Source organism: Mangrovibacter plantisponsor (genome assembly GCF_003182475.1).
In the GTDB taxonomy this organism is placed as follows: Bacteria; Pseudomonadota; Gammaproteobacteria; order Enterobacterales; family Enterobacteriaceae; genus Mangrovibacter; species Mangrovibacter plantisponsor.
This window is the reverse complement of sequence record NZ_QGTS01000012.1, coordinates 57,672-163,646: the sequence shown is the minus strand read 5'-3', so window position 1 is coordinate 163,646 and position 105,975 is coordinate 57,672. Positions and strand designations below refer to the sequence as shown.

Sequence of the window (105,975 nt, the reverse complement as noted above, 5' to 3'; positions counted from 1 at the left end):
GAAGATGTCCACCATGGGTAAAATGGTGTCCCTGCTGGTGATTGGTGCCGGGCTGATTGTCAGTAACTGGGATAAAGTCGGGCCGGTGGTGAAAGCGGTCTGGAATAACATCAATGATGTGGTTCAACTCCTTGGTGGGTGGGAGCCGGTACTGATGGGGATCTCCACCCTTGTTGCAGGTGCCTGGCTGACATCGATGTTGAAAGGGCTGTCCGGTGCCAATGGTGCTGCGGGTGGACTGGCTAAAAACCTGCGCGGCATAGCCAGCATGGGCACCATTACGGTGACCATCAGTGTTCTGTTTGAACTGATGAAAAAGCTGGATTCCATGCACCAGGACGCGGCGAAAAATAATATGGATATTGGCACATATATGGCTGAACAGGTGCAGAAATCCGAGAGTGACCGGGGGTATAAAGGCTTTATTCCCCGGCTGAAAGAATTGCTGAATGTTGACGGCAGCCAGAATTCATCAGTACCGCTGGCAAGCCCGAGGCCACAACAGAGTGAACTGAAAGTGTCTTTTGATAATGCGCCACCGGGCATGCGGGTAACGCCTGCCACTGGTACGGCTAACCCATGGAATGTCAGTTACGATGTGGGGTACAACCGGTATTCAGGAAGGTAACGTATTTACAGATAATTCCTGGTTTCTGTTTCGTTATCCCGCTATGTAATGGAGTGTATTCAAAAAATAATCAGTAGAAAGGGAAAACGGTAATGGATACAGCCTTACTTAGTGCTCTCGATCAGGATGGGCAGAAGACATTCGAACATGCAATTGCGGCCCTTCAAGGGGATCTGACTGCCACTATGGCAACCTTGAATATCGATCCCAAGACACGACTTGAATATGGTCGCCGCATTAAGTTGATGTCCGATGAACTCTACGCTAAAGCGAGTAGGGGAATAATCAGTTGGCAGGAAGCGGCTGCCGAAGCCAGTGAAACACGAAATCTCATTATGGAATTAATGCGCTTTCGAACGACTCCCGTAGGTAAATCAATTGCGCAAAAATTAAAAAAGGAAGGTAAGACTTTTTCCGATTTAATCAAAATGAAGACTGAGTCTGTCTTTGGCAAAAATGTATTATTTGAACAGTTATCTTCGACTCAGAAAGACCAGGTTTTTGCTGCAATTGTTAAGTCATCAGGAAAATCGAATCCAAAAATCAACGTGAAGTTAACTCGTTGGGGGATTGCGGGTAAGGGGCTTCTCTTCTTAACGCTTGCAGTAGCTATTTATCAGATTTATTCCTCTGATGACAAACTGGCGGAGGCAGGGCATCAGGCTGCAATTGCGGGGGCTGGTGTTATGGGGGGATGGCTCGGTGGTGCGGCTGCAGGTTTAGTTTGTGGCCCGGGAGCGCCAGTGTGCGTTGTGATAGGTGCCTTTGTTGGTGGTGCGCTGGCAGCATGGGAAATGGACAGCATCTGGAACTGATAATGAAGCAAGTTGATAATTTTTCTCTTGAGGTTGTCAGGGAGTCTCAGGACACCCAGATGGGGGAATATAATGTTCTTTTTGATGGCAATATCACGGGAATTAACGTTCCATATTGTGTGGTAGAAGCAGCGGTTAAAGTTGATGAAGATCTGTTTTTGCTGTTTCTCACCGATGATGTTCCCTTTGAAGAAATGCTGCACATTGCATTGATTCATATGAAGCAAGGGATACTTGAAATGATTGACCTTGGTGGTGCATATACCACAGGGTCCTTTAAACACCTTGAAATAGAGAACGACAGGGTTAATTTCCATTTCATTGGTGATACCACATGGACAGTACGTATTGCAGAGAAACCATTTTTTCGCATGCCATTTACCGGTGACCCACGGGGTATCTCTCGCCCGATGGCGATGAAACACTACATCCTGATTTCGGCTGATCCACCTCCTGCAAGAGCAGATGGAAGCCGTTAAGACATTTATGATGAAACAGGTTAAGAATGTGTCCCTTCGCACGGTCAGGGCTTCTGTACCTGAAAAAAATAAAGATGGAGAGTACGAAGTTCTTATTGATGAGCAACCAACGGGAATAACCGTTCCTTACTGCGATATAGAGGCTGCGGTTAAGGTTGATGCGGATAGATATTTATTGTTTCTGACTAACGATACGTTGTTTGAGGAAATGCTACGTATTGCATTAATCCGTCATGGAGAGGGTGTTCTCGATATGCTGGTGGTTGGCGCTCCCTATTCAACAGGTATTTTTGAAGAGCTTGATGTTCAGAAGACTGCCGTTAACTTTCGTTTTATTGGTGATACAACCTGGACCGTAAGCATCCCGGACAAACCGTTTTTCCGTATTCCGTTTATTGGTGACCCTCCTTGCGTATGGCATTCATTTACGCCGAAGCGTTACATCCGGATTTCTGCTAATCCGCCAAAATGGCAATGACCATTGCTGAGTCACCCCTTTTAATATGACCCGCTTCGGCGGGTTTTTTTATACCCGGAGAAACCATGAGCTGGACAGATAATCTCCAGGATGCCTCACTACGGGGTGTGCCGTTTAAAGTGGATGAGGATGAAGCCACCTTTGGGCGACGGACACAGACACATGAATACCCTGGCCGTGATAAGCCCTGGGTGGAGGATTTAGGCCGGGCTACACGCCGTTTCAGTGTCCAGGCTTATCTGGTTGGTGACGATTACTTTGAGCAGCGTAACCGCCTGATTGAAGCCATCGAGAAACCGGGCTCCTGCACACTGGTCCACCCGTATTATGGTGAAATGACAGTGACTGTCTCTGATGAGGCTCGTGTCAGCCATGCACGGGATGAAGGGCGTATGTGCCGCGTCAGTTTCAGCTTTATCGAAACGGGGGAATTGTCATTTCCTTCAGCAGGTATTGCGACCGGAACCAAACTGGCCGACTCCTGCTCCTTACTGGATGACTGTATTTCTTCGGCATTCTCATCATTTGGCCTGGACGGGCTGTCTGATTTTCTTCAGAGCGGCGTTCTGGACGATGCCTCTGCCATGATGGACACCGTCACCGATGCGTTTAAGTACGTGGATTCCGGTATCAGTGCGGCATCCCGTTTGTTGCAGGGGGACTTGTCGGTGTTGCTGATGCCGCCTTCCAGTGGCATGAACTTTGTTAACCAGCTGCAGACGCTGTGGCGGGCTGGTACCCGCCTTAGCGGAAACACGTCGGATCTTATCTCCATGGTCAAAGGCCTGTCAGGTGTCACGCTGGACAGTGGCCTTGCGCCACGGGGTGTCTGGAAAACGGACAGCACCACAACGCAGACCCGCACCACCCAGAGCAATACGGTGGCGCAGGCCATACGCACAACGGCACTGAGTGAAGCGGCTTATACCGTTGTCAGTCTGCCAAAAAGTACCACCACCGTGACAACCGGGCAGACTGCTCAGGTCAGCCACCCGGCGGTAACGGATATTTTGCCTGATACTGATGCCGGTAGCGTGGGCGTCACCACATCTGTCAGTACCGATGAAACCCCGTCATGGGATGATTTAACCGCCGTCCGGGAAGTGCTGAATACTGCGATTGACCAGGAGCTGACACGGGTAACGGATGACACACTGTTTCTTGCCCTGCGCCAGATCCGCACGGATGTGAATAACGACATCAGCGCCAGGCTGGAACAGTCGACCCGTCTGACTGAACGCACTCCGGTGCAGGTCCTTCCTGCACTGGTTCTGGCTGCCGACTGGTATGACGATGCCGGGCGGGACGGTGACATAACTGCCCGTAACGGCGTCATTCACCCCGGCTTTGTGCCGGTGAAAACCCTGAGGATCCCGGCAGTATGAACAATACAGTTATTCTGCGGGTAAACGGGCGGGAGTGGGGCGGCTGGGAGTCAGTCAGAATATCAGCCGGTATCGAACGTATTGCCCGTGATTTTAATGTTCAGATAACCCGGCAGTGGCCCGGTGATGAAGAGCAGGCAAAGAAACGGGCGAGGATCCGCAACGGTGACAGGGTTGAAGTGTTGATTGGTGACGACCTGGTGATTACCGGCTGGGTGGAGGCCACGCCTGTTCGTTATGACGCGCGCAGCATCACCATGGGTATTGTTGGCCGCAGTAAAACGGCTGACCTCATTGACTGTTCTGCCACCCCCTCGCAATACAGTGGCCGCTCAATGGTTCAGATAGCCAGCGCCCTGGCGAAGCCATTTGGTATCAGTGTGGTGGATGCCGGGGGAGTCACCGGCGCACTGCAGGGTATTCAGGCAGACCAGGGCGATACAGTGATGGATGTCCTGAACAAGATGCTGGGGTTGCAGCAGGCACTGGCCTATGACAATGCCAGTGGTAACCTGGTGATTGGCAGCCCGGGTGCGGTTAAAGCCACCACTGCCCTGGTCTTTGGTGAAAACATTCTGAGCTGTGACACCGAGCAGAGCATTAAGGATCGTTTTTCTGTCTACGAGGTGGCGGGTAAACGCGCCGGTAACGACAGCGATTTTGGCGAAGCGACCACGACGGCAATCCGCGGGCAAACCGTGGATAACGGCATAGCCCGTTACCGCCCGCTGATTATCCGCCAGACCGGCAATGCTACATCCGCCAGTTGTGGTTCACGCAGTGAGTTTGAAATGCGCCAGCGTGCTGCCAGAACGGACGAAGTGACTTATACGGTACAGGGCTGGCGCCAGGGGGATGGCACTCTGTGGCAGCCTAATATGCAGGTGATTGTCTTCGACCCGGTAGTGGGTTTTGACAACCGGGAAATGGTTATCGCAGAAGTCACCTGGCAGGTGGATGAGGGTGGCACGGTCAGTGAAATTCGTGTCGGCCCGGCTGATGCTTATCTGCCAGAACCCCCCAAGACCCGCAAGAAGAAGGCCAGCAGTACACAGGAGTACTTCTGATGGCAAATCTGTTTCATTCCCTGCACCAGGCAATCAGTAATTTGCTCGAGCGAGCCGTGATCCGCACCACGACCACCACGGCAAAGTGCCAGGTTCTGCAGATATCCATGCCGGGCGGTGAGGGGAAAAGTGATATTGAACACCTGGAGCCTTACGGCTTTACCTCGGCACCCAAAGCAGGGGCAGAGGCTGTGGCGACGTATTTTGACGGCGACCGCTCACATGGTGTGGTGCTGGTGGCCAGTGACCGCCGGTACCGCATAAAAGGCCTGGCTGCCGGTGAGGTAGCGATTTATGACGACCTTGGGCAGTCCGTCACACTGACCCGTGCGGGGATAGTGATTAACGGTGGAGGGAACCCGGTAACGGTCACCAATGCCCCGAAAGCCCGGTTTGAGATGGATATTGAAGCCACCGGGAATATTACGGATATGTGTGACAGCACGGGCAAAACAATGGCCGCCATGCGACAGGTATTTGACGATCACACGCATGATGAAAACGGCGATGGCGGCGGAACAACGGATGAACCGAACCAGAAAATGGAGGGCGCATGATCCTGGTTGTGAACGGGGCAGAGCAGAAAGTCTCTGATCCAATGGATGCGTTAACCCGGGCGGTGGTGATCTCCCTGTTCACCTGGCGGCATGCCGAAACCGATGACAGCCCGGAAGAGCCTAATGGCTGGTGGGGCGACACCTACCCAACACAGCAAAATGACCGTATCGGCTCCCGCCTGTATCTCCTTAAGCGCCAGAAACTCACCAATAAAACACCACTCAAGGCCCGGGAGTATGTAACCCAGGCGCTGGCGTGGCTGACATCCGATGGTGTTGTCGCCCGGGTGGATGTTACCGCCGAACGTACCGGGCTCAGTACGCTATACCTGGCTGTCATGATTTACCGGAATGACGGCACCACACAGGAAATCCGGTTTAATGACCTATGGAGTGAACTGAATGGCTGACAGCGGTTTTACCCGCCCGACACTCCCCCAGTTAATTACCGCCATCCGCAGCGATATTCTTACCCGGCTTTCCGCCGACACCACGCTTGCCGCACTTCGCCGCACTGACGCCGAGGTGTATGCGCGGGTGCAGGCCGCAGCGGTACATACGGTGTATGGCTATATCGATTATCTTGCCCGGAATTTATTACCGGACCAGGCGGATGAAGACTGGCTGTTACGTCACGGGAATATGAAACGGTGCCCCCGCAAAGATGCCACTGCGGCAGCCGGTTATGTGCGCTGGGATGGTGCTGCATCGGGTATCACGATTGACTCCGGGGTAACCATACAGCGCGATGATCTGGTGTCGTTCACAACCACAGCTGCGGCTACCACGTCAGAAGGCGTTTTACGGGTACCGGTGACCTGTGATGATACCGGAACAACAGGCAATACCGATGACGGCATCGCCATGCGGCTGACTTCTCCGGTTGAAGGGCTCACCTCTGCCGGTGTGGCTGACACGGTGGAAGGGGGGACCGACATGGAGGACCTGGAAACCTGGCGCGGGCGGATCATTGAGCGCTGGTATTACACACCACAAAGCGGTGCGGATCAGGATTACATCACCTGGGCTAAAGAGGTTTCCGGTATTACCCGGGCATGGACTTACCGCCACTGGAGTGGCGTGGGAACGGTCGGCGTGATGGTGGCGAACAGCGACCTGATTAACCCGATACCGGATGATGCTGTGGTGGAGGCCGCACAGGCTTACATTGAACCTCTGGCCCCGGTTGCCGGTTCTGATGTGTATGTGTTTGCCCCGGCAGCCCATACCGTTGATTTTCACATCCGCCTGAACCCGGACACCGAAGAAGTGCGCTATGCCGTGATGGCAGAGGTCAGGGCCATGATGCTGCGTGATGGTGTGCCGGAAGGCGTGCTGAAACCGTCACGTATCAGCGAGGCCATTTCCATCGCTACCGGGGAATACAGTCATGAACTGGTCAGCCCTGCAGCAGATACAGACATCGCCAAAGGTGAAATCGGGGTGGTGGGGGACTTCACATGGACCTGACAGCACAGTACCGCCAGATGCTGGGTGTCCTGCTCCCGCGTGGCCCGGCATGGGATCCGGATGATTTATTACTGACCGGCCTGGCACCGTCACTGTCCCGGGTACACACCCGGGGTAATGACCTGATGGATGAAATCGACCCGCGTACAGTGACGGAACTCATCGACCGCTACGAGACGATTTCTGGCCTGCCGGACAGCTGCACTCCGGATGGTACCCAGACACTTTCAGAACGGCGCCAGCGGCTGGATGCGAAACTGAACCTGGCCGGAGGCATTAACGAGGCCTTTTACCAGGCACAGCTTGAAGCGCTGGGTTATCCGGATGCCACGATAACCCGGTACCAGAAAAGCCAGTTCACCTGTAACTCACTCTGCACTGATTCTCTTTTTTCCAACGAGTGGCGCTACTACTGGCAGGTCAATATTCCGGAGTCGGCGCAAATCACGGCAATGACCTGTGTGGATACCTGCACATCTTCCTTACGCGCCTGGGGTGACACGGTTGCTGAATGTGTTATCAGCAAACTGGCACCGTCTCACACGTATGTCATTTTCCGCTACACGGAGTAACCATGCATCGTATTGATACATCAACAGCCCAGGCCGACAAGTTCGGCGAGGGCAAGAACGGCTTTACCGGCGGTAACCCGCAAACGGGTGAACTGCCCACAGCGCTGGACGCAGATTATTTTGATTCCATCCAGGAAGAAATTAGCGGCGTTATCGAGGCGGCGGGTATTGCCCTTGATAAAACACAACGTAATCAGTTACTGACAGCGCTGCCATTGCTGTTTTTAAGCCGGGCCAATCCGTTTGCTGACATTGCCGCTGATGGTGCTGCAGCGATTGCCACCTCTCTCGCAAACCTTGGTTTGGGAGATATCGCCCTGGCGGGGGTGTGCACCGGGGTTCTGGATGATGCAGGACACATCGACATACCCATGGTGATTAATGGCGAAAAGAAAAAACTCATCATCCAGTGGGGCAGCACATCAACAACAACATCCGGAGCAACAGTTACGCTCCCGACAACCTTTCCAACCAAATATTGCGCAGGCGTTGGGTGTGAGACCGGGGCTTATGCATCCATAAAAGTGGTCGCAATTATTCCATTATCACTGAGCACTATTGGTGTTTATGGGCGTGCAGCCGGGACATCAACACTGGCTAATACTAATGTGAAATGGATTGTGATTGGTTACTGACAGGAGGGGATTATGCAATTTTCAGTTCAAACGCAGGCTTTTTACGGAGCAGGGTTAAACTTTGGTGACGCCCTGCCATCTGATGCAGTGAGTATTACCGAAGACCAGACTAACAAATTCTATAAAGCCGTTAACAGCGGGTGCTATATCTACCTGATTGATGGCGTACTGACAGCCTCGGAAGCCCGACCCGACAATTACCATTCGTGGGATAGTGAGAATAACACTTGGATACTGACTGATGGTGCAGCAGAACAGCAAAAGCAGGACCAAATTGCATCGGCAGAGAATGAAAAAGAAAACCGGGTAAACGCCGCGCTACAGGATATCAGTGTGCTACAGCTTAAGCTGCAGGCCGGACGCACACTAACCAGTGATGAAACAACCAGGCTCAATACAGTGCTGGATTACATTGATGCGGTAACCGCTATTGATACCAGCACTGCACCAGATATTACATGGCCTGAGTTGTCGGTTTAGTCGGCCAGACAAAGGCGTTATAGCTGGCTTCATCTGTTATTGAGCTGAAGTCCAGCGCCTGGAGCTCGTTGATATAACTTATCCAGGTTGTCAGTGATGTCTTATCATCATCACTGATAGTGCCCAGCAACAATTCTGTCTGCCATATCGATATTTCGCTTTTTGCAGAAGTAATGAGGTTAGCCTGATTTTCTTTTGCTTCGGTGATGAGTTCATCTGTTGTTGGTGCTGGTGTATCAACCCACGCCGGTCCACCTGATGAGTCAGCGCCAAGTTGTTTTCCCTCTAAGGGGGTGGCAAGAAACGTCTGCCATGCAACATCAGTAATTTCTACTGCATCATCAGGCCATGAACCTGCCACATCGTAAGATTTCTTTAACGAATCATCAAAGAAACCAAGTTTTGAAGGTGAAAAATATTTAGTCATTTTAATAACCTGTTGCTTCCCAGTATACGGTAACTGTCCCGGCAGTAGGTGAACCTGCTGAATTTGAAGAAATGGACATTCCCCTCAGAGTAGCCCCAGTATTTGAAGTCGCTGATGGTCTACATGTTTCGCATGTTCCACCAGCTACATCAGTAAGAACTGACGCCTGTAGACTCAAGACTGCATTGGGAAATGTTGTTGGAAATGTTATTGGCGTATTGCCCTCAACAGCATTCTGTGAAACGGTGAGCGATATGGTTGTCGTGCCCCATTGCTTAATTAAATTACGCTTCACGCCATTAATTATCATTGGCGTTGAAATGTATCCGCCCGTTCCCAGAACTCCGGTGCACACCCCCGCCAGGACGATATCTCCTAAACCAAGGTTTAAGAGAATGACCGTTCGTCCGCTATTTGGCATGCTTTCGGCTTTTGCCGGGAGAAATACTTGTGCTGATAGGCTATGTGAGGGTGTCAACAAATGACCAGAACACTGCATTACAACGAAATGCGCTCGAGTGCGCAGGATGTGAGCTAATTTTTGAGGATAAAATCAGTGGAAAGACATCCGACCGCCCTGGGTTAAAAAAGCTTCTCAGGATGCTTTCAGACGGCGATACGCTGGTGGTGTGGAAACTCGACAGGTTAGGGCGCAGCATGCGTCACTTGGTTGTACTGATTGAGGATCTGCGGCAGCGTGGTGTTAACTTTCGCAGTCTGACCGACAGCATTGATACCAGTACCCCGATGGGGCGATTTTTCTTTCATGTCATGGGTGCCCTGGCGGAAATGGAGCGTGAGCTTATTGTAGAACGTACCCGGGCTGGTTTGGCTGCGGCGAGAGAAGAAGGGCGGATCGGTGGCCGCCGTCCAAAGCTGTCACAAGAGCAATGGGCTCAAGCTGGCAGGTTGATAGAGGCTGGTGAACCCAGGAAAAAAGTCGCCATAATTTTTGATGTGGGCATATCAACGTTGTACAAGAAGTTTCCTGCTTCATGACATTTTGCATTGGATTTATAGGCGCTGCAGGTAGGCTTGGTTGGTAATTTTAATGAGGAAATAAATGATTATATATGCTAACTCATTGAAATTATGCTGAGTAAAAATCAAGCATTCCCCCCATTTTTATAACTAACCTAATGAAAGTTAAAGAAATGAGACCGATATAGAAAGACGAGCCTAGGAGTTTCTCTACTGATTAACACACGATTGTGTTAGAAAAGTTATGTTCGCTTCCGACGATGAACGACAAGTCTGGTGACATTAAAAGGCCGCTATGTGTGAGGTAAGGACATTCGTAAACTTTACATTAATGACTATATTTAAGCACTTTAAAAATGGAACTGCATGATTTATAATAAAAAATGTATTTCCTCTCACCAATATTATCGATCGAATAGCTGAATGTCATTATGCGAAAGAAATTATACATTATACAACAAGAAAAATTAGAGATTGGCGATGTAATTTTCACTTCTGAGAAAAGTTTTATAAGTTGGTTCGTGAGGCTGGTTACTTTCAGTAGGTTTTCCCATGTGATGTTACATGTTAATGGTACTACTATTCATTCGGTAAGCGGCGGTGTTTATTCACAAAACCTCCAGCGTCTACTATTTAAGAAACGCTATGAAGTAAAGGTTTTTAGGCCAATAGATAAGTTGACTATTGCTGAAGAATCTAAGATTTGTGAGTATGCAAGAAATAAAGTTTTATCAGTATATGCTTTGCTTGAGACTATCTACGTTGTAATTCCTTTTACAAGCACAGCCAGTAAAAAACAATTTTGCTCTAGATTAGTTGCCCAATCATATAAGGCTGCAGGTAAGATAATTGTAAAAGACCCAAACTACTGCAGTCCAAAACAAATCATGAAGTCTGGTTTTTTTTATGAGGTAGATGATTGTATAAAAATTGCCAGTGAAAAAGAAATTGCGTTTTCCAAAAAATTTAATCCGATACAACTAATTGAAAATAGCACTATATCCATGATAAAAAAAATAAGGTTATCATATGGAGAAAAAATACAAACGATTCATGACATAATAAAACTTTTAATCATCCACCCTGAGGCGGACGATTTTGTTACTTTATTAGCACATGATTTTGGTTATTTTGAACATGCTCAATTCGACTTAAAAATTAATCCATGGAGATATAGTATAAAAGAATTTTTGAATTACGTTGACTTATTGGGATTAAATAATAATCAAATAGATTCATTAGCACATAGAATATATTACGTTGGAGATGAGACAGCAAATGTCCATGCGAATGAATTTTATTTATACAGTGTGCTTCATAAAAAATATAAACTTAATTTCTTCTATGAAAGCATGGAATTATATAAGAGACTTATTAGAACTGATGACATTCGAAAAGGCGTAGCAATTTCAATTCTGTCAAGATTAAGAACATAAAGATATTTTTGTATTTGCTCCCACCACTAAGCGCTGTCTATATGGCGCTTTACTTCAGTTTTCAATATTATATCGTCCTGATTATATTGATAAACGTTATTCCTTATAGCCATGTAAAGCAAATAGTAGCTTAGTGTCAAATTTTAACCTGTTATCCTGAGTGTTAGAACCAAACCCTATAAAGGACTTTTTCTTAGAAATATTTTTAATGCTGCAATTCATCTGTATTCCTTAGAATATTGAGTCTGTATGCTACCAATGTCTGCTTTTGGCACACAAAGCTGCTTGTGAGAAATGCGTCTATTTCTATTCTGCAAAACAGATTTTCTTCCTAGTCAAATCAATAATATATAAAGTCCTGTTTCGGCAGTTTTTTTGGTGCTTTTGTGCGCAGTTAGATCTTTTAAATCAATGAGCTATTATAACTGGTGCTTGATACTGCTGCGCCACATGCAGTGGTTCGAAGCCGCTGACTTAATCGTTAAAGGTATGGAAGGTGCAATCGCTGCCAAAACCGTAACCTACGATTTCGAACGTCTGATGGATGGCGCTAAACTGCTGAAATGTAGCGAGTTTGGCGACGCGATTATCGCGAATATGTAATCTGCGTGGCAGGTTAAAACATAACGGGAGCTAATTAGTTCCCGTTATTTATTATTGCGTTTGGAATGGTTATCAAAATATTATCAAAATAAGTTATCAAAACCCCCCCTCCTGCAGCCGGTTTTGAGTGCTGATTTCAGCACCCTCTGACCAGTGACTGGCGCCCATTTTATTAAGACTGAATTCTTACTTTTATCCAATCTTTGCCACGGTCATCATTATATTTTTCAGTTTGGGAGACAGATTTATGCCCCAATAATTTCTGGGTGTTGATCCCTTGCTCTTTATATAAACGCTCCGATAACAGACAAGGATTCTGGTGACTCCAGCTTACTGACAGTAATCTCAGCCTGTGGAGCACCAGACTGCCAACAGTCAGCTTCAATATTGCAGCTCTGTTTTTTTGTAGCCGTTGCTGGATAAGTAATCGGCAATGTTATTGTATCGTGGGTGCCATAAAATATCACTGAATAGATATGAGCATCAGGGCAGGTAATGTTCACAAAGTGAAAATCATACTGTTTAGCGATATGCGGTGTTTTTTTACTAACACTGGCGTATAAAAATTATATTTTCCTTATCTTCGTTAGTCATTATTCAATCTCGTTGTTTATTTCTATTGGTTTTTTTACAAACCGATTTATATTGTTTTTTCCTGCTGGATAATATTAGTATAAATGTTAAAGATGGTGATTTTTTACGTAAAGCATAAAAACAGCAGATTTTTATAATGCGATAATAAATAACGGGTGTATTTTCTTCATTAACTGATGGGGGGGATTATAATATCTCTATAAATCATGCATCATTAATAACTACACAGGTCGTAAGATATTGATCTTGATTAAATACTCTTCATTCATAGATGACGATGTTTGGTGCGGATGTCAACATAGAGGTGGGATGAATCTTAATTTTTTCAAAATTAAAATGAATTGTGTGTAATATAATCTATGTGGTTTATAAATTGTGCTATGCTTATTTTTCCTTGTGAATGACCAGAGAATAAATGGAGAAATGTTATGGGAATTATTTCATGGATTGTGTTCGGGCTCATAGCAGGTATCCTGGCTAAGTGGATTATGCCGGGTAGAGATGGCGGTGGTTTTATTGTCACTGTTATCCTGGGGGTTATTGGTGCCGTAGTCGGTGGCTGGATAAGTACGTTCTTTGGCTATGGTAAGGTTGATGGTTTTAACCTTGGGAGTTTTGCAGTTGCAGTAATCGGTGCACTGGTTGTGCTTTTTATCTACCGGAAAATAAAAGCATAATAATGTCTTTGCATTCAGAATCTCTTGAGGCCGCATCTGCGGCCTCTGTCATAATTACCCATGTACAGGGGAATGACCGGCAACGTGTTGGTTTCTATTGCTGATTTTAGCGCGCTGAGAACCAGCCTCATTGATATGTGCCAGCGGTGACTTTGCCAACGTTATCATTGCCCTGGTATGCCGACAATGCTGTGTGCCAGTTGGTCGGATCTCCGACAAAATTTCAGGTTGAGGTGAGATGTAGTTTCTGTGCAGAACATCAACTTTGATGCTGTGATCAATGCTGTCCGACAGATGATCGGCATCTTCCGGGCTGTTATCCCAATTAAATATAAGTGCTACCCAAAAGAAAAGCATTGCTGCTACCAGCGTACACACTATCCGAAATATCCACATCATTCGTTATAACGTTAACCAGATTTATCTGTACGACAGCAATGCGAAATGCAAAGTTCATTTTCTTATTTACTTGGTAATAAAGCACATTATGTGAAAACGAGTAATTAATGAGCGATTTAGTATGTTTTGAATGTTAATTGAGCATTTTTATATGGAGTCGCTCAGAAAATGCTCTTCTTTGGTCGATGGCATAGCCGAACAGCGGGAATAAACCCGAGTATATAATCCCTTGTAATTAGAAGGGGTTTTTTATTACATATTGGTGTTGCGGCATGGACATCAGAAGAGTAAATTCTTGCCTCGAATTAGTTTCCCTTATGGGCTGTTAGCTCAGTTGGTAGAGCAGTGGACTCTTAATCCATCGGTCGCGGGTTCGAATCCCTCACAGCCCACCATTGATTTTCAATGTGTTATAAAGATTTTCATTCTCTTGTTTTCCTGAAGAAGTACAAGTCCTGGTTACACCCTCTCAAAATCGCATCAATTTAGTTTGTATATCATGGTACCAGCAGACCTGTCTGCTACTCACAACTATTACCCTGGCAGTTACATTTACAGCTATTTCTCCTGAGAAACAGCAAAGTAACTATCTGCATTATCCTCATTACCAGGCTGAGCCACCCAGTACATCAGGCACTGGCAGCGGTATAAAACTATTCTGAGCAGGATACTGGCCAGAGAGATGTAGGGTGGCAACATGGAAGCACCGGTACGGTGCTGTCGCTCTTCCTGCCAACCTGGTCTGCCTGGAGTGGAAGTAAAATTACAATTTCAACATTTGTTTATTTATAAAAAATTGTTTAAATAAAAACTGCTGGTGCTAATATGCCCACATACGTTAACGATGGGCGGGCAACATGGCAGTAGAGCGTTTTTCCAGCAACAAGCCGTTTCCTTTTTCAGACATAGTGAAGGCCAATGGTTTCATCTTTCTTTCCGGGCAGGTATCAATGGCACAAGATGGTGAGCCACTGAAGGGCTCGGTGGCAGGGCAAACACAATGCATTCTGGATTCGATAGAGACGACGTTATCCCGCGCAGGTGCATCGTTGAATGATGTTGTTCGTGTGCAGGTATGGCTGAGTGACATGGCTCATTTTACAGAATTCAATGCCGCTTATAGCACCCGATTTGCACAAGGGTTTCCTGCACGCACCGTTGTCGCCAGCAAACTCGCTTTTGGGGTGGATGTTGAGAAGTACTGGCGGTAGAACCATGTCTGACTTGCTAATAGCTCTGAAGGGGGCAATGGATGCTCTGCGTACCACACTGGCGACAAATACAGAAGTTGTGTTGCACGATTTAACACAGCCCATAAATTCAGTCATAAGTATTGTTAACGGCCATGTGAGTGGGCGGAGACCGGGAGATGCACTGTTATCCGGGCCAGATGATGACGAAGGTTTTTTAGGATTACTGAGTCCTGCTGAACGTGTGCCATTCAAAGTCTTTGATAACTACAAAACAACGACGAAGTCAGGAAAAGAACTCAATAGTGCTTCAACAATATACTACAGTGACGATGGTATACCGGTGGCTGCCTTTTGCATCAATGTAGATATAGATGTCGTAAACAGGCTCAAACGTGAATTGGATATATTGTTACCGTCACCATCAACACATGAGCAAGACACGTTAAACGACATTATTCCTGCCCAGTCTTTTGATGAAATCATTTCAAAATTCCGCCAGACCGGCGCGGAAAATAATCTTCAATTCAGGAAGCGTGTCGTGGCTGAATTACAAAACATGGGATTCTTCAAAGTTAAAGGCAGTGTGAATCATATTGCCCAGGTACTTGGTGTTTCCCGGTACACTATTTACAATTATCTGGAAAAGAATGATGACAAATAATAATCCAAATACTATCCCTTATTATCAGGTGGATGCTTTTACCACTCGCCCATTTGGTGGCAATCCTGCGGGCGTTTGTCCATTAACAGAATGGCTGAGTGATAAAACATTGCAGGCAATTGCTGCCGAAAATAATCTGTCGGAAACTGCATTTTTTATCCCGGTTGAAGGTGGATACCATTTGCGCTGGTGTACGCCTGCTGTTGAGGTTGACCTGTGTGGTCATGCAACACTTGCGGCATCCTGGGTTTTGTTCAATAAACTGGGCTTTACTGGAAAAGTGATTCGTTTCTTTACTCGCAGTGGGGTGCTGGAAGTTTCCCGGCATGATAACGAATATTGTATGGATTTCCCGGCGAAACAGATGGTATCTATTGAAACACCAGCAGGCCTGTTGGCTGCGCTGGGTATTTCTGATGGTATCGTTGGGGTCTGGCAATCAGATGACCTGGTTGTACTGGTGGAGAATAAAGCCATCATTGATGGGTTATCGCCGGATTTTAATGCACTCAAGGTTTTCAAAACTCGTGGTGTTGTGGTTACAGCTGCCGATGAAGAGTTTGATTTCGTTTCGCGCTGGTTCGGACCACAAGTGGGTGTAAATGAAGACCCGGTAACAGGCTCCGCTCATACTTTCCTTGCCCCTTTCTGGGCTAAGCGGTTGGGTAAATTAACGTTATCAGCACGGCAAGGTGGTGTGCGCCAGGGGACGTTGCGTTGTGTAATACGAGATAACGAGCGGGTTGCGATATATGGTTCAGCGCGTATGGCTATCGAAGGGGTATTTAGTTTGTAACACGAACATTGCCCCGACCTGGTAGTTATGGTGCCAGGCTCTGCCTGAGCCAGAACTCATTCTGGTACAACGAGTTTTATGTTGCAAGTATGGCTCTGATGGAAGAGTTCGACTGTTATATTGACAACTGGAAGCTGGATTTTTCTGGCGAAAGCCTTGTTCATAACGACACCGGTGAAATCAGAAAACTGGGTGAATACCCGTTCCGGCTGCTGTCTGAACTGGCAGGAAACGCCGGAAAAGTACTATTAAAGGAAGAATTACTTGCTGCTGTCTGGCCTGGCAGAGTTGTCGGTATCAATAGTTTGCTGACTGCGGTTCATTCAGTACGCAAGGCGGTGGATGATGACGGGCATCAACAAAAAATTATCCACACTGTGCCAAAGGTTGGTTACTGCCTGTCTGAAGCGCACTTGCGCCAGGAGCCAAGAAAACACACCGGGCCGGCGGAACCTGAAGCGGTATCTGCTTTACACCCTGGCAGTGGCTGCCATCCACAGAATAGGCATTCTGCAGTGGGTGGATCAGCACCAGCAAATACCTCTTCGGGAACAACGGTACACCGGAGTGTGCCTGAGCGCTGTGTCATCGCTCTTATCATCATTACTGCGTATATCGCTATTTGTCTGGATTTATTCTGGTAACAATATGCTGGTGCTCATTGCCTGTCCGGCTTTACTCATTGCGCGGTAGTGGGCCTGAGTTGTATTAACACTGCACATTTCACGCAATATCGCTCACAAAATCTGCTGTCATTTCGCTGATGCTCATTCTCTATTGATTCATGGGGTTTTTAACTGTATTTGGTATTTATTCTGGAAAGTTGTTGCACAAGCACCACTGCGGGGGCTGGCTATACTTTTGCTTATTGGCGCTGCCTTCAGGCAAACCAGCAATGTACTTGACTGAATGAAACTTGATTCTGCCCGTGTGAAGATGTGGCGAATGACTTCATCTCTGATGAATAAAAACCAAACAAAGAGAGTGCTTATGCAAAATACGCCATCGCTTATTGAAAAAGTGTCCCGGGCCCCCAAGGCCGAGTTGCATGTACACATAGAAGGCACTCTGGAGCCAGAACTAATTTTTAAACTCGCGCAACGGAATAATGTTCCTTTGGCCTGGCCTACAGTGGACGATTTACGCCTGGCGTATCAGTTCACCTCTTTGCAGTCTTTCCTGGATATCTATTATGCCGGTACCAGTGTGCTGCAAACGGAAGACGACTTCTATGAAATGACTTCAGCCTATCTCGACAATGCCTGTCAAAATGGTGTCATTCATGCTGAGATCTTTTTCGACCCGCAGAGCCATACATCCCGCGGTATTGGTTTTGACGTGTTTATTCCTGGAATGATCAGAGCACTCGAAAACGCTCGTGAAAAAGGGATTTCAACTCAACTGATCATGTGCTTTTTACGCCATTTACCGGAATCAGATGCACTGAAAACCTTTGCAGATTCACGTGAATGGTTCAGCCGCCACCCAGAATGGCTGACCGGTGTTGGTCTTGATTCTTCCGAGAACGGAAATCCGCCGGAGAAATTTGCCCGCGTGTTTGCCAGAGCTAAAGCGGCAGGGCTCCGGCGAGTTGCCCATGCCGGCGAAGAGGGGCCAGTAGAGTACATTTGGCAGGCATTGCAGCTACTTGATAGTGAACGAATTGATCATGGAGTCCGAAGCCTTGACGATCCTGACCTTATCGCTCACCTTAGTGATACACAGATGCCATTGACAGTATGCCCTTTGTCTAACGTCAAATTGCGGGTATTCGATACCATGGCCGATCATAATTTGCGTGAACTGTTACAGGCCGGGGTTAATGTGACCATCAATTCAGACGACCCGGCATATTTTGGCGGGCATGTGAACGCGAACTACGAATCTGTCATTGATGCCCTGCAATTAACTGAAAGCGAATGCTATACCTTGCTGGAAAATAGCCTGATGTCTGCGTTTGTAGATACTCCTACTCGCGAACAGATGGTCGCAAGGCTAAATGATTTCTGGCAGAAAACACATTAACTGAGTCGAGACGGCAGTGAATGAAACCGGGAAAGCCTGCGGGCTTTCCATTCAGATGGCAAATTCGGTTTTGAGTTAATGTACCAACCCTTGCTGGTAGCGTAATCAATTCACATTCAGGTGAGCATCTGGCTCCTCTCAGGTGCAATACTGCTGGGGTATTTACTGTTAAGCAACAGCATGAAGTCACTTTTCTGAACCAGATGGTTTTGTTATGCTTTGGATTTCATAAGTCATGGAGAGAATATGCGCACACTGACCGACGAGAAAAAAAACGCTATCCTGGCTGCCGCATCAGCCGTTTTTCAGGAGCAGGGTTATGAGCGGGCATCCATGAATGAAGTTGCTCGCCGTGCTGGTGGCTCTAAAGCCACGCTGTACAATTACTTTCCCTCCAAAGAAGCGTTGTTTGAAGCAGTTGTGCGGTTATACAGCACGAGTTTCCTGACTCGCGCAGCTGAGGAACTGGCTGTTGACAACGCGGCAGGGAGCACTCTGGAAGAAACACTTCGGCATTTCGGTGAGGGTCTGTTGTCTGTTCTGACTACTGACCGCCAGGCATTGCAGCTTTACCGGGTGGTGGTGGGGGAAGCCGGGCATTCCAATATTGGCGAGTTATTTCTGATATCTGGTGTCCGGGATAGTATGGAAAGCCTTGCCTGCCTGATGCAGAAGTATATCGATGCTGGTGTGCTGCGGGCAGGGGATCCCATGGTCAGAGCTAAGCAATTTTCTGCCCTGGTAACTGCGGAAGTGGATGATTTGTTATTGCAAAAGGAGATGAGGCGCTATTCTGATGCCCAGATTGTTGCTATGGTTCAGGATGCTGTTGCGCTTTTCATGATGGGAGCAAAAGCATCCTGAAAAATTCATTATCCTCAGAGCATTTTTAGCAGTTCGTCTGCACCTTTATCTATTCCGGTTTTCGCCGCACTGAGTGAGCCAAATGTTGCCCCGATGTTCATGGCATTGGGGTATTGTTCGGCAACATAAGCCAGCAGGCGCTCATCTGTTTTTGAATCATATACTTCAACCGCATAGTTAACATAGCCACTCATCAAACCGCGTTTGCCTCGTACCGACTGAACGATGTTATATGGCCCTCCGGCAAGATCAAATTTAGTAAATGTACCAATAACCTGAGGCGTTGTATCTGCACCAGTAAGTGTCAGTTTCAGGTGCAGAGTATTGGCTGAAGGTGTATGTGTAAGGGTAAATCGCTTGCTGAGGGTGTTGGTAAATGTTTTTTGCATATAATCAGCAAGTTGCTTGCGATCATCTACAGACATGTCATTGAATTGCCCGTCACTTCCCTGGTAAAGATCCACCGGGTCGATGATTATCTGGTCATATTTTTTCCAGTCTACTGTTGGTGCATAGTGAAACGGAATGGTGTCACTGTTTTTATCCGTATTGGGCGTCATTTCATAAGAGGACTCAACCCCGCTATAGCGCGTTGGCGCTGTGCTGGTACAGCCTGCAGTGATAATTATCCCTGTAAGTACAGCAAGATGTACTGAGTTCTTGATTACAAATGATGTCATTTCGTGTTCCTCATGGGCTGTTGTGTCTGCTTCAGTAAATTATAATAACTGAACTGTACAGTATAGTTATCGTAATTGACAAGACATATGTCAGCGTAAAGAAATATGAATGAGAGGAAGGTGATTGAATGAGGTGAAGAACTTAAAGACTCAAAGACAAGGTAAGCACAGCTCCGGCCATGCTTACCTTAAAAAGGATTACCAGAAAATTACAGCAAGTCAAAACGATCCAGGTTCATGACTTTTGTCCAGGCAGAAACAAAGTCCTGAGCAAATTTCTGTTTGGCGTCGCTGCTTGCATAAACTTCAGCAAGTGCGCGCAATACTGAGTTAGAACCGAATACCAGGTCGGCACGCGTTGCTGTATAGCGCAATTCTCCACTGCGACGGTCAGTGCCTTCATACACTTCTTTGCTTTCATCTGCTGCTTTCCATGCTGTGCCCATATCCAACAGGTTTACAAAGAAATCATTGCTGAAGACACCCGGGTTTTCGGTGAAAACACCGTGATTGCTACCGTCAAAGTTAGCTCCCAATACACGCAGGCCACCAACCAGCACCGTCATCTCTGGAGCAGTCAATGTCAGTTGCTGTGCTTTATCGATAAGCAATGATTCCGTGCTGGCTTTCCCGGCAACACGGCGGTAATTACGAAAACCGTCAGCAACGGGCTCAAGCACAGCAAAACCTGCGATATCGGTTTGATCCTGACGGGCATCTACACGCCCAGGTGTAAAGGGAACAGGTACAGAAACCCCGGCAGCTTCCAGCGATTTCTCAATACCCACTACACCTGCCAGCACGATGACATCAGCCAGCGAGATTTTGCCGGATGCCTGTTGAATAGCTTCCAGTTTCGGCAATACCTGAGCAGGAATAGTGTTAACTTCCCAGCCCTTTTGCGGAGCAAGTGCCAGGCGTGCTCCGTTAGCGCCACCGCGCTTGTCTCCACCGCGGAAAGTGGATGCTGAAGCCCAGGCAACAGAAACTAGTTCACTGACAGACAAGCCCGATTCAGCAATCGCGTTTTTAACGCTACTAATATCTGCCGCAGTTGGTGCGTGCGTTGCTGCTGGTAGCGGATCCTGCCAGATCAAATCTTCTGCAGGAACTTCCGGGCCAATATAGCGTGATTTCGGCCCCATATCGCGGTGAGTCAGTTTGAACCATGCACGCGCAAAAGCTTCATTGAATGCTTGTGGATCATTCAGGAAACGGCGAGAGATTTTTTCAAAATCGGGGTCGAAACGCAGAGTTAAATCGGTCACCAACATTGTGGGTTTACGCTTCTTGCCAGGCTCAAATGGGTCTGGAATCAAGTCTGGTGCATCTTTTGCTTCAAACTGAATGGCTCCTGCCGGGCTGCGTGTCTGTGTCCATTCAAACTTGAAAAGGTTCTCAAAGAAGTAGTTGCTCCACTGAGTTGGCGTTTGGGTCCAGGCGACTTCAAGACCGGAAGTGATGGCATCTGCGCCTGCGCCACTGGCATAACTGCTTTGCCACCCAAGCCCCTGGGCTTCTATTGGTGCTGCTTCTGGTTCCGGGCCAACATGTGTTGCCGGGCCTGCGCCATGGGTTTTACCCAGGGTGTGCCCGCCAGCAATCAGTGCCACAGTTTCTTCGTCATCCATGCCCATATTGCCAAAAGTCGCACGAATCGCCGGGGCTGCTGAACGCGGGTCACCGCTGGCATCCGGGCCTTCAGGGTTTACATAGATAAGACCCATCTCGGTTGCTGCCAACGGGTTTTTTGCCAGAGCTTCAGGGTGGCGGTGTGCCAGCCAGGTTTTTTCTTCACCCCAGTTGACGTCGAGATCCGGCTCCCATACATCTTCACGGCCAGCACCAAAGCCAAAGGTACGGAACCCGGCATTTTCGAGTGCGACGTTACCGGCAAGAATAATCAGGTCAGCCCATGAGATTTTTTGCCCATACTTCTGTTTAACCGGCCACAACAGACGGCGGGCCTTATCCAGGCTGACGTTATCGGGCCAGGAGTTAAGAGGTGCAAAACGTTGCTGACCACGGCCTGAACCACCACGGCCATCTTCCATACGGTAAGTACCGGCACTGTGCCAGGCCATACGGATGAACAAACCGATATAGCTTCCCCAGTCGGCAGGCCACCAGGATTGAGAATCGGTCAGAACATTTTTGATATCACCTTTCAGGGCGGAAAAATCCAGCTTTTTGAATTCAGCTCTGTAATTAAAAGCTTCGCCTAACGGATTGGAACGACTGGAATGCTGATTTAACAGGTCTACACGCAGCTGGTCAGGCCACCAGTCCGCATTATGCGTTCCGTTACCTGCACTTTGTGTCGCTTCGTTAGAGTGGAAGGGACATTTTGAAACGCTATCACTTGAATTGCTCATTTCTGGCTCCGTATGCTTCCTGAGGATTGTCTGGTGTTATTCATTCATTCCTGTAGAGGATGTTCCTAAGCTATCTGTTCCTTTCAATAATAGATAATTGAATCAACCCACGGATTTGATAGTTTTTTCCTTTGTGCACAATCTAGCATTTACCGATAAAAACAACTGTAAGTATAAGGCTATTTTTGTCAGCAAAGTCCGAAAGCCAGATTTTTCTACCGACTATTCTACGGGCAGGCAAATAGAAACAGGCCATCTCACATGGCCTTAAAAGGAGGCTACAAAAGGGGAACTGTATTCAGCCCGATTTTGTTAATTATGAAGCGTGAAGGTCTGAATGTTCAGGTGATGGGAAAGCTCACGCAATATGGTGACATAGGCGATAAAACCAGGTTCGTCCGGAAACTCACCCTGGCGTTTTGGACGGCCCGCGATGATATCTGCAATATCGTTAAAGAGGCACTCAATTTTATCCTGGGTAAGTTCTTGTTGGCTGCCGGTGCTGAGAGCTACTGACTGAATCCAGCTATCGTTGCACTTTTGGTTTGAGTCCAGGTTACGCAGTAATTTTTCGGCATGGATACAATTTTCCACAACCATTATTGCGTTTTCCACATCCTGCTCACTGGGGTAGGGGGTCTGGGTAAATTGTGCCGCCAGGCTTGCATAGCCTATGCTGAGTGTCACGGGCGGGGTGCTGAATTCCACCTTGTCGGGGCCAATGATAAGTGTGTGAGTTGCCATAGGTAAACGGACCTTGATGTCAGAATGTTATTATCATCATAGTCCTTTGACTGCAAAGAAAAAAGTGCGGCTTATTGTGCCGCACTTGTAGCGGGGTTAGTGCTTAATGATGTACATATCCCTGGTCAAATAGAAACCAAGTGGAGAAACGGTAAAGCCTCCTATGAAGGGTTTTACCAGTTGGTTTTGAACATAGTAGTAAACAGGGATGGCAGGAATATCACGGGACAGAATATCGCTGGCAGTCTGGTAATCCTGCTTTATTTTGTCGGGTGAACTGTCTTCACTGGCCTGCTTCAGTGCTTTATCGAAGTCAGGGTTACTGTACTTGGTTGTATTTTGTGTATCGTTAGTGCGGAAAGTATTAAAGAATGTTGATGGCTCATTGTAATCAGCAAGCCATGTATAGCGCACAAGATCAAAATTACCCTGGCGCATTGTTTCCAGCATAGTTTTCCATTCCTGGTTACTCATGCTGACATTTGCACCCAGATTTTTCTTCCACATTGATGTTGCTGCAATAGCTATCCGCTGGTGATCCTGGGAAGTATTGTAGAGTAAATTGAGTGATAATGGGTGTTGGGCATTAAATCCGGCTTCAGCAAGCAATTTTTTGGCTTCGGTATTTCGTTTTTCTTGTGACCATGCTGCATAATCAGGTGGGGTAAACTTCATTCCACCAATATTTAACGGCATTAACGTGTCTGCGGGCTTTTGACCCTGGCCAACAACTTTTTCAGCAATGATTTTTTTGTTCAGTGCCAGGTTTAGCGCTTCACGCACCCGAATATCATTAAATGGTGCTTTGGCAGTATTAAATTTGTAGTAATAGACCCCGAGCAGGTCAGTACTGTGAACCTGGTCAGTATATGTTTTTTTTAGTGCCTGGTACTGAATAGTAGGAATAGTATCAGTGATATCTATTTCACCTGTTTTATAGCGATTGACCATTGCTGCCTGATCAGCTATGGGTAAATATGTAACCTGATTAATAACGGTTGCTTTATTATCCCAGTATTTATCATTACGCTCAGCAACCAGTTTTTCATTTACTACCCATTGCGTGGGTTTATAGGCACCACTGGTGACGATATTCTCTGGCTGTGTCCATTTATTCCCATATTTTTCAACATCTGCTTTGCTTACCGGGAACAGTGATGGGTGGCCGACAAATTGTAAAAAATAAGAGACAGGTTGTGAAAGTGTTACCTGCACAGTAGTGTCATTAATTGCTTTTACACCCAGTTCTGTTGCTGGCATTTTGCCATCAGCGATAGCTTCGGCATTAAGTATGTGCGCGTTGGCGGCGAATGATGCATAAGGTGATGCTGTTTTAGGGTCAACCAGGCGTTGCCAGCTAAATACCACATCCTCGGCAGTGACCGGCTTCCCATTTGACCAAACGATTCCCGGACGTAAGTGAAATGTCCAAACTGTATTATCTTTATTTTCCCATTTATCAGCCAGGTCAGGTACGATTTTACCCTGTGGAGTAATGTTCACCAGTCCGCTGAAACAGTCCAAAATAATATTAAATGCTTCGTTGCTCTCAGCCAGTTGTGGATCGATTGTGGCGGGCTCTGAGCCGTTGTTTCTAACCAGTACTTGCTTACTGGATAGCGTAACATTAGCAGGGACTGTTGCAGCAAAAGTCTGACTGACGGGTAAGGCAGCAGCAATTATTGTGTAAAGAGCAAGTTGTTTCTTATAGGTTTGAAACATGACTATCCTCATTATAGTGAGAGCTTAACGCTCTTGATGTGGTTGTTGTTATAACGGCTAATTAATGTAGTTGATTGAGCCAGCCTGTGTTGGCTCTGTGGCTGGTGTCATCAATGATGATAGTAGGCGTGTAACATGCAAAAAAATGCGACAAACAATAACAAAATATTGAATTTTTACATCTATAAGAAAAATGCATTATGTAATATGTCACGGAAGAATAGCAGTGGAAAAAACACCATTATTATCTATTTTTCTTATCTGTTTTGTGCATGCAATTATTGACAGTTTCAAAAGTTTCGGTTGCTAAAAAAATAGTTAAATACCGGCTGTTGCCAGGGAACCAGTTTCAGTTGTGAAAACTGCTCTTCAAGCATGAAACCAAACCCGGCACCTTCATAAAGTTGAATATCGGCAGGGGTTATTACAAGGTTGAGATGGTAAACATACATTAATTCACGACCGGTTTCTGACGCCAGTGTAACAGCAAGGGGTTGGAACATTTTCTGAGCAGGAGCCAGGCCTGTTTCCTCTTCGAGCTCTCGTCGGGCGGCATCCAGCGGGGTTTCGCCTGTTTCAATGGCACCACCAAATAATGACCAGTGGCCAGGAAAACGTATGGGTTTATTTTCATCCCTAAGTTGCAACACGATGCGCCCTGTTGGGTCAGTAAGCAGTAACATTGCTGCCTGTTTTTTCCCCGGGTTGCGGATATCAGTTAGTGCAAAGAATTCTTTGGTCACTGGCAGTCACCTGTACATTTACTTTGCATGTTAGCTTACAGCTCCCCTCAGGAGTGGCAATGCCTGGGCACTATTTTTTTACTCATCATTTGTTTGCAGTTGATTTGTAAAGCTATGCCTTTAAGAGAATCAGACTATTGCTCAGAGGATAAAAACTGATTACTGTGTTTATATACAGTAATTGGTGAGTTACAAGGAATGGATTATGAATGATTCTCCTATGATGAGTGTTATCCATGCAAAAATGGATCTGCTGGAGTTAGCTTCTTTGTGTGAATCACTGGTTGGTGAACTTCTGGAGGCTGCGCATCATCCCACGCGAATGGCGTTATGTGGCAAATTATTGTGTGCCCTGGAGTCACTAAAATATGTGCTGGATTCGCCCGTGCCAGCACATTGTGTGCAGGCACTTACAGGAACAGCCGAAGAAGTAAGGAGTATGCCTTTTCTTCTGGGGGCTGAATCCCAGACATTAAGGCAATACTGTGCCTCGCTCACTTTAGTGTTGCTGAGCGGAACGCTGCTTGAAGAAGACCGGCAAATTATCACCGGGTTGCTTTTTGACCTGGTTAATCACCTGCGGGATGATATCCATACACCCTGTTTCATTAAGACGCCGGAAGGGATTGTAAATATGTATGGCGACAGTGTTGAGACATTCTCCTGGGCATAAAAACATCCCGGTGGCGCAAATGCCACCGGGATAGTTACACACAGCGGTCATGAACTTAACGTACAACAAGTACCGGGCAGGTGGCGTGACGTACTACAACTGCCGCATTCGAACCCAGTAAATATGTCGTCACACTGGGTTTATGGGATGCAATAACAATCACACTGGCATCAATGTCTTTTGCAAGGTTTAAAATTTGATCCTTAGGTGCGCCCCAGGTGACATGTTTTTCGACCCGGTCTTCGGGTATTGAAAAACGGGCAATAACATCGTCGAGTTTCTTGCCAGCCTCTCCGAGAATGTCATCTTTCTCTGGTAATTCAGCAGAATAAGCCAGACCCAGTGTTGTGTAGTAAGGAAGCGGCGGTATAACCGTTAGAAAATGTACCTGGGCATCTTCCAACTTTGCCAATGTTTCGACGTGGGGAACAACCATTTCAGTTAGTTCAGGTTCCGTAACATCGACGGGCACCAGTATCGTTCGATACATAGACAACCTCCTTTTTGTGTTAATGCATGTTGATCGTAGCCTTTATCTCCCCAGCCTGGCGAGACGCAAGTACCAGAATTGAGAGAAACAACTCTATGGCGTGTTATGTCAGTGAGCCCCGGGAACCGGTAATTTGTTATAAACTCAGCAAGAATGGATCAATATGTTAATGGCGAGGAGTATCTATTTCACTCACCCGATAAGATTCGGGTATCTGCTGGCCTGATGGTGTTTTTCTGTCAGAAGCGTGTGTAGCAATTATCATATTATGCCCGGAAACGGGGAGCTTCACAGCCGCAGGTATCTGAACTAACCCGTTTATGTTGTGGTACACCGGCCCTGGCTTACCCGATGAGATACTCAAGCCAGGGGGCACTGTAATGCGTTATTAAACACAAGAAGACTTTTGATGCTGAAGAAAATAATCTCTGTTGTTGTATCTGGTTGCTTACTGGCAACGTTTGCAGCAAGTGCTGAAGATGCTGCCTCTGGTTTTACCGCAGCACAACAAGCTGAAATTGGGAAAATTGCTGCAGATTACCTGGTTGCCCACCCTGAAGTTCTGGTGCAGGCAAGCCAGAAACTTCAGGAGCAACAGCAAGCTGAACAGCAGCAAACGATGTTGAAACAAGTATTACAAAACCAGAAATCACTGCTGGATGATAAAAGCACACCAACAGTTGGCCCGGCTGATGCCAAAGTTGCTGTGATTGAGTTTTTTGATTACCAGTGTGTGTACTGTAGCCATTTGGCGCCTGAGCTGGAAGCCACAATGAAGAGTAACCCTGGTGTTCGTTATATCTTTAAGGACTGGCCGATTTTCGCCCAACGCTGGACCAATTCATTAACTGCGGCTGAACGCGGGTTGGCTGTTTGGCAACAAAAGGGGCCTGCTGCTTATATTGCGTATCATAACGCTGTGTACAATACCGGCCATTTTGAAGGCGCCCTTACCACCAAAGATATTGACTCAGCAACCCGGGCTGCTGGGGCTCCGGTTAGCATTAAGGCCAAAAATGCTGAAGAAATATTCACCACTAACAGTGAGCTTGCACAGGCAATAGGCCTCACGGGGACTCCAGGTCTTATCGTAATGCCAGTTTCAGGTGCAAACCCGCAAAATACGACTGTGTTGCCAGGCGCAGTGCCTGCTGAAGAGTTACAGTCTGCTATAACCAGAGCTATGCACCCTTAACATGGCGACCAGGTTCAGGGCCATGTTTACTGTAGCCTGGCCTGAACCTGGTGATGTGTTTTCCCTCAATACCTCACAGCCCGGAAAATTCACCTACACTTTATTCCAGAGCCTGAGCTCAGCATTAAATTAACGGCATAACGGGTAACGACTTGTGGAATAAATGGGCAGAAAGTGAGTGAATGATATCGCGTCATTCTTTTTAGCAACGGTTATCCTGGCTGTTTTAAATTTATTGGTAAGACTCCGTGCATGTTAAAATTATCCTTATAAATCAATGGTGTTTTTGGTAAATCATACTTTTTACGTAGAGACATTTATTTAGCCGAATGATATGCCATTAACCTGACTGCAGGGGCTATTTTGTTTCCTGCTGGTGCGCAAGGTAAGGATGAAGTCGGGGTGCCCATGAAAGAAGAGCAAAAGTACGAAACTTTCCCACTCGCTGGGTTAGATATTCGCATCGCAAAAGATTACGATGCGTTGATTGTTACCCCTCAGTTCCTGGCTACACCAACAGACCCCACAGTTCACAGCGACAAAAACTTTTTGCTGAGTAAAGAAACCGCACTTGAGTTGATTGAACTCTTACAAAATGCTGTGGGTATGCTGAACACCCCTCCTGATATGAAGCATTAACAGGCGAGCAGGTTGGTGGACGAAACATAAAGAGGGGCTGGCTACTTAATCGGTTTGCTGCAATGGTGTGAATCACCTCGCGTTATTCATTTTTCTGCGCAGGTTTTTCTGTTCCGGGCCGATAATGAAAGTATAACCACGCTTTGTGGTGAGGTTAAGTTACCTCCTGCCCGGACAATTGCAGGAATGGTGCCTTGTTTCAATAAATAACAAGAGGGCAAACCTGATGGATGCTGTTGTCGTATTGCATGAACACCGCATCGGTTTCATTGTGTTGCGTGATGAAGACGGCGGGTTTATTGTCGCCGAGTTACAATCCAGCGATGACATTCAACGGGGTGACATCATCAGTGGTGTGTTTGACGTATCACAGACACAAACCTTCAAAAACAAAGCGAATGAAGACGAGGTAGACTTACTCGTGCATGGTACGGGAATGACTGAAGCAGACGCGATTAAATTCATTCAAACCAAAACCGCAAGTTGAGCACTAACCATCCCGGGAAGGCGGTTAATAGCCTTCCTGCACTTCTTACCTGTCTGTTTGCTTGCTATTCCTTTGAATTTCGTATTCTATTCAGAAGCGAAATACAGAGTTGTATACCAATAACAATGATTCAGATGATAGTAAGACAGGTGAATAATGAAAAACGTATTTGTGGCAGGCATTTCTGCAGCTTTTCTGGCTTTCTCGCTGGCAGGCTGTACCGCACCAGTGACCAAAACAGCTGAAAAGACGGATGCAACCTGTAAAGTGGGTGCACCAATGGTGCAAACAACATTGTACTTTGGCCTGAGCCGCTCTGGTGGGCCTGATATCACCAGTGCTGAGTGGCAGCACTTTGTTGATCAAGATGTGACACCGCGTTTTCGTGATGGGTTGACTGTGTTTGATGCACGCGGGCAGTGGCTGGGCAATGACGGTAAACTGGCAAAAGAAAATAGTAAGGCGTTGATGTTAATTCATGGCAACGACCCGGCTGAAAACCAAAAAATAGAAACCTTGCGTTCTGTTTATAAAACCCGGTTTGCGCAAGATTCAGTAATGCGTGTAGATGACACGGTTTGTGTGGGTTTTTAACGCTAACTTGTGGCGGGAATTGCCCCGCCACACATCAATGGGGCGCCAGTTTTAAAGAACCAGCCCGGCAAAAGCGGCCGACAACAGGCTCACCAGCGTAGCCCCGTACACCAGGCGTAATCCATAGCGGGATACCGTATTCCCCTGGCGCTCATCCAGGCCTTTAATTGCTCCGGCCACAATGCCAATAGACGCAAAGTTGGCAAAGGAAACCAGAAAAACAGACAGAATACCCAAACCCCGCGGTGTCATGCCCTGGGCGATTTTTTGCAGATCGATCATCGCAACAAATTCATTGGCCACTAATTTAGTAGCCATGATGCTGCCCGCCTGCAGCGCATCCACTTGAGGGATCCCCACGAGCCAGGCCAGCGGGTAAAATACAAATCCCAGAAGTTGTTGGAAACTGTAGCCAAAGAGCGTTGAGAACAGTGCGTTAATCGCACTAATAATTGCAATAAAACCTATCAGCATGGCCAGAATTATCATTGCAACTTTAAAACCTGCCAGAATGTATTCCCCAAGCATTTCAAAGAAACTTTGCGATTCATGAAGCTTCTCCAACTGGACTTCTGGCTCCTTGCCGGGCTGTGTTGGGTTGATGACCGACAGGATAATGAAGGTGCTGAACATATTCAGTACCAGTGCGGCAACGACATAACGCGGTTCAAGCATTGTCATGTACGCTCCCACAATAGATAACGACACCGTGGACATCGCAGTAGCTGCCATGGTGAACATGCGCTGAGGTGATAATTGAGCCAGTACACCTTTGTAGGCAATAAAGTTTTCAGACTGACCGAGCGTCAGGGAACTGACAGCATTGAACGATTCCAGTTTCCCCATGCCATTAATTTTTGACAAAACAGTGCCGAAAATGCGAATCAGAACAGGAAGAATACGCCAGTGCTGTAAAATTCCGATCAACGCAGAAATAAAAATAATCGGGCACAACACGCCTAAGAAAACAAATGCCAGGCCTTGCTTACCCATGCCGCCAAAGACAAAGTCAGTACCCTGGCTTGCGAAATGAAGTAACGAGTCAAAAAGAGCGGCAACATGTTTAATTACAATTAGCCCTCCCTCTGCATGCAGGAAAAACCATGCCAAAGCAGCTTCAATAACAACTAATTGAAGAATATAACGAATGCGAATTTTCTTACGTTCGAAACTTGCCAGCCAGGCCAGAGCCAGGATAACAATCAGCGCAAAACAGAAATGAAGTATGGTTAGCATAAATATTTTCAGGCAGGTGAAAAAAAGCTATTAGGCCATAAATTATCACGCAGGTAAATCACCGTATGTATGTGAAATTAGTATGAAACTTGTACTGCCAGGGCACCAACTGATTGGAAGCAAGCCATCAGTGTTTTTCGCCACCCATCAACCAGTGGCAATAGATAGCACATTGTTATACTTCGGGTTGCAGTTGTGGGTACTGCAGGCATGAACAGGCGTTTTAATGCACAGCAGAACAGGTATCGAGTGAGTGATGGCATTTTTTTGATAAAAAAAACCCCATCCAGACTGGATGGGGAAAAATGATTTATCAATAGGGAATGATGCTCTCTGGTTTTCAATGAGAACACAGTAAATGTACTCGCTAATAGTGAACAGAACATGGAGAAATTATGGAGTTTATATCCATGCTTATGAATATATGTCAGAAAACAGCATTTGCAGAAAAATCAGGCGACATGAATAAGAAAAAAAAGGCCCCATTGCAAGGGGTGGGGCCAAAGTCAACTTATTGATTATGGAATGAGGTTCGGGGGTTTATCCCTGAACAAATAAAAATTTAGCAGCAAAAAAAGAATTAATAATGGAGACAATGTGGAATTTGTGTTAAGTAGAGTTTCTGTGCTGTTTTTTGCCTGTTAAATAAAATACCTGGCTGGAAACGATGGGGCTGGATCTGTTGTTTTCCAAAAACATCTACCGAAAAGAGAACGTTATTATTTGAGGCGGCCTGTTAGTTGTTATTAATGATTTTGAGACGCATTATCAATAAGCTGCGTTCTCAGCGGCGTGTATGTAATATAATCGTTTTTTGTACAAAAAATATTTACTTTTTGCACCAGGAATGCTCTGATCTACGCCGTCAAAAATCAGTGTAAGAGAAAAAGGAAATGAACGCGCTAAAACCTGGTAGCCTGGCCTTAATTATTGGTGCCAGAACTTTGTCTGGTCGAATAAATATTGGTAAGTCTGTCTGCCTGTTTGAACGTTACCGCCCCGGAGAACGTTTTATTAACCCGGTCAACGGAGTAGAAACAGTACTGCCAGCAGATACAGGGTGCAGCCTGTGGTTAGTAACAGGTGATGTCATCGCGTTCGACAAACAGCCTGGTTTTGCATTTGTGCGTGATGAGCACCTGATGCCACTTGACAGTGATTTTTCATCCAGCGATGTGCTGGAAAGAATGATGGATTAAAAGCATATCCGTATCTGGTTTGCCCTGGCAAAAAGTACAGGGCAAGTCTGAAGAAGTAATTCATTTCAGTGTGAAGCTTTCCAGAATTGTACAGTGTGTTTTTCAACCCCATTTTCCCGTACACAAACATACCTCAGCCTTGTACCACTCTTTTTTGCCAGACTTATCATAAATTTTTAAGCTTGCAGTCAGCCAGTTAGGTCGCTTTGGATAAAAAAAACGCCCGTTAATGTGATCGACTCAGCAATACAGTTGTAGAGTAAATAAACAGGTCGCTTATTGGCTATTTGGGTTCCTGAGTGTCATGTAAAATTACTAAGTAAGCCATTACTGTGTAATAAGGATTTCCCTATGACTACCTCACTGCCGAAGTCCACGCTACGTATCGCCCTGGTTGGTGATTACAACCATGAATCCGTAGTACATGATGCCATTCATTTAGCGTTAGATGACGCTGCTGCTGTGCTTGGTGTGACGGCGGATTATGACTGGCTTGCAACGGAAGAGATAAATTCTGGTGAAGACCTGGTGGGTTATGATGCCATCTGGGTTGTGCCCGGAAGCCCTTACAAAAAAGCTGAAGGGGTGTTACTGGCAATTCGTTATGCCCGTGAACAGGGTGTACCGTTTCTGGGCACATGTGCGGGGTTCCAGTATGTCCTGATTGAATATGCCCGCAATGTCATGGGAATGCCAAATGCTGCGCATGCAGAGACAGGTACTGGTGGCGATATTATTATCACTCCACTTTCTTGCCCTCTTGCAGGGACATCTGAAGTTGTCTTACTCCACCCGGATACACAGATTGCCAGAGCGTATGGGAAGTCCGAAATTACTGAGCACTATAACTGCCACTATAGTGTTTCAGCAGAATTCATCGCCCGGCTGTCAGGGCAGGATTTGGTGGTCACCGGTACTAACAGGGAGGGTGAAGCAAGGGTGGTTGAGTTGTCATCTCACCCTTATTTTGTAGCGACACTATTTCAGCATGAACGCTCATCACTTGATAAGCGCCCATCACCTCTGGTACAGGGTTTTTTAAAAGCGGTTCGTGTCATTTAGCACTCACTGCCACGTCTGGTTGCCCATGCCCCGAAACGAGTGAATACGTTTCGGGGCTTAGTTATTACCATTACCGGTGTGCTTTCCCTGCAACTGTGCCAAAAGCGGCCATAACAACACTCAACACCGAACAGCCAAGCACAGGCCATGCCCATGAGTGCGTGAATGCATGGGCATTACCGGCTAATGGTGGGCCAAATGCAGCCAACAAATAACCAACAGACTGGGCCATGCCAGACAGTGAGGCTGCTTCATGGGCCGTTGAGGTTTTCAGGCCAATAAATGACAGCCCGAGGATCATTGTTGCGCCAGACCCAAAACCAAACAGGCATACCCAGATGGAAGCTGCAGACGGGAAGAGCCACAACCCGGCAAGGCTGAAGGCACAAAGTAAAGAGACCCCGGCAGCGATAGCGCGCTGATCACGCATCTGGCTTATCACCATACCAATAAACAAGCCCGGCACTGCGCAGGCCAGTTGCATTAACCCATGCAGCGAGCCTGCCTGGGCTTCGCTGTACCCTGCATCCATCAGTATCATGGGGAGCCAGCCAATTACCACATAGTAAATAAGCGAGTTGATACCTAAAAAGAGGGTAATGAACCAGGCGAGTGAACTGGACCAGATTCGTGGAGCAGAATCTGTGGTTTGCCGTACGTGGGGAGCCTGGGTACCTTTACCAACCTGATCCCACCACATTACAAGTGCCAGTATCGGAAAAATCATCAGGCAGGCTAATGCACCTTGCCAGCCAAAACGGACAGCCAGTGGCACCATCGCAGCTGAGCCCAGGCCAGCAGCGACACCCATCGTCAAAGAATAAGCGCCAGTAAGGCGGGGAATACTTCCAGGAAAATCTCGTTTTATCAACCCGGGTAACAGTACGTTCCCCACAGCAATACCTGCACCAATCAATACAGTTCCCAGGTAGAGCCCGGAAAGGTTGCCACTGGAGCGCAGCAAAATGCCGGTGCAGATAATCAACAAAGCGCTAACCAGGCTCCGTTCCGGGCCAAAGTAGCGAGAAACGCGGGCCGCCAGTGGTGAAATGATGGCAAATGCAAACAGAGGTAAAGTGGTCAGTATCCCGGTTTGTGTGGCAGATAATGCAAACCGGCTGCTGACCTGGTCAAGCAGTGGAGCAAGGCCGGTAAAAGAAGCGCGAAGTGTGGCTGCAATCAGCAATATTCCGGCAATCATACGCCAGGGCGCAATTAAACGAAGTGCAGTAGTCATTGTTTCTCCTCATTTACCCACATGATACGCCGTAAAGCGGTATGATGAATTAAGCTAAAATGACATTTTATCGCTGTAATCGGACAAAATAATGGCGCGAGACCTTGCACTCAGTGGATTCATTCCGGATGAAAATCATGATCCGGCGGTTGCATTTTTTATTGAAACGGAAGATGACAAAGACCAGTTTTTCCCGTTGCATAAACACCGTAAAGGGCAACTGATCATGGCGCTGCATGGCGGGGTTTCATGCGAAGTGGAACAGGGGATGTGGATTGTTCCGCCGGGTTATGCTGTATGGATCCCAGGTAATATGATGCACAGTAACCGGGTTATGGCGCGCGCACGGTTGTGCTTTTTGTTCCTCGAAATGGGGGAAATTCCGATGCCAGAGCAATGTTGCACTCTTCAGGTTTCTGCACTGGTCAGGGCACTGGTTTTGTCTCTGGCTGAAAAGGGACTGCCGCGGTATGAGCGGGAACGCACGGCTCGCCTGGTGGCGGTTTTGCGTGATGAACTACCTGAACTGCCGGTCGCTCCTCTGCAACTCCCTTCCTCGGGGCATCCTAAAATTTGCCGAATGGTAAGATTCATGGCCGATAACCCGGGAAACCGCCGAACTTTGTCGGAATGGGCAAAACACCTGGCAATGAGTGAGCGAAACTTATCGAGGCTCATTTTGCGTGAAACCGGAATGACGTGGCGTAACTGGCGCCAGCAGTTGATGGTGATTATGGCGGTACGTTATTTAATTGCAGGGCAGAGTGTTCAGGTAGTGTCACGCACACTCGGTTATGAATCAACAACTGCTTTTATTACTATATTTCGCCAGGTGTTGGGTACCACGCCTGGCCGTTATCTGGGTCAACAAATGGGTGGCCCTGGTAAATCTGCCTGAACCCTGCGGCTAACGGGTAAAGTTCACCAGTTGTGGGCGGGCAATACGCAAGTAATCGTCGGTATTGAGAATAATAGATTTTTCCAGGCGGCCCGCGTTGAAGGCAATTTCTTGCTGCTGGAGAAATAACCCCGGGTCTGCAATCAAGGTAAGCTCCGGGTGAAAACTGAAAGGTGGAATGGCGCCAAAAACGCACTGAGTAAGTGTTTCCACTTCCAGTGGGCTTGCCAGTGATGCTTTTAGCCCGCCAAAGTGGTGTGCGATTTTACTCAGGTCGGCCTGTTGCGCTGCACTCAGAATAGCCAGCACATGGCGTTTCACACTATTTCCTTTTACTTTACATACCAGTGCCTTGGCACCTTGTTCCAGCCGGGTTCCCCGAACAACAGAAACAGCTTCACACTTGCCAACGGGCTCATGCTCCATAATGCGAAAACGTGCGTTCTCATCTTTTAATAAGGTGACCAGTTGTTGGTAAATATCGCCACTGGCAACGCATTCAGACATTGGATTCCCCCCGGCTCAGGCAAAAATTTAATTGTATATCTCCTGGAGTAATGTGCCATCGCACCAGTTACATAGCGATGTTTACCATTACGCAGGTACGTCTGTGATTGTGGTGAAGAAAATAGTGTGAATCAAGGGGGAAGTGCTGCGGGAGTAAACAGAAAATCAGCCAGAAAAGAGGCCTTAACTGGCTGATTATAATAGATTAGCTGCTCATTTCAGCTGCTTGCTTATGGAACAACTCTCTGAATACCGGGTAAATATCATCCTGGTCACGAATATGCTGCATGGAGAAATTTTCGAACATTGACTGCAAATGTTCATACTCCCGCCATAACGTCTGGTGCGCTCGCCGTGTTATTTCAATATAACAGTAGTAACGCACCACAGGCAGTAAGCGTTTAGCCAGAATTTCGTGGCAAAGAGGCGAATCATCAGCCCAGTTATCGCCATCGGATGCCTGTGCGGCATAGATGTTCCATTGAGCTGGGTCATAACGTTCTTTGACAACTTCATCCATCAGTTTTAACGCACTGGAAACGATGGTTCCCCCGGTTTCCTGTGAGTAGAAAAACTCATGTTCATCCACTTCTTTGGCCTGGGTATGGTGGCGAATATAAACCACTTCCACATTCTTGTATGTTCTGCTCAGGAACAGATAAAGCAGTATATAGAAGCGCTTAGCCATATCCTTGGTTGCCTGATCCATTGATCCCGACACATCCATTAAGCAAAACATTACCGCCTGGCTGGACGGTTCCGGGCGTTTCTCAAAGTTTTTGTAGCGTAAATCGAATGTGTCAATAAAAGGCACCCGGGCAATTTTTTCACGCAATTCGGCAATTTCTTTGCGCAGCCGTTCCTCTTCCAGCAACTGTACCGGTTCGGTGTGCTCTACTGTATCCAGTGCGGCCTCCAGTTCCCGCAATTGCCTGCGTTTACCGGCACTCATTGCTGTACGGCGGGCAAGTGAGTTTTGTAGTGAACGCACCACACTAATGTTGGCTGGCACGCCATTAGCGGTATACCCGGAACGGTGGGTTTTGAACTCATTTAACTGCCGTTGCTGGTTTTTCTTCAGGTTTGGCAGCGCCAAATCTTCAAAGAGCAGATCCAGATATTCATCTTTGGATATCTGAAATACAAACTCGTCCTGGCCTTCGCCATCATTACTGGCCTGGCCTTCGCCACTCCCTGAACCGCCACCACCACCCTGAGGGCGTTCTATGCGATCTTTCTCGACAAAATGGTCATTACCGGGATGAACACGCTGGCGCATCCCACCACGCCCCTGATGGAACATTGGCTCATTAATGTCATCGATAGGTATGGAAACGGATTCGCCGCTCTCCACATCGGTTACCGAACGCTTATTAATGGCCTCGGAAATCGACTGTTTGATTTGCGCTTTATAACGGCGCAAAAAGCGCTGGCGGTTAACCGTGCTTTTATTTTTACCGTTAAGACGCCGGTCAATAAAATAGGCCATATTTCCCCCAAACTGCATGCCAAAGCGCAGATTTATCACTGCATATTGTGCAGTGATCAGGCGCCGTGCTTAGCCGGCGCCAGTCATGGTTATGAGGACTTCCGTACACGCAGATACCATTCACATAACAAACGAACCTGTTTACGGGTGTAACCTTTCTCCATCATACGGTCCACAAAGTCATCGTGTTTTTTCTGCTCGTCGGTTGAGGTTTTGGCGTTGAACGAAATAACAGGCAACAACTCCTCAGTGTTCGAGAACATTTTTTTCTCAATCACGGTGCGCAGTTTCTCGTAACTGGTCCAGTTCGGGTTACGCCCACTGTTATTGGCTCTGGCACGTAAGACGAAATTGACTATCTCATTACGAAAATCTTTCGGGTTGCTGATACCTGCCGGCTTTTCAATTTTTTCCAGTTCAGCATTGAGCGATTCACGGTCAAACAACTGCCCGGTATCCGGGTCACGATACTCCTGGTCCTGAATCCAGAAATCGGCGTAAGTAACATAACGGTCAAAGATATTCTGGCCATATTCAGAATAGGATTCGAGATAGGCCGTCTGAATCTCCTTGCCAATGAACTCTGCATATTTGGGGATCAGGTAGCCTTTCAGGAATTCAATATACCGTTCAGCCTGCTCCTGCGGGAATTGCTCACGCTCGATTTGCTGTTCCAGTACGTAGAACAAATGTACCGGGTTTGCGGCAACTTCCGCGTGGTCAAAGTTAAATACACGGGACAAAATCTTGAAGGCGAAACGTGTTGAAAGCCCGTTCATCCCTTCATCCACACCCGCGTAATCCCGGTATTCCTGGTATGACTTCGCTTTCGGGTCAGTATCTTTGAGGCTTTCACCATCATAGACCCGCATTTTCGAATACATACTGGAGTTTTCCGGCTCTTTCAGGCGAGAAAGAATAGAGAAACGCGCCAGTGTTTCCAGTGTGCCCGGAGCGCAAGGGGCGTGTGTCAGCTCACTGTGGTTGAGCAGTTTTTCATAGATCTTAATTTCTTCAGAAATCCGCAGGCAATAAGGCACTTTGACGATATAAACACGGTCAAGGAATGCTTCATTGTTTTTGTTATTGCGGAACTGGACCCATTCAGATTCGTTTGAGTGGGCAAGGATAATACCATTAAAGGGCAGGGCAGAAATCCCTTCAGTACCGTTGTAGTTGCCTTCCTGAGTTGCGGTTAACAGTGGGTGCAGCACCTTGATAGGTGCTTTGAACATTTCCACAAATTCCATGATCCCCTGGTTCGCGCGGCACAGAGCGCCAGAATAACCATAAGCATCAGGGTCGTTTTGAGCATAATGTTCAAGTTTACGGATATCCACTTTACCGACCAGCGCGGAAATATCCTGGTTGTTTTCATCACCTGGCTCAGTTTTGGCAATGGCCAACTGTTCCAGAATGGATGGCCACACTTTGACCACCTTAAATTTGGTGATATCACCACCAAAATCATGCAAGCGTTTAGCCGCCCAGGGCGACATAATCGTGCCCAGGTAGCGTTTAGGGATACCGTATTCTTTCTCAAGTATTTCGCCATCCTCCTGCGGGTTAAACAGGCAGAAAGGATGGTCATTGACCGGGCTGCGTTCACCATTAGCACTCAGGACATAGATGGGAACACGCTGCATCAACGACTTCAGGCGTTCAGCCAGTGAAGATTTACCCCCACCAACCGGCCCCAACAGATAAAGAATCTGTTTCTTCTCTTCGAGCCCTTGAGCGGCATGTTTCAGGTAAGAAACAATCTGTTCAATCGCTTCTTCCATGCCGTAGAACTCTTCAAAGGCAGGATAGCGCGCAATGACGCGATTCGAAAAGAGACGGGATAGCCGTGGTTCTTGTGCTGTATCCACCATCACCGGCTCGCCGATGGCCATCAACAGCCGTTCTGCCGCGTTAGCATAGGCACTGCGATCTTGCCGACAAGTGGCGAGAAACTCCTGCAGTGTGAATTCTTCGTCCTTGGCAGCTTCGTAACGCTGACGATAGTGATCGAATATATTCATGGCGTACCGTCCTGTTATAAATTCTGGGAACATGTTACAGCTATCAGTTTTTCCTACTTTTAGCGGTGGTATGCAACGGCATTCAAAAACACAACACCGTCCTATTTGTTATGAGCGTCTATTGTCGATTGATCAAGTTGTTAGCGAGGGCGGATATTGCCATGATTGTTTAAAATTTGAGCTGAAATTAGATTATTTTTCTGTTTTATTTTTTAATAAAAAATAAAAACCTGTATTTTTGTTTTATGTCGACATGAATAACCAACATTGAAGGGTGGGCAAATGTTGGTAAATTTTTAAATGATGTGCAGAAAAGCAAGTTTGCAGCACAATTGGTGTGCCATTACCTGAGAAAAGTATTCTGTTTTATGTACAGTAGGGAATCATTAGCTCTCAATTGGTTGTTAATAAAGAAATAACTCAGGTGATTATAATTAGCAGATAACAATGAATAAAAAATGACAACCAGGAAAAGTCTCCTGGCGGAAAAATGGGATTATCTGATTAAGGGTAAACAAAGCATCTGCTACACTTTGTGCGTTTTTATTGCTAAGGAATGAGCTAAAAGTGAATATGCGTTCTGTTATTTTGATGAGCACACTGGCGCTTGGGGTTTGCCAGAGTGCAGGCGCAGCAAGTTGGTCTTTGGGCGCTGGTGCGCTGGTTTCTCCAGACCCTTACGTAGGCTATAAAAATAAAGTTTATCCCGTTCCAATGATTGGCTATGAAGGGGAGAGCTTCTATTTTCGTGGGTTTAATGGCGGTTATTATTTGTGGAATGACGAGAGCGACAAAGTTGCGTTAACGGCATTTTATTCGCCCATTCACTTCCGCTCAAAAGACAGCTCGAACTCCCAGATGAAACGCCTGGACAACCGGTATGCCACGGTTATGGGGGGCATTTCATGGACCCATAATACTGCGCAATTTGGCTCCCTGCGTACGGTGCTGGCAGGCGATATGCTGGGCAATAGCAATGGTATAACCTGGGATAACACGTGGCTTTACCATTATCAGTATGGCCGCTGGAATGTCAGCCCGGGCGTCGGGATACAATGGAACAGCGCCAACCATAATGATTATTACTATGGGGTAAGCCGCTCTGAATCCAGCCGTAGCGGTATCCACTCATGGGATGCAGGAAGTTCATGGAACCCGTACGTTGAGCTTTCTGTGAATTACGCCGTCACACCGTCCTGGAGTATTTTTGGCATGGGGCGTTATGTTCGCCTTGGTAAGGCGATTAAAGATAGTCCTATGGTAGACAGTTCATGGACAGGCGTATTACTGACCGGTGTTAATTACAGATTTTAAACTGAAATTTCAGGCATTTTTACGGGGCGCTTGCGCCCCGTTTGTTTTACAGTCAACGTCACTACAGGCAGATTACTGATAACCTGGGGCATACTTTTCCGATATGGATTTTAAAACAGGAGGTATCAGACGATGGTTAAACGAATGGTTGTACTCCCTGATAACACCGCACTGCCCGCAATTGGCCAGGGAACCTGGTATATGGGGGAGCACTCCAGTGATATGACTCAAGAAGTGCGCGCGCTTCAGGCGGGAATTGATGCCGGGTTGACCTTGATTGATACTGCTGAAATGTATGCTGACGGTGGTGCTGAACGCGTGGTTGGCAAAGCGATTTCCGGGCGCCGTGACCAGGTGTTTTTGGTATCCAAAGTGTATCCCTGGAATGCTGGTGGCCAAAAGGCGATTGAGGCCTGTGAGGGTAGCCTGAAGCGGTTGGGTACTGACCATCTGGATTTATGGTTGTTGCACTGGCGGGGTAATATCCCACTGGAAGAAACAGTACGCGTGATGGAGAGCCTGGTTAAGCAGGGGAAAATCAGGCGGTGGGGTGTGTCTAACCTTGATGCCAGCGATATGCAGGAGCTGTGGGATATTCAGGGTGGCCAGGCCTGTATGGTCAATCAGGTACTCTATCACTTAGCTTCACGCGGTATTGAATATGATTTATTACCCTGGTGTAACACCCACCATATACCTGTAATGGCGTATTCCCCGCTCGCTCAGGCCGGGCGGTTGCGCAGAGGGTTAATGCAGCATAGTGGAATACAGGCTATGGCCGCAGAGTTGGGGGTTACTGTTGCTCAGTTGCTGCTTGCCTGGGTGATTCGCCAGCCGGGTGTGATAGCTATTCCTAAAGCGTCTTCTGTTGAACATGTCCAACAAAATGCTGATGCGGCAAATATTGTACTGACACAGGCACATTGCGAGTTACTTGATGCTTTTTTTGCACCACCGGTACACAAATTGCCCCTTGATATGGTGTGAATGAACGGGGCGCAACCTTGCTGGTTGAGCCTCGTTTTACAGGCAGCCAGTTATTATTTGCTGACAGAAAGCACGCAAGCCAGGCGGCCTGGCTGGCTGGCAGATACTTTTTGCGGAATAGTCGCATTAACAGCTTCGACGCAAACGAAGGTTTTATAACCATCGTCCGGAACATCACTCATACTGACAGACAATGCCGGGCCTGGGTTCCAGGCAACAACGTTGCAGTTATGGTGATGAACCACATCAATACGGCGAGGCAGGCTCTTATCGTGGATAACGCTGCAAGCTTCAGCTTCAAGATAAACACGGTCCACCCGGTCCGGGAAGGTCTGGATGCCATCGCTGAGCTGGTCTTCAACACCGCCATTAACTTTATCAATGAAGCGGTGACCTAAGCCACTCACGCTCACCGCACTAATATCACCAACAGTGAAGTAGGTATGCAGTGCTGATTGCGTTTCAAATTCGCCGTGAGATTCCAGTTCCATTTCACAGGTTGCACCCAGTTTAAAACGGGCATAAAGCGTGAAATCATGAGGCCAGTACTTACGGGATGCATCGCTACTTTTTAGTTCGAATGTTAATACAGCACCGTTATTGTCTTCGTTATGGGCGCTGAGTTGCCAGTCCAGGTTACGGGCAAAACCGTGGGACGGCAGGGATGAATCTTTTGCCGGGCCAAACCAGGGCCAACAAATGGGAACACCGCCACGAATAGCCGCGCCATGTTCAAACAGAGATGCTTCACTCAGCCACAGTACTTCTTTTTCACCTTCGGGTTGCCATGACAAAAGATGCGCGCCCTGAAGCGCTACGGAAGCTTTCACGGCTGGATGGTTGACAACCAAAATATCCAGCTCACCTAACTTCCTGCGAGATATTGTGGGCGTGACCTGTTCCAGTACCGGTAGTGCAAAGATTTTTTCAATCATTAATGCCTTCCTCTGTGATGAAATAAAAAAGGGCGACCGAAGTCGCCCTTAGGATCAGATGCTCATCTCTTATTTAGAGATGTGAGCGATCAGGTCCAGTACTTTGTTAGAGTAACCAGTTTCGTTGTCGTACCAGGATACCAGTTTCACAAAGTTGTCGTTCAGTGCGATACCCGCTTTGGCATCAAACACAGAAGTGCAAACTTCGCCGTTGAAATCGGTAGATACAACGTCGTCTTCAGTGTAACCCAGAACGCCTTTCATCGGGCCTTCGCTCGCAGCTTTGATAGCAGCTTTGATTTGTTCGTAGGTTGCAGCTTTTTCCAGACGTACAGTCAGGTCAACAACAGATACGTTCGGGGTAGGAACGCGGAACGCCATACCAGTCAGTTTGCCGTTCAGTTCTGGCAGTACTTTACCTACTGCTTTAGCTGCACCGGTAGAAGACGGGATGATGTTCTGAGCAGCGCCACGGCCACCACGCCAGTCTTTGTGAGACGGGCCATCAACAGTTTTCTGAGTAGCGGTAGTTGCGTGAACAGTAGTCATCAGACCTTCGATGATGCCGAAGTTGTCGTTGATAACTTTAGCCAGCGGTGCCAGGCAGTTGGTGGTGCAGGATGCGTTGGAAACGATATCCTGGCCAGCATATTTTTCGAAGTTAGCGCCGCGAACGAACATCGGAGTGCTGTCTTTGGACGGGCCAGTCATAACAACTTTTTTGGCGCCAGCAGTGATGTGTTTACGAGCGGTTTCGTCAGTCAGGAAGATACCAGTTGCTTCTGCAACTACATCAACACCAACTTCGTCCCATTTCAGATTAGCCGGGTCTCTTTCAGCGGTAACGCGGATTTTTTTACCGTCAACAACCAGGTGGCCGTCTTTCACTTCAACGGTACCGTCGAAACGGCCGTGAGTGGAGTCATATTTCAGCATGTAAGCCATGTACTCAGCGTCTAACAGATCGTTGATTGCAACAATCTCGATGTCAGAACGTTTCTGAGCAGCACGGAAAACAATGCGACCGATACGGCCAAAACCGTTGATACCTACTTTGATAGTCATATATTCCACCAGCTATTTGTTAGTGAATAAAAGGTTGGCTGTAAAATTACAAAAACCTTACGCAGCGTCAAGCGGAATCGTGTCAATCATTGCGACAAATCAATCCTCTGCGTAAGCTTTGTGCGACTGACTGCCTCTTCATCCATTTGGGCTACAAGTCTCTATGGGGACTGCGCCCAGAATTTTAAAGTCAGCTCTATAGAATAATGTGACGTAGATCACAAATGAAATTGCGTCGCTTTTACAGGCTACAGTTTAGAACAAAAGTTGCGCCTTGAGTGTTAATGTTTTGTTAGAATCCTTGAGAGAATTTGATAAACCCATTAATGCCGGAAGTGCACCTATGAGCAATTCATCCCAAAATGACGATATAAAAACAACGCTGACTGAAATGCAATTTTATGTTACTCAGGAACGTGGCACGGAACCCCCTTTCACCGGGCAATTATTGCACAATAAGCGTGATGGCCTGTATCACTGCCTGGTGTGCAATGCGCCACTCTTCAGGTCTGAAACAAAATACGATTCTGGTTGTGGCTGGCCGAGCTTTTTTGAGCCAGTCGACAGCAATGCAGTTCGTTATCTGAATGACTATTCACACGGTATGCAGCGCACAGAAATTCGTTGTGCGCATTGCGACGCACATTTAGGACACGTATTTCCTGATGGTCCACGTCCCACTGGCGAACGCTATTGCGTGAATTCTGCTTCGCTGAGTTTTACCGACGGGCAGTCTGGCGAAGAGACAAAAGGCTGATTGAAACGTTTCAGCAAATTATTCCAGCAAGGAGAGAAATGATGATGGATTTTGAGGCCGTATTATCCACAATGACACCGGAAATTTATCAGCGTCTGGCAACAGCTGTGGAACTGGGAAAGTGGCCAGATGGTGTTCCCCTGACTCAGGAGCAAAAAGAAAACTGCCTGCAACTGGTCATGCTCTGGCAACAGCGAACCAATGCTGACCCGGAACATATGACAATTGGTACCGACGGGCAGATTATGATGAAAAGCAAACAGCAACTGAAAGCGGAGTTCGGTATTGAAACGTCATCAATTGTGACTCTGAAACCACAAGACTAACAATATTGTTACCCTGGCATCAGGAAATGTACCTGCTTGCTAAACTGTATTGCGTGACGTTGTCACTTTTTACCGTGCCGGGCGCCTGCCAATAAAAACGCGAGCCAGATGTGCAGGCTCGCGCGAATATCAAAAAACAGGCCATTGCCTGCCATAACAGTGATTGCCAGCACAATGGCGTGCCAGTGGCCTCAATTGTGGACTTCTAACCAGTCCTCCAGTGTATAGAGAGTTGCACCGGCAAAAGCCATATCCTGAAACGCACGGATACTGTCACCGTCCTGCATTTCAACCCCCCGGCAACCGTCAACAATAACGGCAACCTGGTAGCCCAGCTTGAGTGCGTCCAGCACCGTATACTTGACACAGTAATCCGTAGCCAGACCCATAATAATCAGTTGGCCGACATGGTAGTGCTGGAGCCAGGCGTGTAGCTGCGTTTCTTGCCGGTGCTCGTTGTCAAAAAACGCGCTGTAGCTGTCAATCAGCGTATTCTCGCCTTTCTGAAAACAGGCGGAGATGGCTTCTTGTTTCAGTAACGGATGCAGTTCAGCACCTTGCGTGTTTTGAACACAATGATCCGGCCACCAGGTTTGCTCCAGCCCATCCAGCATACCTGTTGTGAAGGGCTCTGCACCCTGTACCCGTGCAAAGCTACCGTGATCTTGCGGGTGCCAGTCCTGAGACGCGATAACAATTTCTCCGCGGGCCCGGCACCATTTAATCAACTGGTTGGCAACCTCAACGGTGGCGTCACCATCAGCAACAGTCAGTGCGCCCCCGGCACAAAAGTCATTCTGGATATCAACCAGTAATAAGGCTCTGTGCGCCATGCAAACCTCCATCAGTCCGGGGTCAGTTCACCACGTAAATTGCTCATCATTTGCTGGCGTATCGTTTCACTGCCCAGGTTCTGGCTGAGCAGGTAATGTAACTTAGTCAGCGTCGCTTCCACGGTCATATCATAGCCACTAATAACACCCGCTTGTGCCAGCGCATTTCCAGTAGCATAGCCTCCCATGTTGACTTTACCAGACATACACTGTGTCAGGTTGACGACAACAATACCCCGGTCACAGGCTTCCTGTAATGTTTCAGTGAATGCCGGGTTTTGAGGTGCATTGCCCACACCGTAGGAACGCAGGATCAGTGCCTTCACAGGCTGGCGCACAAAGTTACGCACCACGTCAGCCGCGATACCCGGGTAAATAGTGACTACCCCAATCGGCTGCGGCGTTATTGGGTGTACCTGCAATTCCCCAAGCCCTGACGGGGCTGGTGTGGTGTTGAGACGGCGGATATGAATGCCAGCCTCCAGTAAAGGTGGCAGATTAGGTGATGCAAAAGCATCAAAACCATCTGCATGGGCTTTGGTTGTCCGGTTGCCACGATACAGGCGGTTATTGAAGAATAGTGTCACTTCGTTAACAGGATAATTTGCCGCAATGTATAGCGCATTGAGCAAGTTTATCTGCCCATCGGAACGCAGTTCAGCAAGGGGGATTTGCGAACCGGTGACAATCACGGGTTTACCAAGATTTTCCAGCATAAACGAGAGTGCTGAAGAGGTGAATGCCATGGTGTCAGTGCCGTGCAGAATAACGAAACCATCATATTCGTCATAGTGTGCGGCTATATCATCGGCAATATGCTGCCAGTCTTCAGGCGTCATATCGGATGAATCCATCAGCGGCTGGTATTCATGAATGGTAAACGAAGGCATCTCTGGCCGGTGGAATTCAGGCATTTGCGCGAGCTGGCGCTGTAAATGACCAGATACGGGTATGTAACCATTCTCAGAACGTTGCATACCGATGGTGCCGCCGGTGTAAGCGACATAAATGGATTTTTTTTGCATATCAGAGCCCTGGGGTGCATAAACAGGCGCAGTATAGAGAGGAATTACCAAAAAATCAGCCCGGATATACCGGGCTGATGACCTGATTAACGAATGTCTGAACAGTTCAGGCACCAGGCATAACGGTGCCGTGGGTCATTAAAAAGAGCCAGGCTGTTACTCTGCGCCATAATTTCCTTACTGGCACTTGCCAGCGGGGCAGGGAGCATGGCCTGCAGTGCATCGGGGAGCATCGCTCTAACCGAACCATCGAACATGCCAATCACTTTGTCCAGCATACCGGGCTCAGCCTGGTAATAAACCTGGTGCCACTGTTTAAGTTTGGCCAGCTCAGCCGCTTTTTTCAGTGCATCATCAAAATCACCCAGGCTGTCAACCAGACCATTATTTTTGGCATCCTGCCCGGTCCAGACATGCCCCTGAGCAATTTGATCTATCTGGTCCGGCGTTTTATGGCGTGACTGTGCAACCAGTGTGATGAAGCGCTTATAGCCATTTTCAATACTCAGTTGCATCATCTGTTGCACTTCAGGCGGTAAAGCCTGGGTCATGGAGACCTGCGCCAGCGGGGAAGTTGATACCCCGTCAGAGTGAACACCAATCGCATTCAGGCTGTTCTCGACGGTGTTGATTACACCAAAGATGCCGATTGAGCCGGTAAGCGTATTCGGGTTGGCAATAATGTAATTGGCCGGTGTGGAAATCCAGTACCCCCCAGAAGCCGCCATACCACCCATAGATACAACGATGGGTTTGCCCGCCTGGCGCGCAGCAGCAAGCTCTTCACGAATTAGTTCAGAGGCGTTGACACTACCACCAGGGCTGTTCACCCGCAGCACAATCGCTTTAACGCTCGGATCCAGGCGTGCTTCACGAATTTGTTCGGCAGTGGTATCGCCCCCTACGTTCCCCTGGGTTTCCGGGCCATCCATAATGGCACCGTTCGCGAAAATGACCGCGATGGCTCCACCGGCATCAGACGGTGTGTGCAATGGGTAGTTGTAAATGCTGACAGCACGGAACTGGTGGTCTTTTTTGCTCCAGCCGAACTGTTTGGTCAGCGCTTTTTCAACCTGAGCATGGGTTGCCAGCTCATCGACCAGTTTGTTATCCAGCGCATATTTGGCAGTATCGCCGCCGGTTTGCTGTAAGCCTGCCAGTAAAGCCTGTGCGCCAGGGAATACTTGTTGCGCCGTAATATTTCGGTTAGCTGCAAGTGTATTCAGGTAGTTTTGCCATAGCTCGCCGATCCAGCGGCTGTCTGCATCACGAGCCGCAGGTGACATATCATCACGAATAAAGGGTTCAACTGCAGATTTGTAAGTACCAACCCGGAAAACATGAGTGGTGATTTTTAACTTATCTAGCAGAGATTTATAGTAAAGCCCGCTGGTGGCAAAACCGTGCAGGTCAACAGTACCCTGCGGAGCCAGATAAATTTTATTGGCAAAGCTTGCCAGGTAATACTGTCCCTGGCTGTAATTACTGCCATAGGCAATTACCGGTTTGCCGCTGTCCCGGAATTCGCGCAACGCTTTGCCAATATACTGCATGGAAGGCTGGTCGGCTCCGGCGAAGTCTTTTAAATCCAGTACGATACCGGTGATGTTGTGATCATCTTTTGCCTGCCGAATTGCATCCACAATATCAAACAGTGAGTTTTCTTGCAGGCGGTCGGAGTTGGCACCCAACAATTGGCGGCTGATGATACCAAGCTTGTTGGTCACTGAAGGCTTATCGACAATCACCCCTGTGACATCCAGCAGCAGGGCACCACGCTGTGGTACCTCCGGAGGCGTGCGTAACTGGTACCACACACCAACACCAACCAGTACCACCAGAATAAAGATCAGGTTGAGTACCAGGTTGCGAAAAAAGCTTAGCAAACGCCATGTCCATGTAAAAAAACCACTAATAATTCGCCAAAGAGTGCGCATGTATTCTCCATATCAATTTCGGTGGGCTCGCTGGTTCGGATTCAGTGCTGCACCGTACAGTGTGATTATCCTAAATAGCTCGCGCGCAGTTGTCAGCATGAATCGCGGTGGACGCTGTAACAAAACCTGTTGCTGTGTTAATTTTGTGAATAAAAATTAACACAGGAGCTAACAGATGGACGCACTGGAATTACTGGTTAACCGCCGCAGCGCTTCACGGCTGGCAGAACCCGCACCGCAAGGTGATGCGCTGGCACAAATATTACGGGCCGGGATGCGGGCTCCGGATCACGGCGCACTTCAACCGTGGCGTTTCGTGCTGATCGAAGGCGAGGGGCGTGATCGTTTCAGTTCTCTGCTGGAACAGGCTGCTCTGGCAGACAAAATGGATGAAAAAGCAGTAGACAAAGCAAAGAATGCGCCGTTCCGGGCACCGCTGATTATCACTGTTATCGCACATTGCGAAGCGCACCCCAAAGTGCCAGTGTGGGAACAGGAAATGTCTGCCGGTTGCGCTGTCATGGCAATGCAGATGGCTGCAGTGGCCCAAGGGTATAACGGCATCTGGAGAACCGGGGCGTGGACTGAGCACTCACAGGTTCGTGAAGCCATGGCCTGCCGCGAGCAGGATAAAATTGTCGGCTTTTTGTATTTAGGAACGCCACAATTAAAAGCCGCGCCAACTGTTGCGGCTCCGGATATGACAAATTTCGTCCGACATTTCTGAGTTATTGCTATGACTGTCTGATAGATAAGCAAAATTGTAATTATTCAGACAGTCATACTTACCTCTCTGTCAGAGAATCGTTACCATAGCGGGCAAAGAGACTGACAGGAGATTGTCCATGAGTGAAAATCCCATTCGTTTAACACAATACAGCCATGGCGCTGGTTGTGGGTGTAAAATCTCGCCAAAAGTTCTGGAAACCATTCTTCATTCAGAGCAGGAAAAATTTTGCGACCCGCATTTGCTGGTTGGCAATGAGACCCGCGACGATGCCGCAGTTTATGACCTGGGCAATGGAACCTGCATCATCAGTACAACTGACTTTTTCATGCCGATTGTCGATAGCCCTTTTGATTTTGGCCGCATAGCTGCAACCAATGCTATCAGTGATATCTATGCTATGGGTGGCAAGCCAATTATGGCGATTGCTATTCTGGGCTGGCCTGTCAACAAACTGGCACCGGAAATTGCCGCACAGGTGGTTGATGGTGGGCGGTTTGCCTGCCGGGAAGCTGGTATTGCACTGGCGGGGGGGCATTCAATTGATGCCCCTGAACCTATCTTTGGGCTGGCTGTTACGGGTGTGGTGCCAACGGAACGCGTGAAACAAAACTCAACGGCCAGTGCGGGTTGCCAGCTATACCTGACCAAGCCTTTGGGGATTGGTGTGCTGACAACGGCAGAGAAAAAAGGGCTGTTGCAACCTGAACATGTTGGCCTTGCCACTGAGGTGATGTGCCGGATGAACAAAGCAGGTGCAGATTTTGCCGCGTTGGATGGGGTAAAAGCCATGACTGACGTAACCGGCTTTGGCCTGCTGGGGCATTTAAGCGAAATGTGCCAGGGGGCAGGTGTTCAGGCAGAGTTAGTCTACAGCCAGGTGCCAGCCTTACCCGGGGTTGAGGAATATATCGCTCAGGGATGTGTGCCCGGCGGCACTGACCGTAACTTCTCAAGCTATGGGCACTTAATGGGGGAAATGCCAGCAGCATGGCGTAATTTGCTCTGTGACCCACAAACGTCTGGTGGTTTGTTGCTTGCCGTCAGCCCACAAGCGGAATCTGAGGTAACTGCTGTTGCTGAACAGCACGGCATTACACTGCAGGCGATTGGTGAACTGAAAACCGCACGAGCCGGGCGCCCTATGATTGAGATTCGTTAATCTATGCGGTTGTTTATTGCTGAAAAACCCAGCCTTGGGCGTGCTATTGCCGATGTTTTGCCAAAGCCACACCGCAAAGGCGATGGTTTTATTGCCTGTGGTGATAACCAGACGGTGACCTGGTGCATTGGCCATTTATTGGAACAGGCAGAACCCGATGGTTATGACGCGCGGTTTTCCCGCTGGAATCTGAACGATCTGCCTATTGTGCCGCAAAAATGGCAATTGCGCCCACGGGCCGCTTCCGCCCGGCAGCTTAAGGTTGTGGAGCGCCTGCTGGGTGAAGCCAGTGAAGTGGTTCACGCTGGTGACCCGGACCGTGAAGGGCAACTACTGGTTGATGAAGTTCTCGATTACCTGCAACTTGCGCCGCAAAAGCGTCGCGAGGTTAAACGCTGCCTGATAAATGACCTCAATCCTCAGGCGGTTGAGCGGGCCATTGGGCGGCTGCGTGATAACAGTGAGTTTGTACCGCTGTGTGTATCCGCACTGGCACGGTCCCGTGCAGACTGGCTCTACGGTATTAACATGACACGAGCATGGACTCTTGTAGGGCAACGGGCCGGGTTTAAAGGTGTCTTGTCTGTTGGCCGGGTACAAACTCCAGTTCTGGGGCTGGTGGTGCGGCGCGATGAAGAGATAGCGAATTTTGTACCCCGGGATTTTTTTGAAGTCCGGGCGCACATTGTTACCCCTCAGGGTGAGCGTTTTGTTGCTATTTGGCAGCCCAGCGATTCCTGTGAGCCCTGGCAGGACGAAGAAGGGCGCCTGTTACACCGCCCGCTGGCCGACCATGTTGTCGCCCGCATTACCGGTAAGCCGGCTCAGGTAACAAGCTACAGTGATAAACGTGAATCTGAAATCGCACCACTTCCTTTTTCGCTTTCTGCTTTGCAGATAGAAGCGGCGAAACGTTTTGGGCTCAGTGCCCAGAATGTGCTGGATATTTGCCAGAAACTCTACGAAACCCACAAACTGATTACCTACCCGCGTTCTGATTGCCGTTACTTGCCTGAGGAACATTTTGCTGGCCGCCATGCTGTGCTGAATGCTATCGGTGTGCATGCTGCATCATTGCTCCCGCAGCCCGCAGTGGATCCCGAGCGGCGTAACCGCTGTTGGGATGACAAAAAAGTGGATGCGCACCATGCCATTATTCCCACAGCCCGTACTGCCTCAGTGAAGCTTTCTGAAAATGAAGCTAATGTTTATACACTGATCGCCCGACAATACCTTATGCAGTTCTGTGCTGATGCCTGGTACCGCAAATGTGTTATTGAACTGGATATTGCGGGGGGTAAGTTTATCGCCAAAGCCCGTTTTCTGGCTGATGCCGGCTGGCGTGTATTACTGGGTGGCAAAGAGCGTGATGAAGAAAACGATGGTATGCCATTACCGGTGGTGAGTGAAGGTGACACATTGTTATGTGAATCCGGTGAAGTGGTGGAGCGGCAGACCCAGCCACCGCGCCATTTCACTGATGCCACATTACTTTCTGCCATGACTGGTATTGCGCGCTTTGTTCAGGACAAAGAACTGAAGAAAATTCTGCGTGCAACTGATGGGCTGGGTACAGAGGCAACCCGTGCCGGTATTATTGAGTTATTGTTTCGGCGGAGTTTTCTGGAGAAAAAAGGGCGCTATATACATGCGACGCCGGCCGGCTGCGCACTGATTCATTCGCTTCCGGAAAGCGCCGGACGGCCAGATATGACAGCACACTGGGAGTCTGTGCTTACACAAATTAGTGAGAAACAGTGCCGGTATCAGGATTTTATGCAACCGCTGGTTGCAACCTTACATCAACTTATTGAACAGGCGCGGTCTGCACAGCCAGCACAGTTTCGTGGTATTCGGGCTACGCAGGGCGCCACAAGTGGGAAAGCAGAGGGAAACCATGGTAAAGCATCTGTTCGCCGCAAGCCTCGTGCTGGGCGTAAGTCTGGGGGCAGCCGCCCAGAACCGGCAGCCTGACGTGCAAGTAAATGTCCCTTCTGAGGTCTTCACCACACAAGGGCAGCAGCAAACTCCGCCGTGTAACCAGTGCTGTATCTACCAGAACCAGAACTATTCGGAAGGTGCGGTCATCAAAATGGAAGGGGTTTTACTGCAGTGCCAGCGTGATGACCGGGTTATGGGCACAAACCCGCTAATGTGGCGGCGGGTGAAGCCATAAACGCATCGAGTATGGGGATATCTGCCGGTGCCAGTGAATACTGGCAGACTTCCTGCGGAGTTACCCATACCAGTGCAGTATGATGCCGGTTAACCGGGGTACCGGTAAAACAGGGCACATACCAGCCATGTAGCTAAATCAGCCTGCCATTGACTGGGTGGCTGTTGCTGGTTACATAGCTTTCTGGTTGTGCGTTTATGCCCAGCTCTTCATGTAGTTCCCGTTGCAGAGCCTGTGGTTGTGTTTCACCCGGCTCAATTTTCCCACCTGGAAACTCCCACAGGCCCGCCTGGTCACCCTGGGGAGGGCGTTGCGCGAGCAACAGCTTGCCATTGTTCACTATAATGGCTGCAACCACCTCAACCCTGTTCATCTGTTTCTCCCCGGGGATTCGTGATACTGGACTCAGAGTGAAAATTCAGCCCATACAGGTGCATGATCACTGGGTTTTTCCATTGCACGGATCTCGTAATCAATCCCGACTCCCGTGCAACGGCTTGCCAGAGGTTGACTGGCAAGCAACAGGTCAATACGCAGCCCGCGGTTTTCGTCAAAGCCCCGGGAGCGGTAATCAAACCACGAAAATTTATCCTGGGTATCCGGGTGAGCGGCACGGAAAGTATCAACCAGGCCCCACTCCAGCAGGCGAGCCATCCATTCACGCTCTTCCGGCAAGAAGGAACATTTGCCTGTGCGCAGCCAGCGTTTACGGCTGTCTTCACCAATACCAATGTCGTTATCTGTTGGGCTGATGTTCATATCACCCATAATCAGCACCGGATTGGTGTTGTTAAGTGATGTGGTCAGGTAATCCTGAAGATCGGCGTAGAAACGTTGTTTAGCCGGGAATTTCACCGGATGTTCACGGCTTTCACCTTGTGGAAAATAGCCGTTAATTACTGTCAGTGTTCCCAGCGCGGTTGGGATATCTGCCATGATCAGGCGCCGTTGGGCGTCCTCGTCGTCACCCGGGAAACCCCGCCGCACTGCCAGTGGCTCCGCTTTCGTTAACAGGGCAACGCCATAATGGCCTTTTTGCCCGTGGTAAAACACGTGATAACCCAGCTTTGCGACGTCTTCGAGCGGAAACATGTCGTCGTGCACTTTGGTTTCCTGTAGCCCAATCACATCTGGCTGGTGTTGTGCCACAATGGCTTCCAGTTGGTGTGGTCTTGCACGCAGTCCATTGATATTAAAAGAGATAAATTTCATCGCTCTGCTCCGCCCTGAAACAAATTTAAAACGGGATGTTAACAGAAAACCCTGGGTTGTGCTCTTCATTCCTGACAGTTTACTGCTCTTGATGTGAAAGGTTTTTGCACCTGACTGGTGCGTGCTGCACTGAAAATGCCCATTTCTGGTGAATATATTCCACGTCTGATCACAGAATCAGCATGATCTTTTATACATGCATATATTTTCTTTTTTTTATCTTGTAAGTGGCGGCCTGATGTAAATTTATTCACTTTTTATGCAAAAAAAGTGAATGGAGAGCTTTGTAACTTGTTGATTTTTGGTTTTCAAAACTGCGTTATTCACTTTTTTCTATTGGCTGGCACGTTCCCTGCAATCTACATTAGTTATCAGCAATCATTTTTTTACATAAATAAAACATTTGATTAACTAAGGCAGGCGTAATTATGGTTCAGCAAGTCACCCGGGAACAATTCGATGAGTTTATGGTTCCTGTCTATGCCCCGGCACCTTTCATACCAGTGCGGGCGGAAGGCTCACGTCTGTGGGACCAGCAGGGTAATGAGTACATTGATTTTGCCGGAGGAATTGCTGTTAATGCTCTGGGCCATGCGCACCCGGCCCTGAGAGAAGCCCTTGCGGAGCAGGCTGCCAAACTGTGGCATACCGGTAATGGCTACACGAATGAACCGATTTTACAACTTGCGCGCCAGATAACGGAAGCCACCTTCGCGGACAAAGTCTTTTTTTGTAACTCTGGTGCTGAAGCCAATGAAGCCGCACTGAAACTGGCACGTAAATATGCTCATGACCAGGCAGATGCAGAGAAAAGCCAGATTATTGCGTTCAATAATGCGTTCCATGGCCGCACACTGTTTACTGTGTCCACGGGGGGGCAACCGGCTTATTCCCGGGATTTTGCGCCGCTTCCCCCGCACATTGACCATGTAACATTTAACGATCTCGAGTCTGTCCGTGCGGTGATGAGTGAAAAAACCTGTGCGGTTATTGTTGAGCCGATTCAGGGAGAAGGCGGGGTAATCCCGGCTTCACCAGCGTTCCTGCAAGGTTTGCGTACATTGTGTGACCAGTTCAATGCCATCCTGATATTTGATGAAGTTCAAACGGGGGTTGGCAGAACAGGGGATTTGTATGCCTACCAGCATTACGGTGTGGTGCCTGATATTTTGACCACGGCCAAAGCACTTGGCGGTGGCTTTCCTATTGGCGCGATGTTAACTACCGCGCGAATTGCCACGCACTTTACACCAGGCACCCATGGTACAACTTATGGCGGGAATGCACTGGCTGGCGCTGTTGCCGGGCGTGCGTTCTCACTTATTAATACACCTGAAATGCTTGCAGGAGTTAAGCATCGCCACGCACTGTTTGTTGCGCAACTTGATGAACTGAATCACCACCTTGGGTTGTTTCGTGATATCCGCGGTATGGGGCTGCTGATTGGCTGCGAACTGAATGAGGCACATGCGGGAAAAGCCAAACTGATTTCACAGCGTGCGGCACAGGAAGGGGTAATGATTCTGATTGCCGGAGCGGGTGTGGTGCGCTTTGCCCCGGCCCTGAATATACCTGAAGAAGATATTCGCGAAGGGCTCAACCGGCTGAAACGTGCCTGTGAAGCATTAATTGCCGAGGGGGCGTTATGATGGTCATTCGCCCTGTCAGGCATGATGATTTGGCCGGGTTATTACACCTTGCCAGTAAGACAGGTGGCGGCCTGACTTCTTTGCCTGAAGATGCGGATACACTGCGCTGCCGTATTTCCCGCTCTGTTGATACCTGGGCCGGTGTTTTGCCCCGGGCTGAACAAGGCTATGTCTTTGTTCTGGAAGACACAGAAAGTGGGCAGGTGGCAGGGATTTGCGCTATTGAAGTTGCCGTGGGGCTGACGGAGCCCTGGTATAACTACCGGGTTGGTACTTTGGTTCATGCCTCAAAAGAGCTGGATATTTATAACGCATTACCCACGTTGTTTCTCAGTAACGACCATACCGGTAGTAGTGAGTTGTGTACGCTCTTTTTAGATCCAGACTGGCGGCACTCCTCAAATGGCTACTTGCTGTCCAAATCCCGCTTCTTATTTATGGCCGCGTTCAAAGAAGCGTTCAGTAATAAAGTGGTTGCAGAGATGCGCGGCGTTATTGATGAACAAGGCTTCTCGCCGTTTTGGGAGAGTCTGGGGCAGCGTTTTTTCTCGATGCCTTTTTCTCGGGCAGATTATTTGTGCGGAACCGGCCAAAAAGCCTTCATTGCTGAATTGATGCCCAAACATCCCATATATACAGATTTTCTGTCTGAACAGGCTCGCGCCGTGATTGGTGAAGTGCACCCTCAAACGGCACCTGCCCGCCGTGTACTGGAAAAAGAAGGTTTCCGCTACCAAAACTATGTCGATATTTTTGATGGCGGCCCGACGCTTGAGTGCGACCTGAATGCTATCCGTGCTATTGCCGACAGCAGGCAACTCACCGTGAAGATTTGTGAGACCCAACAGGATTCACTGCCTTTGTGCCTGGTGGCGAATGACGACTACGAAAATTATCGCGCAACATTAATTCACGCAGACCCGCAGGGTTCATACCTGGAAATGGATGCGGCAACCGCAAATGTACTGAATTGCCAGGCAGGCAGTACTGTACGGTTAGTTCAGCTATGCCCGGAGGAGACAAAATAATGACACAGTGGATTAATGGTGAATGGCTACCCGGTACTGCCAGTGCCATGGAAAAACGTGACCCAGTAAACATGGATTTATTATGGCAGGGGCGCAGTGCCGACAGTATTCAGGTAGATCTGGCCTGCCAGGCTGCCCGCGGTGCATTTCCTGAGTGGGCTCGCCGGACGTTGGCTGAACGCCAGGCTATTATTGAAGCCTTTGTCGGGTTACTGGAGCAACATAAAACCCGGCTCACGGCAACCATCTCCCGCGAGACGGGTAAACCCCGTTGGGAAGCCGCGACTGAAGTGACAGCAATGATCAATAAGCTGGCTATCTCAGTCAAAGCGTATGAACAGCGTACAGGTGAACAGGTGTCACCGCTGGCAGATGGCGCCGCTTCATTACGCCATCGCCCTCATGGCGTTCTGGCTGTCTTCGGGCCGTATAACTTTCCCGGTCACTTGCCGAACGGGCATATCATTCCGGCACTCCTGGCCGGGAATACTGTGGTATTTAAACCCAGCGAACTGACGCCAGGTACTGGCGAATGTGTAATGCGCTTATGGGAACTGGCTGGTATTCCCGCGGGGGTTATCAATTTGCTGCAAGGTGGCCGGGAAACCGGGCAGGCGCTGGCCGCTAACCCGGAACTTGACGGTTTGCTGTTTACCGGAAGCTCAGGTACTGGTTTCCAGCTACACCGGCAATTCGCCGGGCAACCGGACAAAATTTTGGCACTGGAAATGGGGGGCAATAACCCTCTGATAGTTGACGACCCTGCTGATATTGATGCGGCTGTGCATATCGCAATTCAGTCTGCTTTTATTACTGCCGGCCAGCGTTGTACCTGCGCTCGTCGCTTGCTTGTGAAAAATGGCCCTGCCGGGGATGCATTTTTAGACCGTTTGGTGGAAGTTGCAGGGCGCATTCAGCCAGGTGCGTGGGACAATAATCCGCAACCCTTTATGGGTGGGCTGGTTTCGGCTCATGCTGCTTTGCATGTATTAAAGGCCTGGCAGGGGCATCTGGACCGTGGTGGCAAACCTTTACTGGCACCGCGTATCCTTGAGGCCGGAACATCACTGATAACACCGGGCATCGTTCTGGTTAACACGGCGCAAGAGGTGCCGGATGAAGAGGTGTTTGGCCCGCTGTTGACGGTTTGGCGTTACAACACACTGGATGATGCGATTACTCTGGCGAACCAGACTCGCTTTGGCCTGGCATGCGGGTTAATTTCACCGGATCGAGCGGCATTTGACCGGTTATTGGTTGAGGCGCGAGCCGGCATTGTTAACTGGAACAAACCGTTAACCGGTGCGGCCAGTAGTGCACCTTTTGGTGGTGTTGGGGCTTCGGGCAACCACCGCCCCGGAGCCTGGTATGCCGCAGATTACTGCGCCTGGCCTGTGGCTTCACTGGAAAGTGATAGCCTGATAATGCCTGAAACACTTAACCCAGGGCTGGATTTTAGCGCCGGAGAGCAGCAAGCATGAATGTTCGTGAAGCAAATTTCGATGGTTTACCCGGGCTGACTCACCACTATGCGGGGCTGTCATTTGGTAACGAGGCATCTGCACGCCATCAGTACCAGGTATCGAACCCAAAACTTGCAGCTAAACAAAGCCTGCTGAAAATGAAAACCCTGGCGGATGCCGGGTTTTGGCAGGGCGTTATTCCACCGCAGGCCCGGCCAAATATTCCGGTATTGCGCCAGCTTGGTTTTACCGGGAGTGACAGCGAGGTACTGGCAAAATCCTGGAAGTATTCGCCAGACCTGCTGTCTGCAGCCAGTTCTGCGTCATCAATGTGGGTGGCTAATGCGGCAACAGTCTGCCCGTCGGCCGATGCGCTGGATAACCGGGTTCATTTTACTGTTGCCAATCTGAATAATAAATTTCACCGGGCAAGTGAAGCGCAGCAAACAGAACGCACCTTGCGAGCGATATTTGCTTCCGGGCAACACTTTGCCGTGCATGAGGCGCTGCCGCAGGTGGGCTTATTTGGCGATGAAGGGGCCGCCAACCATAATCGTTTTGGCGGTGCTTATGGTGAGCCGGGTCTTCAGCTCTTTGTCTATGGGCGTCAGGGTAATGCAGATGGGCTGGCGCCTTCTCGTTATCCCGCTCGCCAGACCCGGGAAGCCAGTGAAGCCGTGGCCCGGTTGAATCAGGTTCGTCCCGGTTCTTTACTCTTTGCTCAGCAAAACCCCGCGGTTATTGACCAGGGTGTATTCCACAATGATGTTATTGCGGTCAGTAACCAGCAGGTACTGTTCTGCCACGAACAGGCATTTGTCGACCAGCAGGCCTTGTTAAGTACTCTTCATGAGCGGGTTCCGGGTTTTTGCCCGTTGGTTGTCCCTTCCCAGGCGGTATCTGTTGCCGATGCGGTAAATACCTATTTGTTTAACAGCCAATTGCTGAGTAACGAATCGGGGGCAATGACTCTGGTTCTGCCACAGGAAGCGCGCGAGCATGAAGGTGTCTGGCAGTACCTGAACCTTCTGTTAGCGGAAGATAACCCGGTTGAGATGCTACAAGTTTTCGACTTACGGGAAAGTATGGCAAATGGTGGTGGGCCTGCCTGCCTGCGCCTGCGAGTGGTTTTGACCGAAGAAGAATACCAGGCGGTTAATCCGGCAGTAATTATGAATGATACTCTGTTCACTGCGCTGAATCAGTGGGTTGACCGGTGGTATCGTGACCGCCTGACTCAGGCCGACCTGGTGGACCCACAATTGTTGCAAGAGGGGCAGGATGCGCTTGATGAACTGACCCGGATACTTAACCTGGGCGCTGTTTACCCATTTCAGCAATAACCACCACAGTGAGATGTAACAATGGATGAGTTTGTACAAACAACACTGGCAGGTTTGGTTCCTGCACAGAAAAAAGGAGAAGGCCCCGGGTTTCGCTGGCAATGGCTGGAGCAGGGCGTTATCCGGTTAACACCACACAGCAAGGTGACACGGTCTTTAGTGTTGTCGGCCGGAATCCATGGTAATGAAACCGCGCCGGTGGAAATATTATCGCAAGTACTTGATGCTTTGTGGCGTGGTGAAATTGTTTTATGCTGGGATGTCCTGGTTGTGCTGGGTAATCCACTGGCACTGCAAACCGGCAAGCGCTACCAGGCCTGCGACCTTAACCGCATGTTTGGTGGGCGTTGGGAAGCATTTGAACCCGGAACCGAACGCGCGCGAGCTGAGCTGCTTGAGCAGGCGGTTGGCGGCTTTTTCGCAAACAGCCCACCAGTACGCTGGCATTTGGATATGCACACAGCCATTCGTGGCTCACTCCACCCGCGTTTTGGGGTTTTACCTGCCCGTAATGCCGCCTGGCCCGCGGCTTTTTTGCAGTGGCTGGAGATGGCTGGTTTGGAAGCACTGGTCTTTCACCAGACCCCGGGGGGAACCTTCACACATTTCACGGCGCAATATTATGATGCCCTTAGTTGCACAATGGAATTGGGTAAAGCAATGCCATTCGGGCAAAATAATTTGAATGCGTTCTCTGCTGCCCGGCATGCGCTGGAGGAATTGTTAGGCAAGGGCCCGGAAGCAGTACCGGTAGTGCAGCAACCTGTTGCGCGTTGCTACAAAGTGAGCCAGCAGCTGACTCGAACAGGAGAGGCATTTATTCTGCACATTCCTGATGATACGGTAAATTTCACGCCGTTCAGTAAAGGGGAGTTATTAGCAGAGGATGGCGACAATAAACAGGTGGTTCAGCAAGAAACTGAGTATGTGTTATTCCCCAACCGGTTGGTGGCACCTGGCCTGCGTGCCGGGCTGATGCTGGCCGAGATACCTCATCCTTAGGGAGCCTTCTGTACTTGCTACTATGGACCATGGATGGTGCAGCTATTTCTCTGAACCAGTGTTGTTGCTGAATAACCACATACCAGGAACAGACAACCAGCACTATTCTGGTATTGAGCACAGTTTGGGAATAAATAAATCAGTGAATATGCTTCCTCTCTATGCTAAATTAATAATCAATTATGAAGTCTTCGCCATGCTTTAAATATATCCTCATTAATTCTCCTTATTTTCATCATAATTGACTTGTTTTTGTTTTTTATCCTTTCATGGTTTTACGCACGCTTTGGTTTGTTGACGAATTAGCGCGTAAGATTATTTTCGTCAACGCAACAGAACGTTGTTGCTTATTTAAATGAATCCGTAAGTTAGGGTTCGTTCTATAAAGAAAGGATAATATATGCGTAAGTTAACTGCGATTTTAGTAGCATCTGGTCTGGCCCTTGGCGCAGCTAATCTGGCCCACGCTAATGATACCTCTGCACAGACTTCAGATAATGGCCGTCCTGTGATGAAACACCACCGTGGTCACCCTGGTGGCCCCGAAGAGATGATGTTCCGTGGGCTGAATCTGTCAGATGCCCAGAAACAGCAAGTTCGCGACATCATGAAAGCGCAACGCGAAGAAATGAAACGTCCGTCCGTGGAAGAGCGCCAGGCAATGCACGATATTATTGCCAGTGATACATTCGACAGCGCGAAAGCACAGGCTCAGGTCGATAAAATGTCACAGCAAAACAAACAGCGTATGCTGGCTCGTATGGAAACGCAGAACAAGATGTACAACATCCTGACACCTGAGCAGAAAAAACAATTTAATGCCAATTTTGAGAAGCATCTTAAAGATAAAGGCCCTGCAGAAGGTAAAATGCCACCTCCACCAGCAGGTGAGTAACCAAACTTAACTCACAGCCAGTGAGCCAGATTGAATGCGGTGTTGCTCTGGTAATATTCAACTGTGGCGCACACCCATAAATATGCAAGCTGAACCTATCCAGAACCGTCATTTTTGCCCATCAAATCAGTACTGGTGGGCATGGGTGGCGGTTCTACTCTTTTAATGGCAGATTATTCTTATTTCCCTGTCCACTTTATTTATCTGTTGTCATTAGCAAAACATGGCGGCATACCCAGATCAAAAAACAGCGCTGGATAATTGTGGGCAATCGCGGGTTATTATGATCCTGGTCAATCTACACATAAAGGCATTGCGGTTTATACTAACGCTATGTTTATATGCCGGTGGCTTCAGGTTGGCTCCTTTCGCACCATCCGGCGTGTTGTATTAATAACTGTATCAACAATAACCATGGAATAGCAGATGAAAACAACCTGTGATAGCACGTCAACACGTGAAAAAGAGACCTGCGGCTGCATGGATGTCGGCACCATTCTCGACAATACAGATTGCATCGCAACTTACAGCAAACAATTTGCGACTAAAGAGGACGCGCTGGCAGCACAGGAGTCCCTGGTTGCTAAAGCCCGGGGCATTGAATCCGAACCTTGCCAGATCTCTGCTGATTTAACCCAGGCGGGCGATGCTTACCAACTTGATATGAGTTTTGTGTTCAGCTGCCAGGCTGAAACGCTGATTTTTCAGTTAGGTACTCGCTGATCTTTTTCCCACAGGGTGAGGATAGCCTCATTCCTGTGGGTTGCGCTTTCCAGTCCTTCACCTTCCCAGAATTTGCCCCAGATCGTGTTTTTACGACACCGGTGTCCAAAAAAACATCACTGATTTATAGTGCCTATTGCCAGCAGATTTTTTATAGATATTCTCATATATCAGCGACACAGCATGCATGGCGGTCTGGTATACAAACAACTACCTTCTCCGGCCATGCCAATAGCACAAATAAAGCATACCCTGACTATGCCGGTAGCATTTTGTACGCCAGGTAATATGGCGGCGGGGAATGCGATAAAAGTACGCTGCACTCGGTGCCAGGAATGGCAATACCTGGGCTTCAGGGGATTTCGCACGTTTGATACGTGTTTTTTTGATGGTGGGTATGAGAGCCGGCTAAGAATGGCGGCAGGCTCCAGGAGTCACAATGGAATTTTTCGAACTAAGCAAACTCCCGGTTAACTTGTGGCGTAATGGCGCGGGTGAGTCCCGGGAGATTTGTTGTTTTCCTCCGGATACAGGCAATTTCAACTGGCGAGCAAGTATTGCTTCCCTGGCCAGTAGTGGTGAGTTTGCTTCTTTTGACGATGTGGACCGGGCGATAACCTTACTGGAAGGTGGGGAAGTGTTGCTGGATGGTGTGGGGAATTCTGGGCATGTGTTAAAGCGCCATCAGCCCTTTTTTTTCCCAGGGGATAAACGTGTTTATGCGGAATTAACCCAGGGAATGATGTCAATGAACTTTAACCTGATTACTCAACGGGCGCGTTGCAAGGCGCGAACACGTGTAGCCGACAGAACCTTTAGCACACTTGGTACCAGGGGCGGAATAGCTTACGTATTAAGTGGTGAGTGGCAGTTTGGTGACAAACTGTTACGCCCGGACCAGGGCGCCTGGTGGAGCGATGGGTTGCACACAGTCAGGTTATTACAAAATACCGGCACATTGCTTTATAGCGAAATCACCTATCTTTAGCCTGCAACGACTCCGGCATGCGCGCCGGAGTCAGGTATTATTCATTCTTTGGTTGAAGAGGCGGATACAAGGTCTGAATGTGTTGAGGCTTTCCGTGTCGCCAGCCAGCATAACAGCGACCCTGCCACAACCAAAAATACGCCCTGCCAGAAACCCCATCCAGGCGTCAGCCCCAGCCATAATGAAGCAATGAAGGCCGAAAGCACCGGCGTGAAATACGAGGCTGTTGCCAACAATGTCAGGTTGCCATGCTGTAACCCCTGGTTCCAGGCTGAGTAGGCGACAGCGGTTGAAATCCCCATAAACAGCAGTTCAAGCGTTGCTCCGCCAGTGATATGCATGGGAGGTTGTGGAAAAAGCAAATATTTCACCCAGAGCACCAGCGCCGTAGCACAGAAAAAAAGGGGCACAGGGTTTTGCCCGTCAGACCAGCGCCGCGTAAGATTACAATAGAGTGCCCAGATAATGGCGGCACCAAACGCCAGCCCGTATGCGACCGGGTTACCAGCCAGGTTATGCAGCAGCATCGCCGGGCTCCAGTCAGTATCGCCGCGCATAACCTGTATGACACCGCCAAGTGCCAGTAATAAACCAGGTACAATAAACCACTGTGCCCGTTGCTGGTTAATATACAGTGCGAACAACAATGTCAGGCCGGGCCATAAATAATTGATCATGCCCATTTCAAGTGCTTGCGTACGGGTGCTGGCGAGGCCAATAGCCAACGCCAGGCTGATTTCATACACCACAAAGAGTATACCTGCGGCAAGCATGCGCCATGACAGTACCAACTGAGGCAATGCCCGCCTGTTGCTGATAACAAGGCAAATAGAGCTTATTGTATAGATAAGTGCCGCCCCACCTGTCGGGCCAAGTGCCTCACTGATGCTGCGCAGTAACCCGACAGAAGTGCTCCAAAGTAATATTGCCAGCAACCCGGCAATAGTGGCCCGGGAGCCAGTTAAACGCGGCATAATCGTCATCCTGAATGGAGTAGCGGCCTGTTCGCAGGCCTGGATAAGAGAAGAAATAACCAGCCGGGAGAAAATCGGTTATTGCTTTAGTCGTTGGTAGCGCGTGCTGAAACAATAACCGGTGGTAATTAAAGGCGGCTTATTTCCAGAAGTCGTCGAATACTGTAATTGGTGGGCGGCGTTTGTGCTCGGTTTTAATATACCAACCTTCAATAATTTGGCTGACTGCGCTGTCGAGGGTTTTGCCTTCCAGGTAGTCGTCAATTTGTGCGTAGGTCACGCCCAAAGCAGCTTCATCGGGCAGAGAAGGGCGGTCATCTTCCAGGTCTGCAGTTGGGGCTTTGATATATAAATGTTCCGGGCAGCCCAGTAATTTCAGTAGCTGTTTCCCCTGGCGCTTATTCAGCCGGAAAATAGGGTTGATATCAGTGCCGCCATCACCGTATTTGGTGAAGAAGCCAGTAACAGCCTCTGCTGCGTGGTCCGTGCCCACAACAACACCGTGCGTCATGCCTGCAATGCTGTACTGTGCTTTCATGCGTTCACGGGCTTTTTCATTGCCACGCACAAAATCACTCAGCGTAATGCCGGCGTCTTTCAATGTTTGTTCGCTTGCCAGTACGGCTGCTTTGATATTCACCGTCAATACCCGGTCTGGCTGGATAAAGTTGATAGCATCCTGGCAGTCCTGTTCATCGGCCTGGACACCATAAGGCAGGCGTACAGCAATAAACTGGTAGCTGTTATCACCCGTTTCCTCTCGCAATTCACGAATTGCCATTTGGCAAAGCGTGCCTGTCAGAGTGGAGTCCTGACCGCCACTCAGGCCCAGAATCAGGCTTTTTAAGAACGGGTAGCGCAAGAGGTAAGCTTTGAGAAAGTCGACGCTACGGCGAACTTCTTGCTGAGGGTCGATTTGTGGTTGTACGCCTAACGCCTGAATAATTTCTTGTTGCAGAGTCATTTGAGCCTCTCCTGTCCGCGGGCCTGATAAGGCCTGGTGGCAAAAAACAGATACGCTAAAACTACCGCTTTGCCATTAAAACAACAAGCTGTGTGCAATAGTAAAAACCTCTGAGTGCTGGAAATTAAAGCAGTTTTATGCAAATTTCCCTGGAAAAGAATAGTCTGAAAGTGGTTCAATTTCTGCTATCAGGTTGAAAAAACGGGGGCGGTCAACCAGGCTTGACTGGAACCGCAACGAAAGGAGGATGAAATATGAACAAAAATGTAACAGGGTTAGTCACAGTAGCGGCGGTACTGGTAGTTCTGGCGGGCTGTACAACTTATGACAGAGCAAAAGATCAATTTTCCGAACCTGTCGTGAAAGATGTCAAAAAAGGTATGACGCGTGAGCAGGTAAGCCAGATTGCCGGTAAACCCGCTTCTGAAGTCACTATGATCCATGCACGTGGCACATGCCAGACGTATATTCTCGGCAAACGTGACGGGCAAATGGAAACCTACTTTGTGGCGCTGGATGATACGGGTCATGTGAGGAACTCTGGGTATCAAACCTGTGCGGAATACGACTCAGACCCGCAAACCCATAAATAATCTTTTCTGGCTCTGTCAGTTTTTTACCTAAAATGCCAAAAAACGATTTTGAGACCGTTTTTTGGCATTTCCTGCCCAATCTGTGAGCTGGTGTGCCAGAGAATACTGATGTTGCCATTTTCAGAGAAAGCACTGCAGAGAAAAATCCGTTATTATGGGTGCTATTGTTAACGTGTTTTATTGTATTTTCCCGTTATGAAAACATTTCGTCACCCAAATAAAGCGATTATTACGTATAAACCGCGAGTGGAGCCTGCTCCGCCTGATCATGCATGGCGTGTAGAAGGTTTCAAAGATGTCTATTTATTGCGTGGCAACTATGTCGCTTTTGTTCTGGTGGGAAGTAGTTTCCAGCGCTCTCCTGTTTTCACGTTACCGGAATCTGCTCAGCGCTGGGCAAACCAGGTACGACAGGATAATGATATTTAAATAAGCGGGCAGATACATTATGAATCTGTAACCGCCCCGGTTCAGGGGCGGTTTTCTCGTGAGAGAGTTTCTTTAATTATTCAGCAACCGTTCAGCCAGTGCTTAAAGTTGGGCCAGTTCAGTATCGTCATCACTGTGCAAACGGCTGGAATCTGTTTGTTTCATTAACTGGCTGGTCACTGTTCCTGCAGTCATGGCACCATTGACGTTCAGAGCGGTTCTGCCCATATCAATGAGTGGTTCAACTGAGATAAGCAGCGCAACCAGTGTTACCGGCAGCCCCATTGCAGGCAGAACAATTAGCGCTGCGAATGTTGCACCACCCCCAACGCCAGCCACACCAGCAGAACTTAGTGTAACAATGCCTGCCAGTGTGGCAATCCATACCGGGTCCATTGGGTTGATGCCGACAGTTGGCGCGACCATCACCGCAAGCATGGCCGGGTACAGGCCCGCACAACCATTCTGACCAATCGTTGCCCCAAAAGAAGCAGCGAATGTAGCAATAGATTCAGGAACACCCAGGCGGCGTGTTTGTGCCTCAACATTCAGTGGAATGGACGCCGCGCTGGAGCGGCTGGTGAACGCAAAAGTCAGTACCGGCCATACCTTACGGAAATATTTAACTGGGCTGACACCTGCAATGCTCAAAATAATGCCATGCACCACAAACATAATGGCAAGCCCAAGGTAGGAAGCCACCACAAAACTCCCCAGTTTGATGATGTCATGCATGTTTGACCCGGCGACGACTTTTGTCATTAAGGCCAGGACACCATAAGGTGTCAGTTGCATCACGAGACGTACCAGTTTCATAACCCAGCTTTGCATGACATCAATGCCGGCGATAACCCGCTCACCCTTTGGTTTATCATCGGCAAGGAGCTTGAGTGCCGCCACACCCAGAAATACAGCAAAAATGACAACGCTGATAATGGACGTGGGGTTTGCACCGGTCAGGTCGGCAAAAGGATTTTTGGGAATAAACGAGAGTAACAACTGTGGGACACTGAGATCGGCCACTTTGCCCATGTACTGGGTTTCCAGGGTACTTAACCGGGTGCTTTCAGCTGCTCCCTGAACCAAACCTTCGGCAGTGAGGCCAAACAGGTTGGTGACAAAAATGCCCACCAGTGCGGCAATCAGCGTAGTAAACAGCAGAGTGCCGATAGTGAGAACGCTTATCTTACCCAGAGAAGACGCGTTATGCAGACGGGCAACTGCACTCAGAATCGATGCAAACACCAGCGGCATTACAATCATTTGCAGTAATTGCACGTAGCCATTACCCACAATATTGAACCACTGTACTGATTGACTGAGGACGGGGCTGTTGTCACCATAAATCAGTTGTAAGCCCAGGCCGAAAAATACGCCCAGAACCAGCCCCAGCAAGACTTTCTTCGCCAGGCTCCAGTTAGTTTTACGAGTGGTGGCAAGTCCCATTAGTAAAATAACAAACACAACAAGGTTTGCTATAAGTGGAAGATTCATCTCCATTCTCCTGATTCTATTTTTACCCTTTTCCGGGCTCGCACGAAGAATAGCAGATGACGTTTAGCGTTGATTATAACTAAACGTTATTTATTATGTTTTTTGCGGTATTGTTGGCGAATTATTCTTCTTTATGTGCGGTTACATAGCGGTAAAATGCATTTTGTAGCGCATTAATGGTTTGTGATGACCAGCGCACAGCGCTGTTTTCTGGTAATGATTGTGGCATCCATAAAGCAAAACTGAACAGGGCGATACATAGTACACGCTCAAGTTGGTTACCTTTTTGAGGGCGAATAACCGGCAGACAAAAGCGCCAGCGGCACGGCCACAATAGTGGTACCCCAGCAGGCGTCAGCATATCAGCGAGGATATGGCTGAGGTAACCGATGACCATACCCTGCAACACATCCGCAGGGATAATCCAGCTTTGGGGTACTTTTAAATAAAACAAAGCCAGGGTAACAAATACAGCCAACAAACTGTGGGTAAACCCACGGTGCCCAAAAGCTCGAGCGATGGGTTTGGATAACCAACTGAGCCGTTGGCCGAGAAATGACTTTGGGTGGTCAATATCGGGCAGTAAGCAGGTCAGCACTGCTGCGGGCACGACATGCCACCAGTCACCATCGGTGAGTACAGGTGTCAGTTGCGCGTTTTTTGCAAACACGGCGCAGGCAATAGAAAAGAGCAGGTGACCTTCGGCCGTCATGATAAAACCCGGTATAACTGTCAATTCATCCAGTATAGGGTTTTTATACAGTGGGAAAAAGAGGTGACGTTGTAACACTTTGTCAATATCACCTCAAGTGGTTAATTATCGTGCCAACCAGCCACCATCCACGGCCAGTGTGTAACCATTGATATAGTCAGAAGCACCCGAGGCCAGAAAAACGGCAGGTCCTTTTAAATCCTGAGGTGTGCCCCAACGGCCCGCAGGAATGCGCTCCAGAATGGCCAGGTTACGTGCTTCGTCATCACGCAGTTGCTGGGTATTGTTGGTCGCCATATAACCCGGAGCGATCGCATTCACATTTATTCCGTGAATGGCCCATTCGTTTGCCATTAAACGAGTTAACCCCAGAACACCACTTTTAGACGCAGTATATGACGGAACACGAATACCACCCTGGAAAGAGAGCATGGAGGCAATATTGATGATCTTTCCTCCTGAACCCTGTGCTATGAATTGCCGCGCAACGGCCTGAGAAAGAAAGAATACTGACTTCAGGTTCAAATTGATGACATCGTCCCAGTCTTTTTCGCTGAAGTTGATGGCATCGTTACGGCGAATCATACCCGCGTTATTAACCAGAATATCCAGACGACCCATTTCACTAACAGCCTGTGCCACCAGGCCGGGAATAGGTTCCTGGCTGCTCAGATCTGCCTGTAAAGCCAGAAAACGCCTGCCCAGCGCGGTAACCTGTTCGGCTGTTTCGTGGGGGATTTTACGGTTGACGCTGATAATATCGCATCCGGCTTCCGCCAGCGCCAACGCCATTCCCTGACCCAGACCCGTGTCACAGCCAGTGACCATGGCAACTTTCCCGGCCAGGTTAAACGCGTTTAATATCATATTTACCTCGGATTATGCTGTGCAGGTGTTTATACAGACACAGCATAGTCCGGCTGAACGGTTAATTCAAATAAAATGAAACGTTGTTTTGTTTTTACTTGAGATGCGCCACGTTCAGTTCTTCGAGGCTGCCCAGATGTGTATCGGCCAGGACCCAACGCGGGTTGCCTGCATTCTCTCTTGCGGGAACCACAATGGAGCGCATACGGGCTGCTTTGGTGGCAATCATCCCATTCACTGAGTCTTCCAGAGTGACGCAATTGAGCGGGTTGATACCCAGCTTTTCAGCTGCGTTGAGGTAAACTTGTGGATGCGGTTTGCTCCATTCAAGATGTTCGGCAGAAGCCAGCGCAGAGAAATAGGGGCGCAATGAAAACATTTCCAATACTTGTTCGAGCATATGTAAAGGGGAGGCGGATGCCAGGCCGATTTTCAGTCCAAGGTTTTGGCATAAGTCCAGCGCCTCCCGGACGCCGGGCAACAGCGGGCGGGTTTGTTCAACTAACTCAATAGCACGACGTATAATTTGTTGTGTCACTGCTTCGCGAGATGCGCCCTGCCAGGGCTGCTGTGCATACCAAAGGTCCACAACCACATCAATGCGTAAACCCAGCAGGTCGGGGAGTTCGTGGCGGCGTGTAATGTCTACGCCCAGAGAAGCGATAACCTCCAGTTCAGCCTGGTCCCACAAAGGTTCTGAATCTATCAGTAATCCGTCCATGTCAAATATTGCTGCGAGGGTTCCGGTTACACCAGGCATACGCTATTGCTCCTTTTTACGATACGATTTCCATGAAAAGTAACATATAATTCACGACCCTGGATGAGAGCATCAAAAAAACAGGCATAATTTGTCTGTCTGGGTAGACTTGATGACGTAACGTGAATACTTCAGCTTTCAGTATGGAAGCTGGTGAGGGGAACAAATGACTTACCAACAAGCTGGACGCCTGGCGATTGTAAAACGCATTGCAGGGTGGGTAATTTTCATTCCTGCGGTTATCTCTACGTTGATTTCGCTGCTGAAGTTCATGGATCAACACAGCGAGAAAAAAGCGGGCATTAATGCTGTTATGTCAGATTTTGCTCATGTCATCATTGATATGATTCGGTTTAACACACCATTTTTGAACTTTTTTTGGTATAACTCGCCATCGCCAGATTTTGCTCACCAGTTCAATGTGCTGTTTTGGGTTATTTTTGTGCTGGTATTTGTCGGTATGGCACTACAGGCTTCAGGTGCTCGCATGAGCCGGCAAGTGCGTTTTATTCGCGAAGGGCTTGAAGACCAACTGATTCTGGAAAAAGCAAAAGGTGACAGCGGGCTGACTAAAAACGCGCTGGAAGAAAAAATTATTGTGCCGCACCATACTATTCTTCTGCAGTTTTTCCCGCTGTATATATTGCCCGTCGTCGTTATTGTGATTGGTTATGTCTTTTTCTCTCTGCTGGGCTATATCTGATAGCCGGGTCAATCAGCCAGCATCTGTTCGAGTGCCTGTTGAGCGACTGGCAGATGCTGGCCGCCAAACAACCTCGCCCGGTTGAGTAATGTATACAACTGGTAAACAGGTTGGCGTTCAATAAAATCAGTGGGGAGTGGGCATACAGACTGGTAGCCATCATAAATTTGTGCTGGCTGCTCTGGGTGCAGTGGAAGCATTGCCAGGTCACATTCCCTGTCGCCCCAGTAACATGCAGGGTCGAAAATATAAGGGCCATTTGGCCCTACCGCACAATTTCCGGACCACAAATCACCATGGAGTAATGACGGAGCGGGTTGATGAGAGGAAAGGCGCTCACGAACCTTTTCAACGATGACATCTATATTGCCAAACGTTATCCCTTTTTCGGCTGACAACTCAAGTTGCCAGCCAATGCGCTGTTCGGCAAAAAATGTTGACCAGCGCCGTTGCCAGGTATTGGGCTGGGGTGTGGTGGCAAGATGGTTGTCGTAATCCAGCCCGAACTGCAGTTGTTCGCTCCATTGGTGAAGCTTTGCCAGTTGCTGGCCCAGTAAAAATGCATTGTGTGCATCAAAAGGCCGGGGATCGAGGTAGTCGAGCACTAAAAAGCTTTGTTCACGCTCACTGCCTACTGCCCACACTCGCGGAACATTGACTGTCTGGCTGCGGGCCAGCAGTATTAACTGATCAGCTTCTGCAGTAAAAAGCGGCAATAATGCCCGGTCATCACATTTAATAAATAAATCATGGCCGGCATAGCGGGCACGCCATGCACTGTGTACTTCCCCACCGGGAAGAGGGCGTTGGTCTTCGAACGTGGATTCGCCCAGAGGGTCCTGGAGTAAACGACTGATGGCCTGCCACATAGCATCTCTCCCGTGTCGTCCGATAGATCATAAGGTTAGTGTATTTCTTACCAATAAAAGGCGATACAACGCACATCTGTACGGCAAAGCCACGTAAAGCACAGCTTATACGTGGCCTGCTGAAAAGAACCCTGAAAAGAATAATGGCTACCCGCACGGGGACTACTTAACTTTGCAGCAGGTAACGGTAAATTTTTTCGGTATTCTCAAAGGAACATAAACGTGTTCCCTGGTTTAATGTGGCTGCGCTACCAGCCGCGACACCATAACGCACCATATCTTCCAGACCGGCTCCGTCTGCCAGTTTGAGTGTCATCGCACCCACCATACTGTCGCCTGCACCAACTGTACTCTGGCTACGAACCGGTGGTGGAACCACCTGGACACAGGCATCACTGCTTACGCCCATTGCACCTTGTGGCCCCAGTGAGACAACTACGTTTTGTGCTTTGCCACTGCGAATAATTTCTTGTGCTGCAAGCTGAACGTCATCAGGTTGAGTGAGTGGGTGTTTGACCAGAGCGCTTAATTCTTTCTGGTTCGGCTTAACCAGCGCAATATTACCTACTTCCAGCGCCGCGCTCAGGGCATCGCCGGAACTGTCTATAATGCAGCGAATATTTTGCTTTTGAGCCAACTGAATCAGGCTGCATAAATAGTCGGTATCCGTTCCCGGCGGCAAACTCCCACTGATAACCAGCAGTGAATCAGCGGGTATAGATTTGATTTTTCCTGCCAGTTGCTGGCATTCAGCACTGCTGAGCGCGGCACCAGGCATGACAAAACGGTACTGTTCACCGCTGCTATCAATGTGAACATGCAGATTCTGCCGGGTCCATTCCTGTGAAGGGACGGAGATGATGTCCACATCTTCTTCTTTTAGCAGATGGCACAGATGCTCGCCTGTTGCACCACCTGCTGGGAAAATAGCCGTCGCACTACCGCCCAAATGGTTGATTGCGCGTGCCACATTAATACCGCCGCCTCCTGGCTCAAACACTGGTGCACTACAGCGTAATTTCCCTTCAGGATAGATTTGACTGGTTCGGGTTGCACTATCCAAAGAGGGGGCCAGCGTGAGTGTATATATGTTCACTTTTTTCCTCCTGTTGCGGTTTATCCTAAATGGTAGCACTACATTAAAAGGTATGCTGAAAATAACTCAATGATTTATCAATAGAATTGTAAAAAAAACCACGGGTTTATATATAAATATAATCTCTTTTTAAGACGCGCCTTATTCAAAAAATGAAATAAGAATTCATTGCTATGTTATTCGGAGATTTTTATAATTTGTAACCTTTCCTGGGCACATAATCCGTTGATCCCCGGGAAAGTTTCCGGGACCTTTGTGGTCTCTTTTTTTGTTGTGCGGACATTATAATGAAGCTTTTTAAGACAGTACCTGCAGCAGTGTTGCTGGCAGGGGGAATGCTGGTAAGCCATATCGCCAGCGCAGATGATTCTGTTTTTACTGTCATGGATGACCCTTCGACGGCAAAACAACCGTTTGAAGGATCGATTAATGCAGGTTACTTAGCGCAGACAGGTAACAGTCGCAACTCTTCGTTAACGGCTGACAGCACGTTAACCTGGTACCAAACGTCCACCGCATGGTCTCTGTGGGGCACAGCGAATAATACGTCTTCCAACGACGAACGTTCTTCTGAGAAGTACGCAGTCGGTGGGCGTAGCCGGTATAATATGACCAGCAGAGACTACCTGTTTGGTCAGGCAAGCTGGTTATCAGACCGTTATAACGGCTACCATGAACGTGACGTGCTGACAGCAGGTTACGGTCGTCAGATCCTGAATGGTCCTGTTCACAGCTTGCGGCTGGAATTCGGTCCTGGTGTTCGTTATGACGAGTATACTGATGGCACGGATAAAACCCAGGCATTAGGTTATGCCGCCGGGTCGTATTCCTGGCAGTTCACTGACAATGCGAAGTTTATCCAGGGTGTTTCTGTCCTGGGCAGTGATGACACCACCGTCAACTCTGAAACGGGTCTGGAAGTAGCGATTAACGCACATTTCTCTTTGAAGGTGGCGTATAACGTGACCTGGAACTCCAATCCACCCTCAACTGCACCTGATCACACGGATACTAAAACATCAGTCACATTGGGTTATAAAATGTAAATCAGTGGGCCGAATATTCCGGCCCATTTTTTTATTTTTCACTGTTATTGTTTTAATTGTTTTAAAAAGTAAGTCCGAATTGTTTTCTTTAAATACCCTTACACTTCGCTCCATCCTTCCTTCATTTTTTATCGTTACTGTTTCTGTGTGAGTTATTTTTGGCACAAATAGCCAAATAATTACACTGGCAAAAAGTGTGATCTGGATCTAACATAAAGGTATGGCTTTTCAGGCCAGAATAAGTGAATTAACCGAGAAAAATATTATGAAAACTGTAAACATTACCGTCGCAGCGTTGGTGCTGTCAGCGATGTCTTTTGGTGCATTCGCTGCGCAGACCACACAAACCACACCATCAAATACAAACGTTGCAGCAACAACTGCTAACGTACAGCACGCCAGTGATATTGAAGCCGGCTCTAATATAGCTCCGGGGTCACAAAGCACCGGGCAGTCAATGGATGATGCATTTAACGTATACACACTGGTTGCCGGTGGTTGGTCATAATAACATTGCTTATTGATATTAAATTATCTTAAGCAAAATAAAACCGGAGAATGCTGTCCCGGTTTTTGCTTATTCAAAATTCATTCCCACTCACATAGAAACACCCTGGCTCTACGAAGTAATTTCGATAACCAATACATAGAAATGTTTTATATATTCGGTTATTTAGATTGTTTACCCGATACCATTCGTTATTTATTGTTTTCTGGTATTGGTACCCCCCTGTTGGTATGCTGTTGTCTTTATACCAAATGTTTGGTGGGGTAGATGGGGTTATTGTTTAAATCGGTGATTGGCGCTGCGGTTGTTGTCCTCATAGCTTTACTGTCTCGCACCCGCAATTACTATATCGCGGGGTTAGTCCCCTTGTTCCCAACCTTTGCGCTGCTGGCTCATTACATTGTTGCCTCTGAACGTGGAACGGCAGCGTTGCGCACCACTGTCATTTTCGGTATGTGGGCAATCATTCCCTACTTTGTTTACCTGGTGGCGTTATGGTACCTCAGCTCGCTAATGCGGGTGCCTTTGGCCTTAGTTAGCGCTGTATTATGCTGGGGAGTGGCAGCCTGGCTACTGATTGTTTGCTGGACCCGGTGGCATAGTTAACTCTCTGCCAGTAAACGATACGCATACAATGCGTGCATAACAAAAGGCAGGGGGAGTAGCCTGAAAGCACTCCCCCTGTTGTTGATGTGCGTAAACTTAGTAAGTTGTGCCAGCCAGCATTAGTGCCTCCTGAGACTCCGTTGCATGCGAATTAACGGTTAACTGGAAAAAGGCCATCGTTTCTTCCAGTACTTTTGCCTGCTCTTCCAGTGACATTGCGGCCGCTGAGATTTGTTGCACCAAAGAGGCGTTTTGTTGTGTCGCTGTGTCCATTTCATTGACTGCGATGGTCACCTGGCTGATACCCTGAGTCTGTTCATCCAGAGCCTGAACGATGCCAGTTATAACGTGCTGAATATCTTCGACTGCCGTCATAATTTGCTTCATCATTCTACCGGTATTGTTAACCAGCTCGACACCATGAGTGACGCGCTGCGCAGACTCATCAATTAATTCCGAAATTTCTTTAGCGGCATTGGCACTGCGCTGTGCCAGGTTTCTTACTTCCCCGGCAACAACCGCAAAGCCACGGCCTTGTTCACCGGCCCGGGCCGCTTCGACGGCAGCGTTGAGTGACAGAATGTTAGTCTGGAAGGCAATACCATTGATGATATTGGTAATATCGTTGATTTTGCTGGAGCTCTCATCAATTTGCGACATGATAGTGACAACCTCACTCACCAGGGTGCCGCCCTCGGCAGCTATGCGTGTCGCATCATTTGCCAGCGAAGTCGCTGTATGAGCATTATCCGCATTGTTTTTTACCGTTGATGTGAGTTCTTCCATACTGGCCGCAGTTTGTTCAATTGCCGCAGCCTGTTGCTCTGTACGTGAAGCCAGGTCGAGGTTCCCGGCGGCGATTTCGGCACTGCCGGTACGTACCGAGTCGCTGGCAACGCTAATATTGCTGACCATGTCATGCAGACGTGTTTGCATAGTATTCAGTGCGTAGAAAATGCTTTGCTTATCTGATGGGGTGACGGGAATAGAATTACTCAGTATTCCCTGGGATACTGACAACGCTATCATTGCTGCATCGCCAGGTTCACCACCGACCGGGCGGGCTACTTTGCGGGTAAATATTAAGCCAATCACCAGGCTGACTACGATAATGCTCGCCAGCATCAGCAAAAGTGACTGTGTCAGGTCGCGCCACGCTTTAGCCATTACTACGCTTACCGGAGTGACGATTGCCAGTTTCCATGGCGTATCACTGTTGCCGACCATGATGGGTTCCCAGGCAATAAACACCGGCTCTTTCAGTACAGGATCATCAAACTGTGTAACCTTTTCGCTAAATGGCTGGCCTTGCCATTTTTTTCCTGTTTGTGCAGGCACTGGGCTTGCCACGACCAGTTGCCCGGCTGACAACAGTACGGCATAACCTGCGCCATCCCAGGGCTTAATGGCATGGATGGTTTTTTGCAGCGTATCCAGTGAGAAATCGGAGGTGACTGACCCCATGAACTCGCCATTACGCACAATGGGTGCGGCAATAGATGTCAGCATGACATCCACCCCGTTGTAAGGGTAAACATAAGGTTCAATGATGACGTCGGTTTTCCGCTGTTTCGGCAGTAAATAATAATCACCTGCGCCAGGCGTTGTGTAATCAACCAGGTTGTGTAATGCAGGGTTCCCGTCAGGTCCACGGTCGACATATTTTGCATAGGAGCCATAACTATTCTGGTCTGGTTTATTGGCGAACTCAGCGTCTTTACCATCGAATGCGTTATGTTCAAAACCGAGAGACATTGATAAAAAACTGGGGTGGGTGTTCAGGTATGTTTTCATCAGTTGATCAAGCCCGGCGCGGTCTGTTATCCCTGCCTCTTTCAGTGCCCATGCACTGTTCCCCAGATCACGGGCGGTAATCAGGGCATTGTTGAGTTGCCTTTGAACCTTGAGTGATTCACTTTGAGCTATCTGTTGGATATAACGTTTGGCGACGAGCTCTTTTTGCGACATCGATTGCCAGGTCAGATAGCCAATTGTAAGAACAAATCCCAGTGAGATGGCGACAAAACTGCTGACCAGCATCAGTGTGCGGGTCCTGATTTTCCGTGGTGGAGTTGTAATAAGAGCCATGGTGCCCCCAAAAAATAAAGTCAAAAATGCTCCTGCAGCGGTATTCCTTACTGTTGTTATCGGTTTTTGTTTGGATAACGTTACAAATAAATCCTCAATACATACAACTCAGTAACAAAAATGTGAGCGAACTTAACCATCGGCCCCTGTCTGCGCAGGCTCATGGGGGAAAACAGGCACAGAAGAGAGCGATTCCCGGGCTGGTAGTACGTAAACTCAGCAAGAAATCAGAGGGGGCCTGGTGCGGAAAATTCACTTGATAACCTGGTGCTCAGCTATCTTCCTGCTGGGCTGGGTGCTATCGGAGTCTGCCTTAAGCCAGCTAAACTACTCGGGGTATGGGAGCATTTTCTTCGTTACCATTTTGGGACAAGAGTTCCTGGATTTCAGACAACTCGCGTGCCTTTGAAAAAAACCAACCCTGGCCTAGTGCATTGGGGAAATGTGCCAGCAGGTAATCAACTTGTGCTTGCTTTTCAATACCTTCGAATACCACTGTAGGGTGCATGTCTTTTAATAAGTTAATCAGGTTAGGGAGCAACACTTTATTGAGTGAATCAGTCTCAATAGAATCTGTTATCGACTTATCAATTTTTATTTCATCAATAGACAGGTGCGAAAGCCAGTTCAGGTTGGAATACCCGGTGCCAAAATCATCAATAGCGATATTGAAGCCACTGAGTTTGAAGCGCTCAACCATTTCTTTAAGCGAATTGGTATTTGCGCCCTGGCGCTCAGTAATCTCAAGAATCAGGTTGCTGGCCGGGAACTGTGCATCTGTGATGGCATGTTGTAAAAAAAGGAGATAGTCAGTGGAGCACAAGTCATGCGAGCTAATATTGATACTGATATAGAGGTTATGTTTCCTGACCAGTTCGCGGGTATCATGAATAGCTTTCCGGGTAACTAATTGTGTGATCTGCGTCATTAACCCTTTTGCTTCCGCCAGGGGGATGAAGATATCTGGAGAAATGAAACCTATATCCGGGTCTTTCCAGCGAAGCAGGGCCTCAACACCAATTATTTCATTTTTCTTCAGGTGGTAAATGGGTTGGTAAACCAGGTGCAGTCGGTTTTTGTTGACTGCATCAAGCAGTCTTTTTTCCAGAGACCGTTTTTTATCAATATACAGGTTGATGCTTAATGAAATAAGCAGGCCAATAAAAAGAGAGATAAAAGTGAGAGATGAAATAAGTACTGCGCTGGTATTCAGAATACTGTCTGGCTTTCCTCCGGCGATAACACAAAAATTGTATTGCTGTGAACAGGTTTTCCATGCCAGAAAACGCAGGCTACTGGTGCTTTGTTTATCGCCTGCCAGTTTGCTTATATCACTACCATAGGTGATGATGTTGTGTTGCTGGTTTTTATTACTGATAATAAAACTGAATTGGTGGAGGTCAGAGTCATCTTTAAAAGAACTGAAAACGTATGGAGATAAAACAATAACATAATTACCAAACAGCACCAGGTCACCATAGATATTTTCATCAATGCCTGCATTTATAACCCAGGTGCTGTCTTTCAATTTTATTTTTTGGTTATACAAATTAATTGCCAGTGGTGGAGACAACTTATCCCATAATGCAGTGCATATCATGGTATTGTTCTGCACCCAGCCGATATCTTTAATCAACGTAAACGACCACAAGCTTAGGCGTAAACGGCGTAAAAAGGCGGCACTGCACGGGGTATACAACTCGAATGACTGGCTTTTGTGCTTTACTGTATTAATTTCGTTAAACAGGGTATTACTCCTGTTCGTCAATGCTTCAGAAAAAGCCTGAACACGCTGTTTACTGGCAGAGTAAAACGAAGCTTCGGCCAGAATCATGACAACAGCTAAGGTCACAGCTGTAGTGACAAGTGTAATGGGAAGGCGCCTGTAGATAACCCGAATTAATGTCTGCACTACTCACCTGAACATGTCACATTGCCAGTATGTAAGTTACAGATTGATAGGGAAATCAATAAAAAGCAAGTGGTAAAAAAATGAAGATGTGAGATATGCCATAGCAGTCAGATAATTTAATTTATGGTGGGGTATATACAGGGTTTATAAAAAGAAAATAACTCATGGCATTGATGAAATAATTTTAATTAAGTGACTGGTTTTTCAAAGAGATTGTTATATAAATCTTACCAGAACTGGTTTCGGTGTGACCGGGGCTATAAAGCAGGCGCTAAATTTTCGCGTCGCTAAACTGGGGTATTTATACGGGCAGGGCAGAGCGAATATGCTTGCTGGCAGATAAGGCCCCTTTATCGGGTAAAGGGGCCGGTGCATTAACGCACTAAGTGAAGGAAGTGGAGATGCTTTTCATACTGATCAAGAATATCGTGAATGATTTGCTCCTGGTTCCAGCCCATCAGGTCGTAATCCTGCCCACCTTCTTTCAGGTAAACCTCAGCGCGATAATAACGGTGCTGCTCAGCATTTTGACAGTCATTATCAAGACCCGACATAGCAAAAGCTGGCTGGCTGTAACCGCGTAGCCGGACTTCATAGATAAAATTGAGTGCTTCACCTAAATCAACTTCCAGGTGCAGCCGGTCGTCAGAAGATGAATCGATGACACTCCGGGTGCCCTGTTTGCCCAGTTCTTCCTCGACCAGTACCATTGCCGGCTGAATGACTTCATCAAGGAAACGTTTCACCTGAGAGCGCTTAGGAAGATAAGAGATGTTCCGCAACCTGCGCTGCCACGGAATCGGGTTACGTGATGCCGTCGGCGCAATAGTTGCCAAAGTCTGGCTGTCGCGTTTGGTGATATCCACTCTCAACGCTTTCAGTAGCCCATAGATGGAAACCAGCAGAATAATTGAGAAAGGCAGGGCACTGGCTATTGTCACTGTTTGCAATGCACTTAACCCGCCAGCTAACAGCAAAGCGATAGCGACAATTCCCATGGTTGCTGCCCAGAAAATACGTTGCCAGACAGGCGTACGTTCAGCACCGCCAGATGCCAGTGTATCAACCACCATTGCGCCAGAGTCGGCTGATGTGACAAAGAAGACCACTACCATCGCCATAGCAATAAAGGACAGCACCGTCGAAAATGGAAAATGTTCAAGAAAATTAAACAGAGCGAGCGACACATCCTGTTGCACAGTGTTAGCGAGGTCAATGGCACCTTTGTCTTTAATCAGATGAATGGCACTGTTCCCGAAAAATGTCATCCACATTAATGTAAAGCCCGCAGGCACAAACAACACACCAGTAACAAATTCACGAATGGTACGCCCACGGGAAACACGGGCAATGAACATGCCGACAAACGGCGACCAGGAAAGCCACCACCCCCAGTAAAGCAAGGTCCAGCCACCCAGCCAGTTGCTGGATTTTGGCTCGTAGGCATACAGATTAAATGTTTTACTGACTATTTCCGAAAGATAACCTCCGGTATTTTCAACAAAGGATTTCAGCAACAGAACTGTGGGGCCAAGAATAGCGACCAGCAACAGCAGTAATACTGCAAGGCCGAGGTTTAGCTCTGATAATATTCTGATGCCTTTATCCAGACCGGATACAACAGAAATTGTTGCCAGTGCGGTAATAACTACAATCAGAATCACCTGGGTTGTTTCATTTATAGGCACACCAAACAGGTGATGCATCCCGGCGTTGACCTGCAGTACGCCATAACCGAGTGAGGTTGAAACACCAAATACCGTACCGATGACGGCAAAAATATCAACAGCATGCCCCATTGGGCCATAAATACGTTCGCCAATGATGGGGTAGAGTGCTGAGCGCAATGTCAGTGGCAAGCCATGACGGTAACTGAAAAATGCCAGAATGAGCGCAACAATGGCGTAAATAGCCCAGGCGTGCAACCCCCAGTGGAAGAAAGTAAGCCGCATAGCTTCTTTGGCCGCTTCGACGGTTTCCGGTGTACCTACCGGTGGCGAAAGGTAGTGCATTACCGGCTCGGCAACACCGAAGAACATCAGGCCTATTCCCATACCTGCGGAGAACAACATCGCGAACCATGACACATAGCTGAAATCAGGCAATGCGTGGTCTGGCCCGAGTTTGATGTTGCCATAGCGAGATAACCCGAGAAAGGTTACTGTCAGGAGGATCAGTGCGACGGTCAGAATATAAAACCAACTGGCATTGGTGAATATTTGTTGTTGCAGCGCTTTAAATTTTTGATCCGCAAGTTCAGGAAATAGCGCGGCGAAAGCCACTACGATGACAATGAGAGCAGCCGAGGTATAAAACACGGGAGGATTAATTTGCTTTCGGGGAACACCCGTATTGAGTTCAGTCTGAGACATAGTGGTGTATAGTCCGTTAAGTTAAAGTTAGGTGGTTTTCTCCATTTGACAAAATGCCAGAATGCACGGCTATATTAGCGGAATTCACTATTTGTTGCAATTTTGGCGCTATTAGTGATTGAACTGTCTTATTTCATTAGGGCAGGAAAATCACTGCAATTTTCGCTATAACCCAAAAGACAGAAGCAGATCTTTGTCTATTATGATGGTGCTGCCACGATAATCACCGTAGTAAACACCTCATAGAATATCATAGCTTATATTTGCAAAGCGGGGCTTTATTCTATAGCCGTTGTGCGTTGCACGGATTCCTGCATCTGGCCCGCGTGCCCGGGCTCGGCTGGTAATTGAAGGACTACACGTGCAGCCCGATAAAACGCGCTCGTAATGTGTCATAACCCCAGTTATAGAAAAGTGTATAGGGCAAAAAGAACAGTAAAAAACCGGCCTCAAGAAGAAATGCGTTCAGGAGTGTCGTACTGAGAAAAAAAGCAGCGAGAGCAACGCCAATTATCAGAAACCCGCCTTCAAACCCGGATGCATGAATAAGGCGTATTTTCAATGTCCTGACCGTTTGATTATGAGGCACGAAAATATCAAACACCGCGTTATAAACGATATTCCACAGCATAGCTGCAGTCGCCAGGAGTAGAGAAAGCATCCCCATTTCAAACAGTTCACGTTGCATTATCCAGGCCGCCAGTGGTGCGAGTATTACCGTTGCAAACCCTTCGAAACAGATAGCGTGCAGCAATCGCTCTGGGAGAGTTCGGTGTACAGCATTGACTTTTTTCATATCCATTTTCCTTGTCATTACGATAATCAACACGGATGTGTGAGGTGATGACTGGCGATACTATCGGCATTTAAGATAAAATAAAGATAGATACCATCTGGAAAATCGATACATTATGCGCTATTCCCTGGAAGCCCTTCTTGCCTTTGTCGAAACTGTCTCGGCAGGTTCATTTTCTGCTGCGGCACGGCGTCTGCGAAAGAGCCAGTCAACAGTCAGCACTGCCGTGGCAAATTTAGAAACAGACCTGGGTATCACGTTATTCGACCGTTCAGCAAGGCAGCCAGTTTTGACACAACAGGGTGAGCAGGTGTTGAGCTATGTTCAGGCTATTCTTGCCGCGAGTAACCGCCTGGATGATCTTGCGGTGTCGTTGGTAGCAGAAACAGAAGCAAAATTGTCATTTGTGCTCTCCGACACGCTGGATGCTGATGTTCTTGAAAATTTACTGTCCGGGTTTGCTGAACATTTCCCTCACACTGAATTTGAATGCCTGATTGGTGAAAACGAAGATGTCATTGATTTATTGCAAACAGAAAGAGCGCATATTGGTTTGATGGAAGCACGCGACCATTATCCTCATGTTATTGGTGCCAGCCGTATGCCTTTACTGAGTTATATGGGGATTTATGCTGCCCCCGGGCACCCACTGGCAATGCGTGAGAGCCTGGTGTTTGATGAGCTACCCGCCTGGCGGGAGTTACGGCTAACCACTTATATCGACAGAGGCGGCAATGCCGGGCGTGGGCCTGTTTGGTCTGCACCAAACTATTTATTACTGCTGAGTATGGCGGTTCAGGGGTTTGGCTGGTGTGTGCTGCCCTGTGCGCTGGTGGATGAATTCGCGGGCGATGGCAAACTGGTGGCACTACCTGTTACTGGCTGGCCCAGAGCTCTGTCTGTTGATGTCGTGTGGAATAAAAATGCGCCACCTGGAGTGGCGGGGCGTTGGTTAAGGGAATATTTGCTGAATCGCAACGACTAAAATCATACGCAGAAGTGAACAGGGTTTGGTGTATCAGCCCGGGTTCAGACATTGTTTTATTAAGTGACTGCTGGCATTCCCATACCCGATTTAGAAAAGCGGTGGGCGTACTCCTGCCTGAACAGACTGGCTCAAAACAGTCTTTTGGTTCCCAAAATACATCATTTATTACCTTTGATAAGCAATCCATATAACTGGCTCCCCAGGAGATCACGATTTCGTGGGGAAACAAAGGGGTGATTCATCTTATTGATAGTGTTACCATCCGCTGGCGTATTTTAAATCTGTCTTCTGCTAATGCTTTAAAATATGTTCGAGAGTGTACTTATTTGGCAATTGTTGGCCAGATATGCACGTAATTTTATGAAAATTAATGAATTTTTGTTTGTATGTGATCTTTCGTGTGGGTCACCACTGCAAATTAAGGAATTAGAATGCCTGTAATTACGCTTCCTGATGGCAGTCAACGTAGTTTTGACCATGCTGTAAGTCCACTGGATGTTGCGCTGGATATCGGTCCTGGCCTGGCGAAAGCCTGTGTCGCCGGGCGGGTAAATGGTGAACTGGTTGATGCGTGCGATTTGATTGAAAACGACGCAACCCTGGCTATCATTACCGCAAAAGATGCTGAGGGGCTTGAAATCATTCGCCACTCTTGTGCTCACTTATTGGGGCATGCCATCAAGCAACTGTGGCCTAAAACAAAAATGGCTATTGGCCCGGTGATCGACAATGGTTTCTACTATGATGTTGACCTGGACCATACCCTGACTCAGGAAGATATTGACCAGCTGGAAAAGCGTATGCACGAGCTGGCAGAGAAGAATTACGACGTCATTAAGAAGAAAGTGTCATGGGCCGAAGCACGCCAGGCATTTGTTGATCGTGGCGAAAGCTACAAAGTCGCTATTCTTGATGAGAACATCAGTCATGATGACAGGCCTGGGCTTTATCATCATGAAGAATATATTGACATGTGCCGTGGGCCGCATGTGCCAAATATGCGTTTCTGCCACTATTTTAAACTGATGAAAACGGCAGGGGCATACTGGCGCGGCGACAGCAATAATAAAATGTTGCAACGTATTTACGGCACCGCCTGGCCAGATAAGAAACAATTAAATTCTTATCTGCAACGCCTGGAAGAAGCGGCAAAACGTGACCACCGTAAGATTGGTAAGCAACTGGACCTGTATCATATGCAGGAAGAAGCACCTGGTATGGTGTTCTGGCATAATGACGGCTGGACAGTTTTCCGTGAACTGGAAACCTTTGTTCGCTCTAAGCTGAAAGAGTACCAGTATCAGGAAGTGAAAGGGCCATTTATGATGGACCGTGTGCTGTGGGAAAGAACCGGGCACTGGGACAACTATAAAGATGCCATGTTTACCACTTCTTCAGAAAACCGTGAATATTGCATTAAGCCAATGAACTGCCCGGGCCATGTGCAAATTTTTAATCAGGGTTTGAAATCTTACCGTGATTTGCCATTGCGTATGGCTGAGTTTGGTAGTTGCCACCGTAATGAGCCTTCTGGTGCGCTACACGGCCTGATGCGTGTGCGTGGCTTTACTCAGGATGACGCACATATCTTCTGTACGGAAGAGCAGGTGCGTGATGAAGTAAACAGCTGTATTCGTATGGTCTACGATATGTACAGCACCTTCGGTTTTGAAAAAATCGTCGTTAAGCTGTCTACTCGCCCTGAGAAACGCATTGGTACCGATGAAATGTGGGACCGGGCTGAAGCAGACCTTGCTGTAGCACTTGAAGAAAATAAGATCCCGTTTGAGTATCAACCGGGTGAAGGCGCGTTTTACGGGCCGAAAATTGAATTTACCCTGTACGATTGCCTCGATCGTGCCTGGCAATGTGGTACTGTCCAACTGGACTTCTCCTTGCCATCTCGTTTGAGTGCATCTTACGTGGGTGAAAATAACGAACGCCAGGTGCCGGTAATGATTCACCGTGCAATTCTGGGTTCAATGGAACGCTTTATTGGTATTCTGACTGAAGAGTTCGCCGGTTTCTTCCCAACATGGCTGGCTCCTGTTCAGGTTGTCGTTATGAATATTACTGACGGACAGGCAGAATATGTGAACGAATTGACCCGAAAATTGCAAAATGCGGGCATTCGTGTAAAAGCAGACTTGAGAAACGAGAAGATTGGCTTTAAAATCCGCGAGCACACTTTACGTCGGGTGCCCTATATGTTGGTCTGCGGTGATAAAGAGGTCGAAGCTGGCAAAGTGGCCGTTCGTACCCGCCGTGGTAAAGACCTTGGCAGTCTGGACGTAAATGAAGTGATCGAGAAGCTGCAACAAGAAATTCGCAGCCGCAGTCTTCATCAAATGGAGGAATAAGGTATTAAAGGCGGAAAACGAGTTCAAACGGCGCGTCCGAATCGTATTAATGGCGAGATTCGCGCTCAGGAAGTTCGCTTAACAGACATCGATGGCGAGCAGATTGGTGTAGTGAGTCTGAGAGAAGCTCTGGAAAAAGCTGAAGAAGCCGGAGCCGACTTAGTAGAGATCAGCCCTAACGCCGAGCCGCCAGTTTGCCGTATTATGGATTACGGCAAATTCCTCTATGAAAAGAGTAAGTCTTCTAAGGAACAGAAGAAAAAGCAGAAAGTTATCCAGGTTAAGGAAATCAAATTCCGTCCTGGTACTGATGAAGGTGACTATCAGGTAAAACTCCGCAGCCTGATTCGCTTTCTCGAAGATGGCGACAAAGCCAAAATCACCCTGCGTTTCCGTGGGCGTGAAATGGCACACCAACAGATCGGTATGGAAGTGCTTAACCGCGTGAAAGACGATCTGAATGAACTGGCAGTAGTCGAATCCTTCCCAACGAAGATCGAAGGCCGTCAGATGATTATGGTGCTTGCGCCGAAGAAGAAACAGTAGGCTACCAAGTAACCAGGCCGGTAGAGCTTGCTCCGCTGGCCCGGTTCGCCTTTGTTTCATTTATTAACAATGCGAAGTGGAAGTAAAAAGATGCCAAAAATTAAGACCGTACGCGGTGCTGCTAAGCGCTTCAAAAAAACCGGTAAAGGTGGCTTTAAGCATAAGCACGCTAACCTGCGTCATATTCTGACTAAAAAAGCGACCAAACGTAAACGTCACCTGCGTCCGAAAGCCATGGTTTCCAAAGGCGATCTGGGTCTGGTAATTGCGTGCCTGCCGTACGCATAAGTCGTTAACTTTAAACTTTTTATCGCCCAACAGGTTGGTATTTTCCGGTAACAGTCACTGATTCCCGGTCTGTTCAGACAATAGTCTGCAGGAAGAGAATTAGTCTGGCCGAGTGAATATGTAAACCGGGCTTACAGAATATAGATACAGGAGAGAGCCATGGCTCGCGTAAAACGTGGTGTGATTGCACGTGCACGTCATAAGAAAATTTTGAAACAAGCTAAAGGTTACTACGGTGCGCGTTCTCGCGTATACCGCGTTGCCTTCCAGGCTGTTATCAAAGCAGGTCAGTACGCTTATCGTGACCGTCGTCAGAAAAAGCGTCAGTTCCGTCAACTGTGGATTGCACGTATCAACGCAGCAGCACGTCAGAACGGTATTTCTTACAGCAAATTCATCAACGGCCTGAAAAAGGCTTCTGTTGAAATCGACCGTAAGATCCTGGCTGATATCGCTGTATTCGACAAAGTGGCATTCACTGCACTGGTTGAAAAAGCGAAAGCAGCTCTGGCGTAAGCCAGATGGAGAGGGAGCGTATGCTCCCTCTTTTCATTTGTTGCAAACGGGATTGACATTTCGCAACAAAATCAGTTGAATAAAACCGTTACACCTGACTAAAAAGGTAACTGCAAGCATGAATGCTGCTATTTTCCGCTTCTTTTTTTACTTTAGCGCCTGATTCAGGGGGGCTTTGCGCGTAAGAAAAGAAACGGAAAATAAGCGCTAAAAGCCTCCAGCTGGAGGCTTTTTTTTTACCTTTTCCGGCCACTTTGCCAGGCTTTTGAACAGCATTATGATGGCCGGGTAAATAAAGGCTAAGGCTTGTCGTTTTCGAACCGAGACTAACTACTCCGGCAATTGTGCCGGCACAAGAGGAATACCATGCCACATCTCGCAGAGCTGGTTGCAAGTGCAAAGGCAGCCATAAACGATGCCCAGGATGTCGCCGCGTTAGATAATGTACGCGTTGAATATCTGGGCAAGAAAGGGCACCTGACCCTCCAAATGACAACCCTGCGTGAACTTCCCCCCGAAGAACGCCCTGCAGCTGGCGCGGTAATCAACGAAGCCAAAGAACAGGTTCAGCAGGCACTTAATGCACGCAAAGATTTTCTGGAAAGCGAAGCATTAAATGTCCGCCTGGCCGCAGAAACTATTGATGTGACCTTACCGGGGCGGCGTATTGAAAATGGTGGGCTGCATCCGGTAACCCGCACGATTGACCGCATTGAAAGTTTCTTCGGTGAGCTGGGCTTTACCGTGGCAACCGGCCCGGAAATTGAAGATGACTACCACAACTTCGATGCCCTGAACATTCCGGGTCACCACCCGGCGCGTGCTGACCACGACACTTTCTGGTTTGACGCAACGCGTCTGTTGCGTACACAAACATCTGGTGTGCAGATCCGTACTATGGAAAACCAACAGCCGCCGATTCGTATCATCGCGCCTGGCCGTGTATACCGTAATGATTACGATCAGACTCACACGCCGATGTTCCACCAAATGGAAGGGTTGATTGTCGATAAGAACATCAGCTTTACCAATCTGAAAGGTACGCTGCATGATTTCTTGCGTAACTTTTTTGAGGAAGACCTGCAAATCCGTTTCCGCCCGTCTTACTTCCCGTTCACTGAACCTTCTGCCGAAGTGGATGTAATGGGTAAAAATGGTAAATGGCTTGAAGTGCTGGGTTGCGGCATGGTGCACCCGAATGTTTTACGGAATGTGGGCATTGATCCAGAAGTCTATTCTGGCTTCGCGTTCGGCATGGGGATGGAACGTTTGACCATGTTGCGCTATGGCGTAACTGACTTGCGTTCATTCTTCGAAAACGATTTACGTTTCCTCAAACAGTTTAAATAAGGCGGGACTCTGCAATGAAATTCAGTGAACTTTGGTTACGCGAATGGGTTAACCCGGCACTAGACAGTGACGCGCTTGCCGGTCAGATAACCATGGCAGGTCTCGAAGTGGATGGTGTTGAGGCTGTTGCGGGAGCATTTACTGGCGTCGTGGTTGGTGAAGTTGTGGAATGCGGCCAGCATCCCAATGCTGATAAGCTGCGGGTTACAAAAGTGAATGTTGGCGGCGAACGCTTGCTTGATATCGTTTGTGGCGCGCCGAACTGCCGTCAGGGCCTGCGCGTTGCGGTGGCAACCGTGGGTGCAGTATTGCCGGGCGACTTTAAAATCAAAGCTGCAAAATTACGTGGTGAACCTTCAGAAGGGATGCTGTGTTCTTATTCCGAACTGGGTATTTCAGAAGACCACAGCGGTATTATCGAATTGCCAACTGATGCTCAGCCTGGTACGCCTGTGCGTGACTACCTGAAGCTTAACGATGTCGCCATTGAAATCAGCGTGACGCCGAACCGTGCCGATTGCCTGAGTATTGCAGGTGTGGCCCGTGATGTAGCGGTACTGAACCAATTACCGGTTACTGAACCAGAAATTACGCCCGTGGCTGCAAGCATTGCAGATTCTTTCCCGATTACTGTTGAAGCTACTGATGCCTGCCCACGCTACCTTGGGCGTGTGATTAAAGGTATTAATGTCGCTGCATCATCACCATTGTGGATACGTGAAAAATTGCGCCGTTGCGGTATTCGCTCTATTGATGCCGTTGTTGACGTGACCAACTACGTGCTGCTTGAACTGGGCCAGCCAATGCATGCGTTTGATCTTAACCGGATCGACGGTGGTATTGTGGTGCGTATGGCTAAACAAGATGAAAGCCTGGTACTGCTTGATGGCACAGAAGCGAAACTCAACAGTGATACTCTGGTTATTGCTGACCAGAGCAAGGCACTGGCAATGGGCGGGATCTTCGGTGGTGAGCACTCTGGCGTGAACAGTGAAACCCAGGATGTTTTGCTGGAGTGTGCCTGGTTTAATCCACTGGCAATTACTGGCCGTGCCCGCCGCTATGGCTTGCATACAGATGCATCTCACCGTTATGAGCGTGGCGTTGACCCACAACTGCAGTATAAAGCCATGGAACGTGCGACAGCGCTGTTACTGGCAGTGTGCGGTGGTCAGGCCGGCCCGGTAATTGATGTCACTGCACAGGACAAATTGCCACAGCCAGCGACGATTACTTTACGTCGTAGCAAACTGGATCGCCTGATTGGTCACCATGTGCCGGATGAGAAGGTGGGAGATATTTTGCGCCGTCTGGGTTGCCAGGTAACTGAATCTGAAGGCCAGTGGCAGGCTGTTGCGCCATCATGGCGTTTTGATATGGAAATTGAAGAAGACCTGGTTGAAGAAGTTGCCCGTATTTATGGTTACAACAGTATTCCGGACGAGCCAGTCAATGCATCCCTGATTATGGGTGAGCATCGTGAAGCGAATCTGTCGATGAAACGAGTGAAAACGTTGCTGGTGGATAAAGGCTACCAGGAAGTGATCACCTACAGTTTTGTTGACCCGAAAATTCAGCAAATGCTGCACCCAGGTGAAGACGCACTGATTCTGCCTAATCCGATTTCAGCCGATATGTCAGCGATGCGCCTCTCTTTATTAACCGGCCTGCTCAGCACACTGGTGTATAACCAGAACCGCCAGCAAAACCGTGCGCGTATTTTTGAAACCGGTTTGCGGTTTGTCCCTGATACACAGGCAGACCTGGGGATCCGTCAGGATGTTATGCTGGCTGGCGCAATCTGTGGCAACCGTAATGAAGAACACTGGGATCTGGTAAAAGGCAGTGTCGATTTTTACGATCTCAAAGGTGATTTGGAATCACTGTTCGAACTTACCGGTAAATTGTCTGAAATTGAATTTCGGGCAGAACGGCATTCAGCCCTGCATCCGGGGCAGAGTGCTGCAATTTATTTACACGGTGATTATGTTGGATTTATTGGTGTTGTTCATCCTGAGCTGGAACGTAAACTGGATTTGAACGGCCGCACACTGGTGTTTGAATTGTTGTGGAACAAGCTCGCAGACCGCGCCGTGCCTCAATCTCAGGGGGTTTCACGCTTCCCTGCGAACCGGCGAGATATCGCTGTTGTGGTAGCTGAAAACGTGCCTGCAGCAGATATTCTGGCAGAGTGTAAGAAAGTTGGCGTAAATCAGGTAGTTGGCGTAAACTTATTTGACGTGTACCGCGGTAAGGGTGTGGCAGAGGGTTATAAGAGCCTTGCTATCAGCCTGACTCTTCAGGATACCAACCGTACACTGGAAGAAGAGGAGATTGCTGCTACCGTTGCAAAATGTGTGGCGGCATTAAAAGAGCGATTCCAGGCATCATTGAGGGATTGAACCTATGGCGCTTACAAAAGCTGAAATGTCAGAATATCTGTTTGATAAGCTTGGGCTTAGCAAGCGGGATGCCAAAGAGCTTGTTGAGCTGTTTTTCGAAGAGATCCGTCGCGCTCTGGAGAATGGCGAACAGGTTAAACTCTCCGGCTTTGGTAACTTTGACCTGCGGGACAAAAACCAACGCCCGGGGCGTAACCCCAAAACGGGAGAGGATATTCCTATCACCGCCCGTCGCGTTGTTACGTTCCGCCCCGGCCAGAAGTTAAAAAGCCGAGTGGAGAATGCAACCCCCCAGAACGACTAATCTGACATGTTTTAAAAAGGCCGGTTTTTACCGGCCTTTTTCTTTGCCTGCAATTATCCCACATGGTGCGTTACAGGCATCCACCAATAACGCCTCACGTTCAAATGCATCAAGCAAAATAATTTATCCGCATTCCAGTGTTGAATCAGTGCTTTTTCCGCTCGCGTTAGTCGGTTGCGGGCAGGCGCGTAAAAAAAAGCTTAAAACACGATAACCGTGCCCGGCAGGCTTCACCTGTATTCTGTGAACACGTAGAATCATGGCAGGTTATTCACTGGGAACGTTTTTTTGCACATGCACTCATTAGTTGAGCAGCAACAGCGGCGGGCGCGTTACGTACTGGCCGGTTTGCTAAGTGTCCTGTTGGTTGTGGCTGTTATCAGTTTGTCCAGCGGTGAGCGCTGGATATCGCCATGGCACTGGTTATCTGCAGATAACACGCTGTTTGTCTGGCAAATTCGCTTACCACGCATGGTTGCTGTTGTACTTACTGGGGCTGCACTGGCCGTTTCCGGCACAATGATGCAGGCATTATTTGATAACCCACTTGCCGAGCCCGGTTTACTGGGGGTTTCAAATGGAGCAGGCCTGGGGTTAGTGTCTGCAATGCTGTTAGGTCAGGGGCATATGCCTGACTGGGTTCTGGGAATCAGTTCCATGGTGGGGGCTCTGCTCATCACATTATTGTTGTTGCGGTTTGCCCGGCGGCGGCTCACTACCAGCCGTTTATTACTGGCGGGTGTTGCCCTGAGCATCATTTGCAGTGCACTAATGACCTGGGCTGTTTATTTCACAACCAGTGCTGACCTGCGTCAGTTAATGTACTGGATGATGGGCGGATTTGGTGGTGTTGACTGGCGGGCAAAAGGCTTCATGCTGGCGATAGTACCCGTGTTGTGGTGGGTAATACGCCAGTGGCGGCCTTTGAATATGCTGGCGCTGGGCGAAACTCCGGCCAGGCAACTGGGGCTGGCTTTGCATCGCTGGCGCTGGGTATTAGTGGTCGCGACTGGCTGGCTGGTAGGAGCCAGCGTGGCTTTGGCCGGGTCTATTGGGTTTATTGGTCTGGTTATCCCTCACTTGTTACGCCTTTGCGGCATAACGGACCATAAAACCTTGCTTCCCGCCAGCGCACTTGCGGGAGGCGTGTTATTGTTAATTGCAGATATGGTGGCCCGCCTGGTACTGGCTTCAGCCGAATTACCTGTTGGTGTTGTCACTGCGTCACTCGGCGCGCCTCTGTTTATCTGGCTACTTTTAAAAGTCAGGCATGAATAAAGGAGAAAACGATGCAGGCTGATGTTCTTACTACTGATGTCGTAACTATAGATGGGCAGCCCGGCACGCTAACTGCCTGGCAAGGGAAAGTCTTGCTGATTGTGAATGTCGCATCAAAATGTGGTTTAACACCGCAATATGAGCAGTTGGAAGCCTTACAAAAACGGTATGCAGACCAGGGGTTTGCTGTACTGGGGTTCCCGTGTAACCAGTTTCTGGAACAGGAACCTGGCAGTGAACAAGAGATTCAGGCCTTCTGCAGCACCACATATGGTGTCACCTTTCCCATGTTCAGCAAAATTGAAGTTAACGGTGAGCGTCGCCATCCGTTGTACCAAAAGCTGATTGCTCTGGCTCCTGTGGCTCAGGCACCACAAGGCAGCGGTTTTTATGATCGAATGGCCAGTAAAGGGCGGGCACCAAAACAGCCCGGTGATATTTTGTGGAACTTTGAAAAATTCCTGGTTGACCGGCAAGGTAAAGTGGCCGGGCGCTTCTCTCCCGATATGCTGCCCGATGCGCCAGAACTGGTAGCTGCAATTGAACGTGCTCTGGAACAATAGATGTCACTGCTGTCGTTAAACCATGTAGCGGAAAAAGGCCGGCTGTCACCAATATCGGCCGGGGTTGCACCGGGATGTTGGTTGCATCTGGTGGGGCCAAATGGCGCAGGGAAAAGCACTCTCCTGGCTCGTCTTTCTGGTATGAGCGAAGGGCCGGGTGATGTAAAACTGGCCGGGCAGTCTGTGTCTGCCTGGTCCGGCCCTGAACTTGGAATGCTGCGCTCATGGTTGCCGCAACAGCAAGTTCCCCCGTTTGCGATGCCAGTCTGGCACTACCTGTTACTGCATGCTCATGGTGCCCCTTTGGAAAAACTGGCTCCGGTTATTGATGCATTGTGGCTGGCAGACAAATTGCCGCGGCAAGTTGCTAATCTATCGGGCGGTGAATGGCAGCGGGTGCGTCTGGCTGCCGTTATCGCTCAGATCCACCCGGATATTAATCCGGCTGGCAGGCTGTTATTACTCGATGAACCAATGAACAGCCTTGATGTTACCCAGCAATCGGCTCTCACGCATTTACTTAATGAGCTCACCCAAAAAGGGGTGGCGATTATTATGAGCAGCCATGATCTTAATTACTCACTGGCACATGCTCACCAGGTTTGGTTAATGCTGAAAGGCGACGTTGTAGCCAGGGGAAAGGCCAGTGAAGTGTTAACGCCCGAACATTTGCATACTGTTTATGCTTTGCCATTTCGACGGCTTGATGTGGATAACCATAAAGTTCTTATTTGTTCCTGAACGAGTTGAAATGCTTGCCAAATTAAATACTGAAGAGCTACATTACACTGGTAGAAAATAGCCTGGAGGCAACAGCCGGTCATGAAATTATGGGGGCTTGTCCTGTTATCTTTATTATTAGTTGGGTGCAGTCACCACCGTGCGCCTGCACCTGCGGGCCAGTTATCTGACCCTATTATGGTTATTGCCAGGCTTGATTCACAATTAAGTGAATGGCGGGGAACACCTTATCGTTATGGCGGAATATCCAGGCAAGGTATTGATTGCTCAGCATTCGTGCAATTAACTTTTCGTGACCAGTTTGCACTTCAACTACCGCGTAGTACCAGGGCTCAGGCACAAATTGGCACCCGTATTGATAAAGACGAATTATTACCGGGTGATCTGATTTTCTTTAAAACCGGCTCTGGTGAAGAAGGTTTACATGTTGGTATCTATGATACCGATAATCAGTTCATTCATGCCTCCAGTAGCCATGGTGTTATGCGCTCATCTCTGAATAATGTTTATTGGCGAGAGAAATACTGGCAAGCCAGGCGCATTTAACTCATTCGTGGCAATACAAACACTTTTAATTCAGGTTACAAATCCTAATACTGTGTGTCCTTCATTTGCCCTTATGCGGGGTTATTGGTTGCGGTTCTCAGTGGCTGTTTTTTGTTATTTACCTGCCAGCCACTCTTCAATTTAATGCCTGCTTCTTCTGTTAGCTGCAAATTGCGGCAAAAAACCGAATGCCTGCAGGGGAGAATGCGGGTGGCGAGAAAACCGGTTACACGATTGAATTCTGTCCCTGTTTCAGTCAGGATGAAGCAAACCACCGGGTAGTGGAACTGTTGCCATGGTCGTGACTCTGGAGTGCGCATACTATTCTCAGTGCTTGTTCCAGCCACTCAGGCGGAGCGATGGGTCTCTGTATGGCGTTGAACTGGTCACCCGCTTTGTAACTGAAGATGGCGTCGTACAGATGCCTGAGGCTCTGGTCAGTACCAGGTTATCTCCCTTCCAGCACAGCCAGCTTCTGGATGAAAAAGTATCATTATTACGCAGTTGCCAGTCTGTGTTTTTAAAGCATCGTCTGGTGATATGGATGCCGGTTGAGCAGAATAGTGCTCGTTGTATTTTATCGGATGAAAGTCTTGTCGGTTATTTAACCAGTATTCCAGGGCTGCATTTGGGAATAACAGAGCAATTTATTGCATCTGGCGACCATTATTTAGCGAATCTTTTTTCCTCACTTGAGCGTCACTTTTTACTGGCATTGCTAAATTATGGTGCTGGTCATACTTCAGGACAGCTGATTTTTCAGCGGCAATTTAATGCCATTATGCTGGATAAGCAGTTCATTCAGTCTTGCCTTAAAAAGGCTTCTTTCCTTCCAGTGATGTACGCCATCCTTAACCAGGTGGGTTCTGCCTGCCATGGGTTAGTCATCAATGGCATTGATGACGAAAAAAGTTTTACCCGTACTCGCCCTTTACCGTTTACAGCCATGCAGGGTGCGCTCTGGCCCCCGGTAATACCAGAGAACCTGATGTTGTTGCTGTATGGTAATCCCTTATACCCCTGATAATTGCCCGTATTTAGCCGGCGCAACTGCCACTACACTATAGGCAGGAGGGCCTATGGCTGAACAACCTGTATTTACCCATGCCTGGCATGATTTATTGCCAGGCTTTTCGCAGCAAGTCACCCCACAACCTTTGTTGTCTGCACGTTTGTTATGGCATAACAGCGAACTGGCAGCAGAACTGGGGCTGGCAGATGATTTATTCAACTATAGCGGGCCTGCCGGAGTGTGGGGCGGAGAAGCATTGCTGCCTGGCATGCTGCCGGTTGCTCAGGTATACAGCGGTCACCAGTTTGGTGTTTGGGCCGGGCAACTGGGCGACGGGCGCGGGCTGTTGTTGGGCGAACAGCAACTGGATGACGGGCGGCAACTTGAGTGGCACCTGAAAGGCGCCGGGTTAACGCCATTCTCACGCATGGGTGATGGCCGGGCGGTTATTCGTTCAACCGTGCGTGAATGCCTGGCTTCAGAGGCGATGCACTATCTCGGGATCCCCTCCACACGCGCACTGAGCATGGTTATCAGCGAAACCCCGGTATACCGGGAGCGGCCTGAAAAAGGTGCTATGATGATGCGCCTTGCCGAAAGCCATGTGCGCTTTGGTCACTTTGAGCATTTTTATTACCGGCGTGAACCAGAGAATGTCCGGCGGCTTGCTGAGCACGTGGTTGCGCGGCACTGGCCCCATTTGCAGGATGAACCGGAGCAAGATAAATGGCGGTTATGGTTTGAGGACGTGGTTGCCCGCACAGCCAGGCTAATTGCGCAATGGCAATGCTGCGGTTTTTCTCATGGTGTGATGAATACAGATAATATGTCGATTCTGGGGCTGACTATTGATTATGGCCCCTGGGGTTTTATGGATGATTACCAGCCGGGTTTTATTTGTAACCATTCTGATTATCAGGGCCGCTATTCGTTTGAAAACCAACCCGGAGTTGGCCTGTGGAACCTGCAACGCCTGGCGCAGACGCTGTCACCCTTTATTAGCGCCGATACACTGAATACGGTACTGGACACATATGGGCAGCACTTGCAACAGGCCTGGGCAAGCCAGATGCGCGCCAAACTGGGGTTCACTCATGTCCAGGCCGAAGATAACCCTCTTCTGGCGGAGTTATTTAGCTTAATGACCCGGGAAGGGAGTGACTATACAAGAACTTTTCGGTTACTCAGCCATACAGAGAAAGGATCGGCTCTGTCACCACTGCGTGATGAATTTATTGACCGTGCTGCCTTTGATTCGTGGTTTGCCCGTTACCGGCAGCGCTTACAGATGGAGCCACTGGATGATGCTGAACGCCAGAACAGGATGCAGGCTGTCAATCCGGCCGTGGTGCTGCGTAACTGGCTGGCACAACGTGCTATTGAAGCAGCAGAACAAGGTGATGCAGGCGAAATGAATCGCCTGCTTGCGGTGTTGCGCAACCCGTTCACTGACCGGGGGGATGATTATGTAAAACGCCCACCCGACTGGGGAAGGCGGCTTGAAGTCAGCTGTTCAAGCTGACAGCATGGCTTCAGGGTTTGTTTAACCGGTGCTTCACCGCATCGGACAACATGGCCAGTAGTGTTTCGGTATCTTCCCAGCCCAGGCACGGGTCAGTGATGGACTGGCCATAAACTAACGGTTTACCAGGCTCAATCGCCTGGTTGCCGGGTTCAATAAAGCTCTCAGCCATGACACCTGCAATTGCCGTTGAACCGTCGCGAATTTGCTGGCAAATATTCTGAGCAACATCCAACTGGCGGCGGTGTTGTTTCTGGCAATTTCCATGGCTGAAATCAACCACTAACCGCTGCGGCAATTCGAAATTTCCCAGTGCACTGCTGGCCGCGTCGATATCCTCAGGGTAAAAGTTGGGTTGTTTACCACCACGTAAAATTATGTGCCCGTAAGGATTACCACTGGTTTGGTAGACTACCATCTTGCCGTGTTTGTCAGGGGACAAAAACATATGGCTGGCACGTGCGGCACGAATGGCATCAATAGCAATTTGTGTATTACCGTCTGTCCCATTTTTAAAACCAACCGGGCAGGACAGCGCTGAAGCCATTTCACGGTGTACCTGGCTTTCTGTCGTGCGGGCACCAATGGCTCCCCAACTGATCAAATCGGCAATATATTGCCCAACCACCATATCAAGGAATTCCGTTGCTGCAGGTAACCCAAGAAGATTGACCTCATGCAAGAACTTGCGTGCCAGTTCAAGGCCTTTATTTACGCGGCAGCTACCATTGAGGTCCGGGTCTGAAATCAGCCCTTTCCAGCCAATGACAGTTCGCGGTTTCTCGAAGTAGGTGCGCATCACTACTTCCAGGGTATCCTGGTACTGATCACGCAAAATTTTTAGCCTGCGAGCGTAGTCCAGTGCGGCGTCAGGGGAATGTACTGAGCAGGGGCCGACAATCACCAGCAACCGGGAGTCCTTACCAGAGAGGATACGCTCAATACGTTGGCGGGAATGTGTAATATGGTGTGCGAGGGGCTCTGTTACCGGGTAACGCTGGCTAAGTTCATCCGGTGTGACCAGAAAGCCAATTTGCGCTATGCGCAATTCATCTGTTTTATTCATTTACAATCTCAATACTGGGCTGGTTGGCGATACCGCCTTCAGCAAAATCGATAAACTGGCTGTGCAGTTAAACCCACAGTATGTCACAATAATAGGTACCAGTGAACTAGTTTGTTAGTACATACGCCTGTTCAGTCCCATTAAATCAAGGATCTTGGTTGCGATTTCTTCCACGGAATAGTTGGTACTGTTGATGTACCTGATTTGATGCTTACGATAAAGCGCTTCGACCTCCGCGACTTCCATACGGCACTGGCGCAACGATGCATAGCGGCTGTTTTCACGGCGTTCCTCTCGGATAGCGGCCAGCCGCTCGGGGTTGATGGTAAGGCCAAACAGGCGCGAGCGTAGAGGCTGTAATTCTGCTGGCAGGCGCAGGTTATCCATATCATCGGCAATAAAAGGGTAGTTGGCGGCACGAATCCCAAACTGCATTGCCAGATAAAGACTGGTGGGGGTTTTCCCACAACGCGACACGCCCAGCAAAATAACCTGTGCCTGGTCGAGGTTGCGCATCGAGATACCGTCATCATGAGCCAGCGTGTAATCAATTGCGGCAATACGGGCATCGTATTTACCAAGATTAGCCGGGTTCAGCCCGTGTGTACGGTGAGCGATTGGCACCGGGTCAACTTCAAGTTCTTGCTGAAGCGGTGCGACGAGTGCCTGGACAATGTCCTGGCAGAAGCCTGCACTTTGCAAAATAATGGTGCGTATCTCTGGCAAAACAATGGAATAGAACACTAACGGCCTGCAACCTGTTTGCTGGTAAATAGCATCAATTTGTTCCTTCACCGCGCGGGCCCGTAGTTCTGTTTCAACAAATGGCAGGGTTACACTGTGTACGCTTACCGGGAACTGCGACATTACCGCATGACCAAGCACTTCCGCTGTAATTGCAGTACCATCTGAAATATAAAAAACATGTCGGTTTGGTATATTCACTCTTTGCGTATCCTGGTAGTTTTTACAGGATAAAGCATAAAGGAAAACCTCTCAGGGTGTGAGTTTTTCCCGTGAAATTCCTCGTACTCCTCACGGAGCTGCGTGGTGAGTGCATTACCATAGTCCTGCCAACGTTTTCATAGCGGTTACCCTATAATCGGGATGTGAAAAATTGTCATGGGCAAATGAGAATAGCCACGGGTGCTATAGTTGGTGCTTAGGGTAACTAATAAATAGATCGTTGTTTATTCTGGTTTTTTGAGAATTTAATTATAGCTTTAATAAAAGAGAAACAGTATTTTTAATAAAAATGAATGATGCGTTTCATTTTTTATCCTGTTGATTTGCGTGCAAATAATACCGGCTGTTTATTTTCCTGGTCTGGGGCATTTCATCTATTTAAGGTTGTTCTGAAATGATTGTTTTTTATTTGCTTGAACGATTCACTGTTTTTAACTCTCCAATAATTGTGCCAGACTAAATTTGTGGCCCATTCAAAATAAGCAGCGTCCGGCTGGTGATTTCTGGAAAGATGTTTTTGTTTGTGTTGTCACTAACTCAATAGAAACATCTGATTGATTAGAGATCAGTGAATGAGCCTGAACATTTCCATTATTTCTGTACCTGTTCATAATCAAAAAAGGATTGTTTCGATGTCCAATCATGGTGTGTCACCGCTCGTTCTTTGGTATAACCAGCTTGGCATGAACGACGTAGAAAAGGTTGGGGGGAAAAACGCCTCCCTGGGTGAGATGATTACCAACCTTTCCGGTTCGGGGGTTTGCGTTCCTAACGGGTTCGCGACAACGGCCGATGCTTTTAACCAGTTTTTGGATCAAAGTGGTGTCAACCAGCGCATCTATGCTCTGCTGGATGAAACCGATATAGATGATGTGCAGGCACTTGCAAAAGCAGGCTCTGCAATTCGGCAGTGGATTGTCGAAACACCCTTCCCACCCGCACTGGAAGAGGCGATTCGCGGCGCTTATACCCAGCTTGCGGCTGATAACGATAAAGCGTCTTTTGCTGTTCGTTCATCGGCAACGGCAGAAGATATGCCTGATGCTTCGTTTGCCGGGCAACAAGAAACTTTCCTGAATGTGCAGGGCATTGATGCCGTAATGGTTGCGGTAAAACATGTGTTTGCATCGTTGTTCAACGACCGCGCCATTTCCTACCGGGTACATCAGGGGTATGACCACCGTGGTGTTGCTTTGTCTGCCGGGGTGCAACGCATGGTGCGCTCAGACCTTGCGGCCTCCGGGGTGATGTTCTCTATTGATACGGAATCCGGTTTCGACCAGGTGGTATTTATTACTGCCGCCTGGGGGTTGGGGGAAATGGTGGTGCAGGGCGCGGTCAACCCTGATGAATTCTATGTGCATAAACCTACTCTGAATGCAGGGCGTCCGGCTATTGTGCGCCGCACCCTGGGGTCGAAAAAAGTGCGCATGGTCTATGGCGAAACGCAGGAACATGGTAAGCAGGTGCGCATTGAAGATGTGGCACCAGAGCAGCAGTCGGTTTATTGCCTGAGCCGTGAAGAAGTTGAAGCGCTGGCGCATCAGGCGCTGCTGATTGAGCAGCACTATGGCCGCCCAATGGACATTGAATGGGCGAAAGATGGCCACACCGGTGAATTGTTTATTGTCCAGGCCCGCCCTGAAACGGTTCGCTCGCGTAACAAAGTGATGGAGCGTTATACGCTGCATTCCCAGGGCAATGTTCTGGTGGAAGGGCGTGCAATTGGCCAGCGTATTGGTGCGGGAAGTGTCAAGGTTATCCACGACATCAGTGAAATGAACCGGGTTGAAGCTGGTGATGTGCTGGTAACGGATATGACCGACCCGGACTGGGAACCCATTATGAAGAAGGCCGCCGCGATTGTGACAAACCGTGGCGGGCGGACCTGCCACGCAGCAATTATTGCGCGTGAACTGGGGATCCCGGCGGTAGTGGGTTGTGGCGACGCAACGGAGCGGCTGAAGAATGGTCAGCGGGTTACGGTATCCTGTGCTGAAGGTGACACCGGTTACGTGTATTCGGATCTGCTGGATTTCTCCGTGAACAGTTCCAGTGTAGATACCATGCCTGATTTACCTTTGAAAATCATGATGAACGTTGGTAACCCGGACCGGGCGTTTGACTTTGCCTGCCTGCCTAATGAAGGTGTAGGTCTGGCTCGCCTGGAATTTATCATCAACCGTATGATTGGCGTGCACCCGCGGGCATTGCTTGAGTTCGATCAGCAAGAACCTGCATTGCAGGCAGAAATCCGTGAGCTTATGAAAGGGTATGATTCCCCGGTTGAGTTTTATGTTGGCCGGCTAACGGAAGGCATTGCCACGCTTGCCGCTGCGTTTTGGCCGAAACGCGTGATTGTGCGTTTGTCAGATTTTAAATCCAATGAGTATGCCAACCTGGTGGGGGGAGAACGTTATGAACCCCATGAAGAAAACCCGATGCTGGGTTTCCGTGGCGCCGGGCGCTATGTTTCGCCGAATTTCAAAGCATGCTTTGCTCTTGAATGCGAGGCCGTCAAGCGTGTACGCAATACGATGGGGCTGACCAACGTTGAAGTGATGATCCCCTTTGTTCGCACCGTTGACCAGGCGAAAGCTGTGGTTGATGAACTGGCAAGTCAGGGGCTCAAACGGGGTGATAATGGCCTGAAAGTGATAATGATGTGTGAAATTCCGTCAAATGCACTGCTGGCAGAGGCGTTCCTTGAGCACTTTGATGGTTTCTCCATCGGTTCAAATGATATGACTCAGTTGGCTCTTGGCCTGGACAGGGATTCCGGGGTAGTTTCTGAGTTGTTTGATGAGCGTAATGATGCAGTGAAAGCGCTGCTCGCTATGGCGATTAAAGCTGCGAAGAAACAGGGTAAATATGTCGGTATTTGTGGGCAGGGGCCTTCTGACCACGAGGATTTTGCCGCCTGGTTGATGGAACAGGGCATAGACAGCCTGTCACTTAACCCGGATACAGTGGTGCAAACCTGGCTTAATCTGGCTGAACTTGCCAAGTAACCGCCACGTTGTCTTGTTATGTAAAACGCCATGCATTTGCATGGCGTTTTTCTTTTCCACACCTCGCGCCACTTCACACTTATACCTTTTAAGCAAAAAAACATAATAGCCGGATAAATTTCGGCAATTGTTGTTTCTTGCCTGCTGCGAAATAGTTACCGCGTACCTGAGTGTTACCCACAAACAACAAAAACAACAGGCTCCCAGGTCCTGCAACATGAAGGCTTAAGGAGCCCCGCTGACGAAAGGTGGAGCATCATGAATACTGTGCCGGTTCTTACATTGAAAGATAAAATTGGCTATGGGTTCGGTGATATGGCCAGCGCGCTGGTCTGGCAAACAGCAACGCTGTTTCTGGCCTGGTTCTATACCGATGTGTTTGGGTTACCTGCCGCGATTATGGGCACGATGTTTCTGGTGGTGCGGGCCATTGATGCAATTACTGACCCTTGTATTGGCGCCATTGTTGACCGAACACGTACCCGACATGGGCGTTTTCGCCCGTGGTTACTGTGGTTTGCCATTCCTTTTGGTGTGAGTTGCCTGATAACGTTTTATGTCCCGGATGTGGGGCCGACGGGCAAGATTATCTATGCCTGTGTGACCTATACACTTTTGAGCCTGGTGTACTCCGCTATTAATGTGCCTTACTGCGCTATGCCCGGTGCCTTAACACTGGATCCTGGCGAACGGCATTCCTTGCAGTCCTGGCGTTTCGGCCTGTCATTCACCGGCGGCTTAATTGTCACTGTACTGGCTTTGCCCTTGATGGAGTGGTTGGGCCAGGGTAATCAACAGAAAGGTTTCTTTCTGGCAATGAGCCTGATGGGTTTACTGGGGATTGGTTTGTTTTTCTGCTGTTTTGCCATGACGCGTGAACGCTATATACCTGAAAGCAGTACGCCAGGCAGTATGCTGGCTGACCTGAAATCGCTGGCGAAAAACAGCCAGTGGCGTTTGGTATTTGTGCTGAATATTCTGTTGTTGACGGCGGTTGTGGTGCGCGGGTCTACCACGATGTATTACGTCAAATATCTGTTGATGCGCCCGGACATGACGTTTGCCTTTATTGTCAGTGGGATGGTAGCTGCGTTGGCGGGGGCATTACTGTCTGGCTGGGTACTCGGCCGGGTGGACCGGGTAAGAGCATATCAGTGCACTACCCTGGCCTTTATGGTGCCGTGTATCGCTATCTTTTTTATCCCTGCGGCGTATATCGGCTGGATACTGGCCCTGAATATTGTTTTCAGCTTTGTTCAGAACCTTACCACCCCTCTGCAGTGGGCTATGTTGTCAGATGTCGTAGATTATGAAGAACACCGCACGGGCCGCAGGCTGGATGGTCTGGTCTTCTCCACGGCGCTGTTCGCCATCAAAATGGGGCTGGCACTGGGAGGCGCGGTCGTTGGTTGGATCCTTGGGATGGTAAGTTACCAGGCTAATGTCACCGTACAGGCTCCGGCTGTTCTGCATACTATCAACGCACTATTTACTTTCATTCCTGCCGCGCTGTTTTTCTCCATCGTCGTACTGTTGTGCTTTTACCAACTGAATAACCGCAAAGTTGCTGCCATCGCTAATGAACTGGCCGCCAAACGCCAGCATATTTCTAACCCGGAACCCGGTTTAAACCCGGCAATACAGGAGTAACCCATGACGATTTATACTGATCCCCGCCAGTCTGTTGAGGCTCGGGTGGCTGACTTACTGGCCCGGATGACACCCGAAGAAAAGTTTGCCCAAATGGGGGCAATGTGGCTGGTGTTATCGCCAGAAGGTTTTCATAAAGAACGTCTGGATATGAGCGACACGTTTTCAGGTGCTACGCAACATATGGCTCTGGCAGAGCAGTTGAAAAAAGGAATTGGTCAAATAACCCGCCCACTTGGCACCCACAGTATCTCACCGAGAGAAGGTGTGATGGCGGCGAATCGTCTGCAAAAAACGCTGGTGGAAGAGAGCCGGTTAGGGATACCGGCGTTGTTCCATGAAGAGTGCCTGGTGGGGGTATTGTGCAAAGATGCCACGTTATTTCCGTCACCGCTCAATTACGCATCCACCTGGGACCCGCAACTGATTAATGCGGTTGCCAGTGCTATTGGCCGCGAGGCAAGGGCTATTGGCTGCCACCAGGGGCTTGCTCCAGTTCTGGATGTTTCCCGGGATGTTCGCTGGGGAAGAACAGAAGAAACCTTTGGTGAAGATCCTTACTTAGTTGGGGTTATGGCGACACAATATGTGAAGGGGTTACAGGGGCCAAACCGTGATTTGCTCGCAACCCTGAAGCATTATGCCGGCCACTCGTTCAGCGAAGGCGCCCGTAACCACGCGCCGGTACATCTCGGTTTTTGCGAATTAAATGACACTTTCCTGCTGCCTTTCGAAATGGCGGTACGCCTTGCCAATGCCGGTTCAGTGATGCCCGCCTACCACGATATCGATAACCAGCCCACTCACAGTGATACTTTCCTGCTTACCAGAGTGTTACGTGAGCAGTGGGGCTTTGACGGGCTGATTGTGGCTGACTACGGTGGTGTGAGCCTGCTGCATCAGCACCATGGTGTCAGCCACAATCCCATGGAATCTGCTGCACTGGCATTCAATGCCGGGCTGGATATTGAACTCCCTAAAGCGGATTGTGCCAGCCATCTTGCCGAAGCGGTGGCTGAAGGCCTGATTACCATGGGCAAGATTGATGAGATAGTCACTCGTGTGTTGACCGAAAAATTCCGGCTTGGTCTGTTTGAACACCCTTATGCAGATCTGGATAAGCTGGCTTTACAGGAGCCGGAAACACGCCACCTTGCCAGAGAATGTGCGGCACGCTCAGTCACTCTGCTTGAGAACAAGGGCATTTTACCACTCACAGATACCCCTTCACTGGCGGTAATTGGCCCGGTTGCAAACGATCCTTTGGCTCTGCTGAGTGGCTACAGTTTCCCGGTACATCTGATAATCAGTGACGCACAGGAACAGGCAGAACAGGTTGTGACATTACTTGCCGGAATTCGCCAGCAGTTTGGTGAAAACCGGGTAAGTTACGCCAAAGGGTGCCACATTATTGAGCACCGCCAGGCGGGTGCTCCGGTCTTTCCCGGCGAAAGTGATGGGAAACCCCGCCAGTCGTCCCCGGTTTCGCAGGATACCCGCTTAATTCCTGAAGCTGTATCTGTGGCTCAGCAGGCAGATGTGGTGATTGCCTGTGTGGGTGACCTGGCTGGTTTGTTTCAAAGCGGCACCTGCGGCGAGGGTTCGGATACCGATACCCTGGCATTGCCCGGCGTGCAACAGGCATTGCTTGAAGCGCTGGTCAGCACCGGGAAACCGGTTATTGTTGTGATGACTGGTGGGCGTCCGTACCATCTGGGCGGGCTGGAACACCGGGTAGCGGCTTTGTTAATGGCGTGGGCACCGGGCCAGGAAGGCGGGCATGCTGTTGCAGACATTCTGGCAGGAAGCCGGGAGCCTGAAGGGCGCCTGGTACTATCTGCTCCCAAAAGTGCCGGAGCGATGCCGTACTACTATAACCACAAGCTGAAAAGTGGTGGCACACCCCTGGCATTTCATTTTGGCGCCCGTTATCCATTTGGTTACGGCCTGGGCTGGGGGGATTTTGTTATGGGCCCGGCTGAGTTACGAGAGGAAACGCTGCCAGCACAAGGAGGAACTATTAACATCACTGTACCGGTTACCAACCGCGGTGTGCACACTGGTAGTGAAGTTATCCAACTTTATGTTCATGACAAAGTTGCCTCGCTGGTGCGCCCGGTGAAGGAATTAAAAGCATTCCACCGTGTCAGGCTGGCTGCCGGGGCGGCTACCCGGTTAACGATTTCACTACCAACCGATATGCTGAATTTCACCAATAAAATGGGCCAGAGGGTGGTTGAACCCGGTGAGTTTGAACTGATGTTAGGTACCAGCAGTGAAGCTATTCATCAGTGTGTTACGGTTCGCCTTACGGGAGATAAACCGGTTGTCCTGACGCGTGACTGGCGTATGTTAAGCCATACAGAGGAAATCGCAGGGTAAAACGAACAGCAACATGCCTGTCGACCAGACTGTGGCGTGTTGCGTCTCCCTGTAAGATGAATTGCCAGAGCAAAAAAAAGCCCATCGTGGGAGATGGGCAAAGACTACACACAGCAATTCGTTGTTTCACTCAGGGGATTCATGTTTATAAACCAGATGTGATTTATAAGTCTGAGCTAATAGTAGTCATCCCACCCCTGAGCCGTCGATCGGATTCGTCTCAATAGTTAAATGTTTATAAATAGTAAAAAATGTTATTCAGCGTGATAAAAAAGGATGAGTGCAAGGAGTGGGTAAAAAACCAGCGAATCAATAAGTTTTGCTGAACAATCGGGTAATAAATAACCCGATTGTTCAGAGGGATATTACTTCTTAAGAAGAGGGCGGGGTATCGGTGGAAGTTTCTTCCAGTGGAGGCACTTTTTCGTTAACCCAGGCGGCAAACAACCGGTAGGACACCGCCAGTACTACCGGGCCAATAAATACGCCAATCATGCCAAATGCAATTAACCCACCAATAACACCGGACAGAACAACAATCATCGGCAGGTCTGCTCCCATACGAATAAGCATAGGGCGAATCACGTTATCCAACGTACCAACCACTGCACTCCAGACCAGCAATACAGTGCCCCAGGTATTATCACCACTCCAGTACAGCCAAAGGATTGCCGGTATCAGCACCAATAATGGGCCAATCTGCACCAGGCAACACAGCACCATTACTACGGTTAATAATGTTGCGTAAGGGATACCACAAATAGCCAGACCAATACCGCCCAGAATCCCCTGGACCAAAGCAGTTACCACAACACCTAACGCCACCGCACGTATGGCCTGAGCTGCCAGCACCACCGACGCATCACCACGCTCAGACGCAAGGCGCCGGGCGAAACGCCGGAAACCACCAGCAACATCTTCACCACGCCAGT

Annotated in this window: 102 protein-coding genes, 1 tRNA gene, 1 other RNA gene, 4 pseudogenes and 1 other annotated feature (1 of these 109 cut by a window edge); of the genes and pseudogenes, 71 read left to right on the top strand and 37 right to left on the bottom strand. The window is 48.6% G+C overall.

Going from position 1 to position 105,975, the window contains the following annotated elements; translation table 11 throughout:
• The 12 genes and pseudogenes from DES37_RS19080 to DES37_RS19025 all read left to right on the top strand — a co-directional run.
• Positions 1 to 628 (top strand): annotated as a pseudogene (locus DES37_RS19080) (phage tail tape measure protein); the annotation flags it as partial.
• A gap of 92 nt (positions 629 to 720) precedes the next feature.
• Positions 721 to 1,443 (top strand): hypothetical protein, encoded by a 723-nt coding sequence (locus DES37_RS19075; RefSeq protein WP_110027336.1) that lies wholly within the window; start codon positions 721 to 723, stop codon positions 1,441 to 1,443.
• 2 nt (positions 1,444 to 1,445) lie between these two features.
• Positions 1,446 to 1,922 carry a hypothetical protein gene (locus DES37_RS19070; protein WP_110027334.1) on the top strand — a complete coding sequence of 159 codons (477 nt, stop codon included), beginning with the start codon at positions 1,446 to 1,448 and terminating at the stop codon, positions 1,920 to 1,922.
• On the top strand, positions 1,909 to 2,400 hold the full coding sequence (locus DES37_RS19065; protein ID WP_110027332.1) for a hypothetical protein: 492 nt from the start codon (positions 1,909 to 1,911) through the stop codon (positions 2,398 to 2,400). Before DES37_RS19070 ends, DES37_RS19065 begins: the two co-directional genes overlap by 14 nt.
• Before the next feature lie 65 nt (positions 2,401 to 2,465).
• Positions 2,466 to 3,785, top strand: a complete 1,320-nt coding sequence (locus DES37_RS19060) for a DNA circularization protein (protein WP_110027330.1) — start codon at positions 2,466 to 2,468, stop codon at positions 3,783 to 3,785.
• Entirely contained in the window at positions 3,782 to 4,852 is a 1,071-nt protein-coding gene (locus tag DES37_RS19055) for a phage baseplate assembly protein (protein WP_110027329.1), read from the top strand. The genes DES37_RS19060 and DES37_RS19055 overlap by 4 nt, the downstream gene beginning before the upstream one ends.
• Positions 4,852 to 5,409, top strand: coding sequence for a phage baseplate assembly protein V (locus DES37_RS19050; protein ID WP_110027327.1), 558 nt, complete (start codon positions 4,852 to 4,854; stop codon positions 5,407 to 5,409). Before DES37_RS19055 ends, DES37_RS19050 begins: the two co-directional genes overlap by 1 nt.
• Complete coding sequence (locus DES37_RS19045; RefSeq protein WP_110027325.1) at positions 5,406 to 5,819, top strand: phage GP46 family protein; 414 nt, start codon at positions 5,406 to 5,408, stop codon at positions 5,817 to 5,819. The genes DES37_RS19050 and DES37_RS19045 overlap by 4 nt, the downstream gene beginning before the upstream one ends.
• Positions 5,812 to 6,879 carry a baseplate J/gp47 family protein gene (locus DES37_RS19040; protein ID WP_110027324.1) on the top strand — a complete coding sequence of 356 codons (1,068 nt, stop codon included), beginning with the start codon at positions 5,812 to 5,814 and terminating at the stop codon, positions 6,877 to 6,879. Before DES37_RS19045 ends, DES37_RS19040 begins: the two co-directional genes overlap by 8 nt.
• Entirely contained in the window at positions 6,870 to 7,451 is a 582-nt protein-coding gene (locus DES37_RS19035; RefSeq protein WP_110026509.1) for a YmfQ family protein, read from the top strand. The genes DES37_RS19040 and DES37_RS19035 overlap by 10 nt, the downstream gene beginning before the upstream one ends.
• 2 nt (positions 7,452 to 7,453) lie before the next feature.
• Positions 7,454 to 8,086 carry a gp53-like domain-containing protein gene (locus DES37_RS25765; RefSeq protein WP_211320567.1) on the top strand — a complete coding sequence of 211 codons (633 nt, stop codon included), beginning with the start codon at positions 7,454 to 7,456 and terminating at the stop codon, positions 8,084 to 8,086.
• 12 nt (positions 8,087 to 8,098) lie between these two features.
• Complete coding sequence (locus DES37_RS19025) at positions 8,099 to 8,566, top strand: tail fiber assembly protein (protein WP_064599035.1); 468 nt, start codon at positions 8,099 to 8,101, stop codon at positions 8,564 to 8,566.
• On the opposite strand, the gene DES37_RS19020 is transcribed toward DES37_RS19025, so the two are convergent.
• A complete protein-coding gene (locus tag DES37_RS19020; protein WP_064599037.1) occupies positions 8,541 to 8,993 on the bottom strand; it encodes a tail fiber assembly protein in 453 nt (150 codons plus the stop codon). The two genes, DES37_RS19025 and DES37_RS19020, sit on opposite strands and share 26 nt — an antisense overlap.
• A 1-nt stretch (position 8,994) precedes the next feature.
• A complete protein-coding gene (locus DES37_RS26215) occupies positions 8,995 to 9,303 on the bottom strand; it encodes a gp53-like domain-containing protein (RefSeq protein ID WP_425451727.1) in 309 nt (102 codons plus the stop codon).
• Positions 9,304 to 9,443: 140 nt separating this feature from the next.
• Here DES37_RS26215 and DES37_RS19015 point away from each other — a divergent pair, with 140 nt between their 5' ends.
• From DES37_RS19015 to DES37_RS19005, 3 genes and pseudogenes are all read left to right on the top strand, one after another.
• Complete coding sequence (locus tag DES37_RS19015) at positions 9,444 to 9,992, top strand: recombinase family protein (protein WP_110027322.1); 549 nt, start codon at positions 9,444 to 9,446, stop codon at positions 9,990 to 9,992.
• A gap of 413 nt (positions 9,993 to 10,405) precedes the next feature.
• The gene (locus DES37_RS19010) at positions 10,406 to 11,410 is read left to right on the top strand and encodes a YiiX/YebB-like N1pC/P60 family cysteine hydrolase (RefSeq protein ID WP_110027320.1); all 1,005 of its coding nucleotides are present in this window, start codon (positions 10,406 to 10,408) and stop codon (positions 11,408 to 11,410) included.
• Between the two features lie 435 nt (positions 11,411 to 11,845).
• Positions 11,846 to 12,013, top strand: a pseudogene (locus DES37_RS19005) (NADP-dependent isocitrate dehydrogenase); the annotation flags it as partial.
• Between the two features lie 172 nt (positions 12,014 to 12,185).
• Here the strand turns inward: DES37_RS19005 and DES37_RS25920 are convergent.
• Positions 12,186 to 12,317: pseudogene (locus DES37_RS25920) on the bottom strand (integrase); the annotation flags it as partial.
• Positions 12,318 to 13,035: 718 nt separating this feature from the next.
• On the opposite strand from DES37_RS25920, the gene DES37_RS18995 reads away from it, so the two are divergent.
• The 8 genes from DES37_RS18995 to DES37_RS18955 all read left to right on the top strand — a co-directional run bounded on the left by DES37_RS18995 (position 13,036) and on the right by DES37_RS18955 (position 19,222).
• A complete protein-coding gene (locus DES37_RS18995) occupies positions 13,036 to 13,284 on the top strand; it encodes a GlsB/YeaQ/YmgE family stress response membrane protein (RefSeq protein ID WP_036108364.1) in 249 nt (82 codons plus the stop codon).
• A 718-nt stretch (positions 13,285 to 14,002) separates the two neighbouring features.
• A tRNA-Lys gene (locus DES37_RS18985) sits at positions 14,003 to 14,078 on the top strand.
• A gap of 462 nt (positions 14,079 to 14,540) precedes the next feature.
• Positions 14,541 to 14,894, top strand: a complete 354-nt coding sequence (locus DES37_RS18980) for a RidA family protein (RefSeq protein WP_110027316.1) — start codon at positions 14,541 to 14,543, stop codon at positions 14,892 to 14,894.
• Between the two features lie 4 nt (positions 14,895 to 14,898).
• Positions 14,899 to 15,537 carry a helix-turn-helix transcriptional regulator gene (locus DES37_RS18975; RefSeq protein WP_110027315.1) on the top strand — a complete coding sequence of 213 codons (639 nt, stop codon included), beginning with the start codon at positions 14,899 to 14,901 and terminating at the stop codon, positions 15,535 to 15,537.
• Complete coding sequence (locus DES37_RS18970; protein ID WP_342768399.1) at positions 15,524 to 16,333, top strand: PhzF family phenazine biosynthesis protein; 810 nt, start codon at positions 15,524 to 15,526, stop codon at positions 16,331 to 16,333. The genes DES37_RS18975 and DES37_RS18970 overlap by 14 nt, the downstream gene beginning before the upstream one ends.
• Before the next feature lie 89 nt (positions 16,334 to 16,422).
• Positions 16,423 to 16,977, top strand: coding sequence for a winged helix-turn-helix domain-containing protein (locus DES37_RS18965; protein WP_110027311.1), 555 nt, complete (start codon positions 16,423 to 16,425; stop codon positions 16,975 to 16,977).
• A 346-nt stretch (positions 16,978 to 17,323) separates the two neighbouring features.
• Positions 17,324 to 18,358, top strand: a complete 1,035-nt coding sequence (locus DES37_RS18960) for an adenosine deaminase (RefSeq protein WP_170123793.1) — start codon at positions 17,324 to 17,326, stop codon at positions 18,356 to 18,358.
• A 246-nt stretch (positions 18,359 to 18,604) separates the two neighbouring features.
• A complete protein-coding gene (locus DES37_RS18955) occupies positions 18,605 to 19,222 on the top strand; it encodes a TetR/AcrR family transcriptional regulator (RefSeq protein ID WP_110027308.1) in 618 nt (205 codons plus the stop codon).
• A gap of 14 nt (positions 19,223 to 19,236) precedes the next feature.
• Here DES37_RS18955 and DES37_RS18950 read toward each other — a convergent pair whose 3' ends face one another.
• From DES37_RS18950 to DES37_RS18930, 5 genes are all read right to left on the bottom strand, one after another.
• Positions 19,237 to 19,902 (bottom strand): DUF3313 domain-containing protein, encoded by a 666-nt coding sequence (locus tag DES37_RS18950; RefSeq protein WP_110027306.1) that lies wholly within the window; start codon positions 19,900 to 19,902, stop codon positions 19,237 to 19,239.
• A 209-nt stretch (positions 19,903 to 20,111) separates the two neighbouring features.
• Positions 20,112 to 22,277 carry a catalase/peroxidase HPI gene (gene katG / locus DES37_RS18945; protein ID WP_110027304.1) on the bottom strand — a complete coding sequence of 722 codons (2,166 nt, stop codon included), beginning with the start codon at positions 22,275 to 22,277 and terminating at the stop codon, positions 20,112 to 20,114.
• A gap of 312 nt (positions 22,278 to 22,589) precedes the next feature.
• Complete coding sequence (locus DES37_RS18940) at positions 22,590 to 23,021, bottom strand: hypothetical protein (protein ID WP_110027302.1); 432 nt, start codon at positions 23,019 to 23,021, stop codon at positions 22,590 to 22,592.
• A 96-nt stretch (positions 23,022 to 23,117) separates the two neighbouring features.
• The gene (locus tag DES37_RS18935) at positions 23,118 to 24,743 is read right to left on the bottom strand and encodes an ABC transporter substrate-binding protein (protein WP_245930130.1); all 1,626 of its coding nucleotides are present in this window, start codon (positions 24,741 to 24,743) and stop codon (positions 23,118 to 23,120) included.
• Between the two features lie 290 nt (positions 24,744 to 25,033).
• The gene (locus DES37_RS18930) at positions 25,034 to 25,486 is read right to left on the bottom strand and encodes an NUDIX domain-containing protein (RefSeq protein WP_211320566.1); all 453 of its coding nucleotides are present in this window, start codon (positions 25,484 to 25,486) and stop codon (positions 25,034 to 25,036) included.
• A 205-nt stretch (positions 25,487 to 25,691) separates the two neighbouring features.
• On the opposite strand from DES37_RS18930, the gene DES37_RS18925 reads away from it, so the two are divergent.
• Positions 25,692 to 26,159: a hypothetical protein gene (locus DES37_RS18925; protein ID WP_110027298.1), complete on the top strand. Its 468-nt coding sequence runs from the start codon at positions 25,692 to 25,694 to the stop codon at positions 26,157 to 26,159.
• A gap of 55 nt (positions 26,160 to 26,214) precedes the next feature.
• Here DES37_RS18925 and uspF read toward each other — a convergent pair whose 3' ends face one another.
• Positions 26,215 to 26,649 (bottom strand): universal stress protein UspF, encoded by a 435-nt coding sequence (gene uspF / locus DES37_RS18920; protein ID WP_036108437.1) that lies wholly within the window; start codon positions 26,647 to 26,649, stop codon positions 26,215 to 26,217.
• A 409-nt stretch (positions 26,650 to 27,058) separates the two neighbouring features.
• Here uspF and DES37_RS18915 point away from each other — a divergent pair, with 409 nt between their 5' ends.
• The 4 genes from DES37_RS18915 (at position 27,059) to DES37_RS18900 (ending at position 29,564) form a co-directional block, all read left to right on the top strand.
• Entirely contained in the window at positions 27,059 to 27,844 is a 786-nt protein-coding gene (locus DES37_RS18915; RefSeq protein ID WP_110027296.1) for a DsbA family protein, read from the top strand.
• A 363-nt stretch (positions 27,845 to 28,207) separates the two neighbouring features.
• Positions 28,208 to 28,483: a hypothetical protein gene (locus tag DES37_RS18910; protein ID WP_036108443.1), complete on the top strand. Its 276-nt coding sequence runs from the start codon at positions 28,208 to 28,210 to the stop codon at positions 28,481 to 28,483.
• A gap of 226 nt (positions 28,484 to 28,709) precedes the next feature.
• Positions 28,710 to 28,970, top strand: a complete 261-nt coding sequence (locus DES37_RS18905) for a hypothetical protein (protein ID WP_110027295.1) — start codon at positions 28,710 to 28,712, stop codon at positions 28,968 to 28,970.
• Between the two features lie 156 nt (positions 28,971 to 29,126).
• Positions 29,127 to 29,564 carry a DUF3574 domain-containing protein gene (locus DES37_RS18900; RefSeq protein ID WP_110027293.1) on the top strand — a complete coding sequence of 146 codons (438 nt, stop codon included), beginning with the start codon at positions 29,127 to 29,129 and terminating at the stop codon, positions 29,562 to 29,564.
• Positions 29,565 to 29,615: 51 nt separating this feature from the next.
• On the opposite strand, the gene DES37_RS18895 is transcribed toward DES37_RS18900, so the two are convergent.
• Positions 29,616 to 30,800, bottom strand: coding sequence for a NupC/NupG family nucleoside CNT transporter (locus tag DES37_RS18895; protein WP_036108449.1), 1,185 nt, complete (start codon positions 30,798 to 30,800; stop codon positions 29,616 to 29,618).
• 893 nt (positions 30,801 to 31,693) lie between these two features.
• On the opposite strand from DES37_RS18895, the gene DES37_RS18890 reads away from it, so the two are divergent.
• Both DES37_RS18890 and DES37_RS18885 read left to right on the top strand, forming a co-directional pair.
• A complete protein-coding gene (locus tag DES37_RS18890) occupies positions 31,694 to 31,999 on the top strand; it encodes a hypothetical protein (protein WP_036108451.1) in 306 nt (101 codons plus the stop codon).
• Positions 32,000 to 32,350: 351 nt separating this feature from the next.
• Entirely contained in the window at positions 32,351 to 33,061 is a 711-nt protein-coding gene (locus tag DES37_RS18885) for a CTP synthase C-terminal region-related (seleno)protein (protein WP_036108455.1), read from the top strand.
• Between the two features lie 70 nt (positions 33,062 to 33,131).
• Here the strand turns inward: DES37_RS18885 and DES37_RS18880 are convergent, their stop codons facing one another.
• Positions 33,132 to 34,298 carry an MFS transporter gene (locus DES37_RS18880; protein WP_110027291.1) on the bottom strand — a complete coding sequence of 389 codons (1,167 nt, stop codon included), beginning with the start codon at positions 34,296 to 34,298 and terminating at the stop codon, positions 33,132 to 33,134.
• A gap of 91 nt (positions 34,299 to 34,389) precedes the next feature.
• Here DES37_RS18880 and DES37_RS18875 point away from each other — a divergent pair, with 91 nt between their 5' ends.
• Positions 34,390 to 35,196, top strand: coding sequence for an AraC family transcriptional regulator (locus tag DES37_RS18875; RefSeq protein ID WP_036108460.1), 807 nt, complete (start codon positions 34,390 to 34,392; stop codon positions 35,194 to 35,196).
• A gap of 9 nt (positions 35,197 to 35,205) precedes the next feature.
• On the opposite strand, the gene DES37_RS18870 is transcribed toward DES37_RS18875, so the two are convergent.
• The 3 genes from DES37_RS18870 to yeaG form a co-directional block, all read right to left on the bottom strand.
• Positions 35,206 to 35,703 carry a YbaK/prolyl-tRNA synthetase associated domain-containing protein gene (locus DES37_RS18870; protein ID WP_036108461.1) on the bottom strand — a complete coding sequence of 166 codons (498 nt, stop codon included), beginning with the start codon at positions 35,701 to 35,703 and terminating at the stop codon, positions 35,206 to 35,208.
• 205 nt (positions 35,704 to 35,908) lie between these two features.
• Positions 35,909 to 37,210: a YeaH/YhbH family protein gene (locus DES37_RS18865; protein ID WP_036108463.1), complete on the bottom strand. Its 1,302-nt coding sequence runs from the start codon at positions 37,208 to 37,210 to the stop codon at positions 35,909 to 35,911.
• Between the two features lie 71 nt (positions 37,211 to 37,281).
• A complete protein-coding gene (gene yeaG, locus DES37_RS18860) occupies positions 37,282 to 39,216 on the bottom strand; it encodes a protein kinase YeaG (RefSeq protein WP_036108466.1) in 1,935 nt (644 codons plus the stop codon).
• A gap of 573 nt (positions 39,217 to 39,789) precedes the next feature.
• Here yeaG and DES37_RS18855 point away from each other — a divergent pair.
• Positions 39,790 to 40,530, top strand: coding sequence for a MipA/OmpV family protein (locus tag DES37_RS18855; RefSeq protein WP_110027290.1), 741 nt, complete (start codon positions 39,790 to 39,792; stop codon positions 40,528 to 40,530).
• A gap of 132 nt (positions 40,531 to 40,662) precedes the next feature.
• The gene (locus DES37_RS18850) at positions 40,663 to 41,517 is read left to right on the top strand and encodes an aldo/keto reductase (protein ID WP_110027288.1); all 855 of its coding nucleotides are present in this window, start codon (positions 40,663 to 40,665) and stop codon (positions 41,515 to 41,517) included.
• A 53-nt stretch (positions 41,518 to 41,570) separates the two neighbouring features.
• Here the strand turns inward: DES37_RS18850 and DES37_RS18845 are convergent, their stop codons facing one another.
• Both DES37_RS18845 and gapA read right to left on the bottom strand, forming a co-directional pair.
• Entirely contained in the window at positions 41,571 to 42,452 is an 882-nt protein-coding gene (locus DES37_RS18845; protein WP_110027286.1) for a D-hexose-6-phosphate mutarotase, read from the bottom strand.
• A gap of 69 nt (positions 42,453 to 42,521) precedes the next feature.
• On the bottom strand, positions 42,522 to 43,517 hold the full coding sequence (gene gapA / locus DES37_RS18840; protein WP_036108473.1) for a glyceraldehyde-3-phosphate dehydrogenase: 996 nt from the start codon (positions 43,515 to 43,517) through the stop codon (positions 42,522 to 42,524).
• Between the two features lie 343 nt (positions 43,518 to 43,860).
• Here gapA and msrB point away from each other — a divergent pair, with 343 nt between their 5' ends.
• Together msrB and DES37_RS18830 are read left to right on the top strand one after the other, a co-directional pair.
• Entirely contained in the window at positions 43,861 to 44,274 is a 414-nt protein-coding gene (gene msrB, locus DES37_RS18835; protein ID WP_036108474.1) for a peptide-methionine (R)-S-oxide reductase MsrB, read from the top strand.
• Between the two features lie 44 nt (positions 44,275 to 44,318).
• Entirely contained in the window at positions 44,319 to 44,600 is a 282-nt protein-coding gene (locus tag DES37_RS18830) for a YeaC family protein (RefSeq protein ID WP_110027346.1), read from the top strand.
• Between the two features lie 191 nt (positions 44,601 to 44,791).
• Here DES37_RS18830 and pncA read toward each other — a convergent pair whose 3' ends face one another.
• The 3 genes from pncA to sppA form a co-directional block, all read right to left on the bottom strand.
• A complete protein-coding gene (pncA, locus tag DES37_RS18825) occupies positions 44,792 to 45,433 on the bottom strand; it encodes a bifunctional nicotinamidase/pyrazinamidase (protein WP_110027284.1) in 642 nt (213 codons plus the stop codon).
• 11 nt (positions 45,434 to 45,444) lie between these two features.
• Positions 45,445 to 46,458, bottom strand: a complete 1,014-nt coding sequence (gene ansA / locus DES37_RS18820) for an asparaginase (protein ID WP_110027282.1) — start codon at positions 46,456 to 46,458, stop codon at positions 45,445 to 45,447.
• 86 nt (positions 46,459 to 46,544) lie between these two features.
• Complete coding sequence (sppA, locus tag DES37_RS18815; protein WP_110027280.1) at positions 46,545 to 48,395, bottom strand: signal peptide peptidase SppA; 1,851 nt, start codon at positions 48,393 to 48,395, stop codon at positions 46,545 to 46,547.
• A gap of 175 nt (positions 48,396 to 48,570) precedes the next feature.
• Here sppA and DES37_RS18810 point away from each other — a divergent pair, with 175 nt between their 5' ends.
• From DES37_RS18810 to DES37_RS18795, 4 genes are all read left to right on the top strand, one after another.
• Positions 48,571 to 49,122, top strand: a complete 552-nt coding sequence (locus tag DES37_RS18810; protein ID WP_036108489.1) for an NAD(P)H nitroreductase — start codon at positions 48,571 to 48,573, stop codon at positions 49,120 to 49,122.
• A 118-nt stretch (positions 49,123 to 49,240) separates the two neighbouring features.
• Entirely contained in the window at positions 49,241 to 50,284 is a 1,044-nt protein-coding gene (gene selD / locus DES37_RS18805; protein WP_110027279.1) for a selenide, water dikinase SelD, read from the top strand.
• 3 nt (positions 50,285 to 50,287) lie between these two features.
• Positions 50,288 to 52,258 (top strand): DNA topoisomerase III, encoded by a 1,971-nt coding sequence (locus DES37_RS18800; protein WP_110027277.1) that lies wholly within the window; start codon positions 50,288 to 50,290, stop codon positions 52,256 to 52,258.
• Positions 52,182 to 52,460 carry a YnjH family protein gene (locus tag DES37_RS18795; RefSeq protein WP_072006944.1) on the top strand — a complete coding sequence of 93 codons (279 nt, stop codon included), beginning with the start codon at positions 52,182 to 52,184 and terminating at the stop codon, positions 52,458 to 52,460. Before DES37_RS18800 ends, DES37_RS18795 begins: the two co-directional genes overlap by 77 nt.
• Here DES37_RS18795 and DES37_RS18790 read toward each other — a convergent pair.
• Both DES37_RS18790 and xthA read right to left on the bottom strand, forming a co-directional pair.
• Positions 52,417 to 52,833 (bottom strand): annotated as a pseudogene (locus tag DES37_RS18790) (pyrimidine (deoxy)nucleoside triphosphate diphosphatase). The gene DES37_RS18795 and the pseudogene DES37_RS18790 overlap by 44 nt on opposite strands.
• Before the next feature lie 32 nt (positions 52,834 to 52,865).
• Positions 52,866 to 53,672 carry an exodeoxyribonuclease III gene (xthA, locus tag DES37_RS18785; protein WP_036108496.1) on the bottom strand — a complete coding sequence of 269 codons (807 nt, stop codon included), beginning with the start codon at positions 53,670 to 53,672 and terminating at the stop codon, positions 52,866 to 52,868.
• Between the two features lie 428 nt (positions 53,673 to 54,100).
• On the opposite strand from xthA, the gene DES37_RS18780 reads away from it, so the two are divergent.
• From DES37_RS18780 to DES37_RS18745, 8 genes are all read left to right on the top strand, one after another.
• Entirely contained in the window at positions 54,101 to 55,321 is a 1,221-nt protein-coding gene (locus DES37_RS18780; protein WP_110027276.1) for an aspartate aminotransferase family protein, read from the top strand.
• Entirely contained in the window at positions 55,318 to 56,349 is a 1,032-nt protein-coding gene (gene astA, locus DES37_RS18775) for an arginine N-succinyltransferase (protein WP_110027274.1), read from the top strand. The genes DES37_RS18780 and astA overlap by 4 nt, the downstream gene beginning before the upstream one ends.
• Positions 56,349 to 57,830, top strand: coding sequence for a succinylglutamate-semialdehyde dehydrogenase (astD, locus tag DES37_RS18770; RefSeq protein WP_036108501.1), 1,482 nt, complete (start codon positions 56,349 to 56,351; stop codon positions 57,828 to 57,830). The genes astA and astD overlap by 1 nt, the downstream gene beginning before the upstream one ends.
• Positions 57,827 to 59,155, top strand: coding sequence for an N-succinylarginine dihydrolase (astB, locus tag DES37_RS18765; RefSeq protein WP_110027272.1), 1,329 nt, complete (start codon positions 57,827 to 57,829; stop codon positions 59,153 to 59,155). The genes astD and astB overlap by 4 nt, the downstream gene beginning before the upstream one ends.
• Before the next feature lie 21 nt (positions 59,156 to 59,176).
• Positions 59,177 to 60,157, top strand: coding sequence for a succinylglutamate desuccinylase (astE, locus tag DES37_RS18760; protein WP_110027271.1), 981 nt, complete (start codon positions 59,177 to 59,179; stop codon positions 60,155 to 60,157).
• 400 nt (positions 60,158 to 60,557) lie between these two features.
• On the top strand, positions 60,558 to 61,052 hold the full coding sequence (gene spy / locus DES37_RS18755) for an ATP-independent periplasmic protein-refolding chaperone Spy (protein WP_110027269.1): 495 nt from the start codon (positions 60,558 to 60,560) through the stop codon (positions 61,050 to 61,052).
• A 426-nt stretch (positions 61,053 to 61,478) separates the two neighbouring features.
• Complete coding sequence (locus DES37_RS18750) at positions 61,479 to 61,775, top strand: YfcZ/YiiS family protein (RefSeq protein ID WP_036108506.1); 297 nt, start codon at positions 61,479 to 61,481, stop codon at positions 61,773 to 61,775.
• A 439-nt stretch (positions 61,776 to 62,214) separates the two neighbouring features.
• On the top strand, positions 62,215 to 62,763 hold the full coding sequence (locus DES37_RS18745) for a HutD family protein (protein ID WP_036108508.1): 549 nt from the start codon (positions 62,215 to 62,217) through the stop codon (positions 62,761 to 62,763).
• Positions 62,764 to 62,804: 41 nt separating this feature from the next.
• Here DES37_RS18745 and yddG read toward each other — a convergent pair whose 3' ends face one another.
• Positions 62,805 to 63,746: an aromatic amino acid DMT transporter YddG gene (yddG, locus tag DES37_RS18740; RefSeq protein ID WP_110027267.1), complete on the bottom strand. Its 942-nt coding sequence runs from the start codon at positions 63,744 to 63,746 to the stop codon at positions 62,805 to 62,807.
• A gap of 130 nt (positions 63,747 to 63,876) precedes the next feature.
• Entirely contained in the window at positions 63,877 to 64,701 is an 825-nt protein-coding gene (nadE, locus tag DES37_RS18735) for an ammonia-dependent NAD(+) synthetase (RefSeq protein ID WP_110027266.1), read from the bottom strand.
• A 254-nt stretch (positions 64,702 to 64,955) separates the two neighbouring features.
• On the opposite strand from nadE, the gene osmE reads away from it, so the two are divergent.
• Positions 64,956 to 65,294 (top strand): osmotically-inducible lipoprotein OsmE, encoded by a 339-nt coding sequence (gene osmE / locus DES37_RS18730; RefSeq protein WP_110027264.1) that lies wholly within the window; start codon positions 64,956 to 64,958, stop codon positions 65,292 to 65,294.
• 195 nt (positions 65,295 to 65,489) lie between these two features.
• Entirely contained in the window at positions 65,490 to 65,723 is a 234-nt protein-coding gene (gene cedA / locus DES37_RS18725) for a cell division activator CedA (RefSeq protein WP_036108512.1), read from the top strand.
• Positions 65,724 to 65,825: 102 nt separating this feature from the next.
• On the opposite strand, the gene DES37_RS18720 is transcribed toward cedA, so the two are convergent.
• From DES37_RS18720 to hxpB, 4 genes are all read right to left on the bottom strand, one after another.
• Positions 65,826 to 67,217, bottom strand: a complete 1,392-nt coding sequence (locus DES37_RS18720) for an L-cystine transporter (RefSeq protein WP_110027262.1) — start codon at positions 67,215 to 67,217, stop codon at positions 65,826 to 65,828.
• Between the two features lie 121 nt (positions 67,218 to 67,338).
• Positions 67,339 to 67,929: a metal-dependent hydrolase gene (locus DES37_RS18715; protein ID WP_036108825.1), complete on the bottom strand. Its 591-nt coding sequence runs from the start codon at positions 67,927 to 67,929 to the stop codon at positions 67,339 to 67,341.
• A 105-nt stretch (positions 67,930 to 68,034) separates the two neighbouring features.
• Positions 68,035 to 68,796, bottom strand: coding sequence for a 2-dehydro-3-deoxy-D-gluconate 5-dehydrogenase KduD (kduD, locus tag DES37_RS18710; protein ID WP_110027261.1), 762 nt, complete (start codon positions 68,794 to 68,796; stop codon positions 68,035 to 68,037).
• A gap of 94 nt (positions 68,797 to 68,890) precedes the next feature.
• Positions 68,891 to 69,556 carry a hexitol phosphatase HxpB gene (gene hxpB, locus DES37_RS18705; protein WP_110027259.1) on the bottom strand — a complete coding sequence of 222 codons (666 nt, stop codon included), beginning with the start codon at positions 69,554 to 69,556 and terminating at the stop codon, positions 68,891 to 68,893.
• Positions 69,557 to 69,722: 166 nt separating this feature from the next.
• Between hxpB and DES37_RS18700 the strand changes: the two genes are divergently transcribed.
• Positions 69,723 to 70,259: a YniB family protein gene (locus DES37_RS18700; protein ID WP_110027257.1), complete on the top strand. Its 537-nt coding sequence runs from the start codon at positions 69,723 to 69,725 to the stop codon at positions 70,257 to 70,259.
• An 8-nt stretch (positions 70,260 to 70,267) separates the two neighbouring features.
• Here the strand turns inward: DES37_RS18700 and DES37_RS18695 are convergent, their stop codons facing one another.
• Together DES37_RS18695 and pfkB are read right to left on the bottom strand one after the other, a co-directional pair.
• On the bottom strand, positions 70,268 to 71,128 hold the full coding sequence (locus DES37_RS18695; protein ID WP_036108520.1) for a fructosamine kinase family protein: 861 nt from the start codon (positions 71,126 to 71,128) through the stop codon (positions 70,268 to 70,270).
• 166 nt (positions 71,129 to 71,294) lie between these two features.
• Entirely contained in the window at positions 71,295 to 72,224 is a 930-nt protein-coding gene (pfkB, locus tag DES37_RS18690; protein ID WP_110027256.1) for a 6-phosphofructokinase II, read from the bottom strand.
• A 287-nt stretch (positions 72,225 to 72,511) separates the two neighbouring features.
• Between pfkB and DES37_RS18685 the strand changes: the two genes are divergently transcribed.
• The 3 genes from DES37_RS18685 to DES37_RS18675 all read left to right on the top strand — a co-directional run bounded on the left by DES37_RS18685 (position 72,512) and on the right by DES37_RS18675 (position 74,384).
• Positions 72,512 to 73,270 (top strand): DUF481 domain-containing protein, encoded by a 759-nt coding sequence (locus tag DES37_RS18685; RefSeq protein ID WP_036108523.1) that lies wholly within the window; start codon positions 72,512 to 72,514, stop codon positions 73,268 to 73,270.
• A gap of 265 nt (positions 73,271 to 73,535) precedes the next feature.
• Complete coding sequence (locus DES37_RS18680; protein WP_036108827.1) at positions 73,536 to 73,778, top strand: hypothetical protein; 243 nt, start codon at positions 73,536 to 73,538, stop codon at positions 73,776 to 73,778.
• Positions 73,779 to 74,045: 267 nt separating this feature from the next.
• A complete protein-coding gene (locus DES37_RS18675; RefSeq protein WP_036108525.1) occupies positions 74,046 to 74,384 on the top strand; it encodes a GlpM family protein in 339 nt (112 codons plus the stop codon).
• A 96-nt stretch (positions 74,385 to 74,480) separates the two neighbouring features.
• Here DES37_RS18675 and DES37_RS18670 read toward each other — a convergent pair whose 3' ends face one another.
• From DES37_RS18670 to DES37_RS18650, 4 genes are all read right to left on the bottom strand, one after another.
• The gene (locus DES37_RS18670; RefSeq protein WP_245930127.1) at positions 74,481 to 76,472 is read right to left on the bottom strand and encodes a methyl-accepting chemotaxis protein; all 1,992 of its coding nucleotides are present in this window, start codon (positions 76,470 to 76,472) and stop codon (positions 74,481 to 74,483) included.
• A 322-nt stretch (positions 76,473 to 76,794) separates the two neighbouring features.
• A complete protein-coding gene (locus DES37_RS18660) occupies positions 76,795 to 78,384 on the bottom strand; it encodes an EAL domain-containing protein (protein WP_036108527.1) in 1,590 nt (529 codons plus the stop codon).
• Positions 78,385 to 78,758: 374 nt separating this feature from the next.
• A complete protein-coding gene (betT, locus tag DES37_RS18655) occupies positions 78,759 to 80,756 on the bottom strand; it encodes a choline BCCT transporter BetT (protein WP_110027251.1) in 1,998 nt (665 codons plus the stop codon).
• 355 nt (positions 80,757 to 81,111) lie between these two features.
• Positions 81,112 to 81,552, bottom strand: a complete 441-nt coding sequence (locus DES37_RS18650) for a multidrug/biocide efflux PACE transporter (RefSeq protein WP_110027249.1) — start codon at positions 81,550 to 81,552, stop codon at positions 81,112 to 81,114.
• Positions 81,553 to 81,667: 115 nt separating this feature from the next.
• Between DES37_RS18650 and DES37_RS18645 the strand changes: the two genes are divergently transcribed.
• From DES37_RS18645 to DES37_RS18575, 15 genes are all read left to right on the top strand, one after another.
• The gene (locus tag DES37_RS18645) at positions 81,668 to 82,537 is read left to right on the top strand and encodes a LysR family transcriptional regulator (protein WP_110027247.1); all 870 of its coding nucleotides are present in this window, start codon (positions 81,668 to 81,670) and stop codon (positions 82,535 to 82,537) included.
• A 434-nt stretch (positions 82,538 to 82,971) separates the two neighbouring features.
• A complete protein-coding gene (thrS, locus tag DES37_RS18640; protein WP_036108535.1) occupies positions 82,972 to 84,900 on the top strand; it encodes a threonine--tRNA ligase in 1,929 nt (642 codons plus the stop codon).
• Between the two features lie 3 nt (positions 84,901 to 84,903).
• Positions 84,904 to 85,446 carry a translation initiation factor IF-3 gene (infC, locus tag DES37_RS18635; protein WP_072006946.1) on the top strand — a complete coding sequence of 181 codons (543 nt, stop codon included), beginning with the start codon at positions 84,904 to 84,906 and terminating at the stop codon, positions 85,444 to 85,446.
• Between the two features lie 90 nt (positions 85,447 to 85,536).
• Positions 85,537 to 85,734 carry a 50S ribosomal protein L35 gene (gene rpmI / locus DES37_RS18630; RefSeq protein ID WP_001124225.1) on the top strand — a complete coding sequence of 66 codons (198 nt, stop codon included), beginning with the start codon at positions 85,537 to 85,539 and terminating at the stop codon, positions 85,732 to 85,734.
• A 159-nt stretch (positions 85,735 to 85,893) separates the two neighbouring features.
• A complete protein-coding gene (gene rplT, locus DES37_RS18625; protein WP_013366084.1) occupies positions 85,894 to 86,250 on the top strand; it encodes a 50S ribosomal protein L20 in 357 nt (118 codons plus the stop codon).
• Between the two features lie 113 nt (positions 86,251 to 86,363).
• Positions 86,364 to 86,488 (top strand) — a sequence feature (Phe leader region).
• Positions 86,369 to 86,413: a pheST operon leader peptide PheM gene (pheM, locus tag DES37_RS25520; protein WP_106120997.1), complete on the top strand. Its 45-nt coding sequence runs from the start codon at positions 86,369 to 86,371 to the stop codon at positions 86,411 to 86,413. (Overlaps the previous feature by 45 nt.)
• A gap of 128 nt (positions 86,489 to 86,616) precedes the next feature.
• Complete coding sequence (gene pheS, locus DES37_RS18620; protein WP_036108544.1) at positions 86,617 to 87,600, top strand: phenylalanine--tRNA ligase subunit alpha; 984 nt, start codon at positions 86,617 to 86,619, stop codon at positions 87,598 to 87,600.
• A 14-nt stretch (positions 87,601 to 87,614) separates the two neighbouring features.
• Positions 87,615 to 90,002 (top strand): phenylalanine--tRNA ligase subunit beta, encoded by a 2,388-nt coding sequence (gene pheT / locus DES37_RS18615; protein ID WP_110027245.1) that lies wholly within the window; start codon positions 87,615 to 87,617, stop codon positions 90,000 to 90,002.
• 4 nt (positions 90,003 to 90,006) lie between these two features.
• On the top strand, positions 90,007 to 90,306 hold the full coding sequence (ihfA, locus tag DES37_RS18610) for an integration host factor subunit alpha (protein WP_036108549.1): 300 nt from the start codon (positions 90,007 to 90,009) through the stop codon (positions 90,304 to 90,306).
• Positions 90,307 to 90,600: 294 nt separating this feature from the next.
• On the top strand, positions 90,601 to 91,584 hold the full coding sequence (gene btuC / locus DES37_RS18605) for a vitamin B12 ABC transporter permease BtuC (protein WP_036108559.1): 984 nt from the start codon (positions 90,601 to 90,603) through the stop codon (positions 91,582 to 91,584).
• 11 nt (positions 91,585 to 91,595) lie between these two features.
• On the top strand, positions 91,596 to 92,147 hold the full coding sequence (locus DES37_RS18600; protein ID WP_110027244.1) for a glutathione peroxidase: 552 nt from the start codon (positions 91,596 to 91,598) through the stop codon (positions 92,145 to 92,147).
• Complete coding sequence (gene btuD, locus DES37_RS18595; protein ID WP_110027242.1) at positions 92,148 to 92,888, top strand: vitamin B12 ABC transporter ATP-binding protein BtuD; 741 nt, start codon at positions 92,148 to 92,150, stop codon at positions 92,886 to 92,888. It abuts the gene before it with no gap.
• Positions 92,889 to 92,969: 81 nt separating this feature from the next.
• Positions 92,970 to 93,434, top strand: coding sequence for an NlpC/P60 family protein (locus DES37_RS18590; RefSeq protein WP_036108567.1), 465 nt, complete (start codon positions 92,970 to 92,972; stop codon positions 93,432 to 93,434).
• A 295-nt stretch (positions 93,435 to 93,729) separates the two neighbouring features.
• The gene (locus tag DES37_RS18580; protein ID WP_110027238.1) at positions 93,730 to 94,458 is read left to right on the top strand and encodes an EAL domain-containing protein; all 729 of its coding nucleotides are present in this window, start codon (positions 93,730 to 93,732) and stop codon (positions 94,456 to 94,458) included.
• A gap of 55 nt (positions 94,459 to 94,513) precedes the next feature.
• Positions 94,514 to 95,968, top strand: a complete 1,455-nt coding sequence (locus DES37_RS18575) for a protein adenylyltransferase SelO (RefSeq protein WP_110027237.1) — start codon at positions 94,514 to 94,516, stop codon at positions 95,966 to 95,968.
• 10 nt (positions 95,969 to 95,978) lie between these two features.
• Here DES37_RS18575 and DES37_RS18570 read toward each other — a convergent pair whose 3' ends face one another.
• Positions 95,979 to 97,034 (bottom strand): 3-deoxy-7-phosphoheptulonate synthase, encoded by a 1,056-nt coding sequence (locus tag DES37_RS18570; RefSeq protein ID WP_110027235.1) that lies wholly within the window; start codon positions 97,032 to 97,034, stop codon positions 95,979 to 95,981.
• 114 nt (positions 97,035 to 97,148) lie between these two features.
• A complete protein-coding gene (gene ppsR, locus DES37_RS18565; protein WP_036108572.1) occupies positions 97,149 to 97,979 on the bottom strand; it encodes a posphoenolpyruvate synthetase regulatory kinase/phosphorylase PpsR in 831 nt (276 codons plus the stop codon).
• Between the two features lie 653 nt (positions 97,980 to 98,632).
• On the opposite strand from ppsR, the gene ppsA reads away from it, so the two are divergent.
• The 3 genes from ppsA to DES37_RS18550 all read left to right on the top strand — a co-directional run bounded on the left by ppsA (position 98,633) and on the right by DES37_RS18550 (position 105,043).
• The gene (gene ppsA, locus DES37_RS18560) at positions 98,633 to 101,011 is read left to right on the top strand and encodes a phosphoenolpyruvate synthase (protein WP_110027233.1); all 2,379 of its coding nucleotides are present in this window, start codon (positions 98,633 to 98,635) and stop codon (positions 101,009 to 101,011) included.
• Positions 101,012 to 101,269: 258 nt separating this feature from the next.
• Positions 101,270 to 102,661: an MFS transporter gene (locus DES37_RS18555; protein WP_110027231.1), complete on the top strand. Its 1,392-nt coding sequence runs from the start codon at positions 101,270 to 101,272 to the stop codon at positions 102,659 to 102,661.
• A gap of 3 nt (positions 102,662 to 102,664) precedes the next feature.
• A complete protein-coding gene (locus DES37_RS18550; protein WP_110027230.1) occupies positions 102,665 to 105,043 on the top strand; it encodes a glycoside hydrolase family 3 N-terminal domain-containing protein in 2,379 nt (792 codons plus the stop codon).
• Between the two features lie 69 nt (positions 105,044 to 105,112).
• On the opposite strand, the gene rprA is transcribed toward DES37_RS18550, so the two are convergent.
• Both rprA and ydiK read right to left on the bottom strand, forming a co-directional pair.
• Positions 105,113 to 105,218, bottom strand: an RNA gene (rprA, locus tag DES37_RS18545) — antisense sRNA RprA.
• Between the two features lie 197 nt (positions 105,219 to 105,415).
• Positions 105,416 to 105,975, bottom strand: partial view of an AI-2E family transporter YdiK gene (ydiK, locus tag DES37_RS18540; RefSeq protein WP_036108580.1) — the 3' portion only. The gene runs 532 nt beyond the window's last position; only the last 560 of its 1,092 coding nucleotides appear in the window; its start codon lies beyond the right edge, outside the window; it ends in the stop codon at positions 105,416 to 105,418.

Bases quoted from the DNA above. Each gene is read 5' to 3' on its own strand.
- DES37_RS19070 (WP_110027334.1), top strand. From the start codon at position 1,446: ATGAAGCAAGTTGATAATTTTTCTCTTGAGGTTGTCAGGGAGTCTCAG.
- DES37_RS19035 (WP_110026509.1), top strand. From the start codon at position 6,870: ATGGACCTGACAGCACAGTACCGCCAGATGCTGGGTGTCCTGCTCCCG.
- DES37_RS18845 (WP_110027286.1), bottom strand. From the start codon at position 42,452: ATGATTGAAAAAATCTTTGCACTACCGGTACTGGAACAGGTCACGCCC.
- DES37_RS18830 (WP_110027346.1), top strand. From the start codon at position 44,319: ATGGATTTTGAGGCCGTATTATCCACAATGACACCGGAAATTTATCAG.
- cedA (WP_036108512.1), top strand. From the start codon at position 65,490: ATGAAAACATTTCGTCACCCAAATAAAGCGATTATTACGTATAAACCG.
- DES37_RS18870 (WP_036108461.1), bottom strand. From the start codon at position 35,703: ATGTCTGAATGCGTTGCCAGTGGCGATATTTACCAACAACTGGTCACC.
- DES37_RS18590 (WP_036108567.1), top strand. From the start codon at position 92,970: ATGAAATTATGGGGGCTTGTCCTGTTATCTTTATTATTAGTTGGGTGC.
- DES37_RS18810 (WP_036108489.1), top strand. From the start codon at position 48,571: ATGGACGCACTGGAATTACTGGTTAACCGCCGCAGCGCTTCACGGCTG.
- rplT (WP_013366084.1), top strand. From the start codon at position 85,894: ATGGCTCGCGTAAAACGTGGTGTGATTGCACGTGCACGTCATAAGAAA.
- ppsA (WP_110027233.1), top strand. From the start codon at position 98,633: ATGTCCAATCATGGTGTGTCACCGCTCGTTCTTTGGTATAACCAGCTT.
- gapA (WP_036108473.1), bottom strand. From the start codon at position 43,517: ATGACTATCAAAGTAGGTATCAACGGTTTTGGCCGTATCGGTCGCATT.
- DES37_RS18850 (WP_110027288.1), top strand. From the start codon at position 40,663: ATGGTTAAACGAATGGTTGTACTCCCTGATAACACCGCACTGCCCGCA.
- katG (WP_110027304.1), bottom strand. From the start codon at position 22,277: ATGAGCAATTCAAGTGATAGCGTTTCAAAATGTCCCTTCCACTCTAAC.
- DES37_RS19025 (WP_064599035.1), top strand. From the start codon at position 8,099: ATGCAATTTTCAGTTCAAACGCAGGCTTTTTACGGAGCAGGGTTAAAC.
- DES37_RS18940 (WP_110027302.1), bottom strand. From the start codon at position 23,021: ATGGCAACTCACACACTTATCATTGGCCCCGACAAGGTGGAATTCAGC.
- ansA (WP_110027282.1), bottom strand. From the start codon at position 46,458: ATGCAAAAAAAATCCATTTATGTCGCTTACACCGGCGGCACCATCGGT.
- DES37_RS18980 (WP_110027316.1), top strand. From the start codon at position 14,541: ATGGCAGTAGAGCGTTTTTCCAGCAACAAGCCGTTTCCTTTTTCAGAC.
- DES37_RS18600 (WP_110027244.1), top strand. From the start codon at position 91,596: ATGCAGGCTGATGTTCTTACTACTGATGTCGTAACTATAGATGGGCAG.
- thrS (WP_036108535.1), top strand. From the start codon at position 82,972: ATGCCTGTAATTACGCTTCCTGATGGCAGTCAACGTAGTTTTGACCAT.
- DES37_RS18700 (WP_110027257.1), top strand. From the start codon at position 69,723: ATGACTTACCAACAAGCTGGACGCCTGGCGATTGTAAAACGCATTGCA.
- DES37_RS18650 (WP_110027249.1), bottom strand. From the start codon at position 81,552: ATGAAAAAAGTCAATGCTGTACACCGAACTCTCCCAGAGCGATTGCTG.
- DES37_RS18580 (WP_110027238.1), top strand. From the start codon at position 93,730: ATGGTCGTGACTCTGGAGTGCGCATACTATTCTCAGTGCTTGTTCCAG.
- sppA (WP_110027280.1), bottom strand. From the start codon at position 48,395: ATGCGCACTCTTTGGCGAATTATTAGTGGTTTTTTTACATGGACATGG.
- spy (WP_110027269.1), top strand. From the start codon at position 60,558: ATGCGTAAGTTAACTGCGATTTTAGTAGCATCTGGTCTGGCCCTTGGC.
- nadE (WP_110027266.1), bottom strand. From the start codon at position 64,701: ATGACTCTGCAACAAGAAATTATTCAGGCGTTAGGCGTACAACCACAA.
- DES37_RS18685 (WP_036108523.1), top strand. From the start codon at position 72,512: ATGAAGCTTTTTAAGACAGTACCTGCAGCAGTGTTGCTGGCAGGGGGA.
- DES37_RS18970 (WP_342768399.1), top strand. From the start codon at position 15,524: ATGATGACAAATAATAATCCAAATACTATCCCTTATTATCAGGTGGAT.
- DES37_RS18780 (WP_110027276.1), top strand. From the start codon at position 54,101: ATGGTTCAGCAAGTCACCCGGGAACAATTCGATGAGTTTATGGTTCCT.
- DES37_RS18955 (WP_110027308.1), top strand. From the start codon at position 18,605: ATGCGCACACTGACCGACGAGAAAAAAAACGCTATCCTGGCTGCCGCA.
- DES37_RS18885 (WP_036108455.1), top strand. From the start codon at position 32,351: ATGACTACCTCACTGCCGAAGTCCACGCTACGTATCGCCCTGGTTGGT.
- DES37_RS19075 (WP_110027336.1), top strand. From the start codon at position 721: ATGGATACAGCCTTACTTAGTGCTCTCGATCAGGATGGGCAGAAGACA.
- DES37_RS18855 (WP_110027290.1), top strand. From the start codon at position 39,790: ATGCGTTCTGTTATTTTGATGAGCACACTGGCGCTTGGGGTTTGCCAG.
- DES37_RS18965 (WP_110027311.1), top strand. From the start codon at position 16,423: ATGGCTCTGATGGAAGAGTTCGACTGTTATATTGACAACTGGAAGCTG.
- DES37_RS19065 (WP_110027332.1), top strand. From the start codon at position 1,909: ATGGAAGCCGTTAAGACATTTATGATGAAACAGGTTAAGAATGTGTCC.
- DES37_RS18550 (WP_110027230.1), top strand. From the start codon at position 102,665: ATGACGATTTATACTGATCCCCGCCAGTCTGTTGAGGCTCGGGTGGCT.
- DES37_RS18960 (WP_170123793.1), top strand. From the start codon at position 17,324: ATGCAAAATACGCCATCGCTTATTGAAAAAGTGTCCCGGGCCCCCAAG.
- yeaG (WP_036108466.1), bottom strand. From the start codon at position 39,216: ATGAATATATTCGATCACTATCGTCAGCGTTACGAAGCTGCCAAGGAC.
- kduD (WP_110027261.1), bottom strand. From the start codon at position 68,796: ATGATATTAAACGCGTTTAACCTGGCCGGGAAAGTTGCCATGGTCACT.
- xthA (WP_036108496.1), bottom strand. From the start codon at position 53,672: ATGAAATTTATCTCTTTTAATATCAATGGACTGCGTGCAAGACCACAC.
- pheS (WP_036108544.1), top strand. From the start codon at position 86,617: ATGCCACATCTCGCAGAGCTGGTTGCAAGTGCAAAGGCAGCCATAAAC.
- DES37_RS18905 (WP_110027295.1), top strand. From the start codon at position 28,710: ATGGATGCTGTTGTCGTATTGCATGAACACCGCATCGGTTTCATTGTG.
- DES37_RS18645 (WP_110027247.1), top strand. From the start codon at position 81,668: ATGCGCTATTCCCTGGAAGCCCTTCTTGCCTTTGTCGAAACTGTCTCG.
- DES37_RS19020 (WP_064599037.1), bottom strand. From the start codon at position 8,993: ATGACTAAATATTTTTCACCTTCAAAACTTGGTTTCTTTGATGATTCG.
- hxpB (WP_110027259.1), bottom strand. From the start codon at position 69,556: ATGCCTGGTGTAACCGGAACCCTCGCAGCAATATTTGACATGGACGGA.
- DES37_RS18865 (WP_036108463.1), bottom strand. From the start codon at position 37,210: ATGCAGTTTGGGGGAAATATGGCCTATTTTATTGACCGGCGTCTTAAC.
- DES37_RS18895 (WP_036108449.1), bottom strand. From the start codon at position 30,800: ATGCTAACCATACTTCATTTCTGTTTTGCGCTGATTGTTATCCTGGCT.
- DES37_RS19045 (WP_110027325.1), top strand. From the start codon at position 5,406: ATGATCCTGGTTGTGAACGGGGCAGAGCAGAAAGTCTCTGATCCAATG.
- DES37_RS18995 (WP_036108364.1), top strand. From the start codon at position 13,036: ATGGGAATTATTTCATGGATTGTGTTCGGGCTCATAGCAGGTATCCTG.
- pheT (WP_110027245.1), top strand. From the start codon at position 87,615: ATGAAATTCAGTGAACTTTGGTTACGCGAATGGGTTAACCCGGCACTA.
- DES37_RS19050 (WP_110027327.1), top strand. From the start codon at position 4,852: ATGGCAAATCTGTTTCATTCCCTGCACCAGGCAATCAGTAATTTGCTC.
- DES37_RS18915 (WP_110027296.1), top strand. From the start codon at position 27,059: ATGCTGAAGAAAATAATCTCTGTTGTTGTATCTGGTTGCTTACTGGCA.
- osmE (WP_110027264.1), top strand. From the start codon at position 64,956: ATGAACAAAAATGTAACAGGGTTAGTCACAGTAGCGGCGGTACTGGTA.
- DES37_RS18795 (WP_072006944.1), top strand. From the start codon at position 52,182: ATGGTAAAGCATCTGTTCGCCGCAAGCCTCGTGCTGGGCGTAAGTCTG.
- DES37_RS18800 (WP_110027277.1), top strand. From the start codon at position 50,288: ATGCGGTTGTTTATTGCTGAAAAACCCAGCCTTGGGCGTGCTATTGCC.
- DES37_RS18570 (WP_110027235.1), bottom strand. From the start codon at position 97,034: ATGAATAAAACAGATGAATTGCGCATAGCGCAAATTGGCTTTCTGGTC.
- DES37_RS18680 (WP_036108827.1), top strand. From the start codon at position 73,536: ATGAAAACTGTAAACATTACCGTCGCAGCGTTGGTGCTGTCAGCGATG.
- DES37_RS18675 (WP_036108525.1), top strand. From the start codon at position 74,046: ATGGGGTTATTGTTTAAATCGGTGATTGGCGCTGCGGTTGTTGTCCTC.
- DES37_RS18745 (WP_036108508.1), top strand. From the start codon at position 62,215: ATGGAATTTTTCGAACTAAGCAAACTCCCGGTTAACTTGTGGCGTAAT.
- DES37_RS18670 (WP_245930127.1), bottom strand. From the start codon at position 76,472: ATGGCTCTTATTACAACTCCACCACGGAAAATCAGGACCCGCACACTG.
- btuD (WP_110027242.1), top strand. From the start codon at position 92,148: ATGTCACTGCTGTCGTTAAACCATGTAGCGGAAAAAGGCCGGCTGTCA.
- astA (WP_110027274.1), top strand. From the start codon at position 55,318: ATGATGGTCATTCGCCCTGTCAGGCATGATGATTTGGCCGGGTTATTA.
- yddG (WP_110027267.1), bottom strand. From the start codon at position 63,746: ATGACGATTATGCCGCGTTTAACTGGCTCCCGGGCCACTATTGCCGGG.
- DES37_RS19040 (WP_110027324.1), top strand. From the start codon at position 5,812: ATGGCTGACAGCGGTTTTACCCGCCCGACACTCCCCCAGTTAATTACC.
- btuC (WP_036108559.1), top strand. From the start codon at position 90,601: ATGCACTCATTAGTTGAGCAGCAACAGCGGCGGGCGCGTTACGTACTG.
- uspF (WP_036108437.1), bottom strand. From the start codon at position 26,649: ATGTATCGAACGATACTGGTGCCCGTCGATGTTACGGAACCTGAACTA.
- DES37_RS18720 (WP_110027262.1), bottom strand. From the start codon at position 67,217: ATGAATCTTCCACTTATAGCAAACCTTGTTGTGTTTGTTATTTTACTA.
- DES37_RS18935 (WP_245930130.1), bottom strand. From the start codon at position 24,743: ATGTTTCAAACCTATAAGAAACAACTTGCTCTTTACACAATAATTGCT.
- rpmI (WP_001124225.1), top strand. From the start codon at position 85,537: ATGCCAAAAATTAAGACCGTACGCGGTGCTGCTAAGCGCTTCAAAAAA.
- pncA (WP_110027284.1), bottom strand. From the start codon at position 45,433: ATGGCGCACAGAGCCTTATTACTGGTTGATATCCAGAATGACTTTTGT.
- astB (WP_110027272.1), top strand. From the start codon at position 57,827: ATGAATGTTCGTGAAGCAAATTTCGATGGTTTACCCGGGCTGACTCAC.
- astD (WP_036108501.1), top strand. From the start codon at position 56,349: ATGACACAGTGGATTAATGGTGAATGGCTACCCGGTACTGCCAGTGCC.
- selD (WP_110027279.1), top strand. From the start codon at position 49,241: ATGAGTGAAAATCCCATTCGTTTAACACAATACAGCCATGGCGCTGGT.
- DES37_RS18880 (WP_110027291.1), bottom strand. From the start codon at position 34,298: ATGACTACTGCACTTCGTTTAATTGCGCCCTGGCGTATGATTGCCGGA.
- DES37_RS18695 (WP_036108520.1), bottom strand. From the start codon at position 71,128: ATGTGGCAGGCCATCAGTCGTTTACTCCAGGACCCTCTGGGCGAATCC.
- DES37_RS18750 (WP_036108506.1), top strand. From the start codon at position 61,479: ATGAAAACAACCTGTGATAGCACGTCAACACGTGAAAAAGAGACCTGC.
- DES37_RS18575 (WP_110027237.1), top strand. From the start codon at position 94,514: ATGGCTGAACAACCTGTATTTACCCATGCCTGGCATGATTTATTGCCA.
- DES37_RS18950 (WP_110027306.1), bottom strand. From the start codon at position 19,902: ATGACATCATTTGTAATCAAGAACTCAGTACATCTTGCTGTACTTACA.
- astE (WP_110027271.1), top strand. From the start codon at position 59,177: ATGGATGAGTTTGTACAAACAACACTGGCAGGTTTGGTTCCTGCACAG.
- betT (WP_110027251.1), bottom strand. From the start codon at position 80,756: ATGTCTCAGACTGAACTCAATACGGGTGTTCCCCGAAAGCAAATTAAT.
- DES37_RS19010 (WP_110027320.1), top strand. From the start codon at position 10,406: ATGCGAAAGAAATTATACATTATACAACAAGAAAAATTAGAGATTGGC.
- ihfA (WP_036108549.1), top strand. From the start codon at position 90,007: ATGGCGCTTACAAAAGCTGAAATGTCAGAATATCTGTTTGATAAGCTT.
- DES37_RS18900 (WP_110027293.1), top strand. From the start codon at position 29,127: ATGAAAAACGTATTTGTGGCAGGCATTTCTGCAGCTTTTCTGGCTTTC.
- DES37_RS18925 (WP_110027298.1), top strand. From the start codon at position 25,692: ATGAATGATTCTCCTATGATGAGTGTTATCCATGCAAAAATGGATCTG.
- DES37_RS25765 (WP_211320567.1), top strand. From the start codon at position 7,454: ATGCATCGTATTGATACATCAACAGCCCAGGCCGACAAGTTCGGCGAG.
- DES37_RS18875 (WP_036108460.1), top strand. From the start codon at position 34,390: ATGGCGCGAGACCTTGCACTCAGTGGATTCATTCCGGATGAAAATCAT.
- DES37_RS18715 (WP_036108825.1), bottom strand. From the start codon at position 67,929: ATGACGGCCGAAGGTCACCTGCTCTTTTCTATTGCCTGCGCCGTGTTT.
- DES37_RS18975 (WP_110027315.1), top strand. From the start codon at position 14,899: ATGTCTGACTTGCTAATAGCTCTGAAGGGGGCAATGGATGCTCTGCGT.
- DES37_RS19060 (WP_110027330.1), top strand. From the start codon at position 2,466: ATGAGCTGGACAGATAATCTCCAGGATGCCTCACTACGGGGTGTGCCG.
- msrB (WP_036108474.1), top strand. From the start codon at position 43,861: ATGAGCAATTCATCCCAAAATGACGATATAAAAACAACGCTGACTGAA.
- DES37_RS18555 (WP_110027231.1), top strand. From the start codon at position 101,270: ATGAATACTGTGCCGGTTCTTACATTGAAAGATAAAATTGGCTATGGG.
- DES37_RS26215 (WP_425451727.1), bottom strand. From the start codon at position 9,303: ATGATAATTAATGGCGTGAAGCGTAATTTAATTAAGCAATGGGGCACG.
- DES37_RS18890 (WP_036108451.1), top strand. From the start codon at position 31,694: ATGAACGCGCTAAAACCTGGTAGCCTGGCCTTAATTATTGGTGCCAGA.
- DES37_RS19055 (WP_110027329.1), top strand. From the start codon at position 3,782: ATGAACAATACAGTTATTCTGCGGGTAAACGGGCGGGAGTGGGGCGGC.